We start from the raw sequence: 115343 nt of genomic DNA on the forward strand, positions 1-115343 counted from the left end.
CACCCGTCCCGTCAGACCCGCTCAGCGCGCCCAGCGCGTCCGTCCCAGCACTCCCCTCAGGTCTGTCAGGCGCCTCCGTTCCAGCAGTCCCGTCAAAACCATCCGTCGCGGCCGTCACGCCGAACCTGGGCGCCCGGCGCGCTGGCCCGGGGCACCCGCGCACCACCGCCGGTCAGACCGGGTCGGACGACCGCAGCGGAAAGCTCACCCCGGTCATCTCCTCCGACAGCGCCCACAGGCGCTTGGCGGCGCGGCCGTCCCAGGCGGCCTCGCTCCGGCTGGACAGGGCGGGGGCGCCGCGCGTGCCACCCATGGCCTTGGGGCCGGCGAAGGCCGCGCCGGGCACGTCCTGGGTGGCGGCGAAGATCGTGGGGAGGGCGCCGTTGGCGGCGCTCTGGGCGAAGACCCTGTTGCCGAGCATGAGGGCCGCCCTGGAGACCGGGTTGACCCCGTGGCTCTGGAGGTTGGTGGCGGCGTAGCCGGGGTGGGCGGCGGTGGAGAGCACGGGGGAGCCCACCGCCTCCAGGCGGCGCTGGAGCTCCAGCGTGAACAGCAGGTTGGCGAGCTTGGACTGGTTGTAGGCCCGGTAGGGCGTGTAGCCGCGGTCCAGGTTGACGTCGTCGAAGTCGATGCCCCGGGCCATGCGGTGCATTCCGGAGGAGAGGGTGACCACCCGTCCCGTGACGTGTTCCAGGAGCAGGTTGGTCAGGGCGAAGTGGCCGAGGTGGTTGACGCCGAACTGCGTCTCGAACCCGTCCTTGGTCACGCCCTTGGCGACCGCCATGACGCCCGCGTTGTTGATGAGCAGGTGGAGGTCGCCGCTCCAGGCCTCGGCGAAGGCGCGCACGGACGCCAGGTCCGCCAGGTCCAGGTGGCGTACCTCGGTGTCGCCCCACACTCCGGCGGCCTCGGCGCGCCCCTTGGCCACGTCGCGCACGGCCATCACGACGCGCGCGCCCGCACGGGCCAGGACGCGCGTGGTCTCGATGCCCAGGCCGCTGTTGGCTCCGGTGACGACCGCCGTACGGCCGCTCAGGTCGGGGATGCTGACCGCTGTGGTGTCCATTGCGCCACGGTAGGCGAGCGCACCCGGGCTGTCCATGGTGACCGCGGAGACCGTGACACCCCTGGGCCGTCCGCAGCACTCACAGCAGCCGCGGACACCACGGCGACCACAACACCCCGGGCTGTCCCCGGCGCCCCGGGCCGTCCCCGGGCTGTCCATGGCGGACACGAGGACCACGGGGGCGTCGGTCTATCCTGGTCTCCATGGCCGACCGCCCCTACCACCACGGAGACCTGCGCGCCGTCCTGCTCGCCAACGCCGAGCGCGCCCTGGCCGAACGGGGGCAGGCCGCGCTGTCCCTGCGCGAGATCGCCCGCGAGTCGGGGGTCAGCCACGCCGCGCCGGGTCGCCACTTCCGGGACAAGCAGGCGCTGCTGGACGCGCTCGCGCTCAGCGGCTTCGAGCGCCTGACCGAACGGTTGGAGGCGGCCGAACCCGAGGCGGGCGACGCGCGGCTCCGTGTTCTCGCCCTGGCCAGGGCCTACGTGGGGTTCGCGGTGGAGCACGCCGCGCTGCTCGACCTCATGTACGCGCGCAAGCACGACCCCGACGTCTCCGAGCAGCTGTACGCCGCCGTGGGGCGGCTGCTCGAACGGGTGATGCGCCCCATCCTCGACGCCCAGGCCGCCGGGGAGATCGCGGGCGGCACCCCGGAGGCCGTCACGATGACCGTGTCCGCCGCGATGCACGGCCTGGTCGCGCTCACGGCCACGTCCTCCCCCGAGGAGATCGACGCCAAGCTCGCGGACATGGTCGGGGTGCTCTTCGAGGGCCTCGGGCCGCGCTGACGTCCGGGTCCCGAACCGGACGGGCGCCCCATACGTCCCATGGGCGAGGTACCCCCGGGGCGGAAGGCCCCCGAGACAGAAGAAGGCCCCCGATGGAGTTCTCCGGTGACTTCGAGACCCACCTGACCCTCGACGCGACCGCCCCCGGGCTCGTCGCGGAGGCGGCGGAGTGGGCGCGCGAGCACGGGCTCAAGTTCACCCACATCGAGCTGGACCGGGGCGAGTCCCCGTCACAGCCGATGGTCACCTACCACTCCGACGGGAGCACCCTGGCGCGGGAACTCGCGGTTGCGAAGCGGTGGGCGGCCCTGCTGGCCGAAGCCGGGTTCGCGGTCACCCGCACCAAGGTGGAGGTGTCCCGCCGGGCCGCCGGGGTCCCCCGGGACCGGGAGGAGGCCGGACGGCTGCCGGAGTCGTGCTACTTCGAGACGCACGTCAAGCTCCTGCTCCCCGCGTCGGCCGACCTGGCGGCCCTGTCCGCGATCGTGGAACCCCACCGCGCCCGGACGTCACGCAACGCGCGCAGGGTGCGCGACGACGGCTTCCAGGAGCGGTTCGTCACCCAGCGGTGCTCACGTGTGGGCCACGAGGAGGCCGACCGGTTCGAACACGCGCTGTTGAAGTCCCTGGAGAGGGCCGGGATGACCTTCGAGGACAAGAAGGGGTGGCAGCCCAGGGTCCTGTCGGTCGAGCGGGAGTTCGTCGTCCACGACACCGCCCTGTCCGTGGACGCGGGGTGGATGGACGCCGCCCCGGTCCGCGACGCCGACGAGGTTCCGCCGAGCGTGTACGCGCCGGACAGCTACCGACAGCGCCCGCCCGGCACCTACGTGCCCAACACCGACGGCCCCGAGGCGAGTCATGGCAAGGTGTTCGACCCCGCGCTCAAGCACCTGGACGACGCCTACCGGGCGGGTGAGCCGGTGTTCACCGATCCCGGCCTGGGCTCCCGCTGGTGGGGGGCCAACCGGCTGGCTATGGAGCTGGCCCTGCGCGCGATCGCGGGCACACCGTGGCGGGACGGCCTCATGCTGCGCGGCAGCATGCTCATGCCGGTGTGGGTGGGGGACGCCGCCCGGCGCCCCCGGGACCTGGACTTCGTGGTGCTCCCGGCCGAGACCGCCCCGTTCGGGGACCCGGCCGACCGCATGTTCGCGGACGTGGTGGAAGCCGTCACGGGGGCGTCCGCGCGGGGGATCTCCTTCGACGCCGGGGGCGTGCGGCTGGAGAGCATCTGGACCTACGAGCGGGCGCCGGGCCGCCGCGTGGTCGTCCCGTGGCGGGCCGAGGGCCTGCCCCCGGGCACCGTGCAGATCGACGTGGTGTTCAACGAGTCGCTGCCCGAGCCGCCGGTGGCGGTGTCGGTGGCGGGGGCGGACGTGCTGGCGGCCGGGGCGGAGCTGTCCCTGGCCTGGAAGGTGCTGTGGCTGTACACGGACACCTACCCGCAGGGCAAGGACCTCTACGACGCGGTCCTGCTGGCCGAGAGCGCGCGGCCCTCGCGCGAACTGCTCGTCGGCGTGCTGCGCCCCGAACTGGGTGACCGGGCCGAGACCGTGGACGAGCGCTTCCTACGCGAGGAGGGCAGCCTCGACTCCGAGGAGTGGGACGACTTCGTCAGCGACTGCCCGTGGGTGGAGGGCGACGCCGGGGAGTGGGTGGACCGCTTCGAGGCGGCGATGGCCCCGGTGTTCCGGGGGGAGTGAGCGGGCTCTGGAAGGAGCGCGGGCTCTGGAAGGAGCGCGGGCTCCGGGAGGAGCGAGCGGGCTCCGGGAGGAGCGCGGGGACCGCCCCGTTTTTTCGGGGGCGGTCCCCGCGTCCGCGGGCAGGGCGTGGGGTGAGACGGTGTGCGGGCACGTCGAGGTGGGCGGGCTCGGGGGACCCCCCGTTTTCCAGCAAACCGCGATCGGCCCTCACTCCGCCAGCCCCGTTCCGTACCTGTGCACAACCTCCGGCCGGGGTGGAACGCGTGCCGTGCCCGGGGCCTCGGACCGACCGGGCACGGACCGATCGGACACAGGCTGGCCAGGTACGGACCAACCGGTCAGGCACAGACTGACCAGGCACGGACCGACCGATCGGACACAGTCCGACCGGTCAGGCCGGACGGACGAACGGGTCGGCGGGCGGGTCGTAGGCGGTCTCCTCGTCCAGCAGCCACACCCACTCCGGGCGCCACTCGGGGGTACGGCCGGCCATCTCCGCGGCGACGTCCCCCACCCACACACCGACGCCGAGGGCGGACTCCGTCGACCACTCCGGCCGGTGGTCGTAGGCCCGGTCGACCTCCACCGCGTCGGGGGTCGCCCGGGCGCGCAGGAAGAACCACATGCCGTGCTCGGGGTGGCCTTCGACCCGGCGCAGCTCGTAGTCGCGGTGGCCGCGAGGCTCCTCCTGGATCCGGTTGCCCTCGGCGTCCACCAGCGTGGACTGGCTCTGGCTGTTCCCACCGGTGATCGTGTAGACCACTTCGCCTCCGTGCTCGGCGGCCAGGCCGCGCAGGAAGTCGCCCAGCTCGCGCAGCGGTCCGGTCTCCCCGGGTACGGGCCGCGGCCTCTCCGCGGCCGTCCGCATAACGGACTCCACTAGGACCGACCACTCCTGGTCGCTGAGCACGCGGGTCCGGCCGCGTTCGGCCGGCTTCTCCGTCCCAGCGGGAAGCGGCGCGACGGGGCGGCCGTCCCCGGAGATCCCGGCGGCGCGGAGGACGCCGGTGGCCGCGGCGGTGTCGAAGGGCATCGGGTCCAGGAAGCCGAAGTCGACCGTTCCTCCCTCGACGGTGTGCTTCACCCGGGTGTAGAGCCGCTCCCCCAGGTCGTCGAAGGGGTCGTCACCCTCGTCGGGACGCGGGCCCCCGGTCACCGACACCACCTCGTTGACGAAGGCCAGGAGGTGGTGGGTGGCCTCCTCCGGGCCGACGAAGGCGGACAGGCGCATCCCCAAACCGTCCTCGTCCACCTGGTCGTGGTAGGTCGAGCGCGCCCACGTCCCGTCCTCCCACCAGTACACGAAGCCGATGGGGACGCCGCTCTCCAGTCGGGAGATCCACTCCCAGGGGAGCCACTCCGGGGCGTCCGCGTACGGATTGACCGGGGGCCCAAAAGCACTGTCGGTCCTCCCGGCCCGGTCCCAGCCGATGATCAGGTACCGGCCGCCCTCGACACGGGCCATCCGCCACCAGTTGCCGTCACCGTCCTGGAGGAGCAGGACACCGTCGTCCTCGACCCGGTGCCCCTCCGTCCAGACGGGGCCGAAGCCGGTGGACAGCGCGATCCTCAACGCTCCGAGCGTCCGGAGCACCTCGGGGCGCGGCAGGTCCTCGGGGCGTCCGGGGCTGTGGAATCCAGATGGCACGGGCTCTCTCCTGGGGATCGGGGACGGTGGGAACCGGGGATGGTGAGGACTTCATCCCATGTGCCTCCGACACTCCGCGCGAGGAGAAGGTTCGGCGCGGCTGCGGAGGCACGCCGGGGAAAGTGCTGGCGGCACTGTCGGCGAGGACACCGATGGGAGCGCTGACTAGCCTGTGGCCATGCGGGAGATCCGGAAAGAACCGCGCGGGTGGACCCGTCCGGCCTTCGAGGCCGTGCTGTGGGCCCTGCTGGGCGCGCTGATCGTGGTCGAGCTCTCCGGGGCCCGCGACCGGCCCCCGGTCCTCGAAACGTGCCTCCTGCTGCTCGCCCTGGCCGTCGCGGCGCTCCTGTCCCGTCCCCTGCCGTCCGTCTCCCTGGGCGTCGTGCTCGCCGGAGCCGTCCTACAGACGTCCGCCTCGGCCCTCCTGACGATGGAGACCTCCGTGTTCACGCCCTGGCTGGCCGTGGCGGTGCTGGCGCTGCTCACCGGCCTGCGTTCGGAACGTGTGCGCCCGGTGGTGGCGATGGTGGTCGTGGCGTGCTCGTTCACCCTCGTCCTGCACCTGTCGGCGGGGCTGGTGTCCGGCACCGGCGTCCGGGCGTTCCTGTCCGACTCCGTGGACTGGCTGGGCGTCGTCCTCACCATCGCGCTGAGCACGCTCACCCCGTGGCTGTTCGGCCGCTACCAGCGCCTGCGCCGCCGGGTGTGGCGGGGCGGCTGGGAGATCGCCGAACGCATGGAGCGGACCCGCGCGGCCGAGGCCGACCGCGCCCGCCTGCGGGAGCGCGCCCGGATCGCGACCCGGATGCACGACTCCCTCGGCCACGACCTCGCGCTGATCGCGGTGCGCGCGGCGGCCCTGGAGATGACCGCCCGGGAGGACTCCGAGCAGAGCCGGGCCGCCGGTGAGCTGCGCACGGCGGCGCACGAGGCCAACCTGCGGCTGCGGGAGATCATCGGTGTGCTGCGCGAGAGCGGTGACGGTGACGGTGGCGACGACCCCGGCGAAGCCGTTTCCGGACCGGGCGCGATCGGTCCGGGCCCGGGCGGATGGAACGCGGGCGGATGCGACGCGGGCACAACGAACACGGGAGTACCGGACGCGGGCGAACCGGGCACGAGCGAACCGGACGCGGGCGAGTCGGTGGCGGCCCTGGTGCAGCGCGCCTCGGACGCCGGTATGCGGGTCCGGCTGCTGCGGGAGGGCCCCGACCCGGACCCCGCCGCCCCGGGCGGCGGCGTCGTGCACCGGGTGGTCCAGGAGGCGCTGACCAACGCGGCCAAGTACGCGCCGGAGGCGGAGGTGACCGTGCGGGTGGTCCGCGAGGCCGACCGGACCCGGGTGTCGGTCAGCGACACCGGACCGCCCGGGGCCGTGCGGACGGTCCTGCCCGCGCGGAGCGGGGGCGGGTCCGGCCTGGCCGGGCTGCGTGCGCTGGTGGAGGAGCTCGGCGGGAGCTTCGCCGCGGGCGGGGAGGAGGGCGCGGGGTTCGCCGTCCGGGCGACCGTGCCCGACCCCGGCGCCGAGGGCGGTGCGGAGGACCCCGGGGAGTCGGAGACGCACCGCGCCCACAGCGAGGCCCGCGACCGCGCGCGGCGTCGGCTGGTGGCCGCGGTCGCCGTTCCGGCCGCGCTGGGGCTGGGCCTGGCCGCGGTCGGTCTGGGCCTGCTGTCCTGGGTGGGCGTCAACACCGTGCTGTCTCCGGAGCGGTACGGGCGGTTGACCGTGGGGGACGACCGGGAGCGGGTGGAGGAGGTGCTCCCCCGGTTCTCCTACCCCGAGCACTCGGTGTCGGCCCGGGCCTCCGAACCGCCCGCGCCGCCGGGTACCCGCTGCCTCTTCTACCTGTCCCGGTACGAGAACGGGCTGCCGCCGGTGTACCGGCTGTGCTTCGAGGACGGTGTCCTGGTCGCCAAGGACGAGCTCCACCGGACCGAATGACCGGGCGCCCCAGTAGGGTGTCGGCGTGAACGCGACAGACGGCGCCGGGGTGCTGCGCCTCGTCCTCGCCGACGACGAGGCCATGATGCGCGCCGGACTGCGCGCGATCCTGTCGGCGGCGCCGGGGATCGAGGTGGTGGGCGAGGCCGGGGACGGCGCCGCCGCCGTGGCACTGGTCGCCGAGCACCGTCCCGACATCGCGCTGCTGGACGTGCAGATGCCCGGAACGGACGGCCTGGCCGCGACGGAGGTCATCACCCGGGAGCACCCGGGGACGGCGGTCGTCATCCTCACCACGTTCTCCGAGGACGCCTACATCGCGCGGGCCCTGTCCGGGGGCGCCAGCGGGTTCGTGCTCAAGAGCGGGGACCCCCGGCAGCTGGTGGAGGGGCTGCGCGCGGTCGCGGAGGGCGGGGCGTACCTGTCGCCGGAGGTGGCGCGCCGGGTGATCGACGAACTGGACGCCTCCGGGGGGCGGCTGTCCCGCGCGTCGGCGGCGCGCGAACGCGTCGGGCGGCTCACCGAACGCGAACGCGGGGTGCTGGCGCTGGTCGGCCAGGGGTGCTCCAACGACGAGATCGCCCGCCGCCTGGCCATCGCCCCGGGCACGGTCAAGGTGCACGTGGGGTCGATCCTCACCCGGCTCGACGTGCGCAACCGGGTGCAGGCCGCCGTCGTGGCCTACGAGGCCGGGCTGGTCTGAGCCGGACCGGCCTGAGGCCGCGGTCCGCTCCCGGCCCGGTCCGCTCCCGGCCCGGTCCGCTCCCGATCCGGTCCCGGAGCGCTGGACGAGGGGCCGTCCACGGGCAACAGCTGTCCGCGGGTGCCACTCGGCCCGGGGCCCGGGTCCATGGGCGCGGGTCCGCAGGTCGTCCACAGGCAGGGTTCGGGGCTGGCGGCGGGGGCCTTCGCTGCGGTTCGATGGAATCGGGGGGTCCCCAGGGCTCTCTCCGTCGGCGTGCCCTCACCCCGTTCCCCACGCCCCTACGCCCCCACGCGCCGCTCCCACCGCCCTTCCTACCCCTTTGTGCCTACCCGGCCGCTGCCGTCCAGGAGATGTGCGCGCGGTGCCCCGGCCCGGAGCATGGCTGGCATGAACACCGCCAACTCCGTCCGCGCCAAGCGCGCGGCCGCCTACGGTTCGGCCGCCCTCGTCCTCGCCGCGGCCTTCTCCGTTCCCGCCGCCCTCAACGCGGCCACCGACTCCGGGAGCGTGGTCCTCACCCCGCCCGAACCCACCGGCCCGCACGCCGTCGGCCGGACCGAGCTGCACCTGGTCGACCCCGACCGCGGCCACCCCTGGGTGGAGGAGGCCACCGCACGGGACGTCATGGTCAGCGTCTGGTACCCGGCCGGGGACGGCACCGGCGCCGACGGGGAGGACGACGCCTCCTCCGGGGACCCCGGCTCCGGGGAGGGCACCGGCACCGGCGAACCCGCTCCCTACGTCACGCCCTCCGTCGCCGGGGTCCTCAAGAGCGAGCTGGAGCAGGGAGGACTCCACCGCGACAGCGTCGACTTCGACGCCTTCCGGGTCAACGCCCTCCAGGACGTTCCGGCCGCCGACACGGGCCCGTTCCCCGTGGTCCTCTACTCCCCGGGGATGGAGCAGTCCCGGTTCCTCAACACCCTGCACCTGGAGGAACTCGCCTCCCACGGGTACGTGGTGGCCGCCATGGACCACCCCTACGAGACGCTCGCCGTGGACATGCCCGACGGCCGGGTACTGCGCACGAGCGCCCCCTCCTTCAGCACCGAGGCCCTCAAGGAGGCCCTCGCGGTCCGGCGCGCGGACACCCGCCTGGTCCTGGACGGACTGACCGCGCTCGCCGAGGGCCACAGCCCCGACGCGGGCGGCCATGAGCCTCCCGCGGGCCTGGGCGAGGCGCTGGACCTGGACGCGGTGGGCATGTTCGGCCACTCCGCAGGAGGGCTCACCGCCGCCGAGGTGATGCTGGAGGACGAGCGCGTCGACGCGGGGCTGGACCTGGACGGCACCATCGGCTACCACGTCGGCGATGAGGTGTGGTCGGAGGCCAACCTGCGGGGCGCCGACCGCCCCTTCGCGCTCCTGACGGCGGGGAGGGCCGGGGTCGAGCTCGAACCGCACCACAGCGGGTACAGCGCCGGTTTCCGGACCTTCGTGGACGCCTCCTCGGCCGACGTCCTGGAGCTGTACATGGCCGAGGGCGAGCACTTCAGCTACACCGACCACCAGTGGGTCCTGCCCGGCGTCGACGAGGCCCTCCAGCCGGGCAACCGCGCCTGGCCCGACCTGCTGGAGGGGTCGATCGGCACCGTCGACCCCGAGGACTCCGTCCGGGCGCAGCGCGCCTACGTCACGGCCTTCTTCGACGCCCACCTGCGCGGCGAGCGTGACCCGATCCTGGACGGCCCCTCGCCGGACCTGCCCGCGTTGGAGTTCGTCGACCACGGCCGGTGACCCGCCGGTCCCCCTCTCCCGGGGCCGTCGCCCGCAGGGCGGTGGCCCCGATGGACCCCGACGAACGCCGGTGGGCCGCTCGACACGGCCTGGCCGAGGAGTTCGGTGTGGTGGGGGTCGAGGACCTGCACATCACCAGCATGGTCCGCTCAGCTCGGGGAAGCGTGGACGCCCCGGGCACCGACGTGGCGCAAAAGCGTGGGTTGAACCGTGCGATCGCGGGTGAGGCGTGGGGACGCACCGTCACCCTGCTGGAGTACAAGCTCGCCGACAGGGACGGGCACCTGGTGCGGGTGCCCGCCCCCTACACCTCGCGGCGCTGCTCGCGGTGCCAGGCCATCACCGAGGGCAGCCGGAAGTCGCGGGACCGGTTCGTGTGCAAGGCACCCGAGTGCGGTATGCCGCGCACGCCGACACCAACGCCGCGCGCAACATCGAGCACCTGATCAAGCAACAAGCGCCCCAGGACATTGCGGGTGCCAGGACGTGGAGCCCTCGCCGTCAGGCGGGCTGTGAAGCGTAGACCACCAGCGGCGGACGGATTCCGTTGGCTGGATACTCCCGCCTTCAGGCGGAAGAGGATGTCAAACGTCGCGCACGCGCAGCTCGGTGTGGGCCACGATCTGCGCTGCCAGGGCCCAGCCCACGACCGCGGCGATGTTCACCGGCCCGTCGTGCGGAGCCGTGTAGAAGCCCACGTCGCCGCCCGCGTAGAACTCGATCCCGGCCGTTCCCGGCATGAGCGCCGCGAAGTCGCTGATCATCTGCACCTGGGAGAGCTGCATGACCATCGGCAGCCCCATGAGCAGCAGGAACCCCACGATGAACGTGCCCGGCATGCTCCGCGTCGCCGTGCCGATCCCGACGAACAGCACCGCGAACAGCGCCATGCACACGCCCGCGTTCAGCGACGTCGCCAGGGTCTCGGCGACGTCGGCGGAGGCGTACCGGCCGACGAACACGCTCAGCACCGCGACCGCCGTCACCGTGGCGAGCACGCCCGCCGCGAAGGCCAGTCCGGCGGACACCAGCGTGCGCGCGACCAGCACGGTCCCCCGGGCGGGCCGCCACAGCAGCGTGCTGGTGACGCTGCGGTTGCCGAACTCCCCGGTCGCGGCCAGCGCCGCCATCACCAGCACGGCGATCTGCACCAGGTAGAAGTGCCCCTGCGAGGTGAGCCGCATGAACGCGGCGCCGTCCGCCTCGTCCGGGTTCTCCATGATCCGGGTCCACTCGGTGTAGCCCATGAGCGCGGCGAACACGGCCATGCCCGCCAGCGCGGCGCCGAACGCCCACCACGTGGACCGCAGGGACGACTGCCGGATCCACTCGGCGGCGATCTCCCGGAGCAGGTCCGTCCGGGGGCGGCCCCCGGAGCGGTCGGTCCGCGCCCCCGCCGCCTTCGCCGACCCCGCCGCCCACCCCGGGTTTCCCGGGCTACCGAGGTCTTCCCTCACACCCGTGGCACCCGGCACCTTCGACACACCCGACATGCTCTCCTCACCCCTGTCGTCCGTTCCGTTCCCGCTCCCGCTTCGGGCTCGCGCCCCCTCCTCCTGCCACCGGATCACCGGGACCTCCTGCGTCCCATGCGGCGCAGTCGCCCGGCCGGTTCCGCGGTGCTCCCGGGAGGCGCCGGGTTCCCGGCGGCGGGTCCCGTGTCCCCCTGCGCGGGCCCGGACGCGGGCGCCGCGCTCCCCGGGGCTTCCCGGCCGGAGGCAGCGGGCCCGGAGCGGGCTCCGTACTCGACGGCGTCCCCGGTCAGTTCCAGATAGGCCTCCTCCAGCGAGGCCTCCTCCAACCGGAGCCCGTGGACCCGCGCTCCCGCGGCGTGCGCGTGGTCGCCGACCTCCGCCGCGCCGAGCCCGAACACCCTCAGGCCGGTGCCTCGGGCGTCACCGCCGTCACGGGCGTCACCGGCCGCTCCGACACCCCGAACACCCCTGTCGTCCCAGGTGTCCTCCGCGGCCTCGACCCGCACCGGGGGCCCCAACCGCTCCAGCCGCTCCCGCAGCTTCGCGGCGTCCGGGCTGTACACCAGCACGTGCGTGCGCGACCAGGCCGCGATCACGTCGGAGATCGGCGCGTCCGCGATCAGCCGCCCCCGCCCCACCACGACCAGGTGGTCGGCGACCATCTCCATCTCGCTCATGAGGTGGCTGGAGACGAACACGGTGCGCCCCTCGTCGGCGAGCCTCCGCGTCAGGTCGCGCATCCACCGAACGCCGTCCAGGTCGAGCCCGTTCACCGGCTCGTCGAACAGCAGCACTCCCGGGTCCCCCAGCAGCGCGTCCGCGACGCCCAACCGCTGGCGCATGCCCAGGGAGTAGCCGTGGACCCGCTGGCGGGCGACGCCGGTCAGGCCGACCTCCTCCAGCACCTCGTCCACCCGGCTCCTCGGGATACCGCCGCCCGCGGCCTTCGCGGTCAGGTGGGCGCGGGCGCTGCGCCCGGGGTGGGCAGCGTCCGGCGACAGCAGGGCGCCGACCCGCCGTGTCGGCCGGTCCAGCCGCCCGTACTCCCGGCCGTCGACCAGCGCCTCTCCCGACGTGGGCCGGGCCAGGCCCAGCATCATCCGCATGGTCGTGGACTTCCCCGCGCCGTTGGGCCCCAGGAAGCCCGTCACCCGCCCGGATTCGACGGTGAAGGTGAGTCCGTCCACCGCCGTCCTCCCCCCGTAGCGTTTGGTCAGTTCGCGCACCGTGAGCACGGTTTCCCCTCTCTTCCGCTCTCGTGGTGCACCACGCTAGGAAGAGGGGCCCCGGCCCCGCATCTGTGGTTCGTCAGGGACCGGATACGCACTTGTGCCTACCCGGCGCCGCCGGGGGCCGTTTCGCCGGGGGCCGTTTCGCCGGACCGGCGTTTCGGGTAGGTCCCGTGGGTGACGGCCAACCGATCGAACGGGGGGAGAGGTCATGCGGGCGTCCATCGGCGACTACGTGCGTACGCACGGGGTCGTGAGCACCGAGGGTCAGCACGTCGGGGAGATCGTGGAGGTACGCGGCGCCGACGACGGGCCGCCGTACGTGGTGCGGTTCCCCGACGGAGAGGAACGGCTCGTCTACCCCGGGCCGGAGACGGTGGTGGAGCCCCGGCACCCGGTGGACTGAGGGGCACCGGAGGGGCGGTCGGGTCACCCGGAACGGACAAGTCGCGGGGGAAGCACGCCGGGTCGAGGGGGAGCCGGAGGAGCTGACCGGACCACCGGGGACGCCCCGGGCCTCCGGCCGTGCGGGACGGCCCGCCCCTCGGCCCCCGGGAGCGACCGGGACGGACGGGGTGGTCAGGGCCGGCGGGACAGCACGGGCGCCCCGGTTTCCGGGGCCGAACCCGGCGCCGGCCCACGGCACGGCGGGCACACAGGACGGCGGCGGGCGTGGCGCCCGCCGCCGTGGTGTCCGGGTCCTACACGCGGATCAGGCCGACAATCGGTCCAGGAAGCCGCCCAGGTTGGTCGAGGCGCGGGCGATCTGCTCGTCCACGGTGAGGGACTCCTCGAACCGGCCGCCCGGCTCCGGCTGCTTCTTCCCGCGGATGTACAGCGAGCAGGCGAAGTCCGTGCACATGTACAGCCCCACCGTGCTGCCGTCCTGACCGGCGCGCCTGGCCTTGGGCGCGGCCAGCAGGGCCACGCCCCGCCCGGGGTGGGTGGTCAGGCACACCGAGCACACGCTCCGGCGCAGCCCGACGCGGGCGTTCGACAGCCGGAAGGCCACGCCCACGAGCCGGTCGCCGCGCTCGGTGACCAGGTAGGCGCGTTCGTGCGCGGTGTGGTCGCGCCAGCCGAGGAAGTCCAGGTCCTCCCACGGACGCCGGTCCAGGTCGCGCGGCAGCGAGAGCCGCTGTGCCTCCCCCTTCGAGCAGTTCACGAACGACGTGCGGATGTCCCGCTCAGTCAAAGCTCTCATGAGGGGGACGCTAACGCCGCAGGTCGGGCCCGGGCAACGTTTTTACGGCGCGGTGAACCGCCTCCGCGCGGACCGAAACGCCCGTACCGCCGGGCACACGGCCCGCTCCGTCCGACCGGCCCGGGCTCCGCGTGACCCATCCCACCCGCGCCGACCACTCCCCGGCGCGGTTCGGCCGTCCCGCGCCGACGGCCCGTGGGCCTGCGCCTCGCGCACCCGCCGTCTCAGGGGCGTCTGATCAGGTAGAGCGCGAAGGGCTCTCCCCCGTGGCGGATCTCGCGCGCGTAGCCGAAACCGAGCCGTTCCATGACCGCGCGGGAACGGAGGTTGTGCACCTCGGTGAAGGAGACCACCTCGTCCGCGCCGAGGTGGTCGAAGGCGAACTCCAGCCCCGCGCGGCCGATCTCGCTGGCGTAGCCGAGCCCCCAGAAGCACTCGCGGATCGCCCAGCCGACCTCCAGGCACCACAGGGAGTCCACCACGGCGCGGGACAGGCCGCCGCGCCCCACCAGTTCGCCGGTCCACCGGTCGTGCGCGATCCACTTGTGGACGCCGTCGGTCTCCCAGGCGCGTTCCATGTGCAGGGCGCTCTCCCAGGCCTCTCCCCGCGTCCACCTGCCGCCGTACCAGCGGGCGACGCCGGGGTCCCGGTGCAGCCGCCACAGCTCGCGGGCGTGCTCGGGGCCGATGGGGTCCAGGCGCAGCCTCCGCGTGACGCGGACGCCGGACGGGTCCCGCGGTCCGGCCGGGCCGTCCGGGGTCCCCGGCGGAACGCCGCGGCGGTGTCCTCGGTCGGAGCCGGTCACGGGTGCTCCAGCCGGGTGCGGGCGCCGGATGGGACGGCGGCGCGATCCCGGTCCCGGGGATGGTCGCCGAGCGCGTGGAGGAGGCCCCCGTGCGCACCGGGCGTCCTCACGGCCGTGCCGCGTGCGTCCCGGTGCACGTCACAGGGGCTGTCCGCCGCACCGCGCACGTGCCCGTGCGCCCTCTCCGCTCCCACACGGGAAAGTCTAGGTTCCGCCCCTCCCGTACGGTCGTCACCGCCGTGTACTGGGACTTTCCCGTTATCCGCGGGCACTCGGCGCGTGATGTCCCCTCCCGGCGCCGACCGGGCCTCAGTCGCGCTGGAAGAGGCGCGCCGTGTACAGGACCGCGCCGGAGGCCAGCCCGGCCAGTGCCAGCGAGGCCGCGAACGAGGCGGCTTCGAGCACGAAGCCGGAGAGCTCGGCCGTCTCGGCCAGGAAGCGGCGCGAGGCCTGGCGCGAGAGGACGAACACGGCCACGAAGACGACGAAGGAGACGACCGAGGAGACCCTCACCGGAGGGTTCCGGGGCGTTGGAGAGGACGCATGCGGGCCATCCTAGGACGCGCCGCCCCCGGTCACTCCCCGGGTCCGGGGGTCGGCCCCGCGGTGGCCCGCTCCCCCTCCTCCCGCCCGCCCATCTGGAGGAACGCCGTGCCGACGGTCACCAGCAGCAGACCGCCCACCCGGGGCCAGGTGAGCGCCTCCCCGAGCAGGGCGACGCCCAAGGCCGCCACGGCGGCCACGCCCAGCGCCGTCCACAGGCCGTAGGCCACCCCGACGGGCATCCCGTGCCGCAGTGCGAGGGAGAAGAGGTAGTAGGCCGCCATCACGCTGACGACCGCCAGCACCGTGGGGGCCGGGGCGGTGAAGCCGTCCGAGGCGCGGGTCGCGAACGCCCCGAGTACCTCGGTCACGACGGTCGCGACCAGGAAGAACCAGGCCATGGCGTACCCCCATCACGGGACCCATGCGCCCCGAATCTAGATGAACGATAGTTCAACTTATATCTCAGAGAACTGAGCTGGATCAATGATCGCTTGCATCAAAACTAGTTGAACTATCGTTCGTTTTGTGTGAGGCTCTGCTCCGACGCGACACATCTGGGAGGAAACATGCTGCTCGCCTACGCCCTCCTCGCCGGGACCGTGGCTCTGGAGGTGGTCGGAGCCCTCGCCACGCGCTACTCCGACGGGTTCACCCGGCCCCTGCCGACGGTGCTGACGGTCGCCTCGGTCCTCGGCGCCTACTACCTGTTCTCGCTGGCGCTCCTCGAAGGGCTCGACCTCGGGGTCGCCTACGCCGTCTGGGCCGCGGCGGGCGTCGTCTCCGTCGCGCTGTTGGGCGTCGTCCTCCTCGGCGACCGGCTGACGCGCACCCAGTCCGCGGGCATCGGGCTCGCGACCCTCGGGGTGGTGTTGTTGCAGCTCGGCGCGGCCTGAGGGCTGTCGCTGACCCGCCCGCCGAAAGCGCACGCTGCTAGACTCCAGCGAGCCGAGCACCACGCGGCCCTGGAGGCGGAGATGACGCGAACGACCGGCGCGCAGGTCGACGGACGTCGCGCCCGGGGCGAACGCAAGCGGGAGGCGATCATCGCCGCGGCCCTGCGCGTCATCGAACGCGACGGGGTTCCCGGGGCCACCCACCGGACGGTCGCCGGGGAGGCCGGGGTGCCCGCGAGTTCGGTGGCCTACTACTTCGCCACCCTGGACGACCTGCTCGTGGCCGCCCTGACCGTGGCCTCGGACTCCTACATCGCCCAGCTGCGCCGGGTCATGGACGCCGACGGCGACGACCTCGCGACCCTGGCCCAGCTCATCGCCGAGGCCGCCGGGCCCGACCGCCGCCGCGCCCTGGCCGAGCGGGAGCTGACCCTGCTCGCCGCGCGCCGCCCCGCGCTGCGCCCCATGGCCCTGCGCTGGAGAAAGACCCTCACCGAGATCGCCCTGCGCCACACCGACGATCCGGTCGCGGTGGAGGCCTTCCCCTCGGTGTCGGACGGATTGTGCGCGCGCGTGCTGCTGGGAGGGGACACCCCCACCGTGGGCGAGATCGAGGCCGTCCTGCGCCACACCCTGGGCGTCCGGCGCTGACCGCACGACCCGAACACCACGCGCCCCGGCGCCACACACTTACCCCGGGCACCACGCACACCCGGATCCGCCCACTCACCCCAGACACCACGCGCCCCGGCGCCGATCCCGGACACCCCGCCTCCGGACCGTGTCACACACCCGCACGCACGGGGTACAGGCAGCAGACTGGCCCCGTCCGGGACCCTCCGGGCACGCGTCGAGGAGGACACATGGAACTCGGTATGCACGTCGCCGACTTCACCTGGGACGGCGGCACGGCCGCCATCGGCCCCACGCTCGCCGACACCGCCCGCGCCGCCGAGGCCGCGGGGGTCTCGCGGCTCACGGTGATGGACCACTTCTGGCAGATGGGCGGGGACATCGGCCCCCGGGAGAACGCCATGCTGGAGGCGTACACCACCCTGGGCTTCCTGGCCGCGCACACCGAGCGGGTCCTCCTGCACACCCTGGTCACCGGGACCGTGTACCGCGAACCGGGTGTGCTGGCCAAACAGATCAGCACCCTGGACGCGCTGTCGGGCGGCCGCGCCGGGCTGGGCCTGGGGGCCGCCTGGTACGCCGACGAGGCGCACGGCCTGGGCATCCCGTTCCCGTCCACGAAGGAGCGGTTCGAGCGCCTGGAGGAGACGATCCAGATCTGCCTCCAGATGTGGGGCGGGGACGAGGGCCCCTACCGGGGCAGGCACCACACGCTGGAGCGCACCCTCAACTCGCCGCAGAACATCTCCACCCCGCACCCGTACCTGATGGTCGGCGGCGGCGGTGAGCGCAAGACCCTGCGCCTGGTCGCCCGGTACGCGGACGCGTGCAACGTCTTCGGCGGCCCGAACGCGGCGCACAAGCTCGACGTGCTGCGGCGGCACTGCGAGGACCTGGGACGCGACTACGACCGGATCGAGAGGACCACGACCCTCTCCGTCACCCCCGGCACCACGCGGGACGCGCTGGTCCGGCAGCTGCTGGAGCTGGCCGCGACCGGGTTCTCGGTCGCCTACGTGTACGGCCAGGGCTTCTCCGACCCCCGCCGCGCGGTCGAGCTGCTCGGCTCCGCCCTGCCGGAGGTCGCGGACGCCTGAGCCGGGCGGTTCCGGGGCCCCTGCCGGAAATCCGCGTGCGGCCGAGGACCGCGGCGCGTACCGTCGAGGGCTCGACCACAGGGGGGTGGCACATGGTGGACGGACCGCGCGTCTTCGAGGTCCTGGTGCCCGGATACGACAGCCTCGACGAGGTGCTCGCGCTCCAGGAGCCGGTGGCGCGGCTCCTGTGCCCCGACCCGGCGCACACGGGTCCGTGCGAGGTGCCCTGGAACCTGGGTCCGCGCACGGAAGAGGAGCAGGACGACCCCGTGGGGACCGGCCACACCGTCGTCGCGGGCCTCTACGCCACCCGGGCCGGGGCGGAGGCGATCGCGGCGCGGATCGGAGCGGAGCTGGAACGCACCCCCCATCTGGTGGAGGCCGATCCGGACGACCACGAGGAACTCGTCGAGCAGTACCGGGCCCAGAGCCGCCGGTGAGCGCAAGAGCCGCGGCGACCCCGGCGGCGCGCCCTGCCCCGAAGGCCGCGACGCGCCCCCCACGGGCGGCCCGGCCCGCCGTCCGGACGGTCCGGAACCGCCTTCCGGGCAGGGTCGGTCAGAGCGTGTCGATCAGCTCGCGGCACGCCCGCTCGCAGCGTCGGCACGCCTCCGCGCACACCCGGCAGTGGTCGTGCGTCGAGGCGTGCTGTTCGCACTCGTCGGCGCACGTCTTGCAGGCCTGCGCGCAGGCCTCCAGGACCGCGCGGGTCAGGTTGGCGTCGTAACCGGTGTGACGCGAGAGCACCCGGCCGGTGGTCTCGCACTGGTCGGCGCAGTCGAGGTCGGTGCGGACGCACTTGACGAGGTCGGCGATTCCGTCCTCGCTCAGACAGGCGTCCGCGCAGGCGGTACAGGCCTGGGCGCACTCGAAGCACGCCTCGATGCAGGCCCGCAGCCTCTCGCGGTCCACCCCGCCCAGGTCCTTGGGATAGGTCTCCAGCATCCGGCTCGCCACGCTCATGGCGTTCCCCCTCGGCGTCGTGCGGCGCCGGGGGCGGGCGCCCCCGGCCCTGGTCCGCACTCCCACTAACCGGCGGGCGTCGGGGCAAACCCGGGGGCCGGTGCGGGCGCCGGGCGGTCCCGGCGCCCGCCGCGGGCCGGGCCGGGTCAGTGACCGCCGTGGTCCCCCTCGGCGTCCTGTCCGGAACCGTCCTGTCCGGCGCCGTCCTCCCCGGAGCCGCCACCTCGGCCGAGCATCGCCTCCATCTCCTCGATCTCGGCCTCCTGGGCGTCGACGACCTCCCGGGCCAGCTCACCGGCCTCGGGATCGACGCCGTTCTCCAGCTGGTCCTCGGCCATCCGGACCGCGCCCCGGTGGTGGGCGATCATCAGCTCCAGGAACAGCGTGTCGAAGGCCTCCCCCTCGGCCCGCTCCAGCTCCGCCATCTGCTCCTCGGTCATCATCCCGGACATGCCGTGGTGCTCCCCGTCGCCCTCGGGCTCGACCCCCCAGGCGTCCAGCATCCCCCGGAGCTGTTCGATCTCGGGCCCCTGGGCGGCCTCGATCTCGGCCGCGAGGGCCGCGACCTCCTCCCCCGCCCGGTCCTCGGCGAGCCGGGACATCTCCACGGCCTGCTCATGGTGGGGGATCATCATCCGGGCGAACACGACGTCGGCGTCGTTGAACTCGGCCGTCGGCTGCTCGGCCGCCGACTGCTCGGCGGACCCGGGCGCGGGGTCGGGGGCCTCCCCGCCACCGCAGGAGGCGAGGAACAGGGCGGCGGCCAGTGCCGCCGGAGCCGCCGGGAACGCGCGGGTACGGAACTGCGTGGTCATTGGGTCCTTCTTCATGGCTTCTTCGCTCATGGCGCGGGGCGCCACGGCGAGGTGGACAGGGCTCGGGACCGGGTGTCGGGGCGCGTGGGGCCACCGCACCACCCGGGAGGGGCATCTACACCCTCAGCACCTGTAACTTCGCCAGACACGGGGGTTCGGGCGGCGCCACGCGCACCGCCCGCCGGAGCGGCGGGGACGGCGGCCTCGGCAGCGCTCCCGGCCAGGGGAGGAAGACCACGGCGGCCAGCCCGACGAGGGCGGCCACCAGGGCGGCCACCGCCAGGCACATCGTCGTCGGGTCGGTGACGGGGGAGGCGGCGTGCGCGTCCGGGTCGGAGTACCCGCCAGCGGCGGCGTGCGCCTCCGGAACGGGATCGGCGTGCGCGACGACCGAGGCGGTGGAGACGGGAGAGGCGTGCTCCGTGTCCGTGGACGCGTGCCCCAGGGTGTGCATTCCCGCCACACCGAGCAGCACGGACACCAGGAGCAGCATCCGCACCCAGGCCAGGCCGGGGTGCGCGGAGCGCCCGCGCGCGACCCTGCCCACGGCTCCCACCGTGGGCGCCGCGCCACGCGGAAGGAGCGGTGGGACAAGGGCGTACGTGCTCGCCACCAGCCTCTCCTCCCCCTCGCACTCCGCCGCGCACGGCGGGTTCCGTTCGGGGCCCGGGATCCCGTCCGGACCGACTCCACCAGGGTAGGGCCGCCCTCCGGAGGTCCCCGACCGCCCCCGCCCTACCCCCTACCCCTAACGGGTAAAGGCGACCGCGGTCGCCCCCGAGCGCTGCGCACGGGGGCGGCCGCGGTCACGGCGGGCACCGGTCAGCGGGCGCCGCTCAGGTGGTGGCCTCCTCCATCCGGGCCCGCGCCGCCGCCTCGACGTTCCTCTTGATGTGCTCCATCTCGGTCGGAACGTTCTGGTTGTACTTGACGGTCATCTGCTCGTCGTCGAAGGGCGCGTCGGGCCTCATGGCGAACTGGTAGCTCCAGGTCAGGCGCACACCCTCCGGAACCTGCTCGTAGTTCCAGTGGATCCGCACGTACTCGAAGCCCTCGGTCTGGACGCGGTGGGACCAGGCCTCCCCCGCCTCGCGGTCCACGGTGCGCTCGGACACCCAGCTCCACACGCGCCCCTGCTTGTCGGGTTGCTTGGTGACGCGGAAGCGCGTGGTGTCGCCGTCCTGCTCCAGGATCTCCACCGAGGAGTGCCAGGTGAAGATCTGGGGCCAGGAGGCGACGTCGTTGGTCAGTTCCCAGACGAAGTCGTAGGGCGCGTCGATGACGACGCTGTGCTCGATGCTTCCGGGCACGGGATCACATTCCTTTCGCGGGGGCCGCGACGCCCCCGTTGACGAGGGTGGACAGCGCTGCAGGGGAGGGCGACGCCTCGGCGTCCGCCCCGAGCTTGCGGCCGACACGGCGCTCGATCTCGGCGACGATGCCCATGACGCCCAGGGAGTCGATCCCCAGTTCGTCGAAGGTGCTCGCGGAGGCGGTGGCGGCGTCGGTCCGGACGCCGGCGCAGGCGGACATGAGTTCCACCAGCTCCTCCATCTCGATGTGTCTGTCGGACATGGGTCTCCTCGAAATCTCGTGTGTCGGTTCGGGTCCCGGTACGCGTGCCGCGCCAGGTGTCGGTCCGCGTGCCGGGTGCGGGTCTGTTCGTCGGCCTGGCGCGGGTCAGACCGGGTCGGGTCGGGTCAGGACGGCGGCGGAGTTGCCGCCGCCCAGGCCGCGCGACAGGACCAGAGCGGTGCGCAGGCGCGCGGCGCGCGGCACCCGGACCACCAGGTCGAGGCCGCTGGGCGCGTCGGGGACGTTGGGTGTGGGCGGCACGACCTGGTGTTCCAGGCTCAGGACGGCGGCGGCCACGTCCAGCGCGCCCGCCCCGGCGTAGGCGCGTCCGAAGCCGGTCTTGGGCGCGGTGACGGCCACCCCGTCCGGGAACAGCTCGCGCAGCACGGCGGCCTCGTCGGCGTCGGCCTTGGGCGTGCCCACCGCGTCGGCGAAGACCACGTCCACGTCCTCGGGGGCGACGGCGGCCCGGCGCATCGCCTCCCGCGCCGCGTGCAGGAGTCCGGCGCCGCCCGGGTCGAACGCGCCGACCCCGCCGAAGGTGCTCGCGTGCCCCGCGACCCGGGCCCGGATCCTGGCGCCGCGCGCACGCGCGGCGGCCTCGTCCTCCACCACGGCGACGGCCGCGCCCTCGGCCGGGACGTGGCCGCCCGCCCCCTCGGTGAAGGGGAGGTAGGCCGTGCGGGGGTCCTCGCCGCGGCTGAGGACCTCGGCCCCCGCGTGGCAGGCCAGCGCGAACGGGGAGCCGATCGGGGCCTCGCTGCCGCCGACCAGCATCGCGGAGGTCCCGCGCCGCAGGGCCCGTTCGCTCTGGCCCAGGGCGTCGAGCATGCCCGGCTCGTCGGTGACCAGCACCCCGCACATGCCCTTGAGGCCGTTGCTGATGGAGATCTGTCCGGTGCTCGCCGCGTAGAACCAGGCGATGGACTGGTAGGGGCCGACGTGGTCGGGACCCCTGCTCCACAGGGCCTCGATCTCGCGCTGGCCGAACTCGACGCCTCCCGTGCAGCTGCAGATCAGCACGCCGACCGCGTAGGGGTCGGCGGCGGGGTCCAGCCCCGAGTCGCGCAGGGCCTCACCGGCCGCGACCATCGCGAACCAGCTGAAGGCGTCGGTCTGGACGACGTAGCGGCCGTCGAGGTGGTCGTGCGGGTCGAAGCCGGGGATCTTCCCGCCCACGCGCACGTGGAAGCCGTCGGTGTCGAAGTCGGGGATCGGCGCGAGGAGCGAGCGCCCCTCCCGGACCGCCTCCCAGTACTCCGGGACGCCCACCCCGGCGGGCGAGACCGTGCCGAGTCCGGTGATCACCGTGCTCATACGCGCACCTCGCTGCCCCGGTCGAGGACGACGGCGGACTGGAAGCCGCCGAAGCCGCTGCCCACGGAGAGCACCACGTCGGTGCGCCGTTCGCGCGCGGTCACCGGCACGTAGTCCAGGTCGCACTCGGGGTCGGGCGTGCTCAGGTTGGCGGTCGGCGGCACGACGCCGGTGTCCATGGCCAGCACGCAGGCGGCCAGTTCGATGGAGCCGATCGCGCCCAGCGAGTGCCCCACCATCGACTTGATGGAGGACATGGTCACCCGCCGCGCGTGCTCGCCCAGGGAGCGCTTGACGGCGTCGGTCTCGTGGCGGTCGTTCTGCACGGTGCCCGATCCGTGGGCGTTGACGTAGTCCACGTCGGTGGCCGGGCGCCGCGCCTGGTCCAGGGCGGTGGTGATGGCCCGCGCCATCTCCTGCCCCTCGCGGCGCAGGCCGGTCATGTGGAAGGCGTTGCCGTGGTTGGCGAAGCCCGCCACCCGGCAGCGGATCCGCGCGCCCCGGCGGCGGGCGATCGAGGCCTCCTCCAGGATGAGGACGGCCGCGCCCTCGCCCATGACGAAGCCGTTGCGCTCGCGGTCGAAGGGACGGGAGGCCCGCGCGGGGTCGTCGTTGCTGTCCGAGGTCGCCCTGATGGCGTCGAAGCAGGCCATGGCGATGGGCGAGATCGGCGACTCGGCCGCTCCCGCGACGACCACGTCGGCGAGGTCGTCCTCGATGGCCTGGGCGGCGTAGCCGACGGCGTCCAGGCCGGACGTGCAGCCGGTGGAGACCGTGCGCACCGGTCCGCGCGCGCCGACAAGTTCGGCGATCTCGCCGGACAGGGCGCTGGGCGTCACCGCCCGGTACAGGTGCGGCGAGGCGGCCTCGGGGTCGACGACCCAGTCGGCGCCGCCCCGGCTCATCCGGACGTAGTCCCTCTCCAGGCGGGTGGTGCCGCCGACCGCCGTCCCCATGCTCACGCCCACGCGCCAGGGTGAGACCTCGGACAGGGGCGGGGCGCTGTCGGCCAGCGCCTCGGCGGTGGCGACGGCGGCGAACTGCACGTACCTGTCCATGCGCTCGGCCTGGCGCTCGTCCAGGCCGTGCGCGAGGGGGTCGAAGTCGACCTCGGCGGCGATCCGGGAGCGGAAGTCGGACGCGTCGAACAGGGTGACGTGGCGGGTGGCTGTGCGTCCCGCGGTGAGCATCTCCCAGAACGCGGCCGCGCCGATCGCTCCGGGCGCCACCACGCCGATGCCGGTGACGACGGCCTCACGTCTCACAGCGCCTCCCCGGGGAGGTCGCGGGCCCGGCTCAGGTCCAGGGCGGAGGCTGCTCGCGCGCCCACCGCGGGGTTGTGACAGGGCAGGGTCATGCGGTGTTTCCTCCACATGGTCTGAGGGATGTAGAGAACGCGGCTTTCCTTTTCACGTTCGGTAGCGTGTGTATCACGCTGGGCCAACCCTCCCGGCGATGAACGCGCTCCCACGCGCCACCTGGCCAGCCAGCTTCCGTCTCCCGGGCGCGTCCCGGCCCGGGCGGGATCCGCCGGGCCCCCGTGCGGGCCGCCCCGCCCCGGACCGGGTCAGGCCGCCTCGGCCTCGACCACGGCGTCGGGGCAGTCCGCGGCGAGGGAGACGAGCGCCTCGTGCTCGGCCGGGTCCACCGTCAGGCCCCAGCGGACCTTGACCGTGGTCCACTCGGTGACGTAGCGGCAGTGCGCCTCCGGTGAGGCGGGCAGCCACTGGGCGGGGTCCTGGTCGGCCTTGGAGCGGTTCTGCGCCGCGGTGACCGCCACCAGCGCGACCGGTTCGCCCATGTCGTTGGCGTAGTCGCGGCGCCGGTCGGTGGTCCACTCCGAGGCGCCCGAGTCCCAGGCCTCGGCCAGGGGCACCATGTGGTCGATGTCCAGGGCACGGGCCTCGGTGTGGGCGCGCCCGTCGTAGTAGGACTCCCACTGCCCGCCGCTCAGGCGGCACCGCTCACCGACCTCGGGCATGACGACGGCCTCCTCCATCAGGACCTCGGCGCGGGTGTTGCAGCCGTCGCGGTCGGCGTCGACCCAGTGCGGGAACAGGGAGCGGTCGTACCCCTGCCGGTTCTCGTCGGTGACGGGAAGTCCGGCGACGGCGACGGCGAGCGGGACCGCCTCGGCGGCGTGCGCGGCGGCGTGCGCCAGCAGGGCGGTGGACAGGACGGCGGCGGTGATGCCCACGGCGGCGCGCACGCGAGCCTCCTTCGGGTTCGACTACGGATCGTCGCTGATCGTTTCCGGAGAGTGCGCAGGGGTAACCCCCGGTCGCCCCGTCCCGTCGTGGACCGCAGGGCACACCAGGGCGATACGGGAGAGTCCGGCACATCGGCGCACCGGAATCGGCCCTGCCGTCCACAGCCTTCCGGTCAGGCGCTATCGACCGAATCTGAGACGGGGGCCGCCGCGGCCCGCGACCAGCGGCGGGACGGCCCTCGCCCAGGTCGGAGCCCCGCGATCCCGCCGGGACGGCCGCCGCGCGCACCCGCTCCGGCGGCCGACCCCGCGTGCACGCCCGAGCCGGTTCCGGACAAAGGGGTCGCCGTGTGCACACATCCTCTCCCGGCCGTTCCGGCGGAACCGGCTTTGCCCTAATATGAAAACCATTATCGTTTTTGCTGACCCAGCGGGAGGAGAAACCAGGTGAGGCACGTGTCCCTCCCTCCTGGCAGGACGCGCCCGGCGCCCGAGGACGCGGCGTCCGACGGCGCGGCGTCCGGGCGAACCGGCCCGGCCGGGGTCAGATGGCTGGCCACGCGGGCGGGCACGGCCACCGCCGCGATCGTCCTCGGCGTCCTCCTCGCGGTCTCCGCGGTGCTGGCCATCGGCCTGGGATCGGCGGTGGTCCCCCCGGCCGAGACGGTGCGCTACCTGTGGGCGGCCCTGAGCGGGGGCGTGATCCAGGCCGACGAGGTGGTCCGCTACCAGATCATCTGGCAGATCCGCACCCCCCGGGTCCTGCTCGCCGCCGTCGTCGGCGCCGGTCTGGGGGTCGTGGGCGTGGCCGTCCAGGCCATGGTCCGCAACGCCCTCGCCGACCCCTACATCCTGGGGGTCTCCTCCGGCGCCTCCGTCGGTGCGGTGCTGGTCAGCGTGCTGGGCGCGCTGTCCGCGCTCGGTATCCACGCGGTCTCCGCCGGGGCCTTCCTGGGCGCGCTGGGCGCGACGCTGCTCGTCCACCTCGTCGCCCGCTCCCCCACGGGGGTCACCCCCCTGCGGCTGGTGCTCACCGGGGTGGCGCTCTCCTTCGGCTTCCAGGCCGTGATGAGCGTGATCGTCTACCTGGCGCCGAGCAGCGAGGCCACCGCCACCGTGCTCTTCTGGACCATGGGGAGCTTCGGCGCGGCCACCTGGAGCTCCCTGCCCGTGGTGGCCGTCGTGGTGGTCCTGGGCATCCTCGTGCTGCGCGGCCTCGCGCGCCCGCTCGACGTGCTGGCCCTGGGCGACGAGACCTCGGCGAGCCTGGGCGTGGACGCGGCCGGTCAGCGCAGGATCCTGTTCGCGGTGACCGCGGTCATGACCGGGGCCATGGTCGCCGTCAGCGGCGCGATCGGCTTCGTCGGCCTGGTCATCCCCCACATCGTGCGGATCGCGGTGGGCGCCGACCACCGGCGCGTGCTCACCGTCGCCCCGCTGCTGGGCGCGCTCCTCATGGTCTGGGTGGACCTCTTCTCCCGCGTGGTGGTGGCCCCGCGCGAACTCCCCCTGGGCGTCATCACCGCCCTGATCGGCGTACCGGTGTTCCTGGGCCTCATGCGCCGCCGCGGCTACCTGTTCGGAGGACGATGATGGACCTGCGCCTGGACGGGCTGTCCGTCGAACTCGGCGGCGCCCGGATCGTGGAGAGCCTCTCCCTGGACGTGCCCGCGGGACAGGTCGTGGGACTGGTCGGCCCCAACGGCTCGGGCAAGTCCACGGCCCTGCGCTGCGTCTACCGGGCGCTGCGCCCCAGCGGCGGGACCGTGTGGGTCGGGGACGAGGACCTGTCCTCCCTGAGTCTGCGCCGGAGCGCCCAGCGGGTGGCCGCCCTGACCCAGGAGAGCGGCAGCGACCTCGACTTCACGGTGGAGGAGGTCGTCGCCCTGGGGCGCGCCCCGCACCTGCGCGGCAACCAGCCGCTCGACGCGCGCGAGCGCGACCTGTGCCGCCGGGCCATGGAGCGCCTGGAGGTGGCCCACCTGGCCCACAGGGGCGTCATGGAGCTGTCCGGGGGCGAGCGCCAGCGGGTGCTGGTGGCCCGCGCCCTGGTCCAGGAGCCCAGCGTGCTGGTCCTGGACGAGCCCACCAACCACCTGGACATCCGCCACCAGATCGCGCTGCTGTCCCTGCTCCGGGACTCGGGGCTCACCGTCCTGGTGGTCCTGCACGACCTCAACCTGGCCGCGGCGGCCTGCGACCGGATCGGTGTGCTCCACGAGGGCCGACTGGTGGCCGCGGGCGCTCCCGACCAGGTCCTGACCCCCGCCCTGCTCCTGGAGGTCTTCGGCATCGAGGCCTCCGTCGTCCCCCATCCCCTGACCGGGGACCCCCAGCTGCTGTACCGGCTCCTCCCCGCCGTCGAGAAAGGCCTCCAGTGAAACACCGGACATCCCCTGGGACCCGCGCGTCCCACCGCTCCCTGCTCCCCCTGACCGCCGTGGCCGTCCTGGTCACCGGGTGCGGAGCCCAGGTCGAGGAAGGGCAGGAGGCCTCGGCCGCGGGCACGGTCACCGTGCGGCGGTGCGGCGAGGAGGTGGAGTACACCACCCCGCAGCGCGTCGTGGCCTACGAGGCCGGGAGCGCCGACAAGCTGTTCGCCCTCGGCCTCACCGACCACGTGCACGGGTACGTCATGCCGCCCGCCAACCCGCCGGTGGAGGAGTCCCCCTGGGCCGAGGAGTACGCCCAGGTGGAGTTCCTCAGCGACGACCTGCTCAACCGGGAGCTCGTCGTGGACGCCGGGGCCGACCTCGTCGTCGCCGGGTGGAACTCCGGGTTCAGCGAGGAGCGGGGGATCACCCCCGAGATCCTGGACGGTCTCGGCATCCAGAGCTTCATGCACACCGAGTCCTGCTTCAACTACCCGGGGCATCCCGAGGAGGTCGCCCCGTTCGAGGGCCTGTACACGGACCTGGAGCGGCTGGGGCAGATCTTCGGGGTCGAGGACCGCGCCGGGGAGCTCGTCGCCGACTACCGGGCGCGGGTGGCCGCCGTGGAGGAGCAGGCCCCCGCGGGCGACCCGGTCCCCGTGTTCCTCTACGACTCGGGCACCGACCAGCCCTTCACCGCGGGCAGCCAGGTCCCGCCCAACGACATCATCAGCCACGCGGGCGGTGAGAACGTCTTCGCCGACCTCGACGAGCGCTGGACCCAGGTCGGCTGGGAGGCGGTGGTGGAGGCCGAGCCGGAGGTCGTCATCATCCTCGACTACGGCGACCAGCCCGCGCAGGAGAAGATCGACTTCCTGACCTCGTTCCCCGCGATGGCCGAGGTCCCGGCGGTGGTCGAGGAGGACTTCTTCGTCATGGACTACAACGAGGGCATCTCCGGTCCGCGCAACATCGACGGCCTGGAGAAGTTCGCCGAGTACCTGCGCGACCTGGAACAGGACTGATCCGCGCCCGCCCGCGCCGCTCCCCCTGTTCCCGGGACGGCGCGGGCGGGCACGGGCCGGTCAGCGGGGGTCGCGGCGGGCCGGAACCCGACCGGAGCCCCCGGACGCGGCGGGGCCGTCCGCGCCCCCGGTCCTGCGCGCCGCCTCCCCGGCGGCGGACGTGAGGCCGCGCGGGGTGAACACCGCCTCCCGGGCGCGGGCGGGGGTGACCACCTCGCGGAGCGCGGGGTCGGTGAGCAGGACCACCGGGGCGATCCGGTTCGGCTCCAGGGGGTACCACCCGGGCAGGGCCCCCTCGATGACGGCCCAGGCCTCGTCGGTGGCGCCGCGGGCGGCCAGTCCGCGGGCCGTGTCGAGGGCGCGCTCGAAGGCGGGCGGCTCCGGCAGCCGGTGGGAGGCCAGCCACTCCCGCCGCTCGGCCTCGCTGGAGGGGACGGTCAGACCGGGCACGGCCCCGGCCAGGGCGCGGTCGGCGTAGGCCGCGCCGCCGGGCGTGTCCAGACCGGCACTGTGCAGGTAGAGCGGCACCGCCTCGGCCTCGATCCGCCCGGTGCCGACCTCGGCGACCACGTGGGGGCGGTGCAGCAGGCCGCGCAGCCTGTGGTGCGCCCCCCGCACGTCGAGGAAGGCCGCGAGGACCACTTCGAGGTAGGCGGCGGCGCCCGACCCCTTCTCCTTGGCCCGGCGCAGGGCGCCGAGCGCCTCCTCCACCCGGCCCTCCAGGGCGGCCCGGCGTCCCCGCGCCAGGAGTTCGCGCGCCCCCTCCGGGCGCACCGGGCGCCCCTCCGCACCGAGCAGTTCCTCGAACGAGGCGCGTTCGGCGGCCACGAGGTCGGCGAAGGAGCGGTGGCGCTCCCCCGGGCCGGGGTTCCAGCCCGCCCAGGCGTAGGCGGCCCACTCGCCGTCGGGGGAGACGTCGCCCGCGTCCAGCACCCAGTCCTGGGCGCCCCCTTCGTCCGAGACCAGCAGCAGCGGCCCGGCGGGCCCGCCCTCCCGCGCCGCGAGGGACTCGTCCACACCGCACTCGTCCTCCAGGTCGGCCGCCCAGCCGACGGTGGCGGTGGAGCGCAGGCCGTACACGAAGGCGCTCGCGGGTCCCCAGCCGTCGGACGCCTCCAGGAAGGCGCGGTAGCCGGGCGGCAGCCGCCTGCCGAGCCGCTCCTCCAGCTCCGCGATCCGCTCCCCGGGTGCGCCGTCGTGGCCCAGCCAGGAGGCGGCGCGCTGCTCCGCGGTGGTCCCGGGGAGTTCGTCCTCGGTCAGGACCCGCAGCATGTCCGCGCTGTACCCGGCCAGGTAGGCCCGCCACTGCTCGGCGGTGGCCGGGACGCGGGCCAGCAGGTCCCGCACGGTGCCCCCGTACGGGGAGGGCGCGCCGCCCGCCGTGTAGCGGTGTCCGTCGAACGCCTCGTAGGTGCGGCCCTCGGAGAAGAAGCGCACCCGGTTGAGCTGGATCTCCGAGCCGCCGCAGTTGCCGGTGATCTCCAGCCGCAGGTGCCGGTAGGGGGTGTCCGCGGCCGGGTCCGTGACGTGGAAGTCGCGGGCGTGGTGGCGGCCGGGGAAGAACTCGTCGGAGCGGGTGTCGAGCGTGACCCACGTCCGGCCGTCCGCCGACCCCTGGAGAGTCCAGTTCCGGGGGTCGCGGTCGGCGAAGTCGTTGGCGGAGACCAGGACGTAGTGCCGGACGCTGACGGGTTCGGCCATGGTGAACTCCAGCCAGTCGGCGTCGCGCCAGCTCAGCCACTTGGAGGAGGTGTCGTCGAGGAGGTTGGCGGCGACCTCGCCCGCCCTCGTGTGCTCGTTGCCCGCCCGCACCTCGCGCACCCCGCCGGTGACCTCCTCCCCGCTCCCGGCCTCCTCCAGGGCGATGGTGCGCAGGGCGACCGCACCGCCGCCGCCCTCGCGGTCGGCCCAGGTGACCCGCGCGGCAGGGGAGCCGCCGTCCTCGATGAGCAGCCGCAGTTCCTCCTCCACGTCCACGCCCTCGACGCCGAACCTGTGGACGGGGCGGTCGGCGAGCCGCTCCACCAGCCGTCCCCGCCAGGCGTGGGACGCGCCGTCCGCGGTGGTCCGCGTGCCGGTGAACGCGGTCATGCCGGGTTCGAACCCGACCACGGCCTCCGCGCCGTCGAGGTCGCGCCAGCCGAGCTGGGCCAGCGGCACGGCCCCTCCGGGTTCGAACCCGACCACCAGCCGGTGGTCGGCCAGCCACTCCCCCGTCTGGGCCCGCTGCCGCTCGGTGCGAAAGACGCGGACGGTCGGGTGCTCGTGCATGGAAGGCTCCTGCGGTGAGGGGGTTCGGGGAGGGCGGCCGGGGGCGCCGCCCGCGGATCCGCGACGAGGCTACGCGTGCGGCCCGACATTTCGGATGTCACTCGGACGCCTCCCGGACACCGCCCCCCAGCCGTGCGGTCCGCCCCGTCCGTCGCGGTCTCGCTCCCGTGGCGGGGTTCGACCGCCCGGACCCGCGACGAGCACAGGACCACCGCAGGTCAAACCCTTGTGCCGCACCGGCAACGCTTCCGGCCGGACCGGACGCGGTACCTCCTGGCGAGCGCTCTCAGCGCTCCTCGGTGTCCTGGACGTCGGCGGTGCCCGGCCCGTGGTCGGGAAGCGCGGAGCCCGAGGTCGCCTCCCGGTGCAGCCGCAGGAACTCCAGGTGCCGCTCGTACTCGTCGAGGATGTTGCCGATGAGCTGTTCCTTGGTGTAGCCCATCACGTCGTAGCCCTGGCTTCCCTCGGTGAGGTAGACCTCGAAGCGCACGTAGGTGTCGTGCTCGGCGAGCGAGCGCATGGCGAACGCGGGGGTGGGCACCTCCATCGGCCACACCCGGTAGCTGAACTCCTCCTCCTCGCCCATCGGCGCCCGCAGCTCCAGGTAGGCGATGCCGACGGCCTCGTCCACCCCCTCGCTCACCGACGCCTCCGCGCCGTGTTCGCGCAGCTCCTCGGCGACGTCCCGGAACGCCGGGCGGCACACGTCGCGGACGAACCGCTCGGCCGCCCGCCTGCCGGGGAAGCTCACCGCCCGCTTGATCCGCTGCCGCCAGTTGCGTTCGGGCCCCCGCCGGTCGGCCGCGGTCCGGTCCGACAGCGACGAGGACAGGGTGGTTCGGAAGGCGTCCTTGCGGAACTTCTCGACCCGCAGCGCCTTGAACAGGCCCCACATGATCACGAACATCACGAACGAGAACGGCAGGCCCATGATGATGGTCGCGCTGGTCAGCGTGTCCACCCCGCCGACCAGGAGCATGGCGAGGGTGAGCAGGCCGGTCGCCGCCGACCAGAAGACGCGCAGCCACGGGGAGGCGTCGGTGAGCGGCGTCGGCAGGTGGGAGCTGAGGTTGCCCATCACCAGCGCGCCGGAGTCGGCGGAGGTGACGTAGAAGAGCAGTCCGACGACCGTGGCCAGCCCGGCGCTGAACAGGACGCCCGGGTACTGCGCGAGCAGCGCGTAGAAGCCCTGTTCGGGGTGGTTCATGGTGGTCTGGCCGAACGCGGCGCCGCCCTCGCGCACGACGCTCAGCGCGCTGTTGCCGAAGAAGGACAGGAAGGTCAGCGTGAACAGGAGCGGGACCACCAGCGTCGCCGCCACGAACTGCCGGATGGTGCGGCCGCGCGAGATCCGGGCGAGGAACATCCCCACGAACGGAGCCCAGGCGATCCACCAGGCCCAGAAGAACAGCGTCCAGGCGTTGAGCCAGTCGGTCGGCGGGTCGTAGGCGAAGGTGTTCAGCGTCATGGAGGGGAAGCGGCTGAGGTAGTCGCCGATGTTGAGGACCAGGGCGTTGAGCAGGTAGAGGGGGTCCTCGAAGACCAGCACGTACAGCATCAGGACGACGGCGAGCACGACGTTGATCTCGGACAGCCGCCGGATGCCCCGGTCCACGCCCGCCACCGCCGACATCGTGGCCACGAGCACGGCGACGATGATCAGGCCGAGCTGGGCCGCGACGCCCTCGGGGACGCCGAAGAGGAAGTTGAGCCCGTAGTTGAGCTGCACGACACCGATGCCGAGCGACACGGAGATGCCGAAGATCGTGCCGATGACGGCCGCCAGGTCGACCGCGTCGCCGACCGGGCCGTGGATGCGCCTGCCGATCAGCGGGTACAGGGCCGAGCGGATGGCCAGGGGCAGGTGGTAGCGGAAGGAGAAGTAGCCCAGGGCCATGCCCATCAGCGCGTACATCGCCCACCCGGTCACGCCGTAGTGGAAGAGGGTCCACACCACGGCCTGGCGGGCCGCCTCGACGGTCTGCGCGTCGCCCTCGGGCGGCGCCAGGTAGTGGCTGACCGGCCCGGAGACGGAGAAGAACAGCAGGTCGATGCCGATGCCCGCCGCGAACAGCATGGCCGCCCACGCGAACACCCCGTAGTCCGGCTTGGAGTGCTGGGGACCGAGCTTGACCCTGCCGTAGCGGGAGAGCGCGATGACCACCACGAACCCGAGGTAGAGGGTGGTGGCGAGGAAGTAGTACCAGCCGAACACCTCGGTGATCCACGTCACGACGGTGCCGATGGTGTTCCCGGCGTGCGTGGGCGCGACGATCGCCCAGACCGAGAGCGCGACGATCAGCGCGGACGCGCCGTAGAACACGACCGGTTTGAGACGGCTCGGACCGCGCTCCGCCTCCTCGGGGGTCTCCGGTCCGGTTTCCGGTTCCGGCTCGGCTTCCGGCTCCGGTTCGCGGTCCGGACGGTGCTGCCCTCCGTCGGTGGCCACCGTTTCACCTCTCGTTCGTGCGGTACCGGAAGCGGCTCCCCGGGGGCGGTGCCGACGGGAGGCGGATCACCGGGTCACCGGTTTCGGAAGTCCACCGCGCCATCTTCACGGATCGCCCGCCTGCGGTCGGGCACCCCATGGACGGCGGCGTGGCGCGGCGGTGTGCGCGGGCGCAGCGGCGGGCGGACGGTTACCCGGGGGCGTCGGCGGCGGTCGGAGCGCAGGCGGGGTGCAGCGGGCGGGCCCGGGGCCCGGGCCGAACGCGGTGCCGAAAACCGGGGGAGGACTCGGTTCCAGGAAGGGAAAAGGAAGGAGAGGGAAGGAAACAGTGGCCTCCGGGTGAGGTCTAATGCCGTCTCCCCGCCGTGCCGGGATTGGTCCACCTCCGGCCGGTGCGGACCACACGCGCGGCGGGGCCGGGTCCTTCCAGCTCCCGTCCGCACGTGTCCGGGGGTCCCTCCCGTACCGCCCGGCGAGCGGCCCCGACCGGTCCTGCGGCCGGTCCGGTCGGCCCCCGCACCCGGCCGCGGCCGGGGGACCCGACTCCTCGTCACGGCCCGCTTACCGGCCTCCCCGAGCGGGAAACCCCTGTTCCAGAGGGACTCCGGGCGCCGCGTCCTCAGGGACCCGACGCCCGTGGCCCTCCCCCCGCAGTCACGAGCGCTCGCCTTCGCCCCGGGCAGGTACCGGCCCGGGTCTCCCCCGACGGATTCCCGCTACCGTCCCGGCCCTGCGCGCCGGGGCGCGATCCATGACCGAAGGACCCGCACATGCTGAACCGCAAGTCCGACACCCCCCGCCCCCGCAACCGGCACCGTTTCCGCACCGCGGCGGCGCTGGCCGCCGCCACCACCCTGTTCCTCGGCCTCATGCCCGCGGGCACGGCCAACGCCCACGGCTACATCTCCAACCCGATGAGCCGCCAGGCCCAGTGCGCCGCGGGCATCGTCCAGTGCGGCGGCATCCAGTGGGAGCCGCAGAGCGTGGAGGGCCCCAAGGGGCTCATGCAGTGCAACGGCGGCGTCGGCCGCTTCGCCGAGCTGAACGACAACAGCCGGGGCTGGCGGGTGACCGACGTCGGCCGCGTCCAGACCTTCGAGTGGACCATCACGGCCGCGCACTCGACCTCCACCTGGGAGTACTTCATCGGCAACCACCGTGTGGCCGTGTTCAACGACCACGGCGCCCGTCCGCCGTGGTCGTTCAGCCACACCGTGGACCTGTCGGGGTACAGCGGACGGCACACGCTGCTGGCCAGGTGGAACGTCGCCGACACCGGTAACGCCTTCTACGCCTGCGTGGACGTCAACATCCGCGCCTAGCGGCCCGACTGCCGGTGGGCCCGCCCGGTCCGGCGGATCGCACGGCGTCCGCGACGCCGCCGCCGGGCCCGGGCGGGCCGCGTTCCCCCGGTCCCGGCGGGCGGCTCAGAACCGGTGGTGGCCCCTTGCCGGGCGCGGTCGCGGGCCCTCTCCACCCCCGGACCGGCGTCCGGGCCGTGCCTCAGGCGGCGGGTGAGTCCCGGGCGGACAGTTCCCCGGCCAGTTCCATACAGCGCTGCCGGGCCGGGGAGAAGTCGTAGGGCATCTTGCCGAAGGCTTCGAACGCGCTCATGGAGCCCGGCTCCCGACTGCCGGAGCCGGGGTCGGCCTCGTCATCGGCGGGAGCGGGGTGCAGAGCGTCCCAGGCGTCGAAGAGGGCGTCGTCCTCCTCCCCCAGGCCCGACTCCTCGATGACGGCGTGCAGGGTGCTTTCGAAGGCGTGCCGTTCGGCGGCCACCCGAGCCACCCGCGGATCATCGACGGCGACGCTGTCGTCGAGTGCCTCCTCGGCGTCATCGAGGCGGTCGGACTCCTCCCGCAGAGCGGGACGCGTGGCCAGGGCGATGAAGCGGCCGGCCCGGACGGCCGCGCCGAGCGGGCCGAAGACCCGCTCGGTGACCAGCAGATCGTCCAGGTCCGCCTGGCGCAGGGAGCCCTCGGGCAGGCTCTTGAGGCGCTGGGTGACGAAGTCGGAGAGCAGGCCCATACGGCTGCCTTCGGTGCGCATCCGCCGCACGGCGGCCCGCTGCCGCCGCAGTTCCGCCTCCTGATCGGCGAGGCTCTCCTCCAACCGCTCCAGGATGCCCGCGATACCGTCTGCGCCGACGGCGTCGGCGTCGGCGTCGGCGGAAGCCGTGCCGGTGGTGAAGGAGTCGCGGATGTCGTCCAGGGCGATCCCGGCGTCGGCCATCCTGCGGATCCACAGCAGGCGGATCATGTCCTCGTACCCGTAGCGGCGGCGGCCGTCGACGCCCCGCTCGGGCTCGGGGAGCAGGCCGATCTCGTGGTAGTGGCGGATCGCCCGCGGCGTGCTGCCGACGAAGGCCGCCGCGTCGCCGATCTTGACCCGGCGGGGCGGCGTGAAGGACAGGGGCATGAGCAGGGTGGCTTTCCTCAGGGGACCGGGACGTGGGTCCACCAGACCACATGCCGCTACGGAAGGTGCAACCCCGCGCACCGCCCCGCGCCGGTGCCGGGGAACACGCCCCTCCTCCGTGACGAGCGCGGGGCCGTTCGGTCACCACCGTGCGGGGCGCGCACGGGAACCCGAACCCGGAACAGGGCCCAACTGTCGAAGAGCCGCGCCTACTTCCGCACGCGGAAGCGCAGCGTCGTGACGGCGCCGGACTGGGTGTTGCCGAAAGGCTCCAGATCGATCCTGCCGAGGCCCGGGGGCGTGAAGCGGACGCCGTCGCCGAGCAGCACCGGCAGGACGTACACCAGGACCTCGTCGACGAGCCCGCGCCGCAGGCACTGGGCGGCCACGTCCGCGCCGAGGATCTCCAGGTTCCTGTCGCCCGCGGCGCCGCGTGCCGTGGCGACGGCCTCTTCGAGTCCACAGGTGAGAAAGGTGACGGTGGGGTCCGGCTCGTCGGGGGGCTCGTGGGTGAGGACGAACTGCGGTCCCCCGTCGTAGGCGGCGCCCTGGTCGGCCATACGTTTGGCGACCTCGTAGGTTCCCCGGCCGACGAGCATGGCGCCCGTGGCCGCCATGACCTCCGGGACCGCGTCCGCGGTCAGGTAGTCGGAGACCCAGTCCATCGCATGCCCGGGTCCGGCGATGAAGCCGTCCAGTGACATCGCCCTGTTCACGACCACTCTGCCGGTGCCGATGCCCACGTCACTCACGCGTCTTCTCCAAGGATTCCGGCGACCCGGAGCCGCATCATAGCCCGGGCGGCCGGAAAGGGCGGGGCGGAAGTCGCACGCGTGTCCGCGGTGGCCCGACGCGGACGACCGGCGTCCGGATGCGCTGACCGCGCGGCGTCGGGAACGTGCCCGGGCACGGAGCGGACGACACGTGGGGGCGCCCCGGTCCCGGACCGCGTGACCGGTCCGGCGACCGTTCGCGCTCACCGCGCTAGGACCCGTGTCGCGCCCTGATACCGGCGAGGATCAGGTCCAGCGTCTGGTCGAAGTAGGTGTTCTCCACGGCCAGGGCGTCCGCCTCCGACACCGCGGCGGCGACGGCCTCCTCGTGCCCCTGCTCGCGGTCGGACTTCATCGCGCTCATGGCGACGGCGGAGGTGGCCGCGCCGAGGATCTGGTTCGACACCGCCCGGATGGCGACCGCCTGTGCCTCCTCGTCCCCGCCGTACTCCCCCAGCGCTTCGATGACGCGCCTCGACAGGGCGACGGCGTTCGGGCCGATCAGCGGCCGGGAGCCCGCGAACTCGGCCGCCCAGGTGTGCGCGGTCAGGGCCGCGTAGAACCGCAGGGCGGTCTCCTTGAGCGCCTCGTCCCAGGGGGCGTCCGGGGGCGGCGGCACGGAGGCGGCCCCGGCCAGGATCTCGTCCACGGCCAGGTCCACCAGGTCCTCCCGGCGTTCCACGTACCAGTACAGGCTGGTGGCGTGCACCCCGAGTTCGGCGGCGACCTTGCGCATGGTCAGCGCGGACGCCCCCTCGCGGTCGAGCAGGTCGATCGTCGCCGCGACGATGCGTTCGCGGCTGAGGGCGGGCTGGGACCGGCGTCGGCGCTGCGGGCGGTGGAAGACGCTGTCGAACCGCTGGTCGGATCCTGGAGTGGCCATGTCCGACAGCATACTGGGAATCCTACGTTGTAGGTTTCTATCCAACAGTGTATGTTCCTCGGCATGGCTACCGACCACTCGCTGACGCGCCCCCAGTCCTCCACCCCCTCCGAGTTCCACACCGAGGCCCCCGACCAGTCCCGCACGACGGTCACCGACCCCCGCGGGCTCACCGCCTTCCTCGTGATCGCCTTCGCCTTCTCCTGGACGGCCTGGTGGCTCGGCACCCGTCTCCTCGGCGGCGCCGACCCGATGCCCGCCGTGATCGTCGGCGGTTTCGGGCCGATGGTGGCCGCGGCCGTCGTCACCGCGGCCACCCAGGGCCGCCGGGGCGTGGGCGCGCTCTTCCGGCGGCACTCGCTCCGACGCAGGGGCGGCGTCATGCCCTACCTGATCACCGTGCTGGTGGTCCTGGCCCTCGCGGGCTCCGCCGCGATCCAGGTGCACCTGGGGCAGTCGACCCTGGACGGGGCCCAGCTGTGGGCGGCGCTGCCGACCCTGCCCGTCCAGTTCCTGGTCATCGCGCTGGTCGGCGGCGGCAACGAGGAACTGGGGTGGAGGGGCTTCGCGCTGCCCCGCCTCCAGGGCGTGCTCTCCCCGCTGGCCGCGAACGTGCTGCTCGGCGCGGTCTGGGCGATGTGGCACGCTCCCCTGTTCGCCATGCCCGGCACGCTCCAGTCGCAGATGTACTTCCCCGCCTACGCCCTGCTCTGCGTCGGGTTCACGGTGGTCCTCGGCCACGTCTTCAACTCCGCCCGCGGCGGCGTGGTCGCCGCGGTCGTCACCCACGCCGCGATCAACGTCGTCTCGGGCGTCAAGGCCGTGGCCGTGGGCGACCCGGCGAGCGCTCCCGAGGTCGCCGTGGTCGCCCTGCTCGCGCTGCTCCTCGCGGTCTGCACCCGCGGCCGTCTGGGACTGCGCCGTTCCGACCGGACCCGGGGTTAGCTCCGACGGGAGCCCCAGCACACCTCAGGAACCCGGACGAACGCCGCCCGGGGCCGCCGAGAACACGGATCACGTGGTCGGCGGCCCCGGGCGGGCTCGGTGTTCGGGCCGTCGGAGACGGCCGGACGGGGCCGTCAGCGCGCGGCGAGCGCCCGGCCGGCCTCGCTGGCGCTGGCCAGGGCCCGGTCGTGCTCCTGCTGGGCGAGGTCCTTGAGGGCCTCCATGCCCGGTGTGGTCGCGGCCAGGGTGAGTTCGCGCTTGATGAGGGTCAGGTCGGCCTGCCAGATGTCGCCGACGACGCGCTCCAGGTAGGGGGTGGAGTGGTCCCAGCCCTCGCGGGGGGTGCCGGGGCCGTAGCCGCCGCCCAGGGTGGTGGCCAGCACGGTGGGGGTGCCCTTCAGCAGCGGGGTGGTGGCGCCCGCGCCCGCGATGACCAGGTCGGCCCAGGCCTTGAAGTGCTGGGAGACGCCGAAGTTGTACAGCGGCACGGCCAGGACCACCGCGTCGGCCTCCTGGAGTTCGGCGGCCAGTTCGGCCGCCAGGGCCAGGGCCCGGACCTGTTCGGGGGTGCGGTCGGCCTCGTCCGTTCCGGCGCCGACGGTGGCCAGGGCCCAGGCGTCGGCGGGCAGCGGGTCGGTGCCCAGGTGGCGGCGGTTGACGGCGCCCTGCGGGTGGGCGGCGGCCCATTCGGCCTCGACCCGGTCGGCGATCTCGGCGCTGCTGGAGACGGTCGGCAGGATGCTGGCGTCCAGACGGAACAGGTTCATCGGACTCTTCCCCCAAGGGTGTTCGGGTTCGCGGTACGCGGAGCACGGCCACACGGCCGGACGGTCCAGCTGTCCGGGTGACCCTCGCACCACTATAAACGGACTTTACCCCGCTTAGTGTTCCCGGGGTAGATTGTCCGTGTGACTTCGCCCCTGGTGCCCTTCGGGAAGGAGCGCGGCGAACGCGCGGACGCCGCGCGCAACCGCGAACGCCTGCTGGAGACGGCCCGCGCGATGATCGCCGAACACGGGACACAGCAGGTGACCATGGACGGCCTCGCCGAACGCGCGGGGCTGGGCAAGGGCACCGTCTTCCGCCGCTTCGGCAGTCGCGCGGGCATCTTCGAGGCCCTGCTCGACGACGACGAACGCCGATTCCAGGAACGGGTCCTGTCCGGACCACCGCCGCTGGGACCGGGCGCCGAGCCCGCGGAACGCCTGATCGCCTACGGCAGCGCCCGCATCCCCTTCCTGCTGGAACACCACGCGATCGCCCGGGCCGCCGTGGACCGCTCCCTGCCCGTGCCTGCGGGCGCGGTCAGCATGACCCAGCCCCACATCCGCATGCTCCTGGGCCTGGCCGGTCTGCCCCCGGACGAGCTGTACGGCCTCTCCGTACAGCTGACCGCCGCGCTGGAGGGGCCCCTGATGCTGTACATGTCGACGGATGAGGTGGCCGTCCCCACGGAGCCGGACGCCCCCAACCCCCTGATCGACGGCTGGCGCTTCCTCGTCGAACGCCTCCTCCGGGACTGACCGGCCGCACCGACCGGGGCGGCCGATGCTCATCGCACGGTCGGGATCCGCGCGGGCCGCGCGTCCGGCTGGTCCCGGGCAAACGATTCCATGCGATACCGGACACCGGTCAGACGATGGTCCACATGAGCGATGACCAGCAGCGACACACGACTCCGGCCTCCTCCGGCTCCGGCCGCACCGGCGGCTCCCTGGAGGCGATCCGCGCGGCCCTGACCCACTCCGGCCCGGCCGGCGCCGCCCACTGGCTGGGCACGCGGACGCAGCCGTGGCCGCGACCGGCCGACGCCCCGGACCCGGTCGGCGCCCCGGACCCGGTCGGCGCGGAGCCCGTTCAGGAGGGGGAGGCCCAGCGGTGGCCCCTGGCCAGGCGAAGGCCCGGGAGCACCGGCCGGTAGGCGCGGGGAACGCGGGCCGCCGCCGCTGGGGCCGGGCGCCGACCCCGCGCGGCGCCCGGCCGCCTACGGGTGCGCCCGGGCGGGCTCGGGGGTCAGGGCCGGTCCCGTCCCGCGCGTACGCAGGAACACCATGAGCGCGATCACGGCGACGGTGACGGTGGGCACGAGCAGAATGGGCGACCCGGCGCCCGCCGAACGGTCCGCGATGGAAGCGCCGATGTCGGTGTGCAGGGTGATGGTGAGGAGGAAGGTGAGCGTGTTGAGCAGCGCGTGGATGACGACCGCGACCTCAATGCCGCCGGTGCGCCAGGTGATGACGGCCAGGCTGACGGCGAGCGCGAAGTACCAGAGGTTGATCCACGGATCCCCCGCACCGTGGATGGTCGTGAACACCAGGCTGGAGACGAGGACGCCGACGACCAGCCCGGCCCGCGGGCCCCTGCTCCAGCTCCCGGCGACCCGGAAGACCAGTCCGCGCAGGCCGTACTCCTCGCCCGCCGTCTGGAGGGGCACCAGCAGGAGGGTGAGGACGAACATGACGACCAGGTCGGCTACAGGCCAGTGGGTCTGGTCGGGGGGTGTCGAGACGTTCATGACGGTGACGGCGATCAGCCAGAAGGGGCCGATGAACAGCAGCGCCCGGCCGAACACGGCGAGCCGGAAGCAGGAGAGCACCGAGTGCAGTGAGGCGCCCCTCACGCCGTAGAGCCACCGCTGGAGGAGCATGCTCCACGGGATGAGCAGGGCGAGCGCGATCATGGTCGCGCCGTGGTAGAGCGGTGTGTAGTCGGTGCCGCCCGCCGCCGGGTTGGTCCTGCCCATCCGCGCGTCGACGAAGGCGGCGGCCTGGGAGAAGACGATGCTGAAGGCGAACATCCCCACCACCAGGAGCACGATCGCGAGGACGCCGCGCGCGATGCGCCGCTTGTCCCCGGCGAGCACGCGGTGGTACTCCACACCCGGCGGGACGGGCCGCGGACCACGGCGGCGCAGGCGTGGCGCCGTCGGACGGGCCGGCGCGGACGCGGACGCGCGCGCCGCCCCCTCGTCCGGGGCCGCGTGCGGTGTGCCAGCCGGCCAAGGGGCCGACCAGGCGGGGTGACGGCTGTCGTTGGGGTTCATGCTCCCGAACCTAGGCCGGAGCGGAGCCGTGACGGAGTGCCACCAGTCACGGGTTTTCCGCGTGCTCCGCACGGGACGTGCATGACGGATGTCATGCGCCGACGGAGTCCGTGACCCGACCAGGCGGTGCGGGAAGGCACCCCCGCTTGGACCCGTTCCCGACGATGCGGCCGGGTCCGCCCGCGCACGGGGGCGTGGGGGTCAGGGCACCAGGCCGTGCAGGGGCGCGGGGTCGAACCCGGGTTCGTTCGGGTCAGCCAGGTAGGACACCACCGCGCCGGGGACGGCCGGGGCACGGGGTCAGCCGCCCAGTACCGGGTAGTCGGTGTAGCCGGTGGCTCCGCCCACGTACATCAGGTACCTGTCGCGCACCGGGTTGACCGGCGCCCCGGTGCGGATGCGCTCGACCAGGTCGGGGTTGGCCAGGAAGGGCCTGCCCAGGGCGACCAGGTCGGCCCCGGCCCGGAGCATGCGCTCGGCGGCGTCCCGGCCGCCGTCCGCGGGGATCCCCCCGCCGGGCAGCACCGGGTTGCCGATCAGGGTGCGCGTCCAGTGTGAGCGGATCAGCTTCCACACGGAACTGTCGGGGTCTGCGAAGGCCACGTGCAGGTACACGGGCCCCAACGCGTCCAGGCGGGCGGCCAACTCCGGGTAGAGGGCGGCGATGTCCTCGTCGGTCTCGGCGATGCCGTTGGCGGTGTTGCCCGGGGAGACGCGCACACCGACGCGGTCGGGACCGACTTCCGCGACGACGGCTTGGACCACCTCCAGGACGAAGCGCATCCGGTTCTCGGGGGTGCCGCCGTAGGCGTCCCAGCGCCGGTTGGTGCCGGGGGTCAGGAACTGGTGGAGGAGGTAGCCGTTGGCGGCGTGCACCTCCACGCCCAGGAACCCGGCCTCCACGGCCCGGCGCGCGGCGGCGGCGAAGTCGGCGACGGTGGCGTCGATGTCGGCCTGGTCCATCTGGCGGGGTGTCACGGCGGGCTGGCGGCCGGTGGGGGTGTGGACGGGCTCGGGCAGGGTGATCGGAGAGGGCGCCAGCGGGGTCAGGCCGCTCGTGTCGGGGTGGCCGACGCGGCCGCCGTGCTGGATCTGGGCGAACATGCGCCCGCCAGCCTCGGCCACGCGCCGGTTGACCCGCCGCCAGCCCTCGGTGTGCTCGGAGCTGTACAGGGCGGCGGTGTCGGGGTAGGTGCGGCCGACCCCGCTGGGTGTGGAGGCCTCAGCGATGATCAGACCGGCCGAGGCCCGTTGGGCGTAGTACTCGGCCATCAGCTCGCTCGGGACGCCAGAGGGCTCGGCGCGGTTGCGGGTCATGGGGGCGATCACGAGCCGGTTGGGCAGGTCGGTGTCGGCGAGGCGCACGGGCCTGAGAAGCGGGGACTCTGTTTCCTTGGCGTTCATGCGGATACCGTAGGAGTTGACACCAATGTCAGATTCAAGCGCGAGGGACGTGAGGTGCGTCATGCGTATCGGTGAACTGGCCCGGCGCAGCGGGGTGAGCCCGCGTTCACTGCGCTACTACGAGCAGCAGGGCCTGCTCGCCTCCGAGCGCACCCCGGGCGGGCACCGAGAGTACGCCGAGGCCGCGGTGGGCCGGGTGGCGCGCATCCAGGAGCTGTACGCCGCGGGGCTGTGCAGCGCCAAGATCGTGACGCTGCTGCCGTGCATGCGCGACGCCGACGGCGGACCCGCCGCCACGGCCGACGCCCACCTGGTCCGCGAACTGACGGTCGAACGCGAGCGCATCGACCGGATGATCGCCGACCTCCAGCGCTCCCGGGAGCTGCTCAACGACGTCATCGCCTCCGCCGAGGGAACCGGAGCCGAGGAGAGCCCTCTCACCGGTCGCAGGTGACGGGGCCTCCCGCCCGCGGACGCCGGAAGCCCGCGTGAGCGTCAACGGCGTTGGAGCACCCGACCGCTCCCGACCGCCGACGCCGGAAGCCCGGCGGAGAAGCCCGGTCCGTCGCGGTCACGGCCCGCTGGCGTCGGACCCGGCCGCGCCGCCCGGGCGCTCGGCGGAGTGCCCCTCCGCCACGCGTTGGACTCGGAACCCGCTCCCGGGACAGGGCCCCTCCGGCCGGTCAGCGGTGGTCGCGGCTCATCAGCGCGACGACCTCCCCCGCGGCCCGGCGCAGCGGCCTCCTGCGCAGCCACACCAGGTGCACCGGCATCGCCAACCCGTTCTTGAGGTTGACGAACTCCAGCACCCTCACCCTCCCGGCCGCGACCGCCTCCCTCACCTCCCCCAAGGGCAGGTTGGCCCATCCCGCGCCGCGTTCCACGAGCCCCAGCGCGGCCTCCACCGAGTCCACGTGCCACCGGGCGTCGGAGACCAGGAGCCGACGATCGGCGACCGCGTCGTCGGGACCGGCGACCACGATCTGGCGGCTGGCGCCGAGGTCCTCCAGACGCCGCAGGTCGGCGGGCAGGCCGGGGGTGTCCGCGGTGGCCGAGACCACCGCCACGAAGACCTGGTCGGTCACGTTGGTGAAGACCTCCTCCCGGTCGACGTCCGGGGCCGCGGCCAGCAGCGCCAGGTCGGCCCGCTCCCGGTGCAGCATCTCCCGGACCCCGTCCTGGGGCGCCCGGAGCAGGTTCACGCGCAGCAGGGGGTAGCGGCCGCCGACCCGGGCCAGGGCGTCCAGCAGTTCCCGGTCCGGAACACCGGCGGCCACGGCGACGGTGAGCGTGCTCTCCAGGTCCCGCGACAGCTCCACGGCGTGGACCTGCAACAGCCGCAGCCTGCTGGCGACGGACCGCGCGTGGGGCACCAGGGCCAGGGCCCGCGGGGTGGGCACCGCCTCGCGGCGCGACCGGTCGAACAGGGGGTAGCCGAGTTCGGCCTCGATGTTGGCGATGCCCATGCTCACGGCGGAGGGCACCCGGCGCAGCGCTCGGGCCGCGCCGGAGAAGGAGCCGTGGTCGACCACGGCCAGGAACAGCTCGATGCCGTCACTGGAGAGAGCCATACAACTGTCAGCTTTTCTGAAGGGACCTGACTTTTCTGCTCAGTAGCCCTGAATATAACGTCTTCCCCCGTTGACCGACGGAACGGGAGTGTGTGTGCTGTGCAAGGTGTAAAGCGCAAGCTGGTCTACGTGGGCGGATACGAGATCCTGGGGCTCGCGGTGGGCACCGCGGTGATGTCCCTGCTGACGGGCGAGTCACCGGCCACCACCGGGCCCTTGGCGCTCATGATCACCTGCGTGGCGACGGTGTGGAACCTGGTCTTCAACTACCTGTTCGAGGCGTGGGAGCGGCGCCAGCGCGACCGCACGCGCACCGTGCGCCGGCGCGTCCTGCACGCGGTGGGCTTCCAGCTGACCCTGGTGTGCTTCCTGATCCCGCTCATCGCGTGGTGGCTGGAGATCACGCTGTTGCAGGCGTTCGTGCTGGACCTGGTGTTCATCGTCTACATCCCGTTCTACACCTTCGCCTACAACTGGGCGTTCGACAGGATCTTCGGCGTTCCCAGCTCGGCGGTGAACGAGGTCCGGCAGGAGGAGCCGGTCGGTTCCGAGCGTTCCGCCTGAGGCCCGCGCCGTCGAACGCGCACCCGCGGGACTCGCGCTGGCGGCCTCTGCCCGGCGGAGCGCCCCGGAGCCGTCGACACCGCTGCGGGCCGGTCGGGGGAGGAATCCGCCGACCGACCCGCGCGGGAGAACCGGGTGGTTCAGCGCGACGGCCCGTAGGTGAGGCGGCGCAGCGCCACCTCGGCGGGTCCGCGCACGCCGCGGCGGCGCATGAGGTCGGCGAGCAGCACCGTGGTCAGCCACACGGCCACCGCGACGCCCGCGCCGACGGCGGGCGACGTCAGGTGCAGGTCGAGCGTGTAGGAGGAGAACAGCACGGCCCAGGCCACGGACTGGGCCAGGTAGAAGGTCATGGAGCGCTGTCCGAGCGCGGCCAGGGCATCGGTCACCGGCCCCTGTCGGCCCGTGAGGCGGGCCGCGACCAGGGCGATGAGCGCGGCGTAGCCCAGCGCGCCCGCGTAGCCGCTCACCTGGTGCAGTGCGGTGGCGGCCACGACCTCCCCGGAGGTGGCGCCGGTCCACACCCCCGCCTTGTCCAGGGCCAGGGGGAGACCGCCCAGCGCCGCCAGGGGAACGCCAGCGAACGCGGTCGCGCGCAGCAGCCGCAGGTGCTCGTGGGGCCGCTCCAGGATCCGGTGCCGGGCCGCCAGCACACCGAGCAGGAACGGGACGAGCGTGCTGGCGAACATCACCACGGCCAGGACCGAGAACAGGGTCACCCGGAAGAGGAGTTCGTCCGCGAAGCCGTCGGGCATCAACGGCATGCCCTGCCCCGTCACGGCGTCCTCGGCGGCGATCAGGGCGTGCACGGCCGCGGCCACGGACAGCCAGGCCGCCGCCAGGATCACCAGGGTCCGGTCGCGCAACCGCAGGACGCCCACCAGAGCCAGCGTCACCAGGCCGTAGACGGCCAGGATGTCCGCGGGGAAGAGCAGCACCGTGTGCGCCAGCCCGAAGGCGACCATCCACAGGCCGCGCCGGCGCAGCAGGCCGCGGGTCCGGGGCCAGTCCTGCCCCTGTTCGCCGCGGCGGCGGTGGATCTGGGCCAGGCCGTACCCGAACAGGGCCGCGAACATGGGGTAGCTGCGCAGGTCGACGAACATGACCGTGGCCGCGGTGGTGAGCTGGTCGGCGGGGTTGGGAGCGCCCTGCGGGCCGCCGATGAACACGGTGAACAGGTGCGTGTGGGCGAGCGCGATGAACAGCAGCATGACGCCGCGGGCCAGGTCCGGGGCCAGGGAGCGGCGGTCGAGCGGGAGCGGGTGGTCGGGGGCCGGAGCCGTGCGGGGCTCCGGGGTGGACGTGTGGGACATGGTGGCCTCCGAAAGGGCCGTGGGCTCCGATGGACGGCGTACGCGCCGAGGTGCGCACCGGGGCGCACGTCGGGGCGACGCACTGTGCGTACATCGTATACATAACACTCCTCTGGCCGTAAACCCTTTTCATTGGGCTTTAGAAGTTGCCATAACTAGTGCACTTGCCTAGTGCACCAAAGACCGGAAGAGGTTCCTCGGGCCGCCCCGGAGTCTTCGACGAGGTAGCCCCGACCCCACCGTGCACTAGTACACTCGGGGTAGCGCGACAGGAGCGGAAGGGGTCAGTGGTGTCCACGACCGGAAAAAAGGAACTGCCGCCCTACGCGCGGGTCGTCACCGACATCCGCGCGCGTATCGACTCCGGAGAGCTGCGACCGGGCGCACGGGTGCCCTCCACCCGGGAGATCATGCGCGAGTGGGGGGTAGCCATGGCCACCGCCACCAAGGCGCTGGCAACCCTGCGCCAGGAGGGCCTGGTCGAGGCGGTGCGCGGAGTGGGGACCCTCGTGCGCGGTGCGCCGGTCTCCGCACCTGAGCCGCGGGGACCCCAGCGCCAGCGGGAACGCCCGCGTCCGGCGCGGACGGAAGACCACCGCCCGGCAGCCGAGCCCGGCCTCACCAAGGAGACCATCGTCCGGGCCGCGATCACCATCGCCGACGCGGAGGGAGTCGAGGGCCTGTCCATGCGCAGGGTCGCCACCCATCTGGGGGTGAGCACCATGGCCCTGTACCGCCACGTCGCGAACAAGGACGCGCTGGTGACGTCGATGATCGACCAGGTCTACACCGAGCACGCCCTGCCCGATCCGCCGCCCGCCTACTGGCGCGAGGCGCTCGAACTGGCGCTCCGGACGGAGTGGGGCATCTACCGGACGCACCCCTGGGCCGTCCGGCTGACCCCGCTCGCCGGAGCGGTCCAGTCCCCCGGGCTGGTGCAGAACGCCGAGTGGATGATGCGGGTGATCACCGGTCAGGGGCGCTCACCGGACGAGGCCATGGCGGTCCTCACCTTCGTGTCCGCCTACACCTCCGGCATGGCCCTCCAGGGCACGCGCGCGGTGGTGGAGGGGTACGAGGCCGGGATGGACGCCGAGCACTGGTGGAGGTCCAGGGGCGAGGAGTTCCTGCGGATCGCCGAGCAGGGCAGGTTCCCCCTGACGTTCAGCGTCTCGGGGCCGACCGACGTGCACGCGATCTTCGACCTCGGCATGAAACACCTGCTGGACGGGCTCACGCCGCTGATCGAATCAGGAGGCTGACCCGAGGGCGGCCGTCGGACGCGTCCAGGGGCGCGAGAACCCCTCCGGTACGGGGTACACCTGAACACGGGGGAGCGCCTACCCGTACGACGCCGTGGACGACCGCTCCCGCCCGGCCTGCGGCGGGATCCCGGCCGACGAGGGGAACGGAAGGCGTTCCGAGGGGCGGCATCACTACAATCACCACCGGTTCCACACCGTGATCGGCGGCCCTCCCGCCTTCCGCGGCACCCACCTCTCAGGTCAGTACACGCCCAGCAGCGCCATGACGTCGGTGACGCGGCCACTGTGGAGCCGCACCCACCAGCGCCGAGGTCGGCTTTGAGGAGCTACCGAAGATGTCCCAGGGTCTGGTGCGGTACGCACCCGCGGTGAACGACGCGAGGGTGCGCGGGGCGGTCTACCCCCGGCGTTCCCTGGTCATGGTCACCGGGGTGCCCGGGGCCGGGAAGAGCACCCTGCTGCGGCGGCTGTTCGGCCTGCGCGGGGACGAGGAGCGGACCGTGCTCACCGCGGACGGCGTGCGGGTGATCGACTCGCTCCAGTCGCGGTACCGGCTGGGACCGCTGCTCGGCCGCGTCCCCTACCCGCTGTGGCGCTGGGTGGTGCACGTACTGCACCTGGCCCGGATCGCCGCGGCGTTGCGCGGCGGCCCGGTGGTGGTGCACGAGTGCGGCACCCGGCGCTCGGTCCGCGTACTGCTCGCCCTGCTCTGCCGGCTCCGCCGGTACGAGGTCCACGTGCTGATGATCGACGCCACCCCGCAGGAGGCCCGGAGCGGACAGACCGCCCGGGGCCGGCGGGTGACCGCGCGCAGCCACCGGACGCACTCGCGGCGCTGGCGGCGGCTGCGCACGGCCACCCGGCGCGGGCCGAAGGCGTTCGCGCCGGGCGCGCGCAGCCTGCTCGCGCTCGACCGGCGCCGGGCGCGCGAGCTGGCCTGGGTCCGCTTCGGTTCCGGCCCGGACGCCCGTGGCCCCCTGCACACCGCGGAGGAGCCGCCCCCCGCCCAGCTCGAACGCGTGATGTCCGCTACCCCGTGACCCCGGCCGGTCGGCTTCACCTCCGCATGCGCGGGGCTCATTGCTTAACGACCTGCGTAAACACAGGCCGTTATCTCGCCGCGATCTAAGTTAAGGCGCGCGAACCACTCGGTTTCTGCTCAGCCGAGGTCCATCCTCATACAACGGACACACGGAATCCGCACTGGCACTGTCTCCTCAAGAACTTCGAAGAGCGCTGATGGAAGCGCTAACAGCAGCACCAGCCAGGACCGCAGGTGCACCCGTACCACGTGCTCCCGGTCGCGCACGGGCTCGAAGCGCAGCATGTCAGCGTTCTTGTCAGCGTCGGTGCACGATGCTGGGGCGCTGTGGGCGATCGCTCTCGGGGCGGACCGGCCGCCCCGGCGACGCGACTGACCGGTCATAATCCCAGGTCAGGACATATGAGAGCCAGCGAGGGGACTTGAACCCCTAACCTATCGCTTACAAGGCGATTGCTCTGCCAATTGAGCTACGCTGGCGGGCTGCCGCGACCGTGGTCCCGGCCGCGTCCCTGGGAAATGGTACCGGTTCAGATACCGCCCGGCCTACTCGGATACGCCGGTGCGCACGAATCGCCGCCCCGGCCTCCGCCCCGTCGGGCAACGGCCCCTCCCGCTCACCTCCTCCGCACGCCCCGATCCGGCAAAGAATCCGGATAGACACGCCGTGTCCGGTTGCTCCTCGCCCCGACCGGAAAGCACAGGGGGAAAGTGCCCCCTCCCGGGGGCGGAGAGGTGGGAAGGACATGACCGGCAACAGGGGTGTGGTGTACAGGGGCGCGGGCCGGGTCGAGGTCGAGGACGTCGACTACCCCGAGTTCGTCATCAAGGACGGCCCCGGGGTCAACCCGGCGAACGTCGGGCGCAAGGTGCCGCACGGGGCGATCCTGAAGGTCGTCGCCACCAACATCTGCGGCAGCGACCAGCACATGGTGCGGGGGCGCACCACCGCGCCGGAAGGGTTGGTCCTGGGCCACGAGATCACCGGCGAGGTGGTCGAGACCGGGCCCGACGTGGAGTTCGTCAAGGTCGGCGACCTCGTCTCGGTCCCGTTCAACATCTCCTGCGGGCGCTGCCGCAACTGCAAGGCGCGGCGCACGGAGATCTGCCTGAACGTGAACCCGGACCGGCCGGGCTCGGCCTACGGCTACGTCGACATGGGCGGCTGGGTCGGCGGGCAGGCCAGGTACGCGCTCGTGCCCTACGCGGACTGGAACCTCCTCGTGTTCCCCGACCGCGACCAGGCGTTGGAGAAGATCCTGGACCTGACGATGCTCTCGGACATCTTCCCGACCGGCTACCACGGCTGCGTCACCGCTGGCGTGGGCGTGGGGTCGAGCGTCTACGTCGCGGGGGCCGGGCCCGTGGGGCTGGCCGCCGCCGCGTCGGCCCGGCTGCTCGGCGCGGGGGTGGTGATCGTCGCGGACATGAAGGAGGAGCGGCTGGCGCAGGCCCGCAGCTTCGGGTGCGAGACGGTGAACGTGGCCGAGGGGGACCTGGCCGGGCAGATCGAGCGGATCCTGGGCGTCCCCGAGGTGGACTGCGCGGTGGACGCGGTCGGCTTCGAGGCGCACGGGACGGGTGAGGGCGCCTCGAAGGAGGCTCCCGCCAGCGTGCTCAACACCGCGATGGACGTGACCAGGGCCGGGGGTTCCATCGGGATCCCGGGCCTGTACGTGACCGGCGACCCCGGCGCGTCCGACGAGGCCGCCAAGCAGGGCTCCCTGTCGGTCAGGATCGGGCTGGGCTGGTCGAAGTCGCACGCCTTCTTCACCGGCCAGTGCCCGGTCATGAAGTACCACCGGGAGCTGATGGAGGCGATCCTCCACGACCGGGTGCGCATCGCCGAGGCCGTCAACGCCGTGGCGATCCCGCTGGAGGAGGCGCCCGAGGGGTACCGGGCCTTCGACGAGGGCGCGGCCAGCAAGTACGTGCTCGACCCGAACAACTACCTCGGCACGCGCTGAGGCACGGGGAGGCACGGCGCGCGGGCGGCGAGCGGGGCGGGGACGGGCTCAGGCCCGTTCCGCCTCCGCACCGCCCTGTTCGGCTCCCGCGCCGTCCCGATCGGTCTCCGCGCTGTTCCGACCGGTCTCAGCGCCGTACCGATCGGCTCCCGCGCCGTCCCCCTCAGCTCCCGCAACGTCCCGTTCGGTCCGAGCGCCCGCCGCCCGGCGCGGGCGGGCCGCCGGGCTGAGGAACCCGGCGAACGCGACGAGGAGCAGGGGCACGACCAGGGCCGTGCGCAGTCCGTACGCCTCACCCAGCAGACCGAGCACGGGCGGCCCGACCAGGAACGCGACGTAGCCGAGCGTCGCCACCAGGGAGACCCGGGCCGCGGAGTCGGGCCCGGAGTCCCCGGCCGCCGACAGTGCCACGGGGAAGCCCAGCGAGGCGCCCAGCCCCCACAGGACCACGGCCGCCGCGGCCAGGGCCGGGCTGTCCGCACCGGCCACCAGCCCCATGCCCGCCACCCCGGCCAGCGCGCTCGCCCCGAGCACGCGGGCCCTGCCGAAGCGCGCCAGGAAGTATCCCCCGGCGAAGCGTCCGACTGTCATCGACGCGGCGAAGACGGCGTAGACCATCGACCCCATGGCCGGGTCGAAGCCGTGGCCGTCGACCATGATCAGCGGGAGCCAGTCGTTGGCGGTGCCCTCGGCCAGGGCCATCGCGAGCACGATGAGGCCGATCAGCACCAGGCGCGTGTCCTTCCACAGCGCGCGTCCGCCGCCCGTGCCCTCCTGGCCGGAGGCGCGCGGGAGCGCCCTGCCGGTGCCGGGTGGCAGGGCGCCGAAGAGCGCCGCCGCGACCGCCAGGGTCAGGACGCCCATCGCGGCCAGGTGCCACGCCACGGGGAACCCGACCGCGGTGAGCGCCATGCCGACGAGGGCGCCGATCACGGTCCCCAGGCTGAAGAAGCCGTGCATGCGCGGCAGCAGCGGCTCGGACATGACCCGCTCGACGTCGGCCCCCTCGATGTTCATGGCGATCTCCCCGGCGCCCATGCCCAGCCCGAAGAGGAACAAGCCGAACGCGACGACGAGGGCGGCCGACAGGCCCGCGCCCAGACCGATAACGGGCAGGCTCCCCAGCATCGCGGCGGTCCCGGCCACGATGACCGGACGGGCGCCCAGGCGGGCGACGACCGCGCCCGAGCCGAGGACGCCGATCATGGAACCGATCGAGAGGCCGAACAGGACGAACCCCATCTCGGCGGTGGAGGCCCCCAGCGCGTCGCGGATGGCGGGGGTGCGCGTGACCCAGGACGAGATCCCCAGTCCGGGCAGGAGGAACAGGACGCACAGCGCGAGGCGCCGACGGCCCACGGCGGTTCCCATGGAGGGCTCCCAGTGGAGTGGCGGTCAGTAGTGTGTACAAAAGTACACACTTGTGGACGCGGACGCCACGGGCCCGGACGGGCGCGGACACGTACCAGAATGGCCGTGGACGCAGAGCTCCGAGGCCGGAAGGGGAACATGGCCGGAACCAGGCGGGTGGCCAACGACCCGCGACGCAAGGAGCGCATCCTCGCCGCGGCGCTGGAGGTGATCGCCGAGCGCGGTGTGCACAGGACCACCCACCGGGCGATCGCCGAGCGCGCCTCGGTGCCCCTGGGCTCGCTCACCTACCACTTCGACGGCCTGTCCGCGATCCTGGAGCAGGCGTTCACACACCTGGCGGGGACCATGTCGGAGTACTACGCGCACCGGCTCGCGGCGGCGCGCGACCGTGCCGAGGCGTGCGAGGCCGTGGCCGACCTCATCTGCGGGCCCGAGTACGCCACGCCCCGCCAGTTCGCCCTGCTCTTCGAGATGTACTCCTACGCCAACCACGACGAGGCGGTCCGCAGGGCCGCACGCGCGTGGATGGACGTCAGCCGCGCCTCCCTGTCCGCGCACTTTCCCCCCGAGGCGTGCCGCGCGCTGGACGCCCTGGTCGAGGGGTGGTCGTTGCACCGGCACTTCGAGCGCGACGAGGGCGGCCCGGACCGCGCGGTGGTCCTGGCGGCGGTGACCGCCGTCGCCGACCGGCTCGGCTGACCGGCGCCCCGGTCCTTCGGGCCGGACGGGCGAAGGTGACGATCTCCCCGCCCGTGCCGGTGGGGGCGCGGCGGTCCGCGGTTGCGGAACAGGTGGGACAGCGGCTGGCGCATTCCCCACGTGTCAAGCTATGGTTTACGCATGCAAGCTAGCTTGACAGAGGCGTTGCGGGCGTTGAAGGCGCGCACGGAGGCGTTCCTCGCGTCACGCGTCCTGACGAGGGACGACGACTGGGCTGACTCGATCAGGCGCGCCGTGGGCATGCAGGCGGCCGCCGATGACGTCGTGCGTGCCGTCGTGCAGCAGGCCCGGCAGAACGGCGCCACGTGGCAGGTCGTCGGTGACGCGCTCGGCGTGAGCCGACAGGCGGCGTTCCAGCGCTACGGCAAACCGATCGATCCAAGGACAGGAGAACCGATGAACACCACGCCACTACCCGGCGTCGCCGAACTGGCCGCCTCGGTGATCGGGGACCTCGCGTCCGGGCGATGGTCGCGTGTCACCGAGCGGTTCGATCCGACCATGCGCGATGGCCTGTCAGAGGACGCGCTCGCCGCCGCGTGGGCGCAGATCGTCGGCCTGGCGGGAGCCTTCGAGGGGCATGGGGAGCCGGAGGCCACCCGGGCCGGCGACGTGACGATAACGAACACGCCGCTCTCGTTGGAGGCGGGCGACTACACGGCACGGATCGCGTTCCGCGACGACCGGACCATCGCCGGCCTGCACATCCTCGAAGGGCGGACGCCGTGACCGTCGCATCCCCGCGCGGACCGAACACGCCCACGCCGCGGGGCGGAACCCGCATGGGCAGCCGCGATCTGCGGTCCATCGGGGTGTTCACCGTCCTGGCCTTCGCACTCGCCTGGCTCTTCGCGCTCCCGCTCTGGTTCGGTGACGGGCTCGCCGAACCCTGGTTCCCGCTCGTGGCCACCGCCACGATGATGACCCCCGCGATCGCCGCCCTCGTCGTCGTGTTCTTCGTGGAGCGCCCGCGGAAGAAGGCGTGGACGCTCGGGCTGTGGCCGCTACGACCGGCCCGGAGACTGCTCGGTTACGCGGCGCTGGGGATCGTCGTGCCCATCGCGCTCGTCCTGGCGGCGCTCCCTGTCGGCGCGCTGCTGGGGGTCTATCCGGCCGACTTCGCGCACTTCTCCGCGTTCCGGCAGGTCCTCGACGAGCAGGCCGGAGCGGCCGAGATCCCTATACCGATCGGCGCGCTCATCGCCGTCCAGCTCGCCGCGCTCCCCATGGCCGCGTTCATCAACCTCATCCCGGCGCTCGGGGAGGAACTCGGATGGCGCGGATGGCTGCTCCCCAAACTGATGCCGCTCGGCACGCTCCCCGCCCTCCTGGTCATGGGAGTCGTCTGGGGCCTCTGGCACGCTCCGCTCGTCCTCCTGGGGTACAACTACCCGGACGCGCCGGGCTGGCTCGGCATGAGCGCGATGGTCGTCATGTGCGTCCTGGTCGGCGCGGTCTTCGGCTGGCTGCGGCTGCGGTCGGGATCGGTGTGGCCCGCGGCCCTCGCCCACGCCGCGTTCAACGGGGCGGGTGGGGCCTACCTCCTCTTCGCCAGGGCAGGAGAGCACGTCGACACCACGCAGGCCACGATCCTGGGCTGGAGCGGGTGGATCGTGCCGCTCGTACTCGTCGCGGTCCTGATCGCCACGGGACAGTTCTCCTCCGCGAAGCACCCGTCCGCCCCGGCGCCGAGGTAGCGGACCCCCGCCGGACCGGGCCGCGCACCGGGCGACCCGTCAGCCGAGGGACCGCGCGGACGCCGCCGACCGGCGGCGCCCGCGTCCCGCGTCACATCTGTTCCAGCAGCACGTCCTCCACCGCCTCGGCGTAGGCGCGCACCGTCTGGTGGTCGAACAGCAGCCGGGTGGGCACCGTGACGTCCAGCAGGCGTTCGACCTCGCGCACCACCTGGAGGCTGCGCACCGAGTCCCCGCCGATGTCGAAGAAGTTGTCGTCGCGCCCGATGCGCTCCAGCCCCAGGGTGCGCCCCCACACCTCGGCCACGGCCTCCTCCGTGGGGGTGCTCGGCTCGACGTGGACGGGCGCGGCGGCGCGCGCCCAGGCGGGTTCGGGCAGGCGGGCGCGGTCCACCTTGCCGTTGGCGTTGAGCGGCAGCGCCTCCAGCACGGTGACGGCCGCGGGCACCATGTAGGCGGGCAGTTCGCGGGACAGGCGCTCGCGCACCGATTCGGCGTCCACCTCGTCTCCGGTGACGTAGGCGACGAGCTGGCGTCCCCCGGCGGGTGCCTCGGCCACCAGCACCACGGCCTGGGCGACCCCGGACCCGCGCAGCAGGGCGGCCTCCACCTCGCCCGTCTCGATGCGGAACCCGCGCAGCTTCACCTGGCCGTCCGCGCGGCCCACGAAGACCAGGCGCCCCTCGGCGGACCAGCGCACCAGGTCGCCGGTGCGGTAGAGCCGCCCGCCGTCGCCGAAGGGGTCGGCCACGAAGCGCTCGGCGGTCAGGCCGGGCTGGCCGTCGTAGCCGCGCGCCGTCCCCGGCCCGGACAGGTACAGCTCGCCCACCGCGCCGGGCGGAACCGGGCGCAGGGCGCCGTCCAGGACGTGGGCTCCGGTGGCGTCCATGGGGCGGCCGATCGGGCAGTGCCCGGCGTCGGCCTCCTCCGCGCTCAGCGGGGTGCACGTGGCGAAGGTGGTGGCCTCGGTGGGCCCGTACACGTGCACCAGGGTGGTGTCGGGGCACGTCCGGCGCACGCGGGCGAGGGAGGCCGGGTCGGCGGCCTCCCCTCCGGTCCACAGTTCGCGCAGCCCCGCGAAGCACCCCGGGTCCTGCTGGGCGAAGAGGTTGAACAGGGCGGTGGTGAGGAAGACCGCGCTGACCCCGTGCCGGGCGGTGTGCTCGCGCAGGGCGTCGGCGGAGACCGGCCCGTCGGCCACCACCGCGGTTCCGCCGTTGAGCAGCGGCACCCAGACCTCGTAGGTGGCGGCGTCGAAGGCGTGCGGGGAGTGGAACAGCACCCTGTCGTGGCCCTCGCGCCAGCGGGAGTCGGCGCTGAGGGCGACCACGGCCCGGTGGTCGACCACCACGCCCTTGGGCGTGCCCGTGGAGCCCGAGGTGAACATGACGTAGGCGGCGGTGTGCGCGTGCACCGGCCCCCGGCGGGCACCGGCCCCGCCCCCGCTTCCCGTTCCGGTGGTCGTACTCGCACCGGCTCCGGTCCCTGCGTCAACACCAGGACCCGAGCCCTCACCGACATCAGCGTTCGCACCGGCCCCGGCTACCGCGCCAGGGGTCACACCCGGACCGCCGTCCGCGCCAGCACCGGACAGTGTGCCGTCGGCGGCGTAGCCCACCACCGCGTCCACGTCCGCGCAGCGGTCGGCCATCCCGGGGTCGGCCACGGCCACGCGCGCGCCCAGCGCGCGGGCCAGGGAGGCGACCCGCTCCGCCGGAACGGTCTCGTGCAGCGGCGCGTAGGCCGCCCCCGTGCGCAGGACGCCGAGCATCGCGGCCACCACCCGAGGCGAACGCGGCATGAGCAGCAGCACCCGGGACTCCGCGCCCACGCCCAGCGCGGCCAGGCGGTCGGCGACCCGGTCGGCCTCGGCGTCCAGCTCGGCGTAGGTCCACTCGCCGTCCGCGCCGACCAGGGCGGTCGCCTCGGGGTGGCGGGCGGCCCGCTCGGCGAACAGCGCGGTGACGGTGGCGGCGGGCGGCTCCTCGCCGCCGCCGTCGGCCAGGGCCAGGGACCGGGCCGGGTCGGCCCCGGCCACCCGGCCCAGCGGGCGTTCGGGGTCCTCGGTGAGCGAGACCAGGATGCGCTCCAGGTCGCCCAGCAGGCGGTCCGCGGTCGCGGTGTCGAAGCACGCCGGATCGTGCCCCAAGACCAGGCGCAGCCCGTCGGAGGCGTAGGCGCTCAGCGCGAGCGGGTAGTTGGTGGCCTCCACCGCGTTGACGAACCGGACCCGCAGCCCGTGTTCGGCGGCGGCCGCCTCGTCCACGGGGTAGTTCTCGAACACGACGACGCTGTCGAAGAGCGGGGTGTCCCCGGGCAGGCCCGCCTCGGCCTGCACGCGCGCCAGCGACAGGTGGTCCTGGGCCCGCGAGCGCGCCTGGTCCTCCTGGAGGCGGCGCAGCCACCGCGCCACGGGCTCGGCGGGATCGACGGCCACGCGCACCGGCAGGGTGTTGATGAACAGGCCCACCGCGGCCTCCACCCCGGGCATGTCGTCGGGGCGGCCCGAGGTGGTGGCGCCGAAGACCACGTCGGCCCGCCCCGAGTACGCGGACAGCAGCAGGGCCCACGCGCCCTGGACCACGGCGTTGACGGTCAGGCCGTGGGCGCGGGCGAAGGCGTGCACGGCTCCGGCCCGCTCCGGCGCGAGGACGGCCTGGCTCCGGGCGCTGGAGCGGGCGGCGCGTAGTGCGGCGGGCGGCCGGTCGTAGGGCAGCGGTGTGGGCTCGGTGACGCCCTCCAGCACGCCCCGCCAGAAGGCGTGCCCCTCCTCGGCGTCGCGTCCGGCCAGGCGGCGCAGGTACTCCCGGAAGTCCGGGCGCGCGGCCGGGACGCCGCCCCGGTAGGCGGCCAGGACGTCCTCCATGACCAGGGGCAGGCTCCATCCGTCCAGGACGAGGTGGTGGAAGGTCCACACCAGGCGCACGGAGGTGTCTGCGGTGCGCAGCAGGGCCACGCGCAGGAGCGGGTCGCGGACGGGGTCCACACCCCGGGCGGCGTCCTCGGCCAGGTGGTCGGCCAGGGCCCGCTCGCGCTCCTCCTCCGTCGCGCCGCGCAGGTCCAGGTGCGCCACCTCGACGGGGACGGCGCGGTGCACGAGCAGGACCGGTTCGGGCAGTCCCTCCCAGGCCACGCGGGCGCGCAGGACGGGGGTGGCCGCGACCACCCGCCGCCAGGCGCGGCCCAGGGCCCCGGGGTCGCCCACGCCGTCCAGGTCCACGACCACCTGCTCCAGGTAGGAGCCGGAGTCGGGTTCCAGGGCGGAGTGGAAGAACATGCCCTGCTGCATGGGGGTGAGCGGCCACACGTCCTGGACGTCGCGGCCGTCGCCGACGAGGCGGTCGACCTCGTCCTGCTCCAGGCGCACGAGCGGGAAGTCGGAGGGGGTGGCCCCGCCGTGGGCGGGGTCCAGGCAGTGCTCGACCAGCGCGGCGAGTTCGGCGGCCATGGCCTCGGCCAGGCGGCGCACGGTGGCCGTGTCGTGGACGGTGGCGGCGTGGTACCAGTCGAAGACCAGGCGCTCGCCCTCGAAGCGGCCCACCACCTCGACCAGGTGGGCGCGCTCCTCGTCCGGGGAGTGCTCGCCGCCGGGGTTGAGCCGCATCGCGGTGTGCAGGGCGCCCCGACCGGGGTCGGTGTCGAAGCGGCCCAGGTAGTTGAAGCTCACGCCGGGCGCGGGGTCGCGCTCCAGGCGGGCCCGCTGCTCCGGCGTGCCCAGGTGGCGCAGGGCGCCGTAGCCCAGCCCGTTGCCGGGGACCGCGCGCAGCATCTCCTTGGTGGCGCGGATCTGCTCGGTCCGGTCGGGCCGGCCGGTGAGCACGACGGGGAACACGGTGGTGAACCAGCCCACGGTGCGCGAGGTGTCCAGGTCCTCGAACAGGTCCTCGCGGCCGTGCCCCTCCAGGTCCACGGGCACGTGCTCGGAGCCGGTCCACTCGCACAGCACCCGGCCCAGGGCGGACAGCAGCAGGTCGTTGACCCGGGTGCGGAAGGCCGCGGGCGCCTCGACCAGCAGGCGGCGGGTGTCCTCCTCGGACAGCCCGGCGGTGACCACCTCCTGATCGCGCACCAGGCCGTTGCCCCGGCCGGGGTGGTCGCGGGGCGGTTCGGCGCGGGTGGCGGCGACCCCGGCCCAGGTGTCGAGTTCGGCGTCGAAGGCCCCCTCGGCGGTGTGCCGGGCCAGGCGGTCGGCCCACACGGAGAAGGGCGTGGTGCGCGGCCCCGGGTCCACGGGCGCGCCCTCGGCGGCCTGGCGGTAGGCGGTGGCCAGATCCTCCAGCAGCACCCGCCAGGACACCCCGTCCACGACGAGGTGGTGGGCGGTCAGCAGCAGCCGGGAGCCCTCGGGGCCGGAGTCGAGCAGGACGGCGGCGAAGACGGGACCGCGGGCCAGGTCGAGGCCGCTGTGGGCGGCTCGAATGCTCTCCTCGGCCAGGTCGCGGGCCCGCCCGGGTTCGTGCCCGGACAGGTCGACCACGCTCAGCGGCGGGGCGGCCGTGCCGGGTTCGGCCACGCGCGGGCCGTCGCCGTCGCGGCGCAGCCGCAGCATGTCGTGGTGGTCGGCGAGGGCGGCCAGGGCGGTGCGCAGGGCGCGCGGTTCCAGGGGCCGGGCGAGGTCGAGCAGCACGGACATGGCGAAGTGGTCGGGGGCCACGGGGTGGGTGCGGTCGAACCAGCCCATGACGGGCGTGGCGGTGAGCGGGCCGCTCACCGGTCCGGTGCCGGACGCGCCGGGCCGCCGTACCCGCGCCACCTCGGCCAGGGCGGCGACGCTGGGGTGGGAGAAGACGTCGCGGCTGCTCAGCTCCACACCGGCCCGGCGGGCCCGGGAGACCATCTGGATGCTGAGGATGGAGTCGCCGCCCAGGGCGAAGAAGTCGTCGTGGACGCCCACGCGCTCCACGGCCAGGACGGAGGCGAACACCTCGGCCAGGACCCGTTCGGTGTCGGTGCGGGGGGCGGTGTGCTCCCCGCCGTGCCCGGGGTCGGGCAGGGCGCGGCGGTCGACCTTGCCGTTGGCGGTCAGGGGCAGTGCGTCCAGGGCCACGACGGCGGCGGGAACCATGTAGCCGGGCAGGACGCGGGCCAGGGCGCGGCGCCACTCCTCGGCGGCCTCCTCGGCGGCCTCCCCGGTCGAGGGCACGGCGTAGGCGAGGAGCCTGCGCCCGCCGCCGGGTGCGGCGCGCACGAGGGCGACGGCCTCGGCGACGCCGTCCAGGGCGAGCAGGGCGGCCTCGACCTCCCCGGGTTCGATCCGAAAGCCCCGGATCTTGACCTGGGAGTCGGCGCGGCCGACGTACTCCAGCTCCCCGGAGCCGTTCCACAGGACGAGGTCGCCGGTGCGGTAGAGCCGTTCGCCGTCTCCTGCGGGGTCGGCCACGAAGCGCTCGGCGGTCAGTCCGGGGCGGCCCAGGTAGCCGCGGGCCACCCCGGCCCCGCCCACGTACAGCTCCCCGACCGCGCCCGGGGGCACCGGGCGCAGGAGGGTGTCGAGCACCCGCGCGCGCATGCCGTCCAGGGGCGTGCCGACGGGCACGGTGCGCACCGGTTCGGCTGTGCGCGCGGCGGGGTGGTGGGTGGCGAAGGTGGTGGTCTCGGTGGGCCCGTAGCCGTTGGCGACCGCAGTGCCGGGGCAGGCGTCCAGCACCCGGTGCAGGCTCGCCGGGCTGGCGGCCTCGCCCCCCGTGATGACCTCGCGCAGCGGGGCGAAGCAGGAGGGGTCCTGGGCGGCGTAGAGGTTGAACAGGGCGGCGGTGACGAAGGTGGAGGTCACCCGGTGGCGGCGGGCCAGCGCGCCGAACTCCTCGGCGCTCATGCGCCCGGGCGGCGCGACGACCACGGCCCCGCCGCGCAGCAGCGGCGTCCAGATCTCGTAGGTGGCGGCGTCGAAGGCGTGTGAGGAGTGGAAGAGCACCCGCTCGTCGCGGCCGCCGCCCCACCGGGAGTCGCGCGCCAGGGCCACCACGTCGGCGTGCGTGACCGCCACGCCCTTGGGCTCTCCGGTGGAGCCGGACGTGTGCATGACGTAGGCCAGCGCGCGCGGGTCGGCCTCGGGCAGGGGGTCCTCGGTCCGCACGGTCGGGTAGGGGCCGTGCCCGTCCAGGACCAGCACGCGCGCGTCGGTGCCCTCGGGCAGGCGGGAGCGCGAGGCGGTGTCGGTGACGATGACGCGCGCGCCGGTGCGCTCGACCGTCCAGGCCACGCGTTCGGCGGGGTCGTCGGGGTGGACGGGGACGTAGGCGCCCCCGGCGCGCAGCACCGCGAGCATCGCGGTGACCACGTGCGGCCCCCGCTCCAGCAGCAGGGGCACGGCGTCCTCCGTGCCGACCCCCCAGGCCCGCAGCAGGCGGGCCAGGTCGGCGGAGCGGGCGTCGAGCTCGGCGTAGGTCAGCGCCGGGAAGTCGCCGACCAGCGCCGGGGCGCGGGGGGTGCGGGCGGCCTGCTCCGCGAAAGCGGCGGTCACGGAGGCGGGCGCGCCCTGGGCGGGGGCGTGCTCCCAGGAGTCCAGGAGGGCGCGTTCGGCCTCGGGCCGCAGGTCCAGGGAGGCCAGGTCCAGGCCGGGGTCGGCGACGACGGCGTCGGCCAGCCGGGACAGGGTATCGGCCAGGGCGGCCACGCGCCCGGCGTCGTACAGGTCGGTGTTGTACTCCACCGACAGGCGCAGGGCGCCGTCGCGTTCGGCGTACTCGAAGACCAGGTCGGCCAGGGCGGCGGTGCGCGGCAGGTCGACCTCCTCCGCGCGCAGGCCCTCCAGTTCCAGCCCGCCGGTGTGGGCGTTCTGGAGGACCATCAGCGCCTGGAACAGGGGGCCGCGGGCGGGGTCGCGCTCGGTGACCAGGGCGTCGACGACCCGGTCGAAGGGCATCTCGTGGGCGAGGGCGGCGTCGGCATCGGCGCGGACCTGCCCGACGAACGCGGCCGCGGTGGTGCCCGGGCTCAGGCGCGAGCGGAGCACAACCGGGTTGACGAAGAAGCCGACCACGTCCTCCAGCTGGGGGTGGTCGCGTCCGGCGGAGGCCGCGCCCAGGGCGACGTCGGCCGAACCCGACGCGGCCGAGAGCACGGCCTGGGTCAGGGCGGCCAGGGTCGAAAAGAGCGTGGCGCCGCACGTCCCGCCCAGCGCGCGCAGGCCCCGGAGCTGGTCGGGGGTCAGGCGGGTGCGGTGGACGGCACCGGCGGTGGTGCGCCGGGCGGGGCGGGGGCGGTCGGTGGGCACGGCCAGCGGGGGCACGTCCTCCAGGACGCGCGCCCAGTACTCCAGGCGGCGCCGGGCCTCGGGCCCCTCCCAGCGGCCCTGCTCCCAGACGGCGAAGTCGGCGTAGTCGGTCTCCGCGCGGGTGTCGGGCTCCTCGCCGCGCACGGCGGCCCGGTAGTACGCGGCGAGGTCGCGGTGGAGCAGGTCGACCGACCAGCCGTCGCAGGCGATGTGGTGGGTGCTCAGGACCAGGACGTGGTCCCGCTCGTCCAGGCGCAGCAGCAGGGCGCGGGTGGGCGGACCCGCCACGAGGTCGAAGGGGGTGTCCACCTCGCGCAGCAGGTGCCGGTGCAGCTCCCGTTCGCGGTCGGCCGGGTCGGCGGAGGGGATCTCGCGCACGGTGAGCAGGTCGGCGCGGGGTTCGCGCACGTACTGGACGGGTTCGCCGTCGACGGTGTCGTAGGTGGTGCGCAGGGCCTCGTGGCGCCGCTGGAGCAGTTCCAGGGCGCGGCCGAGCGCGGGCACGTCGAGCGGTCCGCGCAGGCGGAACGCGCTTCCGGTGTGGTACTCGGCGCTGTCGCCGTCGAGCTGGTGCAGGAACCACAGGCGGCGCTGGGCCGCCGACAGCGGCAGCGGTCGGCCGCGCCCGGCCGGGACGATGGGCTCCTCGCGGCGCCCGGCGTCCTCGGCCGCGGCGATGCCCTCGGGGGTGGGGTGGCGGAACAGCGCGCGCGGGTCGAGGCCGGTGCCCAGGCGCTCGCCCAGGCGCCAGGCCACGCGGGCGGCGAGGATGGAGTCGCCGCCCAGGGCGAAGAAGTCGTCGCGGGCGCCGACGCGCGCCAGGCCCAGGGCCGCGGCGAACTCCTCGGCGGCGGCGCGCTCGGCGCCCTCGCGCGGCTCGACGTGGTCGGCGGCGGAGCGGACGGCGGGCGCGGGCAGGGCGCGGTGGTCGACCTTGCCGTTGGCGGTCAGGGGCAGCGCGTCCAGGGCCACGACGGCGGTGGGAACCATGTAGCCGGGCAGACGGTCGGCCAGCCGCTCGCGCAGGGCGCCGGTGTCGGCGGTCCCGACGACGTAGCCGACCAGGACGCGCGCGCCCGGGGCGTCCTCGCGGACGGTGACCAGGGCCTGGGAGACACCGTCCTGGGCCAGGAGCGCGGCCTCGATCTCCCCGGGTTCGATCCGGAATCCGCGGATCTTGACCTGGGAGTCGGCTCGGCCGACGTACTCCAGCAGGCCGTCGGCGTTGCGGCGCACGAGGTCTCCGGTGCGGTAGAGCCGCTCGCCGCCGCCGAGGGGGTCGGCCACGAAGCGCTCGGCGGTCAGCCCCGGTCGCCCCAGGTAGCCGCGGGCCACCCCGGCCCCGCCCACGTACAGTTCCCCGACCGCGCCCGGGGGCACCGGGGCCAGCCGGTCGTCGAGCACCCGGGCGCGCATCCCGTCCAGGGGCGTGCCGACGGGTACCGACAGCAGCGGGAGCCGGTCGCGGTCCACGGCGAAGTGCGTGGCGAAGGTGGTGGTCTCGGTGGGCCCGTAGCCGTTGGCGACGGCCGTGCCCGGGCAGGCGTCCAGCACCGCGCGGACCGCGCCGGGCGGGACGGCCTCGCCCCCGGCGATGACCTCGCGCAGCGGGGCGAAGCAGGAGGGGTCCTGGGCGGCGAACAGGTCGAACAGGGCGGCGGTGACGAAGGTGGAGGTCACCCGGTGGCGGCGGGCCAGCGCGCCGAACTCCTCCGCCGTGAGCCGCTGCGGCGGCGCGACGACCACGGCCCCGCCGCGCAGCAGCGGTACCCAGATCTCGTAGGTGGCGGCGTCGAAGGCGTGCGAGGAGTGCAGCAGCACCCGCCGGTCACGGCCGCCGCCCCAGCGGGGGTCGCGCGCCAGGGCCACCACGTCGGCGTGGGTGACCGCCACGCCCTTGGGCTCTCCGGTGGAGCCGGACGTGTGCATGACGTAGGCCAGCGCGCGGGGGTGGGGGACGGGCAGGTCCGGTCCGGTGGCACCGTTGGCGGAGCCGTCCCTGGCGGCACCGCCCACGGCCGTGCCGTCTCCGTCCGTGCCGACCCCTCCTCCCGCCTCCGCGCCGCCCTCCGCGTCCAGGTCCAGGATCCGGGCCAGGTCGGCCAGGCGGGCGGGCAGGCGGGGGCCGAGCGCGCGGTCGGTGAGCACCAGGAGCGCGCCGGTGCGCTCGGCGGCGGCGAGCACCCGCTCGGCGGGTTCGTCGGGGTGGACGGGGACGTAGGCGCCCCCGGCGCGCAGCACCGCGAGCATCGCGGTGACCACGTGCGGCCCCCGCTCCAGGGCGAGCAGGACGGTGCCCTCGGGAGCGAGCCCGTGGGCCAGCAGCAGGCGCGCCAGGTCGGCGGAGCGGGCGTCGAGCTCGGCGTAGGTCATCACGGGGAAGCCGCCGAGCAGGGCCGGGGCGTCGGGGGTGCGGGCCGCCTGCGCGGCGAAGGCCTCCGGGACCGAGGAGGGCGGGGCCGTGTCCGCGGGGTCGGGGGCGGGACGGGTGGACTCCTGGGAGGACAGCACGTGACGGCTCCTGGCGCGTGTTCGAGGGGGAGGACGGCGGAGGGTCGGGTGTGGGGGGCGGTGTGGGGATCCGGCCGCCCGCCGCCTCGGTGGTGACGTGGCCGTCCGGCGGCGGGCGGGCGGACGCGAATCGGACCGCCATTCCCAGCGGACCGCCGGACGTCAACAGAGCGTGCCATACCGGCTTATCCAACCGGGCACTTTACCAAAAACACCTTCATCCAGATATTCCCTTCGGCGACAGACAACCCCAGACCGAACACCTTGCATCACACGGAATACTCAAGCCCCAAATCAGACAAAATAGAGCAAAAGCCATATTCAACAGATCACGCCAGCACAAAGCCATGCAAAGTGAACAAAAGCCACACACGAGCGGAAGGTTTAGATACCGTACGGAGTGGTTAAATTACTCAAAGTAAAGGATCGGGCAATACCTGTCCACATGCGGCCATCAGGGAAATCCCCCCCGTCCGCAGGTCAGCCCGTACGCACGCCCCCGACGTACGACACCGCCGAAACCGCACTCCCATCCCGGACCCCGACGATCGCGCCCCAGCACCGCCCCGCGGGAGCGCGTCCGCCCGGGCGAGCACATCACCGCTGCTCAGGGCCCCTCCAGGCCCCATACCACACTCCGGAACCCAGTACACGGGTTACTCCACAAAAGACCGAACCGCGTTCACCCGACGATCTCTTCGGCCCCACTCCCGCAGAAGAACCGCCGTTTCAGCGATCAAAGCAGTGCATACGCGAACAGGAGCACTATTGACCGCAATCCCCCCTTCACCAGCACGAACGGGTGACAAGGAACACAATCACGCGGGTAAACCCAGGCCGTTGTCGACCGACGTCCACAACGTGACACGACCCTTCCGCCGAAGCCTTCACCGCCCTGACCGGAAGGCGAACCCCCTGCTAACGGCGGGGATACACCGGTAAAAACACGAAGGTCTCCGCTCGGGGCGAATGTCTTCACGCCCCGCAAATCTCCCGGAAGGCCCGGACCGTATTTTCCGTCACCTGGTTCCCGACATATCCGAAACCCTTGCCAAGATTCGAAGCGATATGTGAGTATCCGTGGCACGTGCGGTATACCGCCCCGTCCCCACCGAAGCGACCGGCCGCTCCCGTCCCGAGCGCCGGCCTTTCGGGTGCCCTCCGACTCCCACGAGGAGAACGTCGTGCGCGACGCCCTGTCCGACCTGCTCCGCCGGACCTCTCACCAGGCCGGCGTCCCCGGAGCCCAACTGGCGGTCTACCACCGCGGTGAGCTGCACACCTGCGCCACCGGGGTGGAGAACATCCAGACGGGGCGCCCCGTGGCGCCCGACTCGCTCTTCCCGATGGGGTCGGTGACCAAGACCGTCACCGCCGCCCTGGTCATGCAACTGGTGGAGGACGGCGACGTCGACCTCGACGCCCCGGTCCTGGACCACCTGGGCGGGGCCGCCCCCGACCACCCGCTGCGGGGCGCCACCCCCCGCCACCTGCTCAGCCACACCGCCGGGCTGGTCTCGGAGCGCTCCGAGACCGCGCCCGCGGCCTCGCTGCGCCGCTACGTCTCCTCGCTCGCGCCCGAGGACCGCGTCGCCGAGCCGGGCACGCTGTTCTCCTACTCCAACACCGGCTACGCCGTGGCGGGCCGCCTCGTGGAGACCGTCACCGGACAGGGCTGGTGGGAGACCGTGGAGTCGCACCTGTGCGGCTCCACCGGCATGGAACTGGCGCCGGTCCCGGCGCCGCGCCCCTTCCCCACCGCCGACCTGGTCACCGGGCACGCCGTCGACGGCGCCGGCCGGGCCCACCCGGTGGGCTTCCACATCGAGCCCGCGCTGGCCCCGGCCGGGGGCCTGGCCGCCAGCGCCACCGCCCTGGCCGCCTTCGGCCGCGCCTTCCTCGACCCCGAGCACGCCGCCCTGGACGGCGAGGTCGCCGCACCGGACGTGCTGCGCGAGATGGGCCGCTCGGTGAGCGTGGCCGACCCCTTCGGCCTGGCCGACGGCTGGGGCGCCGGATGGTCGCTGCACCTGGCCGGGGACCGCCTGTGGTACGGCCACGACGGCACCCTGGACGGCGCCACCTGCAACCTGCGCGTGGACCCCGAGGGCGGCTCGGTGGTGGCGCTGACCACCAACGCCACCACCGGCGTGACCGCCTGGGAGCACGTGGTCCGCGGCCTGCGCGAGCTGGGGGTGGACGTGGGCCACTACCGCCAGCCCGACGCCGCGGCCGAGGGCACCGCCACCGGGCCCGGCCCGGACCGCGTCACGGGGCGCTACGGCAACGGCGGCCTGGCCGCCGAGGTCGTCCCGGGCCGGGACGGGTACCGGCTGGTCATGTCCAACGGCTTCGAGGGCGCGCTGTCCACCGGCCCGGGCGGCGCCTTCCGCGTCGTCTCCGAGCGCCACGGCGGGATCGCGCTCAGCGGGCGCTTCCTGGCCGACCCCGCCGAGCCCCGGCGCGCCACGGCGCTCCAGTACAACGGGCGCACCCTGCGCCTGAGCGGGCTCGCCGTGGGCCCCAACGCCTGATCCACACCCTGCGCAGACGAGGACCGGCACAGCCACCATGAGCAGTGAAGCCACCGCCGACCCCACCACCGACGCCGCCCGGGCCAGGGCACGCGAGGAGGTCCTGCGCCGCCTGCGCTCGCGCGGCGGGAGCGGCCAGGACATCCCCCGCGTCCCCCGCGACCGCCCGGTCGCGCTGTCCTTCGCCCAGCAGCGGCTGTGGGTCCTGGAGCAGATGGCTCCCGGCCGCACCGACTACAACTCCGCCCTGGTGCTGCGGCTGACCGGGGACCTGGACGCCGGGGCGCTGCGGCGCTCCCTGACCGCGCTGGTGCACCGGCACGAGTCCCTGCGCACGACCTTCACCGAGGTGGACGGCGAGGGGCGCCAGGTCGTCGGCGCCCCCCGCGAGGTGGAGCTGCCGGTGACCGCCGCCGGGAGCCGCGAGGAGGCCGCCGAGCTGGCGGCCGACGAGTACGCCCTGCCCTTCGACCTGGAGCGCGGCCCCCTGATGCGGGCCAGGCTGCTGGCCGAGGGGCCCGGCGTCCACGTGCTGGTGCTGTGCCTGCACCACATCGTCACCGACGGCTGGTCCCTGGACCTGCTGCGCACCGAACTGGACACCCTCTACCGCGCCGCCACCGCCGACCCCGGCCGCGCGCCGGAATCCCTGGCCTCGGACCTGGGCGCGCTGCCCGTCCAGTACGCCGACTACGCCGCGTGGCAGCGGGCCCGCCTGGACGGCCCCGCCCTGGACCGCTCACTGGAGTACTGGCGCCGCAGGCTCGCCGACCCGCCCGTGCTCGAACTGCCCACGGACCGCCCGCGCCCGGCCGTGCGCGAGGGAGCGGGCGACACCCTGCCCTTCGCGCTGCCCGCTCCGCTGACGGAGCGCCTCGAACGCCTGGCCGCCGAGCACGACACCCACCTGTCCACGGTGCTGCTGGCCGCGGCCCAGGTGACCGCGGCCCGCTGGAGCCGCAACCCCGACGTGGTGCTGGGCACCGTCACCTCCGGCCGCGAGGACCGGCGGCTGCACGCGATGACGGGCTTCTTCGTCAACACCCTGGCCGTGCGCCAGCACGTGGACGAGGAGCTGTCCTTCGGCGCGCTGCTCGACCGGACGCGCGCCGGGTTCCTCGCCGACCTCGACCACGGGGAGGTCCCCTTCGACACGGTCGTGGACGCCGTCCTGACCGAACGCGACCCCGCCGTGCCGCCGCTGGTGCAGGCCGCCGTGGTCTTCCAGAGCGCCCAGGGGCCCGCGGCGGGGCTGGGCGGTCTGGAGGCCGAGTCCGTGCCGGTGCGGCGCGGCCAGTCGGTCTTCGACCTGACCCTGGAGTTCCGTCCCGGGCCCGGCGGCGTCGCCGGTTCGGCCGAGTTCGACACCGCGCTGTTCGACCGCGCCACCGTGGAGCGCCTGGTCGAGGACCTGGTGCGGGTGCTGGAGAACGCCGAGGACCCCCGGCCGCTGCGCGCCGTGGCGCTGGTCGGCCCCGAGCGGGCCGGGGAGCTGGAGCGCTCCTGGACCGGGGCGCCCGGGCCCCGGCCGCGGAGCCTGCCCGAGCTGTTCGCCGAGCGGGCGCGCCTGCGCCCCGACGACCCCGCCCTGGTCGGCGCGGACCGCACCGTCTCCTTCGCCGAGGCGGACGGGCGGGCCGCGCGCCTGGCCCGGCGGCTGCGCGAACTCGGCGTGGCGCGGGGCGACCGCGTCGGCGTGTGCGTGGAGCGCGGCCCGGCCCTGGCCGAGGCCCTGCTGGGGGTGGTGTACGCGGGGGCGGTCTACGTCCCCCTGGACCCGGAGTACCCGAAGGAGCGGCTGGCCGCGATCCTCGACGACGCCGAGCCGCGCGCGGTGGTCGCCGACGCCGCGGGCGCCCGTCGCCTCCCCGGGAGCGGTCCGCTGGTGGACGCGGCCGACCCCGACGTGGACCGGGCGGAGCCGCTGCGCGAGAGCGTGCGCCCCGAGGACCCCGCCTACCTCATCTACACCTCCGGCTCCACCGGAAGGCCCAAGGGCGTCCTGGTGGCGCACCGCGGCCTGGCCGCCCTGGCCGCCTTCCAGGGCGAGCGCATGCGCGTGGGCCCCGGTTCGCGGCTGCTCCAGTTCGCCTCCCCCAGCTTCGACGCGGCCATCGCCGAGCTGGTGGTGGCGCTGCTCAACGGCGCGGCCGCCGTACTGCTGCCGCGGCCGTCCCTGGCGGGCGAGGGCCTGCCCCGCGCCCTGCGCGAGCACGGCGTCACCCACGTGACCCTGCCGCCCGCGCTGCTGCCCGGCCTGTCCCCCGACGAGCTGGGCCCGGTGGAGCACCTGCTCGTGGCGGGCGAGGCCTGCCCCGGCGAGCAGGTCGCCCGCTTCTGCGGCGACCGGGCTATGTACAACGGCTACGGACCCACCGAGTCCACCGTGTGCACCACCCTCAGCGCGCCGCTGTCGGGCGGCGGCAGCCCTCCCCTGGGCGACCCGGCGGCGGGCACACGCGTACGGGTCCTGGACCGCTGGCTGCGCCCGGTGCCCGACGGCGTCCCCGGCGAGCTCTACATCAGCGGCGACGGGCTGGCGCACGGCTACCTCGACCTGCCCGGCACCACCGCCGCGCGCTTCGTCGCCGACCCGGACGCCGAGGGCGGGCGCATGTACCGCTCCGGCGACCTGGTCCGCCGCGTCGGCGGGCGGCTGGAGTTCCTCGGCCGCACCGACGACCAGGTCAAGATCCGCGGCCACCGCGTCGAACCGGGCGAGGTCGAGCACGCCCTCACCCGCCTGCCCGGGGTCGAACGGGTCGTGGTCGTGGTCGACGGCACCGGCGCCTCGCGCCGCCTGGTCGCCTACGCCGTCCCCTCCCCCGGGCACGCCCCGGCCCCCGCCGACCTGGAGCGGGCCGCCCGCGTGCTCCCCGCCTACATGGTCCCGGCGGCCTTCGTCGTACTGGAGAGCGTCCCGGTCACCGCCAACGGCAAGACCGACCGGCGCGCCCTGCCCGCCGTGGACTGGGCCGCGCGCTCCGGCGCCGGGCACACGGCCCCGCGCAACCGCGCGGAGCGGGAGCTGGCCCGGGTGTGGTGCTCCCTGCTGGGTCTGGAGCGCGTCGGCGTGCACGACGACTTCTTCCGCGTGGGCGGCGACTCCGTCACCGGCGTGCGCGTGCTCGCCCGAGCCGCCGAGCGGCTGGGCTCCCGGCCCCCGCTGCGCGCGCTGTTCGAACGGCCCACCATCGCGGCGCTGGCCGAGCTCTACGACGGCTCCGGCGACCGCCGCGACGCGCCCGCGCGGGCGGAGCACGGGGGCCCGGCGCCCCTGTCCGCCGCCCAGCGCCGGATGTGGTTCCTGGACCAGTACTCGCCCGGAGGGTCCGGGTACAACTCCGGCGGCGCGCTGCGCCTGACCGGTGCGCTGGACACCGCGGCGCTGGAGCGGGCCCTGCACGCCCTGTCCGCGCGCCACGAGGCGCTGCGCACGGTCTTCCCCTCCCGGGACGGCACACCGCACCAGGTCGTGCTCCCCGATTCCGGCCTGCCCGTGGAGAGGGTCGAGCTGGACGGCACGCCCGCCGCCGGACGCGGGGAGCGGTTGGACGCGCTGCTGGAGGAGTTCGCCGCGCGGCCCTTCGACCTGGCCCGGGGACCCCTGACCCGGGTCCTGCTGGTGCGCGTGGACGAGGGCGACCACGTCCTCTCCGTCGCCATGCACCACATCGTCACCGACGCCTGGTCGATGTCGGTGCTCTTCGGGGACCTGGGCGCGCTCTACGAGGCCGCCCGCGAGCGGCCCGGCGCCCCGGCCGACGCGCTGCCCGCAGCCGCGGGCCTGGAGCCGGTGGGCCTGCGCGCCACCGACGTGGCCGTGTGGCAGGAGGAACGGGCCCGCTCGGGCGCCTTCGAGGAGCACCTGCGGTACTGGCGCGAGCAGCTCGCCGGGGTGGAGCCCCTGGCGCTGCCGACCGACCGGCCCCGGCCCGCCCGGCGGCGCGGCCTCGGCGCCGCGCGCGCCTTCGAGGTCCCCGCGCGGGTGCGCGAGGGCGTCCGGGCTCTGGAGTCCGAGCACGGCCTGACGCTGTTCATGGTGCTGGCCGCCGCCACCGCGGTGACCCTCGCCCGCCACAGCGGCCAACGCGACCTCGTGCTGGGCACCGTGACCTCCGGGCGCGACGACGCGGCCCTGGAGAACACGGTCGGGTTCTTCGTCGACACCGTGGCCCTGCGCCTGCGGGTGGACCCCGACGCGAGCGCGGCCTCGCTGCTCGCCGACGTGCGCGAGACCGTCCTGGCCGCGTTCGAGCACGGAGAGGTGCCCTTCGACGGCGTCGTGGACGCGACCGGGCAGGAACGCGACCCCTCCCGCCCCACCCTGGTCCAGGCGCTGGTCACCCTGCGCAACACACCGGGCGCCCCCTGGCGGGTCAGCGGGCTCCGCGCGCGCCCGCACGACGTCGCCCACCGGCACACCCAGTTCGACCTGACGGTGGAGTTCGCGGAGGAGGACGGGCGGCTGCTGGGCGCGGTGGAGTACGACACCGACCTGTTCGACGCCCGCACCGCCGACCGGATCGCCCACCACCTGACCGCCGTCCTGGACCTGCTCTCGCGCGCGCCCGGAGCGCCCGTGCGCTCCCTGGCCCCCGCGCCCGCGCCGGAGGAGGCCGAGGCCCTGCGGTCCTGGGGTACGGGCGCGCCCGGCCACCCCCCGGCCTCGGTGCCCGGCGTGTTCGTCGAGCGGGCGCGCGAGACCCCCGACCACCCGGCCCTGGCGGGCCCCGGCACGGCGGTGACCTACGCCGAGCTGGACCGTGCCTCGGCGGCCCTGGCGGCGCGGCTGCGCTCGCTGGGGGTGGGGACCGAGACGCCGGTGCCCCTGCTGCTGGAGCGGGGGCCGCACGTGGTCACCGCGATGCTCGCGGTGCTGCGCGCCGGGGGCGCCTACGTGCCCGTGCACGCCGACGACCCCGCCGAACGCGTCCGCCTGCTGGTCGCCGAGACGGGGGCGCCCTGCGTGATCACCGACGCCGCCTCCGCCGACCGGGTGCCGCCGGCCTGCACGGCGGTGCTGGTCGACGCCGCACCGGCCACGGATGCCGGGGCGCGTGGACTGGACGGCGCCCTCCCCGACCAGCTCGCCTACGTCATGTACACCTCCGGTTCCAGCGGCGCGCCCAAGGGCGTGGCGGTGACCCACGCCGACGTGGTGCGCCTGGCCGCGGACCGGCGCTGGTCCGGCGGGCACGCCCGGCGCACGCTCTTCCACTCCTCGCACGCCTTCGACGCCGCCACCTACGAGATCTGGGCGGCGCTGCTGACCGGCGGCACCGTCGTGGTGGCCCCGCCGGGGCGCCTGGACGCGGACGGCTTCGCCGCCCTGGTGTCGGAGCACCGGGTCAGCGCCACCTTCGTCACCGCGGCGCTGTTCAACCTCTACGCCGCACAGGACCCCTCCTGCTTCACCGGGATGGAGCAGGTCATCACCGGGGGCGAGGCGGCCAGCCCGCACGCGGTGGAGCGGGTGCGCCGCGCCTGCCCGGACACGACCGTGGCCAACGGCTACGGGCCCACCGAGACCACCACCTTCGCCGCCCACCACGCGCTGCCCCGGGAGGGCGCCACGCCCGAACCGGTGCCGATCGGCCGCCCCCTGGACGGCACCAGGCTGCACGTGCTGGACGAGAGGCTGCGGCCGGTGCCGGTGGGCGCGGTCGGCGAGCTGTACGTGGGCGGCCGGGTCACCCGCGGCTACCACGGCCGCCCCGGGCTGACCGCCGAGCGCTACGTCGCCGACCCCTTCGGCGACGGCGGGCGGCTCTACCGCACCGGCGACCTGGTGCGCTGGAACAACTCCGGCGATCTGGAGTACACCGGCCGCGCCGACGCCCAGGTCAAGCTGCGGGGCTTTCGCATCGAACCCGGGGAGGTGGAGGCGGCCCTGCTGCGCCTGCCCGACGTGGCGCAGGCCACCGTCCAGGTGCACCGCTCCGCCTCCGGCGCGCGCGGCCTGGTCGCCTACGCGGTCCGCCGCCCGGGAGCGGACGCGGACCTGCCGGACGTGCGCGAGCGGCTGCGCCGGACCCTGCCCGACTACATGGTCCCGGGCGCCGTGGTGTTCCTGGACGCCATCCCCCTCAACGCCAACGGCAAGGTGGACCGGGCCGCCCTGCCCGAACCCGCCGAGCCCGGGGAGCGCACCGCCCCGGACGCGGCCCCGCGCGGCGCCGTCGAGGAGGCGCTGGCGGGCATCTGGGCGGAGCTGCTGCGGGTCGCGGACGTGGGACGCCACGACAACTTCTTCTCGCTGGGCGGCGACTCGATCCTGAGCATCCAGATGGTCTCGCGGGTGCGCGAGGCCGGATGGAACATCACCACGCGCGACGCCTTCCTGCACCAGACGGTCGCCGACCTGGCCGCCGCGGCCGAGCGGGGCGGGGCCGCGGACGGCGCGGCCGTGCGGGTTGCCGTCACCGGGGCCGTCCCGCCCACGCCGGTCGAGCGCTGGTTCCTGCGCACCCGCACGCGCCGCCCCGAGCACTTCGACATGTCGCTGCTGTTCGAGGCCGCCGAGGGCACCGACCCGCGGCTGTGGGCGCGGGCCGCCGACAGCCTGCCCGCGCACCACGACATGCTGCGGCTGCGGGTCACCGACACCGCGGACGGCCCGCGCGGGCACCTGGACGCCGACGCGGCCCGCGGCGCCAGGGTGGTGCGCGTGGACGGCGGCGACGGGGAGCTGGAGCGGGCGGTGGAGCGCGAGGCCCTGCGCGAGCGCCCCGCCAAGCGGCTCGCGGAGGGGCCCCTGTTCGAGGCCGTGGTGTTCGACCCGGGCGGGCGCCGGGCGCCGCGCGTGCTGCTGTCGGCGCACCACCTGGTGGTCGACGCCGTGTCCTGGCGGGTGCTGCTGGAGGACCTGGCCACCGCCTACGGGCAGCTGGAGCGCGGGGAGGCGGTGGACCTGGGAGCGCCCACCACCCCCTTCCCCGAGTGGGCGCGCCGCCTCGGAGACCACACCGCCCGGGGCGCCTTCGACGGGGACGCCGGGTACTGGGCCGACCTCGCGTCCCGCGCCGCGGACGCCCGCCTGCCGGTGGAGCTGGACTCGGGACCCAACGACGTGGCCTCCCAGCGGATCGTCACGGCGTCCCTGTCGGCGGAGGAGACCGAGGCGCTGATGCGCCGGGTGCCCGGCACGCTGCGCAGCAGCATCGACGACGTGCTGCTCGGCGCGCTGGGCCGTGTGCTGACCGGCTGGAGCGGCGATCCGCGCCTGCTGGTGGCCAAGGAGGGCCACGGCCGCGAGGACCTGTTCGACGACGTGGACCTGTCCCGCACGGTGGGCTGGTTCACCGCCATCCACCCGGTGCTGCTGGAGGTCCCCCCGGGCACCGGCACGGCCGAGGCGGTGGCCGCCGCCCGGGCCCAGCGGCGGGCGGCGCCGGAGGCGATCGGGTTCGGGGCGCTGCGCGAGCTGGGCGGCGACGGGGTTCCGGCTCCGCTGGCCGCGATGCCCGAACCCCAGGTGGCCTTCAACTACCTGGGGCGGTTCGGCGACCAGGACGGCGGGCCGGTGGGGCGCCTGCTGCCCCTGCCGCCGTGCGACCACGCCCCGCAGGAGGAGCGCACCGGCCTGTTCGACGTGACCGGCGGCGTCACCGGCGGGCGGCTGGAGTTCTCCTGGACCTACTCGGCCCACCGGCACCGGCCCGAGACGGTGCGGACCCTGGCCGACGAGTACACCGAACGGCTGCGCGGCCTCGTGCGCGAGGCCGGGCGCGGGCGCGCGCGGAACCGCCGGGCGCGCTGACCGTGCCGCGCGAACGGCGCGCGGCACCCACGACGACAAGGAGACGGAACGACGTGAGCAACCCCTTCGACGACGAGGACGCCCGCTTCCTCGTGCTGGTCAACGACGAGGGCCAGCACTCCCTGTGGCCCGCGTTCGCCGAGGTGCCCCGGGGCTGGCGGGTGGCGCAGGGCGAGACCTCCCGGGCCGAGGCCCTGGAGTACGTGGAGCGCGAGTGGACCGACCTGCGCCCGGCGAGCCTGATCGCCGCGCAGGAGGGCTGAACCGCCGGGGGCGCGCGGGTCCGGCGCGCCCCCGGCCCTCAGGCGTCGCCGTTGTCGCGGAGCATGCGCAGCACCGCCTCCTCCACCCCGCCCTGGGTGGCGAGTTCGCCCGCGGGCGCCTCACCGCCCAGTTCGGGCAGCGCCCCGGCGATCGTCACACCCCGCTCGTGCAGCCGGAAGACCCGGGGGTCGATGTAGGAGTCCCGGGCCACCGCCTCGGTGTTGCCCAGGTAGTCGGCCACCTCGCGGACCACGTGGGTCCTCAGCCGGGCCAGTGCCCTGTCGTCCTCGGGCGGCACGGCCACCGCCACCCCGACCGCGGCCAGGACCGTCGCGTGCCAGGTGCGGAACTCCTTGACCGTGTGCTCCTCCCCGGCGACCTCGCGCAGGTAGGTGTTGAGGTCGTCGGTGTTCACGTCGTGCCAGTCGTCTCCGACGCGGTAGGCGAACAGGTCCTGCCCCGGCGAGCGGACGCGCTGGAGGCCCGCGACCACCCGGCAGATCTCGGGTTCGGCGCACTCGACGCGCTGGTCCTGGCCGGACTTGCCGGGGAACTCGAACACCACCGTGCCGCGTCTGCGGTGGACGTGCTCGCGCAGCAGGCTCGCCACCCCGTAGGAGTCGTTGCGGGCTGCGTAGGCGTCGCCCCCCGCCCGCAGGAAGCCGAGGTCGATCAGGCGGACGGCCGCGGCCAGGACGCGCTCGCGCCGCAGTCCGCGGCGGCCCAGGTGCTCGGCCAGCGTGCCGCGGATCTTCGGGAGCAGCGCGGCGAAGTCGAGCATCCGGTCGTACTTGGCCTCCTCGCTCCGGCGCCGCCACTCGGCGTGGTAGAGGTACTGGCGGCGGCCCGCGTCGTCGGTGCCGCACGCCTGGATGTGCCCCTCGGGCGAGGGGCAGATCCACACGTCGTGCCAGCCCGGGGGCACGACGAGTTCCTTGATGCGCCGGATCTGGTCGGGGTCGGTGACCGGCTTCCCGTCCGGGCCGTGGTAGCTGTGGCCCCGGCCGCGCCGACGCCTGGTGATCCCCGGCCCGGCCGGGTCGCTGCGCCGCAGGCTCATACCGCGGCCTCCTCACGGACGACCATGCGCGTTCCCCGGACCGTTCGCCCGGTCAGGACGGGTCTCGGCCGGGAGGGCGCTCCGGGCTCCCGGGCACAGCCCGCGCGTCGGCGGCGTCGGCGGTGTCCCCGCGGCCCTCGGGCCCGGTGTCGCGGTGCGCCTCGTCGCCTCCCTCGGCCGAGCGCAGGCGGTCCTTCAGCAGCTCCAGCACCCGCATCCGGTCGGAGTGGCTCTCCTCGTAGGCGATCAGCTCGCGCACCCGCTCCGCGGGGAGGGAGCGGACGCGTTCGTCCAGGTCCCGGAGCGAGAGGTCCTCGTAGCCGGGGACAGGAGGAGTCGCCATGCCGCCCACCCGCTTCCTCTGCGATGGTCAGGTGCAGCAGCACAGCTACCCGCGGGGCCGGAGCGGAAAACGCGGACGCGGACCCGTCCGGCTCCGCGCGCGCGGAGCCGGACGGAGGGTCCGGCGCGGGCCCTAGCCCTTCGCCGCGGTGCGGCGGCGGGCCACCTCGTAGAGGGACACCCCGGCGGCCACGGAGGCGTTCAGCGACTCCGCGTTGCCGATCGGAATGCTCGCGACCACGTCGCAGGCCTCGCGCACCAGGCGGGACAGGCCCTTGCCCTCGGAGCCGATCACGATGACCAGCGGGCCGGTGGCCAGCTCCAGGTCCGGCATCGGGGTGTCGCCTCCGGCGTCGAGGCCGACGACGAACACGCCCTCCTTCTTGTAGCCCTCCAGCGCGCGGGTCAGGTTGGTGGCCTGGGCCACGGGCAGCCGGGCGAGGGTGCCCGCGGAGGTCTTCCAGGCGGTGATGTTGACCCCGGCCGAGCGGCGCTCGGGGATGAGCAGGCCGTGCGCGTTGAACGCGGCGGCCGAACGCGCGATGGCGCCGAGGTTGTGCGGGTCGGTCACCCCGTCCAGGGCCACGATCAGCGCCGGGGAGTCGGACTCCAGCGCCGCGTCCAGCAGGGCCTCGGGCGCGCGGTACTGGTAGGGGCGCACCTGGAGCGCGAGCCCCTGGTGGGCCGCGCCGGGCTGGCCGTTGCTCTCGCAGCGGCGGTCGAGCTCGGTCTTGGTGACCTCCAGCACGTCCAGGCCGCGCTCACCGGCGATCCGGGCCGCCTCGTTGACCCGGTCGTCCGGGTCGAGGCTGTTGGCCAGGAACAGGCGGGTGGCGGGCATACCGGCGCGCAGCGCCTCCACCACCGGGTTGCGCCCCACCAGCAGGTCGGAGGCGTCGGCACGGCGGCGCTCCCCCTGCTGCTGGCCGCGGGCACCGCCTCCGGCGTCGGGACGGCGGGCGGCCCTGGCCCGCTGCTTGCCCTCGTACCAGTGCCGCTGCTCGGCGGGCAGGGTGCCGCTCTTGCCCTCCAGCGAGCGGCGGCCCTTGCCTCCGCTGCCCTTGGTCGGGCCCTTCTTGCTCTTCTTCGCCGGCATGGTCGCCGCCTCCCCGTCAGTGTCGCGGGCATGCCGGAGGCGCGTGGCATCCGGCTGGTGGAATGTGGCCTGCCAACGTGAACGCGGCGGCAAATTCCCAGACTAACGCCGCCGCGCCACCGCACGGGCCGCCTCAGTCGCGGCGCAGGTCCCAGCGCGGGCCCTCGGGGGTGTCCTCGACCACGACGCCCGCCCCGGCGAGCTGGTCGCGGATCGCGTCGGCCGCCGCGTAGTCCTTGCGGCCGCGTGCGGCCTGGCGCTGCTCCAGGGCGACCGCCACCAGGGCGTCCACGACCTCGCGCAGCCCCTGGTCCCCGCCGGTGGCCCACTGCTCCCCGAGCGGGTCCAGGCCCAGGACGCCGAGCATGGTGCGCAGCTCACCGGCGATCTCGGCGGCCTGCTCCTTGCCGCCCGCCGCCAGCGCCGTGTTGCCCTCGCGGACGTGGCCGTGCACGACGGCGAGCGCCTGGGAGACCCCGAGGTCGTCGTTGAGCGCGGACGCGAACTCCGCGGGCACGTCCGCGGCCGGGGAGACCTCGCCCAGCACCTCGACGGCGCGGGTGAGGAAGCCCTCGATGCGCTGGTAGGCGGTGGCCGCCTCCTGGAGGGCGGCGTCGGAGTAGTCGATGACCGAGCGGTAGTGCACCTGGCCCAGGTAGTACCGCAGCTCGACCGGACGCACCTTGCGCACCATCTGCGGGATGAGCAGGGAGTTGCCCAGCGACTTGCTCATCTTCTCGCCGCCGACGACGAGGAGCCCGTTGTGCAGCCAGTACTGGGCGAAGCCGTCCCCGGCCGCGCGGGACTGGGCGAGCTCGTTCTCGTGGTGCGGGAAGACCAGGTCCAGGCCGCCGCCGTGGATGTCGAAGCTGGGGCCCAGGTACTTGGTGGCCATGGCCGAGCACTCCAGGTGCCAGCCGGGGCGTCCGCGCCCCCACGGGGTGTGCCAGCTGGGCTCGCCCGGCTTGGCGCCCTTCCACAGGGCGAAGTCGCGGGGGTCGCGCTTGTCGCGGTCCGCGTCGCAGTCGGCCGACTCCACGACCTGGTCCAGGCGCTGGTTGGACAGGCCCCCGTAGGGCGGGTAGGAGCGCACGTCGAAGTAGACGTCGCCGGAGCCGTCGGAGGCGGCGTAGGCGTGGCCCGCGTCGATGAGGCGGTGCATGAGGTCGATCATCTCGGGCACGTGCCCGGTGGCCCGCGGCTCGACGGTGGGCGGCAGGCATCCCAGGATCTCGTACGCGTGCGTGAACGCGCGCTGGTTGCGCTCGCTGACCTGCCACCACGGCACGCCCTCGTCCGACGCGACCCGGATGATCTTGTCGTCGATGTCGGTGACGTTGCGGCAGAAGGTGACGTCGTACCCCAGGTGCGTCAACCAGCGGCGCAGGATGTCGAAGTTCACCCCGGAGCGGATGTGCCCGATGTGCGGGGGTGCCTGCACCGTGGCACCACACAGGTACAGGGAGGCGGCCCCCTCGCGCAGCGGGACGAACTCGCGGACCTGTCGGGCACTGGTGTCATAGAAGCGCAGACTCACGTTGTCAAGCGTATCCCCTTTCCCCTCGCAGCGACGTCACAAACCAAGGACTCCCAGGTGGGAGAAGCCCTCCCGGACATCCCCAAGTGCGTATATGTGATTGGCCGTATTCGGACACACGGGGTGTGAGATAACCCTGACCGGAAGTCCGATCCGCGGGTTCTCCCAAGCGCCACTCACTGCATATTCCGACAGAACGACACAGAACACCCGGGGACGGCTCGTCTGGTAGCAACCATAATCAGCCGGAATCTCGTGTTCCCGGCACCGCCTGGACTACGCTGCGAAGGCGATGGCCCCTTACAACAACGCCCCCGAGTCAGGGACACGGAACGGTAGGCCCGCAGCAGGTCGCGGCGCGGGAGCCGGTGCTCTCGTCGGCGGCGGCCTGTTCGTCGGCCTCATCGCCCTGTGCGCCCTCGTCATCTCCTACAACGGCATCTTCCAGTTCGCCGAGTACGGCGGCCACGAGGGCAGCCCCCTCGCCCACGTGTTCCCGGTGACCTACACCCTGCTGCTGATGATGGCGTGCTGGGTGAGCTACCTGCTGCGCGGAGCGCCTCCGCGCGAGCGGCTCTGGGTCGACCTGGTGCTGATCCCGGTGCTGGTCCTGTTCGCCGCGACGGCGATGCTGATGAGCAGTCTGGGACTCGTCGAGCGGGTGCACCAGGGGGTCGCCAACGTGATCGTGGCGGTGGCGCCGCTCGCGGCGCTGCTGGTGGCCTTCCTGCTGTGGATGACCCTGCGCGCGCACATGCGCAGGCGCCGCCGCTCACGGATGGCGAGGCCGCGTCCGGCGGACGACCCCACGACGGTGCTGCACGCCCGCACCGCGGTCCCCCCGCGCGGGGACACCGCTCCCCTGTCCGCCCCGGAGGGCGGCGCGCTCCAGACGCGGCTGCTGCGCCTGGGCGCCGACGACCGGGACGAGGACGAGAAGGAGACCGAGGCGTTCGCGCCGGTCGGCCGTCCCGGCCGGGACGAGGACCGCGGACACGGGGAGGGCTGGGACCAGGACCGCCGGGACGACGAGGACCCGAGGTCCGCCGGGGTCGCGGAGACCTCGGGAGGGTCCGAGGCGTTCGCGCGGCCGGAGGAGGCCGGGGATCGGCGGGAGCGCGGGAGCGACCCCGAACCCGACGCCGTCTGGGACCGGGACGAGCCGGGCCGGGACGGGGACGGCTGGGACGACGAGGAGTTCGCCGCCGAGCCGCTGCCCGCGGCCGGGACCGACGCACCGCGTTCCGACACCGAGGACGACCGGGACGGCGGGGACGGGATCGAGGCGTCCGTGCCGACGGTGCGCCTGCCCCGGCGCTCGCGGGACGGGCACAACCCGATCAAGCGGGCCGCCGAGGAGACCCCGGTGGTGCCCGGCGCGGCCGCACCCGCCGACGTCGAGCCGGAGCCGGAAGTGGCGCCGGAACCGGTCGCGGTGGTCCCCGACCACCTGGCCGACGAGGGTTTCGAGCACGAGCCGCCCTTCGGAGACCCGGTGTCGGACGAGGCCGACGCCCCGCCGGTGGCCGCCGGGCCCGCGGCGGGGCCCGAGCCCCATGCGGAGCCGGAGGGCCTCGTGGAACCCGAGCCGGAGCCGGGAACCGGGACCGTCACGGCCTTCGAGCCGGAGCCCGAACCGGTGGAGGAGCCCGCGCAACTCCGGCGGGAGCCCGCCCCCGTCGCGGCGCCCGAGCAGGTGGCGGAACCGCGGAGCGCGCCGTCCGAGCCGGAGCCCGGAACCGAGCCCGCGGCGGAAGCCGAACCCTCGGCGGAGCCTGCCCCGGACACCGCGCACTGGGAGCCCCCTTCGGACGACTCGGGCGCCCACGTCCTCGCGGACTACGTGCCGCCGGTGTGGACGCCGCCGGAGGACGACACCTCCCCGTTCGCGGAGGAGTCCCGGGAGCCGGAGCCGTCCCCCGTGCTGGACCACGACACCGGACCCACGGTGCGGGCGGCGTTCCGGATCAGCGAGACCCCGGTGGAGGCGTCGGCCCCGTCGAACGCACCCGTGGAACCCGCGCCGAGGCTGGAGGAGGCCTGGGCCTGGTACGAGTCCGACGAGGACCGGTTCCCTGAGAAGGACCCGCTCCAGGAGCCGGAACCGCTCGGGGACCCCGAGCCCTCCGCGACCGACGCCGACCTCCCGCCCGAGGCGGAGGAGCTTCCCCCGGCGGTCCGGGAGGAGGACGAGGACGGGCGGGCCCCCTCCTCCCCGGAGCCCCCGGCCGGGCCCGCGCCCGGTGCCGGGCGTCCCGCTCCGGAGCGGCGCGGATCCCGCACACCGGTGGAGAAGCGCCCCATGGTGCTCAAGCCGCCGCGTCCGCCGCTGCCGGACTTCACGTCGGATCCGCCCTCGCGGCGCGTGCGCAGCGAACCGCTCCGCCCGGACGAGTAGGAACGGCGGGTAGGCGCGCCCGGCGGACGGGTTGGGCGGACACACGACGGGGCTGTGCACAGGTTGTGCACAGCCCCGAAGTCGTTCTGGTGCCCCTCGCCGCCGCGGCCTAGCCTGAAGACAAGGGGGCCCTCGGAAGCCTCCGGCACCGTGCTGCCCCGGATCCCCCAGGCCTCCCGTCCCTCCAGGCTGCGCCGGGCCCGTCCCGTGGTCCTCCGGGCCCCGGACCCAGGCCCTCGAAGCCCACCGGAGCGCACTGGACGGCGGCACACACGACCACGGCGCCCCAGCTGCGGCGGCCCTCCCCCTCCACCGCGGGCGCCCGCCCTCAGATGATCTGCTCGGTCGGCAGGATCGTGATCTCGGTCAGGTTGACGTGCCCGGGCACGGCCGCGACGAAGGAGACCGCCTCGGCGACGTCCTCGGACCGCAGCACGTCGATCTGCTCGATGAGGTCCGCCATGAGCTTCGAGGCGTCCGGGTCGGTGACGTGGTCGGGCAGCTCGGTGTCCACCATGCCGGGCTCGATGGTGCACACGCGGACCCGCTTGCGCCCCAGCTCCGTGCGCAGCAGCCGCGACAGCTGGGTGACGTAGGCCTTGGTCGCCGAGTAGACCTGGAACTTCTCCAGGACCCGCACCGCGGCGATCGAGGAGGTCGTGATCAGGTCGGCGGGCCGTCCCGCCGCGGCCGCGGCCTCCAGCGAGCCGACGAAGGCCTGGATGGTGTTCATGACACCGACCACGTTGGTGTTGAGCTGGGTGTCCCAGTCGTCCACCGCCAGGTCGGTGATCTCCGAGATGAGCTGGACCCCCGCGTTGGCGAAGACCAGGTCGACGGGCCCGAGCCCGTCCTCGATCCGGCGGGCGGCGGCCAGGACGGCCTCGCGGTCCGTGACGTCGGTCGGCAGCGCCAGGGCCGTGCCGCCGTTCGCGCGGATCCGCTCCTGGAGCGCTTCGAGCCGGTCGCCCCGGCGGGCGATCAGCGCGACCTTCGCTCCCAACTCGGCGAACCGGAGCGCGGTCGCCTCGCCGATGCCGCTGGAGGCACCCGTGACGACGGCGACCCGGCCGGTGAGCGGTGTGCCGGAGACGACCTGTGCGGTGGGCAGTGTGTTCGCTGTGGTGTTCATGTCCACCATGCTCGGACCACTGCGCCGGATGAGGGAGGCTGCGACGCGGCCCCCCTTCTCCGGCGCCCGCCTCCTAGACTCCACCCATGGCGAAGACGGAATTGGGCGAGTTCCTGCGCACTCGCCGCGCGAAGGTCACGCCGGACTCCCTCGGTCTCCCCGAGGGCGGCCACCGCCGGGTCCCGGGGCTGCGGCGTGAGGAGGTCGCCCAGGACGCCGGACTCAGCGTCGACTACTACCGGCGCCTCGAACAGGGCAGGGAGCCCCGCCCCTCGGAGCCGGTGCTGGCGGCGCTGTCGGCGACCCTGCGGCTGAGCCAGGCCGAGGAGAGGCACCTGTACGCACTCGCCGGTGTGGCGCGGCGGCTGGACGAGGAGGCGACGGAGCGCCCCGTCCCGACCGAGCTGCTCACCCTGCTCGACTCCTGGCGCGAGGCCGGGGCCATCGTGCTCGACCCCGTGCTCGACGTCATCGCCATGAACGACCGGGCGCGGGACCTGTTCCGCGGGTTCGCCGACACCGCGAACCTGCTGGAGATGGTCATGCTCGACCCCGAGGGGCCGCGCTTCTTCGTCGAGTGGGAGGCGGCGGCGGAGGCCACCGTGGCGAACCTGCGCGCCAGCGCCGACTTCAGCCGCACACCGGCGAGGCTCACCGAACTCCTGGAGACGCTCCGGCTCGGCAGCCCCGCGTTCCACGACCTCTGGGCCAGGCACGACGTGCAGCCCAAGACCCACGAGACCAAACTGCTCCGCCACCCGGAGCGGGGCCCGCTGACGGTGGACTTCCACGCCTTCAACGTCGCCAGCGCCCCCGGCTACCAGCTGCTCGTCTACCAGGAGCGCGGACGCGCGTCGTGACGGGGCCGCTCCGGCCTCAGCCCGAGGCCACGCACAGGGCCGTGGCCACGGCCGCGATGCCCTCTCCGCGGCCGGTGAGGCCCAGGCCGTCGGTCGTGGTCGCCGAGATGCTCACGGGCGCTCCCACGACCTCCGAGAGCGTTTTCTCGGCCTCCGCGCGGCGCGGCGCGAACTTGGGGCGGTTGCTGATGATCTGGACGGCCACGTTGCCTATCTCGAAACCGGCCGCGCGGACGCGCGCCGCGGTCTCGGTGAGCAGGGCGGCTCCGGAGGCGCCTTTCCAGCGCGGTTCCGAAGTGCCGAAGTTGGATCCCAGATCCCCCAGCCCGCAGGCGGACAACAGCGCGTCGCACGCCGCGTGGGCGGCGACATCACCGTCGGAATGGCCGCTGACGCCATCCTCTCCCGGCCATTCCAAACCGGCCAGGAAAAGGGTGCGCCCAGGAGAAAACGGGTGGACGTCTGTTCCGACGCCCACCCGAGGCATATTCATCATCAATTACGTGATTTCAGAACCGGTTCAGGTAGTGAGAACCTCGTCGAGGAGGGCCTCGGCCTTGTCCTCGTTGGTCTTTTCCGCGAGGGCGAGTTCGCTGACGAGGATCTGCCGCGCCTTGGCCAGCATCCGCTTCTCGCCGGCGGACAGGCCGCGCTCCTTGTCCCGGCGCCAGAGATCCCGAACCACCTCGGCGACCTTGTTCACGTCACCCGAGGCCAGCTTCTCCAGGTTGGCCTTGTAGCGCCTGGACCAGTTGGTGGGCTCCTCGGTGTGCGGCGCGCGAAGCACCTCGAAGACCTTGTCCAGGCCCTCCTGCCCCACCACGTCGCGAACGCCGACGTCCTCGGCATTCGCGGCGGGCACGCGCACCGTCAGATCGCCCTTGTCGACCCTCAGAACGAGGTAGATTCTGTCCTCGCCCTTAATGTTGCGCGTCTCGATCGCTTCAATACGAGCAGCCCCATGATGGGGGTAGACAACAGTGTCGCCGACCTTGAAAGCCATGTGACAGGTACCCCTTCCGCTACCACAAGGATACCACGAATCTGTGACTTAACGTACCTATTAGGTTTGCGAACACGCAGGTCAGGCCCCACTTTTCAGGGCTTGACAAAGTGTACCCGAGGCCTGCTGCGCACCTGGTCAGACCCCGTACGGAAGGGCTTGCGGACGCCGTGTCCGCCCCTTCACCGGGGCTTGGGAAGAGCGTTACGGACACGCCATCGGAGCCTTCCGGGAGGGGCCGGAGCGACGGATCTCACGGTGCCGAGTCGACTGGCGCACGTCGTCCGCGAGGGCTCTCGACAGCCCGCCGGAACGGCCGCCGCGCGGCCCGTTCTGGCCGGTCGACCGCCCGCGCCCCCGCCCCGGCGCCGCGCGCTCCGGCGCGGCGCCGGGGAGCACCCGCGGTTCGGACGCCCGAGGGGGGCGCGTCCGGGTGGCGAAGGGGCACGTCCGGCCCGCGAGCGGCGCCCGGCCGGGCCGGGCGTACGGAGCGAGCGTCGAGGGGGCCGCGGCCGGCTTCGCGAAGGGGTCCTCGCCGGGCTCAGGCCTCGGGGTCGTAGTCCTCGCGCTTCTCCCCCGTCACCATGTAGACGAGGTTGTCGGCGACGTGCACCGCGTGGTCACCGAAGCGCTCGTAGAACCGGCCGACCAGGGTGACGTCCATGGTGGCCTCCACCCCGTACTCCCAGCCGGGCGCGAGGATGCGCTGCAGCAGCTTGCGCCGCAGCCGGTCCATCGTGTCGTCGTCCTTGTCCAGCTCCAGGGCGGTGTCGGGGTCGCGGTCGATGATGACCTCGCCCGCCTTGGTGACCAGCAGTTCCGCCTGGTGGCCCATCTCCAGCACGATCGACCGCACCGGCTTGGGGATCGCCGAGTCGGGGTGGCGGCGCCGCGCGATCTTGGCCAGGTGGACGGCGTGGTCGCCCATCCGCTCCAGGTCGCCGCGCATGTACAGGGAGGTGATGATGGTGCGCAGGTCGGAGGCGACCGGCTGCTGCCGGGCCATCAGGCTGAACGCGGTGTCCTCGATCTCCTGGTCGAGCCGATTGATCTGCTCGTCACCGGAGATGACCTCCTGCGCCGCGTTGAGGTCATTGTCCAGCAGCGCCGTGGTCGCACGAGCGACGGCGTGCCGGGCGAGCCGCGTCATCTCGACGAGGCGTTCACTCAGGCTGTCAAGGTCCTCGTGGTAGGTATCGCGCATGGCGTCAATGCTCCCAGTGGTTGGTTGAAGAGTCGGCCAAGAGTTGGTGAACGATGCAAGAACCTCGGTTGTGTCGCATGCCCTGGCCGGGTAAAGCCCCAGCCAGCACGTTTACGATCGAATCGTGCAAGGGGAACTTCTCGCCGCGGTGACCGGCATCATCGGACTCGTCACGGGCGTCGTCATCGGCGTCCTGGCCGGTCCTTTCTTCCGTACGGGTACCGCCGCACGGCAGCGGCAGGCTCCGGAGCCCGCGAACCGCGACGGCGGCGTACTGCCCTCCGGCATAGCCGAGGTGCTCTCCGCGATCCCCTCCTCCGCCGTCGTGCTGGACCCCGCCGACAGGGTCCTGCGCGCCTCCTCCGCCGCACGCGCCTTCGGCATCGTGCGGGGCGAGGAACTGGTCATAGGCGAACTCCTCACCCTGGCCCGGCAGGTACGGCGGGACGGCGTCATCCGGGAGACGGACATCGAGGTCGCCGTGCGCAAGTTCGGCCCCGACGCCACGTCCTTCGCCGTGCGGGTGGCCCCCCTGGGAGGGACCGGGCTGGTGCTGGTGCTGGCCGAGGACCAGACCGAGCACCGACGCCTGGAGGCGGTCCGCCGCGACTTCGTCGCGAACATCTCGCACGAGCTGAAGACCCCGGTGGGCGCTTTGTCCCTGTTGGCGGAAACCGTACAGGACGCCAGTGACGACCCGGAAGCGGTGCGTCGCTTCACCGAGCGCATGCAGATCGAGGCCTCCCGGCTGACCGCGGTGATCCAGGACCTCATCACGCTCTCGCGCATCCAGGGCGCCGAGCCGATGGCCGAACCCGCCCGGGTCGACCTCGGCCCCGTCGTCGAGGAGGCGCTGGACTCGGTGCGCATGCCCGCGGACGCCAAGGGGATCGAGCTGGTCGGCAGCGGCGCCGAGGGCGTCGTGGTCATGGGCGACGAGGGGCTGCTGGGCACGGCCCTGCGCAACCTGGTCGCCAACGCCGTGGCCTACAGCCCCAAGAACACCCGGGTCGCCGTGTCCGTGGTGTTGTCCAGGTCCAGCGTGGACATCAGCGTCGCCGACCAGGGCATCGGGATCCCACAGCAGGACCTTGAAAGGATCTTCGAGCGGTTCTACCGTGTGGACGCCGCTCGGAGCCGGGCCACCGGAGGTACCGGTCTGGGCCTGGCGATCGTCAAGCACATCATGACCCACCACCGTGGAGAAGTGACCGTGTGGAGCAAGGAGGGGTCGGGGTCGACGTTCACTCTGCGTCTGCCCCGTTCCGAGAGCCGGGGGCCCGAGGCCGCCCGGAACACCGACCGTCAGGAGGCGGCACAGTGACGCGCGTACTCGTTGTCGAGGACGAGGAATCCTACAGCGACGCCCTGTCGTACATGCTGCGCAAGGAGGGCTTCGAGGTCGCCGTGGCGCCCACCGGGACCGTGGCGTTGGAGACCTTCGACCGTACCGGGGCCGACCTGGTGCTGCTGGACCTGATGCTGCCGGGGCTGTCGGGCACCGAGGTGTGCCGGACGCTGCGGCAGAAGTCCAACGTCCCCGTGATCATGCTCACCGCCAAGGACTCCGAGATCGACAAGGTCGTCGGTCTGGAACTGGGCGCCGACGACTACGTGACCAAGCCCTTCTCCTCTCGCGAGCTGGTGGCCCGCATCCGCGCGGTGCTGCGCCGCCGGGGCGAGGACGAGGTCGTGCTGCCCGCCGCCCTGGAGGCCGGTCCCGTCCGGATGGACGTGGAGCGGCACGTGGTGACGGTGCGCGGCGACAACGTGCAGCTCCCCCTCAAGGAGTTCGAGCTGCTGGAGGTGCTCCTGCGCAACGCCGGGCGGGTGCTCACCAGGATGCAGCTCATCGACCGCGTGTGGGGCGCCGACTACGTCGGTGACACCAAGACCCTCGACGTGCACGTCAAGAGGCTGCGCGCCAAGATCGAGGAGGACCCCGGCAGCCCGCGCTACATCGTGACCGTCCGCGGTCTGGGCTACAAGTTCGAGCCGGTGACCGTCGACGTCTGAGGGGCGCGGGATCTCTCCGTGGATTCCCCCTCCTGCGTCTTCCCCCGTGTCCCGGGCCGTGGCGGCGTCCACAGCCCGGGCCCCGTCATGCCTCCAGGACGACCGTGAACGGTCCCTCGTTGGTGAGGGAGACCGACATCTTCGCGCCGAACACCCCCGTGGCCACCACGGCGCCGAGTGAGCGCAGCTCCTCGACGACCGCGTCCACGAGGGGTTCGGCGACGGGGCCGGGCGCCGCGGCCTGCCAGGTGGGGCGGCGGCCCTTGCGCGCGTCGCCGTAGAGCGTGAACTGGCTGACGACGAGCAGCGGAGCGCCGGTGTCGGAGCACGACCGCTCGTCCTCCAGGATCCGCAGCGTCCACAACTTCTTGGCGATCCTGGCCGCCTCGGCGGCGGTGTCGGTGTGGGTGACCCCCACCAGCGCCATGAGGCCCGGTTCGGTGATGCGTCCGACCACCTCGCCGTCCACCGTCACCGACGCGTGCGACACGCGCTGCACGACCGCGCGCATGGTGCCTCCCCCTCGTGGTCTGCGGCGGCCTACCGCCGCTGGAACTGGTTGAGCGCCCGCAGCCGCCGGGCGTTGGTGATGATGCCGGTCAGCGTCACCACGAACGTGGTGATGGAGTCCGCGAAGTCCTCGATCCGCCACTCCCTCGGCCCCGTGTACCAGGCCAGGCCGTCACCGGTCAGCTCCTCGGGGGTCAGGTCGGTGAGCGCGGCCGAGGCCAGGATGTTGGCCCAGTGGTCGACGTCGTCGAAGATCACCGCGTAGGGCAGGTAGCGCGAGTACAGCTCCACCCGCTGCCCCGGGGGCGCGGTCGCCGAGCGCGGACTCAGCAGGTAGTCGCGAAAGCCCACCGTGTGCGCGTACACCGAGCTGCCCAGGGCGGTCTTGGCGGGCATGTACTGCGCGCCCGCCGTGACGGCGGCGCCCGCGATGATGACGGCCAGCCCGGTGAACGCCGCGCTGGTGAAGACCGCCAGGACCCCGGTCAGGAGCACGCCCGCGGCCGTCACCGCCATGCCGACGGCGCTCCAGCGGCTGCGCACCTGGCTGGGCGAGCGGGCGAACCACTTCAGCCGCACCATGTCCCGGTACAGCTCCTCGCGCACGCGGTCGATGCGCGCCGGGAAGTCCGCGGAGGTGCGGGGCGATCCGACCTGGGACAGGCGCACGGTCGGGCGCCCGCCGAAGAGCGCGTCCAGCAGAAGCCACTCGTAGGAGCGGAGGGTGTCCTCCGGAGGGCCGTCCAGGCGCACCAGCCGCCAGTCCACGGACGTGAAGTGCTCGTGCGGCAGTTCCTCCAGGCGCACGTAGCCGCGCACCGCGAGGTCGACCACGGCACCGGTGAGGTCGGTGATGTCCACGGTCTCGTTGACGAGCGTGCCGATCTGGCCGGGGTGCACGCCGTCGGGCGGGGCGAACCGCAGGCGCCCGTGCTCGCCCTCGGCCACCGGGGCGTGGTCTCCGGCCGAGGCCTCGTCGCGCAGGGCGCGCTCGTCGCGGCCCCGGACGCGGATCAGCACCACCAGGCCGCCCAGGAGCACCGCCAGCAGCAGTCCGAACACGCTGGCGGTGGCCGGGGTGACCGCGAACGCGGAGGCCAGCGACCAGCGGCGGGTGAGGATGGGTTCGCCCTCGGCGGTGCCGGGCGGGTAGTTGACGACGATGTCGAGCCGGTCGCTGGGCTCCATGTCGGCCTGGAGGAAGTGGGCCACGCCCGCGTCGGCGCCCATGTCGGAGGCCGTGCAGTACATGGCGCTGCGCGGCTCCCCGGCCAGGCAGGACAGCGCCTCGGGCGGCAGGGGCGCGGTGACGGTCACGTCGGTGGCCTCCACGGTGTGGCTGTAGGCGCCCACGGCCCGCCACTCCATCTGGACGCCCTGGGAGACCTCGCTCACGGTTCCGCTCACCCGGTAGGAGAGCACGACCCCGGAGGTGGCCTCGGTGGGGATCTCCACGGACAGGGAGCCGTCGTCCCTGCTCACCCGGGCGTCCAGGGCGTTGCCGTCCAGGTCGGTGGCCCGCACACCGGTGACCTCGAACTTCCGGTCGTGCTCGGTGTCGTAGAGCATCGTCTCGGTCAGGGAGCGGGTGAAGGTGGCCGGGGCGCCGCCGGAGAAGGAGAGGGTCTCCTCGCCGTGGAGGACGCCCGCGTGGTCGAGTTCGAGGCGGACGTCGTTGGTGATGACCGGGGCCGACCGGTCGCTGGCCGCCGCCACGGAGCCCCCCGGTACTGTGGGAGCCGGTGCCGCTGGCGTCGCGGCGTGGGCCTCCCCACCCGGCCACGCGACGACAAGCGCCGTGACCAGTGAGGACAACACGAAGACGGCCGTCGCGACCGCGACGGCCGGGCGCCAGGAGCCAACCCACCACATGTCGCGAGAGCCTATCCGGTCCCCCGGTGCACCGTTCCCCCCGGGCACGGCGGCCGACGTCGTGCCCCGGTGCCGCGGGGAGCTGCCGTGGTGAGCCGCAGACCGGTTCGGGGACCGGACTTCTGGCCCGAGGACCCCGGACTCTTCCAGCGGATGGGCCTCGGGGTCACGCTCACGCTGGGCACCGGGGTGGCGGCGGTGGGGTTCACCGGTTTCCTGGCGATCTCGGCCGCCCTGCACCCCTCCGAGCCCGCGTGGTCGCACCCGGTCGCGTCGGCGGACCCGGCGACGGGCGGGTCGGGCGGGGCCTCGGCGGCCGAGGAGCCGCTGACCGTTTCGGGCCAGGGCGACCCGCTCACCGACAACCCGCTGTACCGGATCGGAGAGCTGGGCGAGATCACCTGCGAGGTGCCCGAGCTGGACGAGAAGGACGCGGAGTCGGTGGAGGCGTTCGTCCACGAGATCGCCGACTGCCTGGACACGGCGTGGGGCTCCTACTTCGCCGAGGCGGGGCTGGAGTTCAGCTCCCCCAACCGCGTGTACTGGCACACCGCCGGGAACAGCCCGTGCGGCGCGTTCCCCAGCGAGGGCACCGCGGCCTTCTACTGCCAGGCCAACCAGGGCCTGTACCTGGGCGTGGAGGACATCGTGGCGGCCTCCGGTGGCAGCGACAAGCCCGAGGCGTACACGTTCCTGCTCAGCCACGAGTACGGGCACCACGTGCAGGGGCAGTCGCGCATCCTGGCGCGGTTCCACAGCGAGCGGGCGGGCGCCGACGAGGCGGAGGCCGACGAGCTGACCAGGCGCAACGAGCTCCAGGCCAACTGCCTGGGCGGGGTCTTCCTGGGCGCCTCGCGCGAGGACCTGGGCCTCGGCGGGTCCGAGCGGGAGAATATCCTCGACGACGTCGGACTGCGCTCCGACTGGGGTGACGAGCACACCCACGGTTCGGCCGCCAACGGCCGCCTGTGGACGGCGCACGGCATGGACCGCAGGGATCCGGCCGCGTGCAACACGTGGAACGCTCCCGAGGAGCTGGTGCGGTGAGGCGCTCCGGGGGGCACGGTCAGGTGCCGGGCGGGTCCGGCCCGGCCACGGTGACGACAGGGCGGGCGGACAGGGGTGTACGCAGGGTTCGGTAGGTCGCCGGCGTCCGCGGCTCGCCGCGCCGACCGCCGGGTGTTCGGTCTGGTGACCGCCCTCATGGTGGTGCTGCTGGCGCTGGCTCTGTTGTCGTGGACCACCGCCGACGAGGACGGCCCCCCGCCCGGGGCCGCGCCGGACGCGACCGTCCCGCGGACGGGCGCCGACTCCGACGACAAGCCCGGCCAGGCCCCCTCCGGCATGGCGGGCGGGCAGGGGCTGTCGGAGCGGTTCGGCGCCCAGGAGCGCCCGTCGGGGTACCAGGCCCTGGTCGCCAACCCGCTGTACGGGACCGGGCGGCTGAGCCCGCGCCCGTGTCCGGTGCCGGAGCTGGACGTGGAGGCCCCCGAGTCGATGGAGGGCTTCCTGCACACGGTCGCGGACTGCCTGGACGACGCCTGGCGGACCCAGTTCCTGCGCGCGGGCATCCCCTTCACCCCTCCGGATCGGGTGTTCTGGGACGAACCCGGGATCAGCCCGTGCCGCGCCTACCCGTCGCGCGCGGGCGCGTTCTACTGCCGGGCGAGCACGAGCATCTACATCGGCACCGCGGACGTGGTGGACAAGTGGAACGGCGCCACGGACAGCGTGGTGTACGCGTCCCTGCTGGCCCACGAGTACGGCCACCACGTGCAGGGGGAGTCGGGGCTGCTGGAGTACTACCACGGGCAGCGCCAGCTGGAGGACGGCGTGCTGGAGCGCAACGCGTGGACGCGCCGCGGCGAGCTCCAGGCGAACTGCCTGGCGGGCGTGTTCATGGGGTCGGTCCGGGTGAGCTATCCCCTGGACGAGGGGGACGTGGAGACGCTGCTGGACGACGCCGCCGCCACCGCCGACCGCGAGGACGGCGAGGAGGAGGAGCGCACGCACGGGTCGGTGGAGAACAGCGTGGCGTGGACCCGGACCGGCCTGGAGGAGCAGAGGCCGGGGGCGTGCAACACCTGGGACGTGGCGGACGAGTCGCTGGTGTACTGAGGGGGATCCGCCCCGAAGGCCGTACGAGGACGTACGCGCCGCACCGAGGCCGTGGACGGCGCCCTCCGGGCCAGGGCCGGATACGGCGGCCGGGCCGCCGGAGCCCCCGCAGGCGTGGTCCGCGCCCGGGCGGCCGACCACGCGTGCGCGTTCGGCCCCGCCGCGGCACGCGCGGGTGCCGCGGCGGGGCCCGGGACGCGACCCGGCCGGGCCTACCGGGACTCGACTCTTCCGAGCGGGTCGGGGCCGCCCGTCAGCGCGTCGCGCGCCGCGGGCCAGGCGGGGTCCCCGGGGTGGAACCGGTCGCGCAGGTAGGCCCAGGTGAGCCGCTGGACCGCGGACACCCGCTCGGGGTCCTCGTCCGTGGTCTCGGCGACGTCGTACCCGGAGACCCCGCCGAGCCCGTGCTCCGCGCCGAACAGGGTGAACAGGGTCTTGGGGCCGGGGGCGAGGAGGTAGGGGTCGACGTGCCACTCCGGGCCGCGGACGGTCAGGTGGGCGGAGTCGTCCCTGTCCCCGGCGACCACGAGCGCGGGCGTGGTCATCGTGGAGAAGTCCGTGCTCAGGAAGAAGGGCCAGTCCCGGGCCGTGGATTCGGTGAGGGAGTCGCCGCCCCCACCGGGTGCGGCGAGGAGGACGCCCGCCGTGATCCGGGGCTCGGACAGGTCCACCACCTTTCCGTCGTGCGGGTCGGTGAGCCGGGCGCCCAGCAGCAGGCTCGCGGTGTGCCCGCCCATCGAGTGCCCTGCCACGGCGACCCTGCTCCGGTCCAGGCGTCCGGGGAGCCCGGGGACGGCGGCCTCGATCTCGTCGAGCCGGTCCAGGACGCGCTTCATGTCCTCGGCCCGCGACCGCCAGTACAGCGGCGCCTCCGGGGTGCCGGGGTCCAGGTCAAGCGTCCTCGAACTCAGGTGGGTGGGCTGGATCACCGCGAATCCGTGGGCCGCCCAGAAGTTGGCGAGGGGCGCGTAGCCGTTCAGCGAGGACAGGTGGTGGGAGGGACCGTGGCCGTGCGAGAGGAGGACGACCGGCAGCTCGCCGCCGGTCACGGGCACGGAGACCCGCACCTCCAGGTCCACGGCGCGGTCGGGCGTCGGCAGCACGACCGGACTGACCGAGAGGACGGGGGCGGCGGGACTGACGGCGTCGGCCGTGCGCGTCGGTGCGCTCATGGTGCGTTTTCCCTTCGACGGCCCGCGCGTCCGGTCCTCTCGGAGCGGCGGCGGGCAGGGCGGGCGGAAGTGTCCCGTCGCAGCTAGACTGCAAGCGGAGCGCTGTTCCTCTTAATATACGGAGCATCGTTCCGCTTTGCAACGGCCACCGGAAGGAGAGCGTGTATGCCCAGCACAGGGGGGTCGGGAGAGGTACCGGCCCGCGGCAGGCGGGCCGACGCGGTGCGCAACCAGCAGAAGCTGCTCACCGCCGCCGCCGCGGTGTTCGTCACCTCCGGCGTCGACGCGCCGATCCGGGAGATCGCGGCCCGGGCGGGGGTCGGTATGGGGACGATCTACCGCCACTTCCCCACGCGGGCGGACCTGGTCGTCGCCGTCTACCGCCACCAGGTCGAGGCCTGCGCCGAGGCCGGTCCGAGGCTGCTGGCCGAGGCCGACTCCCCGTTCGCCGCGCTCCGCGCGTGGGTGGACCTGTTCGTCGACTTCCTGGTCACCAAGCACGGGCTGGCCGGTGCGATGCGGTCGGACAGCGGCGGTTTCGAGGCCCTGCACGCCTACTTCCTCGACCGTCTGGTGCCCGTCTGCACGCGGTTGCTCGACGCCGCGGTCGAGGCCGGGGAGATCAGGCCCGGCACGCGGGCCTACGAGCTGATGCGCGGCATCGGCAACCTCTGCGTCGGGAGCGACCCCCGCTACGACCCGCGCCGACTGGTCGAACTGCTCCTGCGGGGGCTGCGGCAGCCGCAGCCCTCCTGACGTCGGCGGACAGCGCGTGCGCGCGCCCGCCGGTGCCGCGCCCCGTACGCGGCGCGTCCTCGCGGGCGGGTCCTCCACGCGCCGTGTGCGGCGCCTCCCCGGCTGCCGCCTCTCCCCGTGCGGCGCTCCCCCGTGCCCTGAAGAGGCCGCGGGCGGAGTTCCCCCGGCGTTGTCCACAGGTTCGAAGTACCGCTGTCGCCCGAATACGGAGCGTGGCAGGATGCTTCGTATGTCGGACCTCGCCGAACCCCTCAGCCCCTACGAGCCCGAACCGACCTCCCCCGCTCCCCGCTCCCCCGAGCCCTCCCCCGACGACGCCACTCCACCGCCCGTCCCGACCGGCCCCGGCTCCCCCGCGTGCGAGCGGGTCGAGCTGCGCGTCCACGGGGTCAGCGGCGGCCAGGCCGAGGAACTGCTGGACGTGGAACCCGCGATGCGTGTGGGCGGCGACCGCCTGGCGGGGTTCTTCCGCTGGCGCCGCGAGTCCGACACCGAGACCGCCCCGGGCGTGCGCCGGGAGATCTTCGCCTGGGGCAACCTCACCTCCGGGCGCTCCTCCCGGGCGTTCTGGCTGCTGCTGCTGCCGTTCATGCTCGTCAACGTGGCGTACTGGATGCGGCCCGGACGGATGGACCGCGACCCCACGGGGGCGCGGCGGCTGGCCAACAACGCCTACGGCGCGGGCGTACGGCTGCTGGCGCTGTCCCTGACGGTGCTCATCACCCTGGCCGCGGCGGGGGTCGGCATGGACCTGGTGGCCTGGCAGTGCGCCTCCGGTCAGGGCGAGGAGTGCGTGCGGGCCCGCCCCTGGCTGGCCTTCCTGGGCTCGCCCTCCTCGGTGCTGTCCGCGCCGGGCCCGGCCCTGCTGGTGGGCGCGGTCCTGCCGGTGGCGCTGATCGTGGTGCTGTGGCTGCTGTCGCGGCGCACGGCCGCCGACTACGAGGTCGTGGAAAGCCCGATACCGCCCCGCCCCAGCGCCGCCGCCCCGCTGAGCCACAGGGGTTTCTGGCGCAACAGCGAGACCATGGCCCGGCTGCGCTCGGCGCACATCTCGGCGGCCCTGGGCACGGTGGCCGCCCTGCTGGTCGTACCGGCGCTGCGGCACGACCTGGACCCGGCGACGGCGGGGCCGCCCGACGGGCCGGGCCCGTGGATCGTCGGCACCCTCCTGGCGGCCCTGCTGGCGGCGGTGGTCACGTCGAGCACCCTGAGCGTGCTGGTCCCGGGCACCGACCCGCGCTGGAACGCCCGGGCCGACCGGGTCTGCCGCCTGCTGCGCGACGCCACCCTGGTCCTGGGGCTGGCGGTGGCCGCGTACGCGCTCTGGCCCCGCCCGGAGTGGGCGGCGTCGGGGCGGCTGCCCGGCAACGGGGCGATCCTCAACACGCTGTTCGCGGTCCAGGCGGCCCTGGTGCTGGTGATGCTGGCGGCGGCGCTGTTCCTGTTCGCCGCCGACCGCTCCCACGGCGGCGCGGCGATGCGCGGCCTCGCGGGCCCGGCCACGGCGGCCCTGGGCGCCCTGCTCGGCGGCGGCTTCTCGGCCGCGCTCGTCTACCAGGGGTCGCTGGCGCTGAGCGGCTGCGGCTCCCTGGCCACCCCCGAGGTGGACTGTCTGCCGCTGTCGGTACCGGCCGCCTACTCCTGGCTCCAGCTGGCGTTCGCGCTGGAGGCGGCCATCGCGCTGGTCGTGGTGGGGGCGCTCGCTCTGCTGCTGCGCCGCGACACCCGGTCGCACCTGGCGGGGGTCACCGAGGACTACGCGCGCAGCGTGCGCGACCGCCGCACCTGGGAGATCGCCCACGCGCGGGCGGTGGGCCGGATGACGGAGGTGCTGCCGTGGGTACTGGCGGCCTTCCTGCTCCCGGTGGTGGCGTTGGGCGCGCTCGTGCTGTCCTCCACGCTCTCGGGGCACCTGGCGGCGGGCCCGGCCTCGGTGACCTCGGCCGTGTCGGACGCGGCCGCCGTGCCGGGCGAGGTGCGGGGGTTCGCCCAGGGGACGGTGTCGGGGCTGATCGGCGTCGGCTCCCTGCTGGGCGGCGCCGCCCTGGTGGCGCTGGCGTGGATCGGGCGCAGCGCCTACCGCGACCGGCCCACGCGGCAGGCGGTCGGCTCGGTGTGGGACGTGGGCACGTTCTGGCCCCGGGCGGCCCACCCGCTGGCGCCGCCCTCCTACGCGGAGCGGGCCGTGCCCCAGCTGTGCGCCCGGGTGGCCCTGCTGTGCCGGGAGGGCACGGACGTGGTGCTGTCGGGACACTCGCAGGGCTCGGTGCTGGCGGCGGCCACGGTCTGGCAGCTGCCCACCGACTGCCTGGGCCGGATCGCGCTCATCACGCACGGCTCACCGCTGGACCGCCTGTACGCCCGCTACTTCCCGGCCTACTTCGGGCCGGGGCCGTTCACGGACCTGCGGGAGCGGGTGACGGACTGGCGCAACCTGTGGCGGGTCACCGACGCGATCGCCGGGCCGGTCCGGACGCTCGACTCCTCCGGCGGATCCCGGAGCACGCGCGTGGTGGAGCGGGCCGAGCCCCTGCCGGACCCGCGCTCCTACGACGCCCTACCCGGCGAGGCCAGACGCCCGGAGATCCTGGGCCACTCCTACTACACGGGCGACCCCGCCTACTCCGCGGAGCTGCGGCGGGTGCTGGACGGCATGGAGGCGCGGGCACGGCGCGAGGCCTCCGCCGGGGGCACGGGACACGAGGCTCCGGCCGGGGACCCGGGATGAGACCTGGGGAGGCCTACCAGGGACCGTAGGGGCCGTTGTTACTGTTGCCGCCCACGCCCTTGACGGCCGGACGCACGTCCAGCAGGAAGACGAGGGTGGCGACCAGACCGAGGATGACGAACATCCCGCGACCGGAGAACACGGCCAGCAGCGAGAGCGCCGTGGCGACACCGGTGAGGATGACCCACAGCTTCTTGGTCTGCTTGTCCATCAGTTCGAAGGCCGCGGCCGGCGTGCGGATCGCCTCGATCAGCGCGTACAGACTCGCCACGAAGGTGACCAGATAGATGGCGTGCCAGATCAGTCCGAACAAAACGCACACTCCCGACGACGTTCCGAGCGGGGAGTCCGCCCGCTCTCCACCGTAAACGGATGGGACGCGTTGATCGTGCCCGCGGAGGCGGGTGTCACACGCGCCGGGATCGCGGACGGCTGCGGCAGCGGGCCGCGCGCGGGCGGACCGGCTGCCGGGACGGTCACAGCGGGATGTGCCAGAGGCAGGTGACCGCGGCCAGCAGGAAGGCGGAACCGCCCATGATGAAGGCGCCCGCGTGGTAGGGCAGCTCGTTGTCGGGGTGCAGGAGGCGGTTGACCCGCCGCATCACCCCGGGCTCGGCGTCGGGCACGGCCGCCATCGCCCCGGCGGGCACCGGTGCCGGTCCGGCGGCACCGAAGCGCAGCAGCGCCATGGCCAGCTCGCGCGAGGAGCTCTTGCGCCGGGCCTGGTCGTCGGCGCACATCTCGATGAGCAGCGCCACGCTCTCGTAGTAGGTGCGGACCAGGCGGAACCGCGGGAAGGCGCGCTTGAGCGAGGAGAAGGGCAGCAGCACGAGGTCGTGGCGTTGGCGCAGGTGGGCGTGCTCGTGGGCCAGGACGGCGGCCAGCTCGCGGTTGTCCAGGACCGCCAGGGCCCCGGCGCTGATGACCACCTGCGAACGCAGCACGCCCGGAAGGCAGTACGCGGCGGCGGCCGGGTGGTCGAGCACGCGGGCACCGGGCACGTCGGGGTGCTCGCTGGCGATGAGTTCGAGGAGGTCGTGGTGGCGTCGGCGGACGCGGACCACGTGCAGGAAGGAGGAGACCAGGCCGTAGAAGAGCACCAGGGTCAGCACGACGGCCAGGACCACGGCCACGATGTGGCTGACGCCCTCAAGTCCCTGGGAGAGTTCGGCGAGCAGCAGCTCACCGGTCACGATGTCCGTGGCCAGGGCCATGGAGCCCCCGGCCGCGCCGAGCTGGTAGGAGGAGAGCCCGAAGGCCAGCAGCGCGCCGATGGTGGACACGCCCCAGGCGAGCCCGAGTGCCTGCCAGGTGATCACGGCCGTGTAGGGCCCCCGCGAGGGCCACTTGGCCCGGTGGAGGCCTTCCATCGCGATGAGACAGCAGACCGCGACGAGGGCGAGAAGTGCGGCACTGACCATACGGACTAGTTCCTTGGCTGCTCGGTTTCCGCGAGTGCGCGCCGAAGCGCTTCAGCCTGCTCGCCGTCCATGGACTGGACGAAGGCGGCCAGGGCGGCGTCGCGGTCCCCGGTCTGTCCGAGAGCGTCGAACATCAACTCGGAGACGTATGCCTCACGGCTGGCTGCCGGGCGGTAGCGCCACGCACGACCCTCACGTGCCCGGGTGACGACCTTCTTCTTGGCGAGCCTGTCGAGCACGGTCATGACGGTCGTGTGCGCCAGGTCGCGCTCGGCCAGAGCCTTGCCGACCTCACGAACCGTCATGGGTTCGTTTCGTGACCACAGTACATCCATCACCGCGCGCTCAAGTTCGCCAAGCCGATTCATACCCGTGATTCTACTTGGGGTCGTACTACCCGTTGTCGTACCCCCAGGTTAAATCCTCATCGCCTACGGGACAAGGGATACCGGCCCCGGAACGGCGTGGGATCGGCCTCCCCCGCACCCGTCCCGAGGCCCTTTGGGAGACGGCCCCGAAGGGCGCTCCCCGAGGCCGGAGCGGCCTTGGTCACGCACGCGCCCGGGCCCGGCGGCGGGACCGCCTCAGTGGCCGGGGTCGGCGATCGGCGCCGGATAACCGGGGGGCGGGTGCTCCTCCCGCCAGGGCGTGTGCGCGCGCCTGCCCGGGAGATCGGCCAGTTCGGGAAGGTAGCGGCGGACGTACACGCCTTCGGGGTCGAACCTGCGGGCCTGGCGCAGCGGGTTGAACGCCCTGTTGGGCCGGGTGTCGTTGCCCGTGCCCGCGACCCACTGCCAGTTGCCGTAGTTGTTGGCCACGTCCCCGTCCACGAGGTGGGCGTGGAAGTGGTCGGCGCCCTCGCGCCAGTGCACGCGCAGGGTCCGGGTGAGGAACGCCGCGGTGATCATGCGCGCCCGGTTGTGCATGAACCCCTCACGCAGCAGCTGGCGCATCCCGGCGTCCACGACAGGGACGCCGGTCCGCCCCCGCTTCCAGGCGTCGAGGGCGTCGGGGTCCTCGCGCCACCTCCTGTCCCGGGGCCGGTAGTCGCGGACGTTCACCGCCGGGAAGGCCGCGGTGACCTGGTGGTGGAAGTCGCGCCAGGCGAGCTGGCGGACGAACGCCCCGCCCCCGGGCAGGGGTGAGGCGGCGAGGGCGGCCTCCAGCGGCGACAGGCAGCCCAGGCGCAGGTCGGCGGACAGGCGCGAGGTGGCCGCGCCCGGCAGGTCGTCGTGCCGGTCGGGGTAGGCCGCCAGCCCGGACGACAGCCAGGCGTCCAGGCGCTCGCGGGCCGCGCGCTCCCCTCCCCTCGGCAGGTCCTCGGCGAGCGCGCCCAGACCGTCCGATCCGCGTCCGGGCAGCTCACCGGGGCGGATCCCGTCGGGCAGGACCACACGGTCCGGCGGCGCGACCGGACCGCGCCACGCGGCTGCCTCCCAGGCCTTCCAGTAGGGCGTGAACACCTTGTAGTGGTCGCCGCCCGCCGGGGTGACCTCCCCCGGCGGGACCACGGTGAGCCCCGGGAAGGCGCGCACGGTCAGGCCGGTCGCGCGCAGGCGTCGCACCCGTCGCGCGGCGAGGGAGCTGACGCCGTCGGTGACGTGGACGGTGTCGGCTCCGCTGGCCTGGGCCAGGGCGGCGACCTCCCGGACGGTGTCGCCCCGGAGGAGGACCAGGTCGGCGCCGCGCTCGCGCAGCGCGTCCCGCAGGTCGGCGAGGGCGTCGGCGAGCAGGGCGGCGCGGTTGCGCGCGGACCGGCCGGCCACCGCGGGGTCGAGCACGAACACCGGCAGGGTCGGGCCGGGGCGCTCGACCGCGGCGGCCAGGGCGGGATGGTCGTGGACGCGGAGGTCCTGGGTGAACAGGACGATGGTGGCGGACGCCAACCGGCACTCCTTCACTGGACGTGTTCGCGTGGACACCCTAGATCCTTTCGGGAAAAGCCGGTGGTCAGGGCGCTGACCGGGTAGGAAGGGCGCATGACCACACGGCTTCCTCCGCAGCCCGACACGTCGGTCCGCCCCAGGGTCGGGGTGTCCAGCTGCCTGCTCGGCGCTCCGGTCCGCTACAACGGCGGGCACTCCCGCTCGCGTTTCCTCACCGACGAACTCGACCGCCACGTGGACTGGCTGCCGGTCTGCCCGGAGGCGGAGATCGGCCTGGGCGTCCCGCGCCCCACCCTGCGCCTGCAGCGCCGGGAGGGGCTGGACCGGGTGGTCTCCAGCGCGGACGGCGCCGACCGCACCGAGGAGCTGGCCGAGGTCGCCGACCACCACCTGGCCCAGCTGCGCCACCTGGACGGGTACGTGCTCAAGAACAAGTCTCCCAGCTGCGGCCTGTTCGCCCTGCCCGTGTTCGACCAGGGCGGCGGACGGGTGGACGGCAGGGGCCGTGGCGCCTTCGCCCAGCGGCTCACCGAACTGCTGCCCTCCCTTCCGGTGGAGGAGCAGGGCCGCCTGATGGATCCCGTGCTGCGCGAGCTGTTCGCCCAGCGCATCTTCGCGCACGCGCGGCTGCGCCACCTGTGGGAGTCCGACTGGCGTCCGCGCGACCTGGTGGAGTTCCACAGCCGCCAGAAGCTCCAGCTGATGTCGCACTCACCGGAGGGTTACCGGGAAACGGGCAGGATCGTGGCCCGCGCGGGCACCGACGATCCCGAGGAGGTTCGGGGGGTCTACACCGAGGCCTTCCACCGGGCGATGGCCGTGCGGCCGAGCCGGGGCAAGCACGTCAACGCCCTCCAGCACGTCTTCGGGATGCTGAGCGCGCTGCTGGACGACGCCCGCAGGCACGACCTGCTGGGGGCGATCGAGGACTACCGGCGGGAACAGGTGCCGCTGAGCGTCCCGGTGGCGCTGCTGCGCCACCACTGCGCGGCGGAGGACGTCGGATGGGCCCGCGACCAGACCTACCTGCGCCCGTATCCGGACGACCTTCGGCTGCGGCACGCGGTCACGGTCTGACCACGCGGAGAGGGGTGGCTCCCGCCCCCCGAGTCGCGACCGAAGACACATGACCGGTTACACTCAGTGATATTCTTTCGGTCCCCCGACAGGGTGCCGCTGGCCCGACCCTGAGGTTTCGGTGTGTTCGCGTCCTTCTTCCGGCGGGTCTTCGTGCTCGTCTCCTCCTGCGTGGTCGCCACGGCAGCCGCCATGCTGGCCGCGGTCCCGCCCGAGGAGCTGACGGAGCGGCTCGAACCCGATCCGGGCCCCGAGCCCCGGCTGGCCCACAGCCGGACGCTGCTCTCCCCGATCCAGGGGCCCTCCGCGCCCCTGCCGCGCCCCGGGCAGGTCTCGGCCTGCGCCGCACCCGGCAGGGACGAGGTCGTCACCCTGCCCGACACCGGCGCCCCCGAGGGCGGCCGCCCCCTGTGGATCCGGCGCCCCTCGGGCCCCGACAGCGCGGACCTGCCCGTGCTCTACCTGCTGCACGGGTCGGCCTCCACCCACGAGACGCTCATGGACGAGGACGTCGGCGCGCTCCTGGACCGGCAGATGTGCCGTGCGGGGGTCGAGTTCGTCATCGCCGCCCCCTACGGCCAGGAGAGCGGGGGCGCCACCACCGAGTGGGGCGACGCCGCCGACGGGGGGTTCGCGCTGGAGAGCTTCGTCACCGGCGCGGCCGTGGAGGCCGTCGAGGGCGGGCACACGCGCCCCCGCGGGCTGCGCGCCATCGGCGGGTTCTCCATGGGCGGGTACGGGGCGGCGGCGCTGGCGCTGCGCAACCCCGGCCTCTACACCCAGGTGGTGTCCTGGGCCGGGTACTTCCGGGTGGACGACCCGTACGGTGTCTTCGGCGGCGACACCGAGCCGCACTCCCCCGACCGGCTGCTCGGTCCGCAGGAGGTGGGCGACCTCAGGTTCATGCTGGTGGAGGGCACCGAGGACCACACACCGCTCCAGCGGGGCAGCATCCACGGGGAGGCCGGGCGCTTCGCCGGCCTGCTCACCGAACGCGGTATGACGGTCGCCACGTCCCACCCGCACGGGGGCCACGACTTCACGACCTGGAAGCGCTCCTTCCCCGAAGCCGTGGACTTCCTGGTCTCGGGCTGGAGTTCCGCACCGTAGGTCACGCGGTGTGCGCACCCGACCCCCTGGGACGGACCGGCGGGGAACAGTGTGTACCTTCGTCGCTGTTGACGACAGCGGCTGCGCACACGACCTGAAGGGACCTCCGGTGTCTGGAATCGTTCCCGTGGGAGAGCAGACGTCGGTCCCGTCCCGGGTGGCGACCGTCAGTCTGCACACCTCCCCGCTCGACCAGCCCGGCACCGGCGACGCCGGAGGCCTGAACGTGTACGTGGTCGAGGTGGCCCGGCGCATGGCCGAACGCGGCGTGGCCGTGGACGTGTTCACCCGCGCGACCCGGGCCGACCTCCCGCCGGTGGTGGAGCTGGCCCCGGGCGTGAACGTGCGGCACGTGCCCGCCGGGCCCTACGGCCACCTGGACAAGAACACCCTCGCCGAGCACCTGTGCCCGTTCATCTTCGGAATGCTGCGGGCCGAGGCGCAGAACGAACCCGACCACTACGACCTCGTGCACGGGCACTACTGGCTGTCCGGCCAGGCCGGTGTGGTGGCCGCCCGCCGCTGGGGCGTGCCCCTGGTGCAGTCCATGCACACCATGGCCCGGGTGAAGAACGCCTCCCTGGCCGACGGCGACGAGCCCGAGCCCGAGGCCCGGTTGCGCGGAGAGGACCAGTTGGTCCGCCAGGCCGACCGGCTCATCGCCAACACCGACGACGAGGCCCGCCAGCTCCGGGAGCACTACGGCGCCCGCGACGGCCAGATCAGCGTCATCCCCCCGGGGGTGGACCTGGAGGTGTTCAGCCCCGGTTCGCGCCGGGACGCGCTGGCGCGGATCGGGCTGCCCCCGGGCACCGAACTCCTGCTGTTCGTGGGGCGCGTGCAGCGGTTGAAGGCCCCCGACGTGCTCATCCGGGCCGCCGCCGCGCTGCTGGAGCGCGACCCCTCACTGCGTTCGCGCCTGGTGGTGGGCGTGGTCGGCGGCCTGTCGGGCGGCGGGATGCGCGAGCCCGGGCTGCTCACCGACCTGGCCCGCTCCCTGGGCGTGGCGGACGTGGTCCGGATCGAGCCGCCGCAGACCCGCGAGAGGCTGGCCGACTACTACCGCGCGGCCGCGGTGACCGTGGTGCCGTCCTACTCGGAGTCGTTCGGCCTGGTGGCGGTGGAGTCGCAGGCGTGCGGCACCCCGGTCCTGGCCGCGCGTGTGGGCGGCCTGACCACGGCCGTGGCCGACGGGGTGTCCGGTGTCCTGGTGCGGGGGCACAACCCGGACGACTACGCGGCCGAGCTGCACCGGATGATCGCCGAACCGGCGTGGCGTGCCAAGCTGGCGTTGGCGGCACCCGCGCACGCCGCGACCCTGGGCTGGTCGCGGACCGTCGACGAACTGCTGGACGTGTACCGGGCGAGCACCGCCCCCCGGGCGCTGCCCCTGGCGGCGTGCCGGTGACCGAGGAGGAGGGGAAGCACGAGGTGGACAGGGACGCTGCCCGCGACGCCGCGGCCAAGGCGATCTCCTCGGCCGTGGCGGAGGCCGAACTGGAGGTGGAGCGCCCCCGCGAGGGGTCGTTCCTGGTCACCCTGCCGGGGAAGGCCAAGCTCAAGACCCTGGTGTGGCTGGAGGTGGGGCCGCACAGCCTCACCCTGACGTCGTTCTTCTGCCGTCAGCCCGACGAGAACCACGCCGACTTCTACCTGTGGCTGATGCGCCGCAACGCCGACATGTACGGGATGGCCTTCGTCGCGGACGAGGTCGGCGACGTCTACATCCGCGGCCGCCTGCCGCTGGAGGGCGTCACCCCCGACGAGGTCGACCGCCTGCTGGGGTGCGTGCTCACCTACTCGGACGAGAACTTCAACGGCGCGCTGGAGCGCGGGTTCGCGTCGGCCATCCGCAAGGAGTGGCGCTGGCGCACCGAGCGCGGCCACGACATGCGCAATCTGCGGGCGTTCGCGCACCTGGTCGAGCCCCGGGACGAGGGGTAGGGCGGCACGGTCGCGACCGCTCCCCCGCAAGGGGCGGGCGGACGCCCGAGCGCGGTGCCCGGGTGGCTAGGCTTGCCCCCATGGGAACTCTGGTACTGCTGCGACACGGTGAGAGCGTCTGGAACGCGAAGGGCCTGTTCACCGGCTGGGTGGACGTGGACCTGTCCGCGACGGGCGAGGAGGAGGCCCGCCGGGGCGGCGAGCTGCTCAAGGAGGCCGGCGTACGACCTGACGTGGTCTACACCTCCCTTCTCAAGCGCGCGATCCGCACCGCGAACCTCGCCCTGGAGACCGCCGACCTGCACTGGCTGCCGGTCGAGCGCACCTGGCGCCTCAACGAGCGCCACTACGGCGCCCTGCAGGGCAAGGACAAGGCGCAGACGCGCGAGGAGTACGGCGAAGAGCAGTTCATGATCTGGCGCCGCTCCTACGACACCCCGCCGCCGCCCATCGCGGACGACGACACCTACTCGCAGGCCGGTGACGCCCGCTACGGCGAGCTGCCGCCGGAGCTGCTGCCGCGCACCGAGTGCCTCAAGGACGTGCTGGACCGCGCCCTGCCGTACTGGTACGACTCGATCGTGCCGGACCTGGCCGCCGGCAAGACCGTGCTGGTCGCCGCGCACGGCAACTCGCTGCGCGCGCTGGTCAAGCACCTGGACGGCGTCAGCGACGCCGACATCGCCGGGCTGAACATCCCGACGGGCATCCCGCTGCGCTACGACCTGGACGACCAGTTCAAGCCGACCAACCCCGGCGGCACCTACCTCGACCCGGAGGCGGCCAAGTCCGCCATCGAGGCCGTCGCCAACCAGGGCAAGAAGTAACGCCCGTCCGATCCGTCGCCGTGCCCGCGCCGCCTCCGGTGGTGCGGGCACGGCGCTGTCGGGGGCCGGGAGCAGGCGCCGCACCAGAACCGTTCGCGGCCTGTGGACGACGCTCCCCGCCTCAGTAGACGAGGGCCTGCGCGCCGTCCTGGACGGCCTCCTCGACGAAGGACGGCGCCCCGGCGATGCGCACGCCCTGGATCAGGTCCTCCCCGGTCAGGTCGCGTCGGGCGGCGCACTGGGTGCACACCGTCACCCGGCCCGCGTCGAGCACCGCGTCGAGCAGGTCCTTGAGGGGGGCCGCGTGCGGGAGAGAGAACCGCTCGGCACGGCCGGGGACCGCGAACCACGCCGACTCACCGGTCAGCCAGAGGGAGACCCCGACGCCGCTCGCCAGGGCGGCGGCGGCCACCGTGAACGCCTGGTTGCACCGCTCCGGGTCGTCCTCACCGGCGGTGACCTTGATCACCAAGGAACGAGACATGCCCGTCAGCCTACTCAGAGCGCCGCGGCGGTCAGTACGGCGCCCGCGATCGAGCAGACCGCGAGGGCGATGGTGAGCGCGAGGGCCTCGGTGCGGCGCGGGGAGACCCGCACCGGCTGGTCGTCCACACCGTGCTCGATGCTGAGCGTCCCGTCCTCGGGGGCGGCCAGGACCACGCGGCCCTCGCGCACCTGGACCCGGCCCGTGACGCGGATGCGGGCGCCCGGCCGGATCACCCACTCGCGGTACTCGAACTCGATGGTCTCGCCCCGGAAGACGCCCGAGATGCGGCCGCGCACGCGGGGCAGCAGGTCGTCCGCGGGTGAGGCCACACCCGGCTGCGGACGCCCCACCACGCGCTTGAGGCACAGCTCGGCGCCGCGCGGCTCGGTGTCGCCCGGGTCGACGAAGACCCGGTCGCCGTCGCCGGGACGGCCCTCGGCGACGATGCCGAACAGGTCCTCGGAACCGTAGTCGGCGATGGAGTCGCAGGCCCGCTCGCGGACCGCGCCCTCGGACGGGTCGCGGTTGAGCGGCCAGTAGTGGCGCAGCACCTCGTGGCCGTGCCAGACGCACTCGGCACCGGCCAGGCCGGAGGAGATGGGACCGTCGGGACCGGGAGCGGCGACACCGGTGAGCGTGACGCGCTGCCCCTCCCTGGCCGCCAGCACGCCCGGGCGCAGCTGGGCCAGTCCCCGCTGGCGCAGCCAGCGCCGCAGGGCGATCAGGGTCAGGGGGAGGAGGACCACCGCGGCCACGAGCAGCGCCGAACCGATCACCAGTAACACAGGCCGCCCCTTTGGAGAACACGTCGGAGGTCTAGGCGCGGTCGGCAGAACACGCCCCGTGGCCGCACCGCGCTGCTGACAATCTTTACCAGTTCTCCGGGAAAGCGGGGCCAATTGGGCATGTCCAGACCGGGGCCGGGGAGTGGCGGAGGCCACGGTGCGCCGTCGGCGGTCACCGCCGCCTCCAGCCGCCGCTACGCTCTGGGGATATGGACGCTGAGGTACACCCCGATCTGGCGAAACTGTCCTTCCTGCTCGGCCGTTGGGAGGGCGTGGGCGTCGCCGGTTACGCCGACGTGGAGGAGTTCCAGTTCGGCCAGGAGATCGAGTTCGCGCACAACGCGGGCCTGCCCTACCTGACCTTCACGAGCAGGGCCTGGCGGATGAACCCGGAGGGCACCCGCGGTGAACTGGTCACCGAGGAGTCGGGCTACTGGCGGGTGCGGCCCGAGACGGGCGCGGAGCCCAAGGAGGGTGAGCCCGTCGTGCACCTGGAGGTGCTGATCGCGCACCCCGAGGGCTTCAACGAGGTGTACCTGGGCAACGTGTTCGCGAACCGGGTGGAGATGTCCACCGACGCGGTGGTGCACACCGAGACCGGGATCGACGCGACCGCCTCGCACCGGTTGTACGGCCTGTTCGGCGACAACCGGGAGACGCTGGGGTACGCCTGGGACCTGGCGGCGCGCGGCCACGGCCTGCGCTCGTACATGTCGGCGCAGCTCAAGAGGGTCGGCTCGAAGTAGTCGGGGCCGAGTGGCCGGGGCCGGTCCGGGCATGGGCAGACCCCGGGCCGCTCCCGCCGCTGGGGCGGGGCCGGTCGGACGAGTTCCGGCGGCCCGGGGTCCGGGTGTCCGTCTGGGATTCGCTGCGAACGACGTCGCGCGAACGCGAGCGTCGTCCTAGCGGACGGCCACCTCGCCAGTCCTAAGATCAACCATCTCTTGGACCACCTCCTTTCTTGCGTGCCTCCGACACTACGTCGCGCTCCGGAGGCGGGGCAAATGTTTTTTCTGTGCGCGAAACCGCAGGTGGGGACGGCGTTTCCGCTCCCTTGGCAGGCCGACTAGTCTCGCTGGTATGACTTCGCCGCTGCTGAGCACACCGGGCGCCGTGAGCGCCGAGTCCCCCGACACCGGAGTCGCCGCGCACTACGGCGACCCCGCGCACGAGGGACGCGCCGCCGAACGTTCGAGCGCGTGGGTCGACCGGAGCAACCGGGGTGTGGTACGGGTGACCGGCCCCGACCGCCTGGGCTGGCTCAACGACCTCACCAGCCAGCTGACCCGGGGCCTGACGCCGGGGACCGCCACCGAGGCGCTGGTCCTGGACACCAAGGGGCACCTGCGGCACCACCTGTCGCTGGTGGACGACGGCGAGGCCACCTGGATCCACACCGAGCCGGAGGGCGGCCCGGAGCTGGCGGGGTTCCTCGACTCGATGCGGTTCATGCTGCGTGTCGAGGTGGAGGACCTGAGCGGTTCCCACGCGGTGCTGAGCGTGCTCGGTCCGGACCGCGCCAAGGCCGTGGAGGCCGCGTCGCTCGGTGACGTGACCGTGCGCGCGGCCGAGGGCGAGACCGACCTGTTCGTGCCCGCCGAACGGCTCGTCGGGGCCGCGGAGGCGCTCACGGCGGCCGGGGCGCGCCCGGCGGGCATGTGGGCCTACGAGGCGAACCGGATCGCGGAGCACCGGGTGCGCGCGGGACTGGACACCGACGACCGCACCATCCCGCACGAGGTGGACTGGGTGGGCCGCGCGGTGCACCTGGAGAAGGGCTGCTACCCGGGCCAGGAGACGGTGGCTCGGGTGCACAACCTGGGCCGTCCGCCGCGCCGCCTGGTCATGCTGCACCTGGACGGCACCGCCGAGCGCCTGCCGCAGGTGGGGGCCGCCATCGAGCTGGACGGGCGCTCCGTGGGCCGGGTGGGCACGTCGGCCCGCCACCACGAGCTGGGACCGATCGCCCTGGGCGTGGTCAAGCGCGCGGCCCCCACCGACGCCGACCTGGTGGTGGACGGCATCGCCGCCGGTCAGGAGGTCGTGGTGGACCCGGACACGGGCGCCAACGCCAAGATCGAGCTGCGCCGCCGCCCGCGTTAGTCCGGTTCGAGGAGGCCGCGTCCGCCGATGCGGACCTCGGCGAACTCGGTCCCGGTCGGCGCCAGGAACAGGATGTGGGTGGTGACGCTCTCCCCGGGGTTGATCTCGTCCCAGAAGTAGTCCCACGCCATGACGATCTCGGCGTCGACGTCGTTGGCGTACTCCAGGCCCTCGGTGGTCACGCCGATGGTCCCGTAGCTGTCGAAGACCGCGGGCTCGGAGCCCTGGTTGGTGACGTCGAGCCGGTAGACGTGGTACTCGGAGTCCGGGGGCGCGGCGGCGGACGCGCCCTTCCCGTCGGTGACGGTGGTGTCGGTGTAGGCCGTCTCCACCTCCACCAGGAAGGTGTCGAAGACGGCGGAGGCCCCGGTGTAGGACTCCGGCGGCACCGGCTGCGGATCGGGCTCCGTCCCGCCCGTGGGCGGCTCCTCCGGCTCGGGCCCCGGGTCCGGCGCGGTGGGGTCCGGTGGGACCGGGTCCGGCACGGAGGGACCCGGCGCTGAGGGACCCGGTGTGGCGGGCTCCTGGGCGGTACCGGGCTCCGGTTCCGACTGTTCCAGGACCAGCCGGGCCTCGGGGAGCGGGGCGCTCTCCAGCGAGACCACGGTGGCGACGCACCCGGCTCCGGCCAGGAGGACGGCGACGGGTGCGGCCAGGGCCCGTACGACGGAGCCGGGCCCTGTGGACGGTGGTGGGTGACGGCCTCTGCTGCTCATGCTGGTGTGACGCACGGCACCCGCGGTTCATTCCACCCCGGGGCGCCTTCTCCCTGGTCAGCCGCCGAGCAGCCCTGTCCAGCCGGCACTTTTCCCGCTCCACCCCACTGGACATAAGAACATCATTATGTCCTCCTGTATGTGGAAGATCTTCATGCTGGAGCCCGTCGAAGAGTGGTTTTTCAAGATCACTCAGGATGGCCCGGTCACGGCAAAGCTGGTTCTGAACGCCCTGGAGCACCTACAGAACAGGGGCCCACGAGAGGGTCGCCCCCTCGTGGACAGGATCAAGGGAAGCCGAATACACAACCTCGAAGAGCTCCGCCCAGGATCCTCCAAGAACACCGAGGTCCGCATGCTCTTCGTCTTCGACCCCGATTGACAAGCGGTGTTCCTTGTAGCGGGCGACAAGTCGGGCCAGTGGGACAGCTGGTACCGAAAGAACATCCCGCTTGCGGAGAAGCGTGACCGGGACTACTTGGACAATCGAGAGGACGATCGCCGATGAGGGCGCGCAACTGGCTGGAGATCAAAGCCGAAGCGGAACAACTCAACCCCTGGCTCACGTCGCCGGAGGCGAACGTCATCGCCGAGGAGGACACAGCCCGGATCGAAGCCGAGCGTCAGGGTTACGCGCTCTCCTCCCTGCGCAAGGAGAGCGGAAGGACCCAGAAGGAGGTCGCCCAGATCATGGGAGTGAGCCAGGCGCGGATCTCCCAGATCGAGCACGGGCGGATCGACAGCCTGGAACTCCTGCGGTCCTACATCAGCGCCATCGGCGGCGAACTGCACTTGAGGGTCGATCAGGGTCCGCTGAGCGTCACGCTCGACATCCCCGGAAGCGACGCCGCTGCCGCGACCGGAACCGCGGAGGAGGCCGACGCCTCCGCGGACAAGCGAGACGCCGCGTGAGAACGACGGGCCCGGCCGGCGCGGCCGGGCCCGTCGGACGGGTCGAGGGCTGGTCAGACGGTGAGGACGATCTTCCCCCGGGTGCGTCCGGCCTGGCTCAGGCGCCAGGCCTCGGCCGCCTCAGACAGCGGGAACTCGCGGTCCACGTGCACGGTGAGCCTGCCGTCGTCGGCCAGGCGTGCCAGCTCGGCGAGGTCCTCGGAGTCCGGGCGCACCCACAGCCAGTGCCCGCCCAGTTCCTGGACGTCGGGGTCGGCGATGGACACGATCCGCGTGGGGCCGCCCGTCAGCGGCACCGGCTCCTGGACCACTCCCCCGCCGACGAAGTCGAGCACCGCGTCGACGCCGTCCGGGGCCAGTGCCCGGACGCGGTCGACGAGGCCGTCCCCGTAGGTCACGGGCTCGGCGCCCAGGGACCGCAGGAAGTCGTGGTTGCGCTCGCTGGCGGTACCGATGACGCGTGCGCCGCGGGCGACGGCGATCTGGACGCCGAACGCTCCGACGCCGCCCGCCGCGGCGTGGACGAGCACCGTGTCACCGGAGCCGATCCCCGCCCGTTCGACGGACTGGAGGGCGGTGAGGCCCGCCAGCGGGACACCGGCGCTCTCCTGCCAGCTCAGCGACCGCGGCTTGGGCGCGAGCATGCGCACGCTGGCCGACACCAGCTCGGCGTAGGTGCCGTTCTTGGCCCAGTCCTTGCGGGCGTAGCCGTAGACCTCGTCACCGACCTGGTACTCGTGCGCGTCGGGTCCGACCGCCTCGACGACGCCGGCGACGTCCCAGCCGGGGATGAGCGGGAAGTCCGTCTCGAAGAGGGCGTCCAGGCCGCCCGCCGCGAGCTTCCAGTCCACGGGGTTGACCCCCGCGGCCCGTACCCGGATGAGGACCTCGCTCGGGGCGACCTTCGGGTCGGGAAGGTCCACCAGGGCGAGGTCGTCGGCCGATCCGTACTGCTGTAGTGCGATTGCCTTCATGCACACAACAGCGGTCGGGTCCCGGAGTTCATTCCGTGCGAAAGGACACGCGGGGCCCGACGGGGACGCACCCGTCGGGCCCCGCGGGACGCGGTGTCAGCGCATCGCGGCGGCGAGGCGCTCGTCGTGCAGGCGCTCCCCCCAGGAGGGGGCGAGCGGGGCCACCTGGCCCACGCGCCAGCGCAGCAGGAGATCGGCCAGCTGCGGGTTGCGCGGCAGGGCCGGGCCGTGCAGGTAGGTGCCCAGCACCTGGCCCTGGTAGGCGCCCTCGGTGCGGTCGTCGTTGCCGATGCCGCGCACCGTGGTGGACAGCGGCCGGGCCGAGGGGCCGATGGCCGTGCGGCCCTGGTGGTTCTCGAAGCCGGTGATCCGGCCCACGCCCAGGGCCGGGTCCACGTCCGCGACGATCTCGCCGACCGCGCGGCTCTGGCCGCGGCCGCTGCGGATGTCGAGGATGCCCACGCCGGGGAGCGGGTTGGCCTCGTCGTCGCCGTAGGTCTCGCCGATGATCTGGTACCCGGCGCACACCGCGAAGACGCAGGCGCCGCGGGCGGCGGCGCGGGCCAGGCCGCCGTCGGCGCGCAGGCGCTCGGCGGCCAGGATCTGCGGCCGGTCCTCGCCGCCGCCGAGCAGGTAGATGTCGCCCTGCTCGGGGACGGAGTCGCTGGAGTGGACGTGCACGATCTCGGTGGGGATGCCGCGCAGTTCGGCGCGGCGCTTGAGGATCAGGACGTTGCCCTGGTCCCCGTAGGTGCTCAGCAGATCGGGGTAGATCCACACGATCCGCAGGGCGCTGGTGTTCGTCATGGGTGTCTCCCTACTGGACGCGGCCGTACGCCGTGCGGATCTGCTGGAAGGCGGTGTAGTTGGCGATGAGGTCGACCTTGGTGATGCCCGGCTGGTCGGCCTTGATGCGGCCCAGGACCTCGTCGACCCGGTCGGCCACCTCGAACCGCACGCCGTCGGTCTCCAGGCGCAGCGCGAGGTCGGTGCGGCGCTCGCCCATGACGAACACGCGGCGCCCGCGCAGGACGGTGTAGTCCACGTCCCACAGCCAGGAGGTGTCCTTGCCGTCGGGGACCTGCGCGTTGACCGAGAGGATCACCGGGGTGTGGGGCGGGTCGAGGACGGCGAAGGACTCCAGCCACCCGGCGGGGTTCTTGGAGAGCAGCAGCCGCACCTCGACGCCCATGGTCACCACGGAGGTGTAGCGGCCCGCGACGGAGGTGATCTCGCGCAGCCGCTCCACGGTGCGCTCGGGGTGGATGCCGTACCCGGCGGCGGTGGCCGCGGCGATCGCGGCGTTGGAGCGGTTGGCGTCACCGGGCAGGTTCAGCCGCAGCTTGATGCTCTGGCCCTCGGGGGTGAGGAGGGAGTCGGAGGCGTTGTCCACCGCCCAGGTGGTCGCGGGGCGGGCCAGTCCGCACTCGGGGCAGGCCCAGTGCGGGTCCACGTCGCGCTTGAGGTGGCCGCCGCACTCGGGGCAGCACCAGGAGTCCTCCTTCCAGCGCTGTCCCGCGGACACCCAGGTGGCGTTGGGCGCGCCCAGGCCCGCCCAGGCCACGAGCGGGTCGTCGGCGTTGGCGATGACGTGGGCGTTGCTCTTGCCCAGCGCGAGGCGCCACTTCTTGGCGAGCAGGTTGATCTCGGAGGCACGGTCCATCTGGTCGCGGCTGAGGTTCATCAGCACCACGAACGCGGGCTGCGTGGCGAGCAGCACCTGCGGGAGGTACTTCTCGTCCACCTCCAGCACGCCGTTGACGGCGGACTGGTTGTTCGACAGCGCCGTGATGTGCCCGGTGGGCATGTTCGCGCCGTGCTCGTTGGTGGCCACGTCGCCGAACTCGCGCAGGGCGTGCGAGATGAGCCTGGTGGTGGTGGTCTTGCCGTTGGTGGCGCTGACCAGGGCGAGCCTGCGGCCCCGGGCGAGCTTGGCGAGCAGGTCGGGTTCGACCTTGAGCGCCACCCGGCCGCCGATGACGGAGCCGTCTCCGCGTCCGGTGGCACGGGACAGGCTGGCCGCGCTCCTTCCCAGAACCGATGCCAGTTGGGCGCGCAGGGGAAGCTCGCTCATCTACTCTCCAGTAAGTGCTGGACCACCCGCGCCGTTCGCTCCTGGGAGGCGGCGGGCGGTGTGTCGGGCCAAGCCTAGTGTCCACCCGGGGTCAGACCCGCCAGTCCAACCTCTCGGGCGGCGGTCCCAGGTTGGGCGGCACCCCGTCCTCCACGGCCCCCGTGGGCGCGGGGGAACCGTCCGCGGCGGCGGTGCCGTCGGGTGTGTCGGTCAGGGCGCGGGGGTCCGCGGTCGGGACCCGGGGGCGGACGCCTCCGGTACCGCGCCCCCTCGCGGCCGCGGCCGCGGCGCCACCGCCTCCAACGCCCGGTGTGTCACCGGTGTTCCGGGAGTCGTCCACCGTGGCGAGTGTGGCTGTGGACAGGGTGAGGATACCCGGGTTGGTGTCGGCCAGCACGGGACCGTCGGCGGTCAGGACCACGGCCGCGGTGGCGGGGAGTCCGCGCAGCGACTCGGCGTCCAGGCCGCAGGGGCGCCCGGGGGCCGCGCCGTCGTCCCCGGTGCCGGCGGACCCGCCGGTACCGGCCTCCTGGAGGGTGGCCCGACCCCACGCGGTGGCGGATCTCACATGGCGGACGAGGTCCAGGGGCGTGATCGCCGCCGCGGCGTTGCGGATCACCGCGCCGGACTCGGTGTGCGGGGAGGGGAAGAACCGGTCGTCGGCCTCCACCTCGGCGTCGGGGTCCTCCGGTTCGCCCGTGGCCGCGCCGCCCACGGCCTCGCCGACCGCCTCGGTGAGGCGGTGCACCCGCAGCCCGCCGGGGTCGTGCCCGGCGACACCGGGCGCCGCGGCCACGGCGTGTTCGACGGCCTCCGCCGAACCCCCGTTCTGACGCATCACCACCGGCAGGCAGGCGGGGTCGGCGAACCGGGCGAGCGCGGCGGGGGCGGCCGTGCGGAACATCAGGACGACCTCCACCCCGCCGTCGGCCGCCGCGGCGAGGACCTGGTCGATCTCCCCTTCGGGGAGGGACTCGGCGCCGCAGACCACGACGGTGCGGGTACGGTCCGGGCGCACGCGGGGGCGTCTGCCGTCGGCGTTCCTGGGCTCGGGCGCCTCCAGCAGCTCGCTGAGCGCGGACACGGCGTAGGTGCCGTAGACGCGCGCGGCGGTCTCACCGGAGGCCCGGTCGGTGGAGATGATCTTGACCTGCGCGTAGTCGTTGTCGTCCGCCCGGGTGCCGACGGCCTCGAAGGGGCTCAGGCGGCGCTCCAGCTCCCAGGCCCGCTCCCCGATGCGCGGTCCGTCGGCGCAGCGCTCGCGCACCCGGGCCCGCTGCCCCGGCGTGAGCAGGGCGAGCGCGGGGTCGTCCTCGGCGGCGTCCTCCTCGGGGGTGAGCAGGGAGCGCAGGCCGCCGATGAGTTCGGCGATCCCCGCGTGCGGCCCCAGGACCTCCAGGAGGCGCAGCAGGAGCGTCTCGTCGGCGTCGGCCTCCGCGGTGCCGCCGGAGGCGGACGCGACCGCGGAGAGGATGCGTGCGCGCTGGCCCGCGTCCAGGTTGGTGCCCAGGGTCATCCGGGGCAGGTCGGCGGGGAGCACCCACCTGCGCGGGGCGACGGCGCAGCGGCGGGCCAGCCGGACGAGTTCGCGGGCCACGGAACGCCCGGTGAGGTCGACCACGGTGAGGTCACCTCCCTCGCGCAGCCGGGAGACCCCGACGGTGGCGAGCAGCGCCGACCATCCGGCGTCGTCCCCGCCCACCACGACGACGGTGCCCCTGTCGGCGGGGACGGTCACCCCGTACCAGAGCGGCTGCGCCTCGTAGGCCCGGGAGGCCGCCTGCCACTCGGTGTACCTGCGGGCGTGCTCGTGCTGTTGTTCGCGCAGGATCCGGTCGCGCTCGTCGCGTTCGGCGGCCAGGCGCTCCCTGGCCCTCTCCAGCCGGTCGGCGACGACCTGGCGGCTCTGGACGAGGGCGAAGGCGATCGGCGCGGCGATGGCGGCGCAGGCGAACACGCCTCCGAGGGCGAAGCTGCCGGGAAGGATGCGCAGGGCCCACAGCAGCGGCAGCAGCAGGCTGAGGAGGCAGAGCCCGGCCAGTGCGAAGTACAGGGGCCGGTTGGTCTGGGCCTCGCTGTCGCGCTGGGCCGCGATCCACTCCTCGCTGACGGTCTCGGCGTCGGCCGGGGCCGGCCGCCGCGGGGCCGGTCCGGGAGGCGGCAGGAGCACGGTGTGCCGCCAGCCGACATAGGTACGTCCGGCCTCTCCTCGGGACGCTCCTCCCGAACGGGGGTTGGGCACCGTCCGAACACCTCCTGACCGGCCGTCGCGGGGGGCGGCCGGGGACTCGATCACGCGGGGCTCCGGGCCGGGCCGGAGCGTGGGCGGAATGCTGTCACCCGCCCGCCGCGCTTGTCACGGCCCGCCGGAACCGGTCACGGGCACGGAGGGTGCCGGTGGGCGCGGGTGGAGTGGCCGTCGATCTCAGTCAAGCAGCAGCGCGCACCGCTTTCCAGCCCCGCCCCGGACCTGTGGAAAACGCGTCGCGAACCCCGTGGAGGCGAAGGGGCCGCGCGCCCCGGCTCCCGCTCCCGGGGGGGCCGCGCGCCGAGGGGCGCACGAACGGCGGGCGCCCGTTCCCGGCGCCGGTGGCGAGGCACCGCCGTGTCAGCGCCTCCCCAGGGGGCAGGGGAAGGGGGACGGAAGAAGAGAGGACGCCCCCTTTTCCGAGGAGTGACCCCCCATTCCCGAGGCCTACCTGTACGCCGCGCTTCTCGCCCTGATGGTCGTCGGCCTGACGATGTTGATCACGTCCGCGGTCATGAGCCGTCGGTGGCGCCGCCGCAACGGACGCCCGCTCTGGCCGCCCCCCGCCTCGTGCGCGGAGGATGGAATGTGGTCCAGGGCGGACCGGGAACAGCGGCGCAGGGTCAAAAGAGCGGTGCGGCGGGGCCACGCGGTGGACGACCCGCGCACGGCCCGGCTCGTGTGCCACCGGGCGCGCGCCGAACACCGGCGCTGGGAGAACCCGTGGGAGACGGTCACCCTGTGCCTGGTCATGGCGATCCAGCTGCCGAACATGCTCAGATGGGTGCTGGACGAGGGCACCCCGGTGGCCATGCGCGTGCTGTTCGCTGTGTTTTTGGCGGTGTTCCTGCCCTACCTGCTGGGCGTAGTGCCGTACCGCCTCCTGCGCCTGCGGCGCACCGCCGTCGCCGTCGAACTCAACCTCCCCCTCGCGGAGAAGGCCCGGGAGGAGACCTCCGGCTGAGGGCCCCGGGGACTGGCCCCTGGGAGGGACAGGGCCAGGAACGGCGCGGGGCGCCGGTGCCGGACGGTCTCCCGTCGGCACCGGCGCCCCGTACGCCTGAGGTCGCCCGGCCGTCTAGGCCTGCACCTGGAGGTCGATGACCTTGCCCACCTCGGCCCGCACCGTGTACTCGCCGGTGAAGCCCTTCGAGGCGAGCACGCGCACCTTCCAGGAGCCGTCGGCGGCGAAGAAGCGGAACGTGCCCTCCTCGCCGGTGGCCACCTCTCCGACGAA

Annotated in this window: 98 protein-coding genes and 1 tRNA gene (1 of these 99 cut by a window edge); 47 read left to right on the top strand and 52 right to left on the bottom strand. The window is 73.8% G+C overall.

Annotation, left to right across the window (positions count from 1 at the left end):
* Positions 1–172 precede the first annotated feature (172 nt).
* Positions 173–1066: an oxidoreductase gene (locus EV372_RS07400; protein WP_130395388.1), complete on the bottom strand. Its 894-nt coding sequence runs from the start codon at positions 1064–1066 to the stop codon at positions 173–175.
* Positions 1067–1269: 203 nt separating this feature from the next.
* On the opposite strand from EV372_RS07400, the gene EV372_RS07405 reads away from it, so the two are divergent.
* Together EV372_RS07405 and EV372_RS07410 are read left to right on the top strand one after the other, a co-directional pair.
* On the top strand, positions 1270–1854 hold the full coding sequence (locus EV372_RS07405; protein ID WP_130395389.1) for a TetR/AcrR family transcriptional regulator: 585 nt from the start codon (positions 1270–1272) through the stop codon (positions 1852–1854).
* 92 nt (positions 1855–1946) lie between these two features.
* The gene (locus tag EV372_RS07410; RefSeq protein WP_130395390.1) at positions 1947–3560 is read left to right on the top strand and encodes a nucleotidyl transferase AbiEii/AbiGii toxin family protein; all 1614 of its coding nucleotides are present in this window, start codon (positions 1947–1949) and stop codon (positions 3558–3560) included.
* A 391-nt stretch (positions 3561–3951) separates the two neighbouring features.
* On the opposite strand, the gene EV372_RS07415 is transcribed toward EV372_RS07410, so the two are convergent.
* Positions 3952–5208, bottom strand: a complete 1257-nt coding sequence (locus EV372_RS07415; protein ID WP_130395391.1) for a hypothetical protein — start codon at positions 5206–5208, stop codon at positions 3952–3954.
* 178 nt (positions 5209–5386) lie between these two features.
* Between EV372_RS07415 and EV372_RS07420 the strand changes: the two genes are divergently transcribed.
* From EV372_RS07420 to EV372_RS07435, 4 genes are all read left to right on the top strand, one after another.
* Positions 5387–7150, top strand: coding sequence for an ATP-binding protein (locus EV372_RS07420; RefSeq protein WP_130395392.1), 1764 nt, complete (start codon positions 5387–5389; stop codon positions 7148–7150).
* A gap of 49 nt (positions 7151–7199) precedes the next feature.
* A complete protein-coding gene (locus EV372_RS07425; protein WP_130398808.1) occupies positions 7200–7853 on the top strand; it encodes a response regulator transcription factor in 654 nt (217 codons plus the stop codon).
* 390 nt (positions 7854–8243) lie between these two features.
* Complete coding sequence (locus tag EV372_RS07430) at positions 8244–9593, top strand: alpha/beta hydrolase (RefSeq protein WP_130395393.1); 1350 nt, start codon at positions 8244–8246, stop codon at positions 9591–9593.
* A 50-nt stretch (positions 9594–9643) separates the two neighbouring features.
* A complete protein-coding gene (locus EV372_RS07435) occupies positions 9644–10039 on the top strand; it encodes a zinc ribbon domain-containing protein (protein WP_486484106.1) in 396 nt (131 codons plus the stop codon).
* A 138-nt stretch (positions 10040–10177) separates the two neighbouring features.
* Here the strand turns inward: EV372_RS07435 and EV372_RS07440 are convergent, their stop codons facing one another.
* Complete coding sequence (locus tag EV372_RS07440; protein ID WP_130395394.1) at positions 10178–11086, bottom strand: ABC transporter permease; 909 nt, start codon at positions 11084–11086, stop codon at positions 10178–10180.
* A gap of 74 nt (positions 11087–11160) precedes the next feature.
* Positions 11161–12303: an ABC transporter ATP-binding protein gene (locus EV372_RS07445; RefSeq protein ID WP_130395395.1), complete on the bottom strand. Its 1143-nt coding sequence runs from the start codon at positions 12301–12303 to the stop codon at positions 11161–11163.
* Positions 12304–12508: 205 nt separating this feature from the next.
* Here EV372_RS07445 and EV372_RS07450 point away from each other — a divergent pair, with 205 nt between their 5' ends.
* Positions 12509–12703, top strand: a complete 195-nt coding sequence (locus EV372_RS07450) for a DUF1918 domain-containing protein (protein WP_013155254.1) — start codon at positions 12509–12511, stop codon at positions 12701–12703.
* A gap of 306 nt (positions 12704–13009) precedes the next feature.
* Here the strand turns inward: EV372_RS07450 and EV372_RS07455 are convergent, their stop codons facing one another.
* From EV372_RS07455 to EV372_RS07470, 4 genes are all read right to left on the bottom strand, one after another.
* Entirely contained in the window at positions 13010–13501 is a 492-nt protein-coding gene (locus tag EV372_RS07455; RefSeq protein ID WP_013155255.1) for an FBP domain-containing protein, read from the bottom strand.
* A 224-nt stretch (positions 13502–13725) separates the two neighbouring features.
* A complete protein-coding gene (locus tag EV372_RS07460) occupies positions 13726–14307 on the bottom strand; it encodes a GNAT family N-acetyltransferase (RefSeq protein WP_130395396.1) in 582 nt (193 codons plus the stop codon).
* A gap of 309 nt (positions 14308–14616) precedes the next feature.
* The gene (locus EV372_RS07465; RefSeq protein WP_130395397.1) at positions 14617–14820 is read right to left on the bottom strand and encodes a hypothetical protein; all 204 of its coding nucleotides are present in this window, start codon (positions 14818–14820) and stop codon (positions 14617–14619) included.
* A 62-nt stretch (positions 14821–14882) separates the two neighbouring features.
* Positions 14883–15251: a DMT family transporter gene (locus EV372_RS07470; protein ID WP_130395398.1), complete on the bottom strand. Its 369-nt coding sequence runs from the start codon at positions 15249–15251 to the stop codon at positions 14883–14885.
* Between the two features lie 168 nt (positions 15252–15419).
* Here EV372_RS07470 and EV372_RS07475 point away from each other — a divergent pair, with 168 nt between their 5' ends.
* The 4 genes from EV372_RS07475 to EV372_RS07490 all read left to right on the top strand — a co-directional run bounded on the left by EV372_RS07475 (position 15420) and on the right by EV372_RS07490 (position 17916).
* The gene (locus EV372_RS07475) at positions 15420–15746 is read left to right on the top strand and encodes a DMT family transporter (protein ID WP_130395399.1); all 327 of its coding nucleotides are present in this window, start codon (positions 15420–15422) and stop codon (positions 15744–15746) included.
* Positions 15747–15827: 81 nt separating this feature from the next.
* Positions 15828–16397, top strand: coding sequence for a TetR/AcrR family transcriptional regulator (locus EV372_RS07480; RefSeq protein WP_130395400.1), 570 nt, complete (start codon positions 15828–15830; stop codon positions 16395–16397).
* Positions 16398–16609: 212 nt separating this feature from the next.
* Complete coding sequence (locus EV372_RS07485; protein WP_130395401.1) at positions 16610–17476, top strand: TIGR03560 family F420-dependent LLM class oxidoreductase; 867 nt, start codon at positions 16610–16612, stop codon at positions 17474–17476.
* A gap of 92 nt (positions 17477–17568) precedes the next feature.
* Positions 17569–17916: a hypothetical protein gene (locus tag EV372_RS07490; protein WP_130395402.1), complete on the top strand. Its 348-nt coding sequence runs from the start codon at positions 17569–17571 to the stop codon at positions 17914–17916.
* Between the two features lie 118 nt (positions 17917–18034).
* Here EV372_RS07490 and EV372_RS07495 read toward each other — a convergent pair whose 3' ends face one another.
* From EV372_RS07495 to EV372_RS07530, 8 genes are all read right to left on the bottom strand, one after another.
* On the bottom strand, positions 18035–18439 hold the full coding sequence (locus EV372_RS07495; protein ID WP_130395403.1) for a four-helix bundle copper-binding protein: 405 nt from the start codon (positions 18437–18439) through the stop codon (positions 18035–18037).
* 146 nt (positions 18440–18585) lie between these two features.
* Entirely contained in the window at positions 18586–19254 is a 669-nt protein-coding gene (locus EV372_RS07500; protein ID WP_130398809.1) for a DUF305 domain-containing protein, read from the bottom strand.
* A 115-nt stretch (positions 19255–19369) separates the two neighbouring features.
* On the bottom strand, positions 19370–19801 hold the full coding sequence (locus tag EV372_RS07505) for a DUF6153 family protein (RefSeq protein WP_253795212.1): 432 nt from the start codon (positions 19799–19801) through the stop codon (positions 19370–19372).
* Between the two features lie 289 nt (positions 19802–20090).
* Positions 20091–20564, bottom strand: coding sequence for an SRPBCC family protein (locus EV372_RS07510; RefSeq protein WP_130395405.1), 474 nt, complete (start codon positions 20562–20564; stop codon positions 20091–20093).
* 4 nt (positions 20565–20568) lie between these two features.
* Entirely contained in the window at positions 20569–20829 is a 261-nt protein-coding gene (locus tag EV372_RS07515; protein ID WP_130395406.1) for an acyl carrier protein, read from the bottom strand.
* 105 nt (positions 20830–20934) lie between these two features.
* A complete protein-coding gene (locus EV372_RS07520; RefSeq protein ID WP_130395407.1) occupies positions 20935–22146 on the bottom strand; it encodes a beta-ketoacyl synthase N-terminal-like domain-containing protein in 1212 nt (403 codons plus the stop codon).
* Positions 22143–23411, bottom strand: coding sequence for a beta-ketoacyl-[acyl-carrier-protein] synthase family protein (locus tag EV372_RS07525; protein ID WP_130395408.1), 1269 nt, complete (start codon positions 23409–23411; stop codon positions 22143–22145). The genes EV372_RS07520 and EV372_RS07525 overlap by 4 nt, the downstream gene beginning before the upstream one ends.
* Positions 23412–23713: 302 nt before the next feature.
* Positions 23714–24355 (bottom strand): HNH endonuclease family protein, encoded by a 642-nt coding sequence (locus EV372_RS07530; protein WP_130395409.1) that lies wholly within the window; start codon positions 24353–24355, stop codon positions 23714–23716.
* 447 nt (positions 24356–24802) lie between these two features.
* Here EV372_RS07530 and EV372_RS07535 point away from each other — a divergent pair, with 447 nt between their 5' ends.
* From EV372_RS07535 to EV372_RS07545, 3 genes are read left to right on the top strand one after another with little or no spacing between them, the layout of a single operon-like run.
* Entirely contained in the window at positions 24803–25948 is a 1146-nt protein-coding gene (locus tag EV372_RS07535; protein WP_197044375.1) for a FecCD family ABC transporter permease, read from the top strand.
* Entirely contained in the window at positions 25948–26736 is a 789-nt protein-coding gene (locus EV372_RS07540; RefSeq protein WP_117197876.1) for an ABC transporter ATP-binding protein, read from the top strand. Before EV372_RS07535 ends, EV372_RS07540 begins: the two co-directional genes overlap by 1 nt.
* Positions 26733–27752, top strand: coding sequence for an ABC transporter substrate-binding protein (locus EV372_RS07545; RefSeq protein WP_130395411.1), 1020 nt, complete (start codon positions 26733–26735; stop codon positions 27750–27752). Before EV372_RS07540 ends, EV372_RS07545 begins: the two co-directional genes overlap by 4 nt.
* 60 nt (positions 27753–27812) lie before the next feature.
* On the opposite strand, the gene EV372_RS07550 is transcribed toward EV372_RS07545, so the two are convergent.
* Entirely contained in the window at positions 27813–30023 is a 2211-nt protein-coding gene (locus EV372_RS07550) for a discoidin domain-containing protein (protein WP_130395412.1), read from the bottom strand.
* Between the two features lie 286 nt (positions 30024–30309).
* A complete protein-coding gene (betT, locus tag EV372_RS07555) occupies positions 30310–32472 on the bottom strand; it encodes a choline BCCT transporter BetT (protein ID WP_130395413.1) in 2163 nt (720 codons plus the stop codon).
* 770 nt (positions 32473–33242) lie between these two features.
* Between betT and EV372_RS07560 the strand changes: the two genes are divergently transcribed.
* A complete protein-coding gene (locus tag EV372_RS07560) occupies positions 33243–33794 on the top strand; it encodes a lytic polysaccharide monooxygenase auxiliary activity family 9 protein (RefSeq protein ID WP_019607819.1) in 552 nt (183 codons plus the stop codon).
* A 181-nt stretch (positions 33795–33975) separates the two neighbouring features.
* On the opposite strand, the gene EV372_RS07570 is transcribed toward EV372_RS07560, so the two are convergent.
* The 3 genes from EV372_RS07570 to EV372_RS07580 form a co-directional block, all read right to left on the bottom strand.
* Positions 33976–34890, bottom strand: a complete 915-nt coding sequence (locus EV372_RS07570; RefSeq protein ID WP_071622849.1) for a MerR family transcriptional regulator — start codon at positions 34888–34890, stop codon at positions 33976–33978.
* 209 nt (positions 34891–35099) lie between these two features.
* Complete coding sequence (locus EV372_RS07575; RefSeq protein WP_130395414.1) at positions 35100–35642, bottom strand: dihydrofolate reductase family protein; 543 nt, start codon at positions 35640–35642, stop codon at positions 35100–35102.
* Positions 35643–35874: 232 nt separating this feature from the next.
* Positions 35875–36558: a TetR/AcrR family transcriptional regulator C-terminal domain-containing protein gene (locus tag EV372_RS07580; RefSeq protein ID WP_165435968.1), complete on the bottom strand. Its 684-nt coding sequence runs from the start codon at positions 36556–36558 to the stop codon at positions 35875–35877.
* A 39-nt stretch (positions 36559–36597) separates the two neighbouring features.
* On the opposite strand from EV372_RS07580, the gene EV372_RS07585 reads away from it, so the two are divergent.
* On the top strand, positions 36598–37491 hold the full coding sequence (locus EV372_RS07585; protein WP_130395416.1) for a type II CAAX endopeptidase family protein: 894 nt from the start codon (positions 36598–36600) through the stop codon (positions 37489–37491).
* Between the two features lie 134 nt (positions 37492–37625).
* Here EV372_RS07585 and EV372_RS07590 read toward each other — a convergent pair whose 3' ends face one another.
* Positions 37626–38258 carry an NAD(P)H-dependent oxidoreductase gene (locus tag EV372_RS07590; protein ID WP_130395417.1) on the bottom strand — a complete coding sequence of 211 codons (633 nt, stop codon included), beginning with the start codon at positions 38256–38258 and terminating at the stop codon, positions 37626–37628.
* 141 nt (positions 38259–38399) lie between these two features.
* Between EV372_RS07590 and EV372_RS07595 the strand changes: the two genes are divergently transcribed.
* Positions 38400–39014 carry a TetR/AcrR family transcriptional regulator gene (locus EV372_RS07595; RefSeq protein ID WP_130395418.1) on the top strand — a complete coding sequence of 205 codons (615 nt, stop codon included), beginning with the start codon at positions 38400–38402 and terminating at the stop codon, positions 39012–39014.
* A gap of 125 nt (positions 39015–39139) precedes the next feature.
* On the top strand, positions 39140–39412 hold the full coding sequence (locus EV372_RS29005) for a hypothetical protein (protein WP_156095257.1): 273 nt from the start codon (positions 39140–39142) through the stop codon (positions 39410–39412).
* Positions 39413–39475: 63 nt separating this feature from the next.
* Here EV372_RS29005 and EV372_RS07605 read toward each other — a convergent pair whose 3' ends face one another.
* Together EV372_RS07605 and EV372_RS07610 are read right to left on the bottom strand one after the other, a co-directional pair.
* Positions 39476–40534 (bottom strand): CPBP family intramembrane glutamic endopeptidase, encoded by a 1059-nt coding sequence (locus EV372_RS07605; protein ID WP_130395420.1) that lies wholly within the window; start codon positions 40532–40534, stop codon positions 39476–39478.
* 300 nt (positions 40535–40834) lie between these two features.
* Positions 40835–41938: an oxidoreductase gene (locus EV372_RS07610; RefSeq protein ID WP_130395421.1), complete on the bottom strand. Its 1104-nt coding sequence runs from the start codon at positions 41936–41938 to the stop codon at positions 40835–40837.
* Positions 41939–41999: 61 nt separating this feature from the next.
* Here EV372_RS07610 and EV372_RS07615 point away from each other — a divergent pair, with 61 nt between their 5' ends.
* A complete protein-coding gene (locus EV372_RS07615) occupies positions 42000–42392 on the top strand; it encodes a MerR family transcriptional regulator (RefSeq protein WP_130395422.1) in 393 nt (130 codons plus the stop codon).
* Positions 42393–42621: 229 nt separating this feature from the next.
* Here the strand turns inward: EV372_RS07615 and EV372_RS07620 are convergent, their stop codons facing one another.
* Positions 42622–43509 carry a LysR family transcriptional regulator gene (locus tag EV372_RS07620; RefSeq protein ID WP_130395423.1) on the bottom strand — a complete coding sequence of 296 codons (888 nt, stop codon included), beginning with the start codon at positions 43507–43509 and terminating at the stop codon, positions 42622–42624.
* Positions 43510–43608: 99 nt separating this feature from the next.
* Here EV372_RS07620 and EV372_RS07625 point away from each other — a divergent pair, with 99 nt between their 5' ends.
* On the top strand, positions 43609–44073 hold the full coding sequence (locus EV372_RS07625; RefSeq protein ID WP_130395424.1) for a PACE efflux transporter: 465 nt from the start codon (positions 43609–43611) through the stop codon (positions 44071–44073).
* A gap of 140 nt (positions 44074–44213) precedes the next feature.
* Here EV372_RS07625 and EV372_RS07630 read toward each other — a convergent pair whose 3' ends face one another.
* A complete protein-coding gene (locus EV372_RS07630) occupies positions 44214–45386 on the bottom strand; it encodes a DUF418 domain-containing protein (protein ID WP_130395425.1) in 1173 nt (390 codons plus the stop codon).
* Positions 45387–45673: 287 nt separating this feature from the next.
* Between EV372_RS07630 and EV372_RS07635 the strand changes: the two genes are divergently transcribed.
* Both EV372_RS07635 and EV372_RS07645 read left to right on the top strand, forming a co-directional pair.
* Positions 45674–46648 carry a GntR family transcriptional regulator gene (locus tag EV372_RS07635; protein ID WP_130395426.1) on the top strand — a complete coding sequence of 325 codons (975 nt, stop codon included), beginning with the start codon at positions 45674–45676 and terminating at the stop codon, positions 46646–46648.
* A 338-nt stretch (positions 46649–46986) separates the two neighbouring features.
* Complete coding sequence (locus EV372_RS07645) at positions 46987–47691, top strand: AAA family ATPase (protein ID WP_130395428.1); 705 nt, start codon at positions 46987–46989, stop codon at positions 47689–47691.
* A gap of 409 nt (positions 47692–48100) precedes the next feature.
* On the opposite strand, the gene EV372_RS07655 is transcribed toward EV372_RS07645, so the two are convergent.
* A tRNA-Thr gene (locus EV372_RS07655) sits at positions 48101–48173 on the bottom strand.
* A 266-nt stretch (positions 48174–48439) separates the two neighbouring features.
* Between EV372_RS07655 and fdhA the strand changes: the two genes are divergently transcribed.
* The gene (fdhA, locus tag EV372_RS07660) at positions 48440–49660 is read left to right on the top strand and encodes a formaldehyde dehydrogenase, glutathione-independent (protein ID WP_130395430.1); all 1221 of its coding nucleotides are present in this window, start codon (positions 48440–48442) and stop codon (positions 49658–49660) included.
* A 48-nt stretch (positions 49661–49708) separates the two neighbouring features.
* Here fdhA and EV372_RS07665 read toward each other — a convergent pair whose 3' ends face one another.
* Positions 49709–51031 (bottom strand): MFS transporter, encoded by a 1323-nt coding sequence (locus EV372_RS07665; RefSeq protein ID WP_130395431.1) that lies wholly within the window; start codon positions 51029–51031, stop codon positions 49709–49711.
* Between the two features lie 138 nt (positions 51032–51169).
* Between EV372_RS07665 and EV372_RS07670 the strand changes: the two genes are divergently transcribed.
* The 3 genes from EV372_RS07670 (at position 51170) to EV372_RS07680 (ending at position 53451) form a co-directional block, all read left to right on the top strand.
* A complete protein-coding gene (locus tag EV372_RS07670) occupies positions 51170–51733 on the top strand; it encodes a TetR/AcrR family transcriptional regulator (protein WP_130395432.1) in 564 nt (187 codons plus the stop codon).
* Between the two features lie 141 nt (positions 51734–51874).
* Positions 51875–52483, top strand: coding sequence for a DUF3887 domain-containing protein (locus EV372_RS07675; RefSeq protein WP_130395433.1), 609 nt, complete (start codon positions 51875–51877; stop codon positions 52481–52483).
* A gap of 53 nt (positions 52484–52536) precedes the next feature.
* Positions 52537–53451, top strand: a complete 915-nt coding sequence (locus EV372_RS07680) for a CPBP family intramembrane glutamic endopeptidase (protein ID WP_130395434.1) — start codon at positions 52537–52539, stop codon at positions 53449–53451.
* A gap of 91 nt (positions 53452–53542) precedes the next feature.
* On the opposite strand, the gene EV372_RS07685 is transcribed toward EV372_RS07680, so the two are convergent.
* The gene (locus EV372_RS07685; RefSeq protein WP_130395435.1) at positions 53543–63178 is read right to left on the bottom strand and encodes a non-ribosomal peptide synthetase; all 9636 of its coding nucleotides are present in this window, start codon (positions 63176–63178) and stop codon (positions 53543–53545) included.
* A gap of 1154 nt (positions 63179–64332) precedes the next feature.
* Between EV372_RS07685 and EV372_RS07690 the strand changes: the two genes are divergently transcribed.
* From EV372_RS07690 to EV372_RS07700, 3 genes are read left to right on the top strand one after another with little or no spacing between them, the layout of a single operon-like run.
* Positions 64333–65712 carry a serine hydrolase domain-containing protein gene (locus tag EV372_RS07690; RefSeq protein ID WP_130395436.1) on the top strand — a complete coding sequence of 460 codons (1380 nt, stop codon included), beginning with the start codon at positions 64333–64335 and terminating at the stop codon, positions 65710–65712.
* A 37-nt stretch (positions 65713–65749) separates the two neighbouring features.
* On the top strand, positions 65750–73474 hold the full coding sequence (locus EV372_RS07695; protein WP_130395437.1) for a non-ribosomal peptide synthetase: 7725 nt from the start codon (positions 65750–65752) through the stop codon (positions 73472–73474).
* A gap of 53 nt (positions 73475–73527) precedes the next feature.
* Positions 73528–73737 (top strand): MbtH family protein, encoded by a 210-nt coding sequence (locus EV372_RS07700; RefSeq protein ID WP_013155306.1) that lies wholly within the window; start codon positions 73528–73530, stop codon positions 73735–73737.
* Positions 73738–73775: 38 nt separating this feature from the next.
* Here the strand turns inward: EV372_RS07700 and EV372_RS07705 are convergent, their stop codons facing one another.
* The 4 genes from EV372_RS07705 to cysS all read right to left on the bottom strand — a co-directional run bounded on the left by EV372_RS07705 (position 73776) and on the right by cysS (position 77773).
* The gene (locus EV372_RS07705; protein WP_130395438.1) at positions 73776–74798 is read right to left on the bottom strand and encodes a DNA topoisomerase IB; all 1023 of its coding nucleotides are present in this window, start codon (positions 74796–74798) and stop codon (positions 73776–73778) included.
* Between the two features lie 52 nt (positions 74799–74850).
* Positions 74851–75141 (bottom strand): DUF8129 domain-containing protein, encoded by a 291-nt coding sequence (locus tag EV372_RS07710; RefSeq protein WP_253795265.1) that lies wholly within the window; start codon positions 75139–75141, stop codon positions 74851–74853.
* A 132-nt stretch (positions 75142–75273) separates the two neighbouring features.
* Positions 75274–76236 (bottom strand): 23S rRNA (guanosine(2251)-2'-O)-methyltransferase RlmB, encoded by a 963-nt coding sequence (gene rlmB, locus EV372_RS07715; RefSeq protein ID WP_130395440.1) that lies wholly within the window; start codon positions 76234–76236, stop codon positions 75274–75276.
* Between the two features lie 133 nt (positions 76237–76369).
* Positions 76370–77773 (bottom strand): cysteine--tRNA ligase, encoded by a 1404-nt coding sequence (cysS, locus tag EV372_RS07720; protein WP_130395441.1) that lies wholly within the window; start codon positions 77771–77773, stop codon positions 76370–76372.
* A gap of 292 nt (positions 77774–78065) precedes the next feature.
* Between cysS and EV372_RS07725 the strand changes: the two genes are divergently transcribed.
* Complete coding sequence (locus EV372_RS07725; RefSeq protein ID WP_130395442.1) at positions 78066–80171, top strand: DUF2637 domain-containing protein; 2106 nt, start codon at positions 78066–78068, stop codon at positions 80169–80171.
* A 328-nt stretch (positions 80172–80499) separates the two neighbouring features.
* Here the strand turns inward: EV372_RS07725 and EV372_RS07730 are convergent, their stop codons facing one another.
* Positions 80500–81303 carry an SDR family oxidoreductase gene (locus EV372_RS07730; RefSeq protein ID WP_486484107.1) on the bottom strand — a complete coding sequence of 268 codons (804 nt, stop codon included), beginning with the start codon at positions 81301–81303 and terminating at the stop codon, positions 80500–80502.
* An 86-nt stretch (positions 81304–81389) separates the two neighbouring features.
* On the opposite strand from EV372_RS07730, the gene EV372_RS07735 reads away from it, so the two are divergent.
* Complete coding sequence (locus EV372_RS07735; protein WP_130395444.1) at positions 81390–82163, top strand: MmyB family transcriptional regulator; 774 nt, start codon at positions 81390–81392, stop codon at positions 82161–82163.
* 16 nt (positions 82164–82179) lie between these two features.
* Here the strand turns inward: EV372_RS07735 and ispF are convergent, their stop codons facing one another.
* From ispF to phoU, 3 genes are all read right to left on the bottom strand, one after another.
* Entirely contained in the window at positions 82180–82650 is a 471-nt protein-coding gene (ispF, locus tag EV372_RS07740) for a 2-C-methyl-D-erythritol 2,4-cyclodiphosphate synthase (protein ID WP_130398810.1), read from the bottom strand.
* Between the two features lie 33 nt (positions 82651–82683).
* A complete protein-coding gene (locus tag EV372_RS07745; RefSeq protein WP_013155315.1) occupies positions 82684–83166 on the bottom strand; it encodes a CarD family transcriptional regulator in 483 nt (160 codons plus the stop codon).
* A 541-nt stretch (positions 83167–83707) separates the two neighbouring features.
* Positions 83708–84370, bottom strand: coding sequence for a phosphate signaling complex protein PhoU (phoU, locus tag EV372_RS07750; RefSeq protein ID WP_130395445.1), 663 nt, complete (start codon positions 84368–84370; stop codon positions 83708–83710).
* A gap of 124 nt (positions 84371–84494) precedes the next feature.
* Between phoU and EV372_RS07755 the strand changes: the two genes are divergently transcribed.
* Both EV372_RS07755 and EV372_RS07760 read left to right on the top strand, forming a co-directional pair.
* Positions 84495–85694: a sensor histidine kinase gene (locus EV372_RS07755; RefSeq protein ID WP_165435969.1), complete on the top strand. Its 1200-nt coding sequence runs from the start codon at positions 84495–84497 to the stop codon at positions 85692–85694.
* Positions 85691–86386 carry a response regulator transcription factor gene (locus EV372_RS07760; RefSeq protein WP_013155318.1) on the top strand — a complete coding sequence of 232 codons (696 nt, stop codon included), beginning with the start codon at positions 85691–85693 and terminating at the stop codon, positions 86384–86386. Before EV372_RS07755 ends, EV372_RS07760 begins: the two co-directional genes overlap by 4 nt.
* A gap of 85 nt (positions 86387–86471) precedes the next feature.
* Here the strand turns inward: EV372_RS07760 and dtd are convergent, their stop codons facing one another.
* Together dtd and EV372_RS07770 are read right to left on the bottom strand one after the other, a co-directional pair.
* Complete coding sequence (dtd, locus tag EV372_RS07765) at positions 86472–86897, bottom strand: D-aminoacyl-tRNA deacylase (RefSeq protein WP_017563723.1); 426 nt, start codon at positions 86895–86897, stop codon at positions 86472–86474.
* Positions 86898–86926: 29 nt separating this feature from the next.
* Positions 86927–88768 (bottom strand): DUF2207 domain-containing protein, encoded by a 1842-nt coding sequence (locus tag EV372_RS07770; protein ID WP_130395446.1) that lies wholly within the window; start codon positions 88766–88768, stop codon positions 86927–86929.
* Between the two features lie 153 nt (positions 88769–88921).
* Here EV372_RS07770 and EV372_RS07775 point away from each other — a divergent pair, with 153 nt between their 5' ends.
* Both EV372_RS07775 and EV372_RS07780 read left to right on the top strand, forming a co-directional pair.
* Complete coding sequence (locus EV372_RS07775) at positions 88922–89815, top strand: neutral zinc metallopeptidase (protein WP_130398812.1); 894 nt, start codon at positions 88922–88924, stop codon at positions 89813–89815.
* Between the two features lie 132 nt (positions 89816–89947).
* Positions 89948–90886 (top strand): neutral zinc metallopeptidase, encoded by a 939-nt coding sequence (locus EV372_RS07780; RefSeq protein ID WP_130395447.1) that lies wholly within the window; start codon positions 89948–89950, stop codon positions 90884–90886.
* 212 nt (positions 90887–91098) lie between these two features.
* On the opposite strand, the gene EV372_RS07785 is transcribed toward EV372_RS07780, so the two are convergent.
* Complete coding sequence (locus EV372_RS07785; RefSeq protein ID WP_130395448.1) at positions 91099–92058, bottom strand: alpha/beta hydrolase family protein; 960 nt, start codon at positions 92056–92058, stop codon at positions 91099–91101.
* A gap of 165 nt (positions 92059–92223) precedes the next feature.
* Here EV372_RS07785 and EV372_RS07790 point away from each other — a divergent pair, with 165 nt between their 5' ends.
* Both EV372_RS07790 and EV372_RS07795 read left to right on the top strand, forming a co-directional pair.
* Entirely contained in the window at positions 92224–92814 is a 591-nt protein-coding gene (locus EV372_RS07790) for a TetR/AcrR family transcriptional regulator (protein ID WP_130395449.1), read from the top strand.
* A gap of 229 nt (positions 92815–93043) precedes the next feature.
* Positions 93044–95542: a hypothetical protein gene (locus EV372_RS07795; RefSeq protein WP_130395450.1), complete on the top strand. Its 2499-nt coding sequence runs from the start codon at positions 93044–93046 to the stop codon at positions 95540–95542.
* A 13-nt stretch (positions 95543–95555) separates the two neighbouring features.
* Here the strand turns inward: EV372_RS07795 and EV372_RS07800 are convergent, their stop codons facing one another.
* The 4 genes from EV372_RS07800 to EV372_RS07815 form a co-directional block, all read right to left on the bottom strand.
* The gene (locus EV372_RS07800; protein ID WP_130395451.1) at positions 95556–95855 is read right to left on the bottom strand and encodes a DUF2516 family protein; all 300 of its coding nucleotides are present in this window, start codon (positions 95853–95855) and stop codon (positions 95556–95558) included.
* Between the two features lie 163 nt (positions 95856–96018).
* On the bottom strand, positions 96019–96963 hold the full coding sequence (locus tag EV372_RS07805) for a M56 family metallopeptidase (RefSeq protein WP_130395452.1): 945 nt from the start codon (positions 96961–96963) through the stop codon (positions 96019–96021).
* A 5-nt stretch (positions 96964–96968) separates the two neighbouring features.
* The gene (locus EV372_RS07810; RefSeq protein WP_013155328.1) at positions 96969–97331 is read right to left on the bottom strand and encodes a BlaI/MecI/CopY family transcriptional regulator; all 363 of its coding nucleotides are present in this window, start codon (positions 97329–97331) and stop codon (positions 96969–96971) included.
* 216 nt (positions 97332–97547) lie between these two features.
* Positions 97548–98849, bottom strand: a complete 1302-nt coding sequence (locus EV372_RS07815) for a cryptochrome/photolyase family protein (RefSeq protein ID WP_130395453.1) — start codon at positions 98847–98849, stop codon at positions 97548–97550.
* Between the two features lie 93 nt (positions 98850–98942).
* Here EV372_RS07815 and EV372_RS07820 point away from each other — a divergent pair, with 93 nt between their 5' ends.
* The 5 genes from EV372_RS07820 to EV372_RS07840 all read left to right on the top strand — a co-directional run bounded on the left by EV372_RS07820 (position 98943) and on the right by EV372_RS07840 (position 103807).
* On the top strand, positions 98943–99926 hold the full coding sequence (locus EV372_RS07820; protein WP_130395454.1) for a DUF523 and DUF1722 domain-containing protein: 984 nt from the start codon (positions 98943–98945) through the stop codon (positions 99924–99926).
* A 123-nt stretch (positions 99927–100049) separates the two neighbouring features.
* Entirely contained in the window at positions 100050–101036 is a 987-nt protein-coding gene (locus tag EV372_RS07825) for an alpha/beta hydrolase-fold protein (protein ID WP_130395455.1), read from the top strand.
* 109 nt (positions 101037–101145) lie between these two features.
* Positions 101146–102444, top strand: a complete 1299-nt coding sequence (mshA, locus tag EV372_RS07830) for a D-inositol-3-phosphate glycosyltransferase (protein WP_130395456.1) — start codon at positions 101146–101148, stop codon at positions 102442–102444.
* The gene (locus EV372_RS07835; RefSeq protein ID WP_253795289.1) at positions 102435–102980 is read left to right on the top strand and encodes a type III secretion system chaperone family protein; all 546 of its coding nucleotides are present in this window, start codon (positions 102435–102437) and stop codon (positions 102978–102980) included. The genes mshA and EV372_RS07835 overlap by 10 nt, the downstream gene beginning before the upstream one ends.
* Before the next feature lie 80 nt (positions 102981–103060).
* Entirely contained in the window at positions 103061–103807 is a 747-nt protein-coding gene (locus EV372_RS07840) for a phosphoglyceromutase (protein WP_013155334.1), read from the top strand.
* Between the two features lie 121 nt (positions 103808–103928).
* On the opposite strand, the gene EV372_RS07845 is transcribed toward EV372_RS07840, so the two are convergent.
* Entirely contained in the window at positions 103929–104291 is a 363-nt protein-coding gene (locus EV372_RS07845; RefSeq protein ID WP_130395457.1) for a DsrE family protein, read from the bottom strand.
* A 14-nt stretch (positions 104292–104305) separates the two neighbouring features.
* Positions 104306–105079 (bottom strand): GIDE domain-containing protein, encoded by a 774-nt coding sequence (locus EV372_RS07850; RefSeq protein ID WP_130395458.1) that lies wholly within the window; start codon positions 105077–105079, stop codon positions 104306–104308.
* 209 nt (positions 105080–105288) lie between these two features.
* Here EV372_RS07850 and EV372_RS07855 point away from each other — a divergent pair, with 209 nt between their 5' ends.
* Positions 105289–105825, top strand: a complete 537-nt coding sequence (locus tag EV372_RS07855) for a nitrobindin family protein (RefSeq protein WP_013155337.1) — start codon at positions 105289–105291, stop codon at positions 105823–105825.
* Positions 105826–106159: 334 nt separating this feature from the next.
* Positions 106160–107182, top strand: coding sequence for a CAF17-like 4Fe-4S cluster assembly/insertion protein YgfZ (ygfZ, locus tag EV372_RS07860; protein WP_130395459.1), 1023 nt, complete (start codon positions 106160–106162; stop codon positions 107180–107182).
* Here the strand turns inward: ygfZ and EV372_RS07865 are convergent.
* On the bottom strand, positions 107179–107898 hold the full coding sequence (locus tag EV372_RS07865) for a DUF4352 domain-containing protein (protein WP_130395460.1): 720 nt from the start codon (positions 107896–107898) through the stop codon (positions 107179–107181). The genes ygfZ and EV372_RS07865 overlap by 4 nt on opposite strands.
* A gap of 139 nt (positions 107899–108037) precedes the next feature.
* Between EV372_RS07865 and EV372_RS29355 the strand changes: the two genes are divergently transcribed.
* Positions 108038–108280, top strand: a complete 243-nt coding sequence (locus EV372_RS29355) for a type II toxin-antitoxin system RelE/ParE family toxin (RefSeq protein WP_486484108.1) — start codon at positions 108038–108040, stop codon at positions 108278–108280.
* A gap of 122 nt (positions 108281–108402) precedes the next feature.
* Positions 108403–108810 carry a helix-turn-helix domain-containing protein gene (locus tag EV372_RS07875; protein WP_130395461.1) on the top strand — a complete coding sequence of 136 codons (408 nt, stop codon included), beginning with the start codon at positions 108403–108405 and terminating at the stop codon, positions 108808–108810.
* Between the two features lie 53 nt (positions 108811–108863).
* Here EV372_RS07875 and EV372_RS07880 read toward each other — a convergent pair whose 3' ends face one another.
* The 4 genes from EV372_RS07880 to EV372_RS07895 all read right to left on the bottom strand — a co-directional run bounded on the left by EV372_RS07880 (position 108864) and on the right by EV372_RS07895 (position 114100).
* A complete protein-coding gene (locus EV372_RS07880) occupies positions 108864–109784 on the bottom strand; it encodes an NADP-dependent oxidoreductase (protein WP_130395462.1) in 921 nt (306 codons plus the stop codon).
* Between the two features lie 96 nt (positions 109785–109880).
* A complete protein-coding gene (locus EV372_RS07885) occupies positions 109881–110591 on the bottom strand; it encodes a type 1 glutamine amidotransferase (protein ID WP_130395463.1) in 711 nt (236 codons plus the stop codon).
* A 10-nt stretch (positions 110592–110601) separates the two neighbouring features.
* Positions 110602–111858: a MurT ligase domain-containing protein gene (locus EV372_RS07890; RefSeq protein ID WP_013155344.1), complete on the bottom strand. Its 1257-nt coding sequence runs from the start codon at positions 111856–111858 to the stop codon at positions 110602–110604.
* 91 nt (positions 111859–111949) lie between these two features.
* Entirely contained in the window at positions 111950–114100 is a 2151-nt protein-coding gene (locus tag EV372_RS07895) for a hypothetical protein (protein ID WP_486484109.1), read from the bottom strand.
* A 592-nt stretch (positions 114101–114692) separates the two neighbouring features.
* Between EV372_RS07895 and EV372_RS07900 the strand changes: the two genes are divergently transcribed.
* Positions 114693–115070: a hypothetical protein gene (locus tag EV372_RS07900; protein ID WP_130395464.1), complete on the top strand. Its 378-nt coding sequence runs from the start codon at positions 114693–114695 to the stop codon at positions 115068–115070.
* A gap of 114 nt (positions 115071–115184) precedes the next feature.
* Here the strand turns inward: EV372_RS07900 and EV372_RS07905 are convergent, their stop codons facing one another.
* A protein-coding gene (locus tag EV372_RS07905) for a DUF1416 domain-containing protein (RefSeq protein ID WP_130395465.1) crosses the window boundary here: on the bottom strand, positions 115185–115343 show its 3' portion. 147 nt of this gene lie beyond the right edge of the window; only the last 159 of its 306 coding nucleotides appear in the window; its start codon lies off the right edge, out of view; it ends in the stop codon at positions 115185–115187.

The organism is Nocardiopsis sp. CNZ308 (assembly GCF_004217075.1).

Excerpts from the sequence above, each read along its gene's own strand:
- EV372_RS07400 (WP_130395388.1), bottom strand. The coding sequence starts at position 1,066 with ATGGACACCACAGCGGTCAGCATCCCCGACCTGAGCGGCCGTACGGCG.
- EV372_RS07405 (WP_130395389.1), top strand. The coding sequence starts at position 1,270 with ATGGCCGACCGCCCCTACCACCACGGAGACCTGCGCGCCGTCCTGCTC.
- EV372_RS07410 (WP_130395390.1), top strand. The coding sequence starts at position 1,947 with ATGGAGTTCTCCGGTGACTTCGAGACCCACCTGACCCTCGACGCGACC.
- EV372_RS07420 (WP_130395392.1), top strand. The coding sequence starts at position 5,387 with ATGCGGGAGATCCGGAAAGAACCGCGCGGGTGGACCCGTCCGGCCTTC.
- EV372_RS07430 (WP_130395393.1), top strand. The coding sequence starts at position 8,244 with ATGAACACCGCCAACTCCGTCCGCGCCAAGCGCGCGGCCGCCTACGGT.
- EV372_RS07435 (WP_486484106.1), top strand. The coding sequence starts at position 9,644 with ATGGACCCCGACGAACGCCGGTGGGCCGCTCGACACGGCCTGGCCGAG.
- EV372_RS07440 (WP_130395394.1), bottom strand. The coding sequence starts at position 11,086 with ATGTCGGGTGTGTCGAAGGTGCCGGGTGCCACGGGTGTGAGGGAAGAC.
- EV372_RS07450 (WP_013155254.1), top strand. The coding sequence starts at position 12,509 with ATGCGGGCGTCCATCGGCGACTACGTGCGTACGCACGGGGTCGTGAGC.
- EV372_RS07455 (WP_013155255.1), bottom strand. The coding sequence starts at position 13,501 with ATGAGAGCTTTGACTGAGCGGGACATCCGCACGTCGTTCGTGAACTGC.
- EV372_RS07470 (WP_130395398.1), bottom strand. The coding sequence starts at position 15,251 with ATGGCCTGGTTCTTCCTGGTCGCGACCGTCGTGACCGAGGTACTCGGG.
- EV372_RS07475 (WP_130395399.1), top strand. The coding sequence starts at position 15,420 with ATGCTGCTCGCCTACGCCCTCCTCGCCGGGACCGTGGCTCTGGAGGTG.
- EV372_RS07480 (WP_130395400.1), top strand. The coding sequence starts at position 15,828 with ATGACGCGAACGACCGGCGCGCAGGTCGACGGACGTCGCGCCCGGGGC.
- EV372_RS07485 (WP_130395401.1), top strand. The coding sequence starts at position 16,610 with ATGGAACTCGGTATGCACGTCGCCGACTTCACCTGGGACGGCGGCACG.
- EV372_RS07490 (WP_130395402.1), top strand. The coding sequence starts at position 17,569 with ATGGTGGACGGACCGCGCGTCTTCGAGGTCCTGGTGCCCGGATACGAC.
- EV372_RS07495 (WP_130395403.1), bottom strand. The coding sequence starts at position 18,439 with ATGAGCGTGGCGAGCCGGATGCTGGAGACCTATCCCAAGGACCTGGGC.
- EV372_RS07500 (WP_130398809.1), bottom strand. The coding sequence starts at position 19,254 with ATGACCACGCAGTTCCGTACCCGCGCGTTCCCGGCGGCTCCGGCGGCA.
- EV372_RS07515 (WP_130395406.1), bottom strand. The coding sequence starts at position 20,829 with ATGTCCGACAGACACATCGAGATGGAGGAGCTGGTGGAACTCATGTCC.
- EV372_RS07520 (WP_130395407.1), bottom strand. The coding sequence starts at position 22,146 with ATGAGCACGGTGATCACCGGACTCGGCACGGTCTCGCCCGCCGGGGTG.
- EV372_RS07540 (WP_117197876.1), top strand. The coding sequence starts at position 25,948 with ATGGACCTGCGCCTGGACGGGCTGTCCGTCGAACTCGGCGGCGCCCGG.
- EV372_RS07550 (WP_130395412.1), bottom strand. The coding sequence starts at position 30,023 with ATGCACGAGCACCCGACCGTCCGCGTCTTTCGCACCGAGCGGCAGCGG.
- EV372_RS07560 (WP_019607819.1), top strand. The coding sequence starts at position 33,243 with ATGCTGAACCGCAAGTCCGACACCCCCCGCCCCCGCAACCGGCACCGT.
- EV372_RS07570 (WP_071622849.1), bottom strand. The coding sequence starts at position 34,890 with ATGCCCCTGTCCTTCACGCCGCCCCGCCGGGTCAAGATCGGCGACGCG.
- EV372_RS07580 (WP_165435968.1), bottom strand. The coding sequence starts at position 36,558 with ATGCTGTCGGACATGGCCACTCCAGGATCCGACCAGCGGTTCGACAGC.
- EV372_RS07585 (WP_130395416.1), top strand. The coding sequence starts at position 36,598 with ATGTTCCTCGGCATGGCTACCGACCACTCGCTGACGCGCCCCCAGTCC.
- EV372_RS07590 (WP_130395417.1), bottom strand. The coding sequence starts at position 38,258 with ATGAACCTGTTCCGTCTGGACGCCAGCATCCTGCCGACCGTCTCCAGC.
- EV372_RS29005 (WP_156095257.1), top strand. The coding sequence starts at position 39,140 with ATGAGCGATGACCAGCAGCGACACACGACTCCGGCCTCCTCCGGCTCC.
- EV372_RS07605 (WP_130395420.1), bottom strand. The coding sequence starts at position 40,534 with ATGAACCCCAACGACAGCCGTCACCCCGCCTGGTCGGCCCCTTGGCCG.
- EV372_RS07610 (WP_130395421.1), bottom strand. The coding sequence starts at position 41,938 with ATGAACGCCAAGGAAACAGAGTCCCCGCTTCTCAGGCCCGTGCGCCTC.
- EV372_RS07615 (WP_130395422.1), top strand. The coding sequence starts at position 42,000 with ATGCGTATCGGTGAACTGGCCCGGCGCAGCGGGGTGAGCCCGCGTTCA.
- EV372_RS07620 (WP_130395423.1), bottom strand. The coding sequence starts at position 43,509 with ATGGCTCTCTCCAGTGACGGCATCGAGCTGTTCCTGGCCGTGGTCGAC.
- EV372_RS07630 (WP_130395425.1), bottom strand. The coding sequence starts at position 45,386 with ATGTCCCACACGTCCACCCCGGAGCCCCGCACGGCTCCGGCCCCCGAC.
- EV372_RS07645 (WP_130395428.1), top strand. The coding sequence starts at position 46,987 with ATGTCCCAGGGTCTGGTGCGGTACGCACCCGCGGTGAACGACGCGAGG.
- fdhA (WP_130395430.1), top strand. The coding sequence starts at position 48,440 with ATGACCGGCAACAGGGGTGTGGTGTACAGGGGCGCGGGCCGGGTCGAG.
- EV372_RS07665 (WP_130395431.1), bottom strand. The coding sequence starts at position 51,031 with ATGGGAACCGCCGTGGGCCGTCGGCGCCTCGCGCTGTGCGTCCTGTTC.
- EV372_RS07670 (WP_130395432.1), top strand. The coding sequence starts at position 51,170 with ATGGCCGGAACCAGGCGGGTGGCCAACGACCCGCGACGCAAGGAGCGC.
- EV372_RS07675 (WP_130395433.1), top strand. The coding sequence starts at position 51,875 with ATGCAAGCTAGCTTGACAGAGGCGTTGCGGGCGTTGAAGGCGCGCACG.
- EV372_RS07680 (WP_130395434.1), top strand. The coding sequence starts at position 52,537 with ATGGGCAGCCGCGATCTGCGGTCCATCGGGGTGTTCACCGTCCTGGCC.
- EV372_RS07695 (WP_130395437.1), top strand. The coding sequence starts at position 65,750 with ATGAGCAGTGAAGCCACCGCCGACCCCACCACCGACGCCGCCCGGGCC.
- EV372_RS07705 (WP_130395438.1), bottom strand. The coding sequence starts at position 74,798 with ATGAGCCTGCGGCGCAGCGACCCGGCCGGGCCGGGGATCACCAGGCGT.
- EV372_RS07710 (WP_253795265.1), bottom strand. The coding sequence starts at position 75,141 with ATGGCGACTCCTCCTGTCCCCGGCTACGAGGACCTCTCGCTCCGGGAC.
- rlmB (WP_130395440.1), bottom strand. The coding sequence starts at position 76,236 with ATGCCGGCGAAGAAGAGCAAGAAGGGCCCGACCAAGGGCAGCGGAGGC.
- EV372_RS07725 (WP_130395442.1), top strand. The coding sequence starts at position 78,066 with ATGGCCCCTTACAACAACGCCCCCGAGTCAGGGACACGGAACGGTAGG.
- EV372_RS07730 (WP_486484107.1), bottom strand. The coding sequence starts at position 81,303 with ATGAACACCACAGCGAACACACTGCCCACCGCACAGGTCGTCTCCGGC.
- EV372_RS07735 (WP_130395444.1), top strand. The coding sequence starts at position 81,390 with ATGGCGAAGACGGAATTGGGCGAGTTCCTGCGCACTCGCCGCGCGAAG.
- ispF (WP_130398810.1), bottom strand. The coding sequence starts at position 82,650 with ATGCCTCGGGTGGGCGTCGGAACAGACGTCCACCCGTTTTCTCCTGGG.
- EV372_RS07745 (WP_013155315.1), bottom strand. The coding sequence starts at position 83,166 with ATGGCTTTCAAGGTCGGCGACACTGTTGTCTACCCCCATCATGGGGCT.
- phoU (WP_130395445.1), bottom strand. The coding sequence starts at position 84,370 with ATGCGCGATACCTACCACGAGGACCTTGACAGCCTGAGTGAACGCCTC.
- dtd (WP_017563723.1), bottom strand. The coding sequence starts at position 86,897 with ATGCGCGCGGTCGTGCAGCGCGTGTCGCACGCGTCGGTGACGGTGGAC.
- EV372_RS07770 (WP_130395446.1), bottom strand. The coding sequence starts at position 88,768 with ATGTGGTGGGTTGGCTCCTGGCGCCCGGCCGTCGCGGTCGCGACGGCC.
- EV372_RS07775 (WP_130398812.1), top strand. The coding sequence starts at position 88,922 with ATGGGCCTCGGGGTCACGCTCACGCTGGGCACCGGGGTGGCGGCGGTG.
- EV372_RS07785 (WP_130395448.1), bottom strand. The coding sequence starts at position 92,058 with ATGAGCGCACCGACGCGCACGGCCGACGCCGTCAGTCCCGCCGCCCCC.
- EV372_RS07790 (WP_130395449.1), top strand. The coding sequence starts at position 92,224 with ATGCCCAGCACAGGGGGGTCGGGAGAGGTACCGGCCCGCGGCAGGCGG.
- EV372_RS07795 (WP_130395450.1), top strand. The coding sequence starts at position 93,044 with ATGTCGGACCTCGCCGAACCCCTCAGCCCCTACGAGCCCGAACCGACC.
- EV372_RS07805 (WP_130395452.1), bottom strand. The coding sequence starts at position 96,963 with ATGGTCAGTGCCGCACTTCTCGCCCTCGTCGCGGTCTGCTGTCTCATC.
- EV372_RS07810 (WP_013155328.1), bottom strand. The coding sequence starts at position 97,331 with ATGAATCGGCTTGGCGAACTTGAGCGCGCGGTGATGGATGTACTGTGG.
- EV372_RS07820 (WP_130395454.1), top strand. The coding sequence starts at position 98,943 with ATGACCACACGGCTTCCTCCGCAGCCCGACACGTCGGTCCGCCCCAGG.
- EV372_RS07840 (WP_013155334.1), top strand. The coding sequence starts at position 103,061 with ATGGGAACTCTGGTACTGCTGCGACACGGTGAGAGCGTCTGGAACGCG.
- EV372_RS07845 (WP_130395457.1), bottom strand. The coding sequence starts at position 104,291 with ATGTCTCGTTCCTTGGTGATCAAGGTCACCGCCGGTGAGGACGACCCG.
- EV372_RS07855 (WP_013155337.1), top strand. The coding sequence starts at position 105,289 with ATGGACGCTGAGGTACACCCCGATCTGGCGAAACTGTCCTTCCTGCTC.
- ygfZ (WP_130395459.1), top strand. The coding sequence starts at position 106,160 with ATGACTTCGCCGCTGCTGAGCACACCGGGCGCCGTGAGCGCCGAGTCC.
- EV372_RS07865 (WP_130395460.1), bottom strand. The coding sequence starts at position 107,898 with ATGAGCAGCAGAGGCCGTCACCCACCACCGTCCACAGGGCCCGGCTCC.
- EV372_RS29355 (WP_486484108.1), top strand. The coding sequence starts at position 108,038 with ATGTGGAAGATCTTCATGCTGGAGCCCGTCGAAGAGTGGTTTTTCAAG.
- EV372_RS07875 (WP_130395461.1), top strand. The coding sequence starts at position 108,403 with ATGAGGGCGCGCAACTGGCTGGAGATCAAAGCCGAAGCGGAACAACTC.
- EV372_RS07880 (WP_130395462.1), bottom strand. The coding sequence starts at position 109,784 with ATGAAGGCAATCGCACTACAGCAGTACGGATCGGCCGACGACCTCGCC.
- EV372_RS07885 (WP_130395463.1), bottom strand. The coding sequence starts at position 110,591 with ATGACGAACACCAGCGCCCTGCGGATCGTGTGGATCTACCCCGATCTG.
- EV372_RS07890 (WP_013155344.1), bottom strand. The coding sequence starts at position 111,858 with ATGAGCGAGCTTCCCCTGCGCGCCCAACTGGCATCGGTTCTGGGAAGG.
- EV372_RS07900 (WP_130395464.1), top strand. The coding sequence starts at position 114,693 with ATGTGGTCCAGGGCGGACCGGGAACAGCGGCGCAGGGTCAAAAGAGCG.